The sequence below is a fragment of the Streptomyces sp. NPDC091377 genome, assembly GCF_044757045.1.
GTDB lineage: Bacteria > Actinomycetota > Actinomycetes > Streptomycetales > Streptomycetaceae > Streptomyces.
The window spans coordinates 705,103-820,445 of the sequence record NZ_JBIVUE010000002.1 but is presented as its reverse complement, the minus strand read 5'-3'; the positions used below and the strand labels follow the sequence as shown (position 1 = coordinate 820,445).

The 115,343-nt window shown below is 72.2% G+C and carries 86 protein-coding genes, 1 tRNA gene and 1 other RNA gene (1 of these 88 running past the window's edge); 57 read left to right on the top strand and 31 right to left on the bottom strand.

Annotated elements, in window-relative coordinates; genetic code table 11:
- From mtnA to ACIQNG_RS07625, 7 genes are all read left to right on the top strand, one after another.
- Nucleotides 1-697: the 3' portion of an S-methyl-5-thioribose-1-phosphate isomerase gene (mtnA, locus tag ACIQNG_RS07655; RefSeq protein WP_401439064.1), read on the top strand. 437 nt of this gene lie to the left of the window's left edge; only the last 697 of its 1,134 coding nucleotides appear in the window; its start codon lies off the left edge, out of view; its stop codon occupies nucleotides 695-697.
- Between the two features lie 267 nt (nucleotides 698-964).
- Nucleotides 965-1,654: a two-component system response regulator MtrA gene (mtrA, locus tag ACIQNG_RS07650; RefSeq protein ID WP_187283109.1), complete on the top strand. Its 690-nt coding sequence runs from the start codon at nucleotides 965-967 to the stop codon at nucleotides 1,652-1,654.
- 1 nt (nucleotide 1,655) lies between these two features.
- A complete protein-coding gene (gene mtrB, locus ACIQNG_RS07645; protein ID WP_401483016.1) occupies nucleotides 1,656-3,713 on the top strand; it encodes an MtrAB system histidine kinase MtrB in 2,058 nt (685 codons plus the stop codon).
- A complete protein-coding gene (locus tag ACIQNG_RS07640; RefSeq protein ID WP_401439070.1) occupies nucleotides 3,703-5,541 on the top strand; it encodes an LpqB family beta-propeller domain-containing protein in 1,839 nt (612 codons plus the stop codon). The genes mtrB and ACIQNG_RS07640 overlap by 11 nt, the downstream gene beginning before the upstream one ends.
- Before the next feature lie 205 nt (nucleotides 5,542-5,746).
- Nucleotides 5,747-6,550 (top strand): ComF family protein, encoded by an 804-nt coding sequence (locus ACIQNG_RS07635; protein WP_401483015.1) that lies wholly within the window; start codon nucleotides 5,747-5,749, stop codon nucleotides 6,548-6,550.
- A gap of 316 nt (nucleotides 6,551-6,866) precedes the next feature.
- Complete coding sequence (gene hpf / locus ACIQNG_RS07630; protein ID WP_401439074.1) at nucleotides 6,867-7,556, top strand: ribosome hibernation-promoting factor, HPF/YfiA family; 690 nt, start codon at nucleotides 6,867-6,869, stop codon at nucleotides 7,554-7,556.
- Between the two features lie 204 nt (nucleotides 7,557-7,760).
- Nucleotides 7,761-8,507 carry a response regulator gene (locus ACIQNG_RS07625; RefSeq protein ID WP_401439076.1) on the top strand — a complete coding sequence of 249 codons (747 nt, stop codon included), beginning with the start codon at nucleotides 7,761-7,763 and terminating at the stop codon, nucleotides 8,505-8,507.
- Nucleotides 8,508-8,604: 97 nt separating this feature from the next.
- Here the strand turns inward: ACIQNG_RS07625 and ACIQNG_RS07620 are convergent, their stop codons facing one another.
- On the bottom strand, nucleotides 8,605-9,777 hold the full coding sequence (locus ACIQNG_RS07620; RefSeq protein WP_401439079.1) for a winged helix-turn-helix domain-containing protein: 1,173 nt from the start codon (nucleotides 9,775-9,777) through the stop codon (nucleotides 8,605-8,607).
- A 95-nt stretch (nucleotides 9,778-9,872) separates the two neighbouring features.
- Entirely contained in the window at nucleotides 9,873-10,445 is a 573-nt protein-coding gene (locus ACIQNG_RS07615) for a GNAT family N-acetyltransferase (protein WP_401439082.1), read from the bottom strand.
- Nucleotides 10,446-10,786: 341 nt separating this feature from the next.
- Here ACIQNG_RS07615 and secA point away from each other — a divergent pair, with 341 nt between their 5' ends.
- Nucleotides 10,787-13,597: a preprotein translocase subunit SecA gene (secA, locus tag ACIQNG_RS07610; protein ID WP_401439085.1), complete on the top strand. Its 2,811-nt coding sequence runs from the start codon at nucleotides 10,787-10,789 to the stop codon at nucleotides 13,595-13,597.
- A gap of 174 nt (nucleotides 13,598-13,771) precedes the next feature.
- Here secA and ACIQNG_RS07605 read toward each other — a convergent pair whose 3' ends face one another.
- Nucleotides 13,772-14,044, bottom strand: coding sequence for an Rv3235 family protein (locus ACIQNG_RS07605; RefSeq protein WP_401483014.1), 273 nt, complete (start codon nucleotides 14,042-14,044; stop codon nucleotides 13,772-13,774).
- 1,043 nt (nucleotides 14,045-15,087) lie between these two features.
- On the opposite strand from ACIQNG_RS07605, the gene ACIQNG_RS07600 reads away from it, so the two are divergent.
- Together ACIQNG_RS07600 and ACIQNG_RS07595 are read left to right on the top strand one after the other, a co-directional pair.
- The gene (locus tag ACIQNG_RS07600; protein ID WP_401483013.1) at nucleotides 15,088-15,603 is read left to right on the top strand and encodes a DUF6912 family protein; all 516 of its coding nucleotides are present in this window, start codon (nucleotides 15,088-15,090) and stop codon (nucleotides 15,601-15,603) included.
- Between the two features lie 256 nt (nucleotides 15,604-15,859).
- Complete coding sequence (locus ACIQNG_RS07595) at nucleotides 15,860-16,525, top strand: HAD family hydrolase (protein WP_401483012.1); 666 nt, start codon at nucleotides 15,860-15,862, stop codon at nucleotides 16,523-16,525.
- A 135-nt stretch (nucleotides 16,526-16,660) separates the two neighbouring features.
- On the opposite strand, the gene ACIQNG_RS07590 is transcribed toward ACIQNG_RS07595, so the two are convergent.
- Nucleotides 16,661-17,227 carry a DJ-1/PfpI family protein gene (locus ACIQNG_RS07590; protein ID WP_401483011.1) on the bottom strand — a complete coding sequence of 189 codons (567 nt, stop codon included), beginning with the start codon at nucleotides 17,225-17,227 and terminating at the stop codon, nucleotides 16,661-16,663.
- A gap of 969 nt (nucleotides 17,228-18,196) precedes the next feature.
- On the opposite strand from ACIQNG_RS07590, the gene ACIQNG_RS07585 reads away from it, so the two are divergent.
- The gene (locus ACIQNG_RS07585) at nucleotides 18,197-23,122 is read left to right on the top strand and encodes an NAD-glutamate dehydrogenase (protein WP_401483010.1); all 4,926 of its coding nucleotides are present in this window, start codon (nucleotides 18,197-18,199) and stop codon (nucleotides 23,120-23,122) included.
- A gap of 244 nt (nucleotides 23,123-23,366) precedes the next feature.
- On the opposite strand, the gene ACIQNG_RS07580 is transcribed toward ACIQNG_RS07585, so the two are convergent.
- Nucleotides 23,367-24,293 (bottom strand): ATP-binding cassette domain-containing protein, encoded by a 927-nt coding sequence (locus tag ACIQNG_RS07580; RefSeq protein ID WP_401483009.1) that lies wholly within the window; start codon nucleotides 24,291-24,293, stop codon nucleotides 23,367-23,369.
- Complete coding sequence (locus tag ACIQNG_RS07575; RefSeq protein WP_401483008.1) at nucleotides 24,286-25,227, bottom strand: ABC transporter permease; 942 nt, start codon at nucleotides 25,225-25,227, stop codon at nucleotides 24,286-24,288. The genes ACIQNG_RS07580 and ACIQNG_RS07575 overlap by 8 nt, the downstream gene beginning before the upstream one ends.
- Before the next feature lie 366 nt (nucleotides 25,228-25,593).
- On the opposite strand from ACIQNG_RS07575, the gene ACIQNG_RS07570 reads away from it, so the two are divergent.
- On the top strand, nucleotides 25,594-26,229 hold the full coding sequence (locus ACIQNG_RS07570) for a TetR/AcrR family transcriptional regulator (protein WP_401439106.1): 636 nt from the start codon (nucleotides 25,594-25,596) through the stop codon (nucleotides 26,227-26,229).
- A gap of 176 nt (nucleotides 26,230-26,405) precedes the next feature.
- Here ACIQNG_RS07570 and galE read toward each other — a convergent pair whose 3' ends face one another.
- Nucleotides 26,406-27,392 carry a UDP-glucose 4-epimerase GalE gene (gene galE, locus ACIQNG_RS07565; protein ID WP_401483007.1) on the bottom strand — a complete coding sequence of 329 codons (987 nt, stop codon included), beginning with the start codon at nucleotides 27,390-27,392 and terminating at the stop codon, nucleotides 26,406-26,408.
- Nucleotides 27,393-27,539: 147 nt separating this feature from the next.
- On the bottom strand, nucleotides 27,540-28,028 hold the full coding sequence (locus tag ACIQNG_RS07560) for a MarR family winged helix-turn-helix transcriptional regulator (RefSeq protein WP_401483006.1): 489 nt from the start codon (nucleotides 28,026-28,028) through the stop codon (nucleotides 27,540-27,542).
- Between the two features lie 106 nt (nucleotides 28,029-28,134).
- Between ACIQNG_RS07560 and ACIQNG_RS07555 the strand changes: the two genes are divergently transcribed.
- A complete protein-coding gene (locus ACIQNG_RS07555) occupies nucleotides 28,135-28,548 on the top strand; it encodes an organic hydroperoxide resistance protein (RefSeq protein WP_401483005.1) in 414 nt (137 codons plus the stop codon).
- On the opposite strand, the gene ACIQNG_RS07550 is transcribed toward ACIQNG_RS07555, so the two are convergent.
- The 6 genes from ACIQNG_RS07550 to ACIQNG_RS07525 all read right to left on the bottom strand — a co-directional run bounded on the left by ACIQNG_RS07550 (nucleotide 28,538) and on the right by ACIQNG_RS07525 (nucleotide 41,176).
- Complete coding sequence (locus tag ACIQNG_RS07550; RefSeq protein ID WP_401483079.1) at nucleotides 28,538-30,277, bottom strand: hypothetical protein; 1,740 nt, start codon at nucleotides 30,275-30,277, stop codon at nucleotides 28,538-28,540. The two genes, ACIQNG_RS07555 and ACIQNG_RS07550, sit on opposite strands and share 11 nt — an antisense overlap.
- Before the next feature lie 277 nt (nucleotides 30,278-30,554).
- On the bottom strand, nucleotides 30,555-33,176 hold the full coding sequence (locus tag ACIQNG_RS07545) for a CDP-glycerol glycerophosphotransferase family protein (protein WP_401483004.1): 2,622 nt from the start codon (nucleotides 33,174-33,176) through the stop codon (nucleotides 30,555-30,557).
- Between the two features lie 133 nt (nucleotides 33,177-33,309).
- Complete coding sequence (locus tag ACIQNG_RS07540) at nucleotides 33,310-34,239, bottom strand: carbohydrate ABC transporter permease (RefSeq protein WP_401483003.1); 930 nt, start codon at nucleotides 34,237-34,239, stop codon at nucleotides 33,310-33,312.
- Nucleotides 34,236-35,609: a carbohydrate ABC transporter permease gene (locus ACIQNG_RS07535; protein WP_401483002.1), complete on the bottom strand. Its 1,374-nt coding sequence runs from the start codon at nucleotides 35,607-35,609 to the stop codon at nucleotides 34,236-34,238. The genes ACIQNG_RS07540 and ACIQNG_RS07535 overlap by 4 nt, the downstream gene beginning before the upstream one ends.
- 6 nt (nucleotides 35,610-35,615) lie before the next feature.
- On the bottom strand, nucleotides 35,616-37,007 hold the full coding sequence (locus tag ACIQNG_RS07530; protein ID WP_401439126.1) for an ABC transporter substrate-binding protein: 1,392 nt from the start codon (nucleotides 37,005-37,007) through the stop codon (nucleotides 35,616-35,618).
- Nucleotides 37,008-37,156: 149 nt separating this feature from the next.
- Nucleotides 37,157-41,176: an FHA domain-containing protein gene (locus ACIQNG_RS07525; RefSeq protein ID WP_401483001.1), complete on the bottom strand. Its 4,020-nt coding sequence runs from the start codon at nucleotides 41,174-41,176 to the stop codon at nucleotides 37,157-37,159.
- A gap of 499 nt (nucleotides 41,177-41,675) precedes the next feature.
- Here ACIQNG_RS07525 and ACIQNG_RS07520 point away from each other — a divergent pair, with 499 nt between their 5' ends.
- From ACIQNG_RS07520 to ACIQNG_RS07505, 4 genes are all read left to right on the top strand, one after another.
- Nucleotides 41,676-43,403: a serine/threonine-protein kinase gene (locus tag ACIQNG_RS07520; protein ID WP_401483000.1), complete on the top strand. Its 1,728-nt coding sequence runs from the start codon at nucleotides 41,676-41,678 to the stop codon at nucleotides 43,401-43,403.
- A 112-nt stretch (nucleotides 43,404-43,515) separates the two neighbouring features.
- On the top strand, nucleotides 43,516-44,751 hold the full coding sequence (locus ACIQNG_RS07515; RefSeq protein ID WP_401482999.1) for a serine/threonine-protein kinase: 1,236 nt from the start codon (nucleotides 43,516-43,518) through the stop codon (nucleotides 44,749-44,751).
- 666 nt (nucleotides 44,752-45,417) lie between these two features.
- Nucleotides 45,418-46,524 carry a peptide chain release factor 2 gene (gene prfB, locus ACIQNG_RS07510; RefSeq protein ID WP_401439136.1) on the top strand — a complete coding sequence of 369 codons (1,107 nt, stop codon included), beginning with the start codon at nucleotides 45,418-45,420 and terminating at the stop codon, nucleotides 46,522-46,524.
- Nucleotides 46,525-46,898: 374 nt separating this feature from the next.
- Nucleotides 46,899-47,498, top strand: coding sequence for a hypothetical protein (locus ACIQNG_RS07505; RefSeq protein WP_401482998.1), 600 nt, complete (start codon nucleotides 46,899-46,901; stop codon nucleotides 47,496-47,498).
- 117 nt (nucleotides 47,499-47,615) lie between these two features.
- On the opposite strand, the gene ACIQNG_RS07500 is transcribed toward ACIQNG_RS07505, so the two are convergent.
- Complete coding sequence (locus ACIQNG_RS07500) at nucleotides 47,616-47,807, bottom strand: hypothetical protein (RefSeq protein WP_401439140.1); 192 nt, start codon at nucleotides 47,805-47,807, stop codon at nucleotides 47,616-47,618.
- A gap of 285 nt (nucleotides 47,808-48,092) precedes the next feature.
- On the opposite strand from ACIQNG_RS07500, the gene ftsE reads away from it, so the two are divergent.
- The 5 genes from ftsE to ssrA all read left to right on the top strand — a co-directional run bounded on the left by ftsE (nucleotide 48,093) and on the right by ssrA (nucleotide 52,095).
- On the top strand, nucleotides 48,093-48,782 hold the full coding sequence (gene ftsE, locus ACIQNG_RS07495) for a cell division ATP-binding protein FtsE (protein ID WP_401439142.1): 690 nt from the start codon (nucleotides 48,093-48,095) through the stop codon (nucleotides 48,780-48,782).
- 37 nt (nucleotides 48,783-48,819) lie between these two features.
- Nucleotides 48,820-49,737 carry a permease-like cell division protein FtsX gene (gene ftsX, locus ACIQNG_RS07490; RefSeq protein ID WP_401439144.1) on the top strand — a complete coding sequence of 306 codons (918 nt, stop codon included), beginning with the start codon at nucleotides 48,820-48,822 and terminating at the stop codon, nucleotides 49,735-49,737.
- A gap of 67 nt (nucleotides 49,738-49,804) precedes the next feature.
- Entirely contained in the window at nucleotides 49,805-50,992 is a 1,188-nt protein-coding gene (locus ACIQNG_RS07485; RefSeq protein ID WP_401482997.1) for a S41 family peptidase, read from the top strand.
- A 106-nt stretch (nucleotides 50,993-51,098) separates the two neighbouring features.
- Nucleotides 51,099-51,578, top strand: coding sequence for an SsrA-binding protein SmpB (smpB, locus tag ACIQNG_RS07480; protein WP_401482996.1), 480 nt, complete (start codon nucleotides 51,099-51,101; stop codon nucleotides 51,576-51,578).
- Between the two features lie 120 nt (nucleotides 51,579-51,698).
- Nucleotides 51,699-52,095, top strand: a transfer-messenger RNA (tmRNA) gene (gene ssrA / locus ACIQNG_RS07475).
- 125 nt (nucleotides 52,096-52,220) lie between these two features.
- Here ssrA and ACIQNG_RS07470 read toward each other — a convergent pair.
- The gene (locus ACIQNG_RS07470) at nucleotides 52,221-54,338 is read right to left on the bottom strand and encodes a BTAD domain-containing putative transcriptional regulator (protein WP_401482995.1); all 2,118 of its coding nucleotides are present in this window, start codon (nucleotides 54,336-54,338) and stop codon (nucleotides 52,221-52,223) included.
- A 209-nt stretch (nucleotides 54,339-54,547) separates the two neighbouring features.
- Here ACIQNG_RS07470 and ACIQNG_RS07465 point away from each other — a divergent pair, with 209 nt between their 5' ends.
- Complete coding sequence (locus tag ACIQNG_RS07465) at nucleotides 54,548-55,477, top strand: alpha/beta fold hydrolase (protein ID WP_401482994.1); 930 nt, start codon at nucleotides 54,548-54,550, stop codon at nucleotides 55,475-55,477.
- On the opposite strand, the gene ACIQNG_RS07460 is transcribed toward ACIQNG_RS07465, so the two are convergent.
- Nucleotides 55,456-56,892 (bottom strand): MFS transporter, encoded by a 1,437-nt coding sequence (locus ACIQNG_RS07460; RefSeq protein ID WP_401482993.1) that lies wholly within the window; start codon nucleotides 56,890-56,892, stop codon nucleotides 55,456-55,458. The two genes, ACIQNG_RS07465 and ACIQNG_RS07460, sit on opposite strands and share 22 nt — an antisense overlap.
- A gap of 95 nt (nucleotides 56,893-56,987) precedes the next feature.
- Here ACIQNG_RS07460 and ACIQNG_RS07455 point away from each other — a divergent pair, with 95 nt between their 5' ends.
- The 13 genes from ACIQNG_RS07455 to ACIQNG_RS07395 all read left to right on the top strand — a co-directional run bounded on the left by ACIQNG_RS07455 (nucleotide 56,988) and on the right by ACIQNG_RS07395 (nucleotide 74,589).
- Nucleotides 56,988-57,953 (top strand): LysR family transcriptional regulator, encoded by a 966-nt coding sequence (locus ACIQNG_RS07455; protein WP_401482992.1) that lies wholly within the window; start codon nucleotides 56,988-56,990, stop codon nucleotides 57,951-57,953.
- 632 nt (nucleotides 57,954-58,585) lie between these two features.
- Nucleotides 58,586-59,797 (top strand): hypothetical protein, encoded by a 1,212-nt coding sequence (locus ACIQNG_RS07450; protein WP_401482991.1) that lies wholly within the window; start codon nucleotides 58,586-58,588, stop codon nucleotides 59,795-59,797.
- Nucleotides 59,797-61,989 (top strand): glycosyltransferase, encoded by a 2,193-nt coding sequence (locus ACIQNG_RS07445; RefSeq protein ID WP_401482990.1) that lies wholly within the window; start codon nucleotides 59,797-59,799, stop codon nucleotides 61,987-61,989. Before ACIQNG_RS07450 ends, ACIQNG_RS07445 begins: the two co-directional genes overlap by 1 nt.
- Nucleotides 61,986-63,230 carry an acyltransferase gene (locus ACIQNG_RS07440; RefSeq protein ID WP_401482989.1) on the top strand — a complete coding sequence of 415 codons (1,245 nt, stop codon included), beginning with the start codon at nucleotides 61,986-61,988 and terminating at the stop codon, nucleotides 63,228-63,230. Before ACIQNG_RS07445 ends, ACIQNG_RS07440 begins: the two co-directional genes overlap by 4 nt.
- A 59-nt stretch (nucleotides 63,231-63,289) precedes the next feature.
- Entirely contained in the window at nucleotides 63,290-63,925 is a 636-nt protein-coding gene (locus tag ACIQNG_RS07435; protein ID WP_401482988.1) for a hypothetical protein, read from the top strand.
- Between the two features lie 157 nt (nucleotides 63,926-64,082).
- Nucleotides 64,083-65,474, top strand: coding sequence for a nitrate/nitrite transporter (locus ACIQNG_RS07430; RefSeq protein ID WP_401482987.1), 1,392 nt, complete (start codon nucleotides 64,083-64,085; stop codon nucleotides 65,472-65,474).
- Between the two features lie 134 nt (nucleotides 65,475-65,608).
- Entirely contained in the window at nucleotides 65,609-66,811 is a 1,203-nt protein-coding gene (locus ACIQNG_RS07425; protein WP_401482986.1) for a uroporphyrinogen-III synthase, read from the top strand.
- Nucleotides 66,812-66,876: 65 nt separating this feature from the next.
- Nucleotides 66,877-67,539 carry a CGNR zinc finger domain-containing protein gene (locus ACIQNG_RS07420; RefSeq protein ID WP_401439177.1) on the top strand — a complete coding sequence of 221 codons (663 nt, stop codon included), beginning with the start codon at nucleotides 66,877-66,879 and terminating at the stop codon, nucleotides 67,537-67,539.
- Between the two features lie 435 nt (nucleotides 67,540-67,974).
- Nucleotides 67,975-68,496, top strand: coding sequence for a sigma-70 family RNA polymerase sigma factor (locus ACIQNG_RS07415; RefSeq protein ID WP_010039908.1), 522 nt, complete (start codon nucleotides 67,975-67,977; stop codon nucleotides 68,494-68,496).
- Nucleotides 68,497-68,546: 50 nt separating this feature from the next.
- Nucleotides 68,547-69,329, top strand: a complete 783-nt coding sequence (locus tag ACIQNG_RS07410) for an anti-sigma factor family protein (RefSeq protein WP_401439180.1) — start codon at nucleotides 68,547-68,549, stop codon at nucleotides 69,327-69,329.
- Nucleotides 69,330-69,593: 264 nt separating this feature from the next.
- Nucleotides 69,594-71,999 (top strand): HelD family protein, encoded by a 2,406-nt coding sequence (locus ACIQNG_RS07405; protein ID WP_401439182.1) that lies wholly within the window; start codon nucleotides 69,594-69,596, stop codon nucleotides 71,997-71,999.
- Between the two features lie 451 nt (nucleotides 72,000-72,450).
- Nucleotides 72,451-73,869 (top strand): NAD-dependent malic enzyme, encoded by a 1,419-nt coding sequence (locus ACIQNG_RS07400; protein WP_401439185.1) that lies wholly within the window; start codon nucleotides 72,451-72,453, stop codon nucleotides 73,867-73,869.
- Nucleotides 73,870-74,307: 438 nt separating this feature from the next.
- On the top strand, nucleotides 74,308-74,589 hold the full coding sequence (locus tag ACIQNG_RS07395; protein ID WP_007382399.1) for an HU family DNA-binding protein: 282 nt from the start codon (nucleotides 74,308-74,310) through the stop codon (nucleotides 74,587-74,589).
- 415 nt (nucleotides 74,590-75,004) lie between these two features.
- Here the strand turns inward: ACIQNG_RS07395 and murA are convergent, their stop codons facing one another.
- Nucleotides 75,005-76,345, bottom strand: a complete 1,341-nt coding sequence (murA, locus tag ACIQNG_RS07390; RefSeq protein ID WP_401439188.1) for a UDP-N-acetylglucosamine 1-carboxyvinyltransferase — start codon at nucleotides 76,343-76,345, stop codon at nucleotides 75,005-75,007.
- A gap of 250 nt (nucleotides 76,346-76,595) precedes the next feature.
- On the opposite strand from murA, the gene ACIQNG_RS07385 reads away from it, so the two are divergent.
- From ACIQNG_RS07385 to ACIQNG_RS07340, 10 genes are all read left to right on the top strand, one after another.
- Nucleotides 76,596-77,168: a YqgE/AlgH family protein gene (locus ACIQNG_RS07385; protein WP_401439191.1), complete on the top strand. Its 573-nt coding sequence runs from the start codon at nucleotides 76,596-76,598 to the stop codon at nucleotides 77,166-77,168.
- Between the two features lie 291 nt (nucleotides 77,169-77,459).
- Nucleotides 77,460-77,768 carry a DUF3039 domain-containing protein gene (locus tag ACIQNG_RS07380; protein ID WP_401439194.1) on the top strand — a complete coding sequence of 103 codons (309 nt, stop codon included), beginning with the start codon at nucleotides 77,460-77,462 and terminating at the stop codon, nucleotides 77,766-77,768.
- 247 nt (nucleotides 77,769-78,015) lie between these two features.
- Nucleotides 78,016-79,314: an extracellular solute-binding protein gene (locus ACIQNG_RS07375; protein ID WP_401439197.1), complete on the top strand. Its 1,299-nt coding sequence runs from the start codon at nucleotides 78,016-78,018 to the stop codon at nucleotides 79,312-79,314.
- A gap of 4 nt (nucleotides 79,315-79,318) precedes the next feature.
- Complete coding sequence (locus ACIQNG_RS07370; RefSeq protein WP_401482985.1) at nucleotides 79,319-80,287, top strand: carbohydrate ABC transporter permease; 969 nt, start codon at nucleotides 79,319-79,321, stop codon at nucleotides 80,285-80,287.
- Nucleotides 80,284-81,129 (top strand): carbohydrate ABC transporter permease, encoded by an 846-nt coding sequence (locus tag ACIQNG_RS07365; protein WP_401439203.1) that lies wholly within the window; start codon nucleotides 80,284-80,286, stop codon nucleotides 81,127-81,129. Before ACIQNG_RS07370 ends, ACIQNG_RS07365 begins: the two co-directional genes overlap by 4 nt.
- A 163-nt stretch (nucleotides 81,130-81,292) precedes the next feature.
- A complete protein-coding gene (locus ACIQNG_RS07360; RefSeq protein ID WP_401482984.1) occupies nucleotides 81,293-82,975 on the top strand; it encodes a beta-N-acetylhexosaminidase in 1,683 nt (560 codons plus the stop codon).
- Nucleotides 82,976-83,408: 433 nt separating this feature from the next.
- Nucleotides 83,409-84,302 carry an FAD binding domain-containing protein gene (locus ACIQNG_RS07355; RefSeq protein WP_401482983.1) on the top strand — a complete coding sequence of 298 codons (894 nt, stop codon included), beginning with the start codon at nucleotides 83,409-83,411 and terminating at the stop codon, nucleotides 84,300-84,302.
- Entirely contained in the window at nucleotides 84,299-86,158 is a 1,860-nt protein-coding gene (locus tag ACIQNG_RS07350; protein WP_401482982.1) for a 2Fe-2S iron-sulfur cluster-binding protein, read from the top strand. Before ACIQNG_RS07355 ends, ACIQNG_RS07350 begins: the two co-directional genes overlap by 4 nt.
- Nucleotides 86,155-88,458 carry a xanthine dehydrogenase family protein molybdopterin-binding subunit gene (locus tag ACIQNG_RS07345; protein ID WP_401439214.1) on the top strand — a complete coding sequence of 768 codons (2,304 nt, stop codon included), beginning with the start codon at nucleotides 86,155-86,157 and terminating at the stop codon, nucleotides 88,456-88,458. Before ACIQNG_RS07350 ends, ACIQNG_RS07345 begins: the two co-directional genes overlap by 4 nt.
- A 305-nt stretch (nucleotides 88,459-88,763) precedes the next feature.
- Complete coding sequence (locus tag ACIQNG_RS07340; protein ID WP_401482981.1) at nucleotides 88,764-89,963, top strand: SUKH-4 family immunity protein; 1,200 nt, start codon at nucleotides 88,764-88,766, stop codon at nucleotides 89,961-89,963.
- Between the two features lie 196 nt (nucleotides 89,964-90,159).
- On the opposite strand, the gene ACIQNG_RS07335 is transcribed toward ACIQNG_RS07340, so the two are convergent.
- Nucleotides 90,160-90,234 (bottom strand) — tRNA-Cys (locus ACIQNG_RS07335).
- Nucleotides 90,235-90,485: 251 nt separating this feature from the next.
- Here ACIQNG_RS07335 and ACIQNG_RS07330 point away from each other — a divergent pair.
- The 4 genes from ACIQNG_RS07330 (at nucleotide 90,486) to ACIQNG_RS07315 (ending at nucleotide 96,162) form a co-directional block, all read left to right on the top strand.
- A complete protein-coding gene (locus ACIQNG_RS07330) occupies nucleotides 90,486-92,033 on the top strand; it encodes an MFS transporter (protein WP_401482980.1) in 1,548 nt (515 codons plus the stop codon).
- A 285-nt stretch (nucleotides 92,034-92,318) separates the two neighbouring features.
- Nucleotides 92,319-94,124: a DEAD/DEAH box helicase gene (locus ACIQNG_RS07325; RefSeq protein ID WP_401483077.1), complete on the top strand. Its 1,806-nt coding sequence runs from the start codon at nucleotides 92,319-92,321 to the stop codon at nucleotides 94,122-94,124.
- A gap of 535 nt (nucleotides 94,125-94,659) precedes the next feature.
- Nucleotides 94,660-95,301 carry an IclR family transcriptional regulator gene (locus ACIQNG_RS07320; RefSeq protein WP_401439222.1) on the top strand — a complete coding sequence of 214 codons (642 nt, stop codon included), beginning with the start codon at nucleotides 94,660-94,662 and terminating at the stop codon, nucleotides 95,299-95,301.
- A 69-nt stretch (nucleotides 95,302-95,370) separates the two neighbouring features.
- Nucleotides 95,371-96,162 carry a S16 family serine protease gene (locus ACIQNG_RS07315; RefSeq protein ID WP_401482979.1) on the top strand — a complete coding sequence of 264 codons (792 nt, stop codon included), beginning with the start codon at nucleotides 95,371-95,373 and terminating at the stop codon, nucleotides 96,160-96,162.
- 85 nt (nucleotides 96,163-96,247) lie between these two features.
- On the opposite strand, the gene ACIQNG_RS07310 is transcribed toward ACIQNG_RS07315, so the two are convergent.
- The 8 genes from ACIQNG_RS07310 to ACIQNG_RS07275 form a co-directional block, all read right to left on the bottom strand.
- A complete protein-coding gene (locus tag ACIQNG_RS07310) occupies nucleotides 96,248-96,424 on the bottom strand; it encodes a hypothetical protein (protein ID WP_401439226.1) in 177 nt (58 codons plus the stop codon).
- On the bottom strand, nucleotides 96,421-97,131 hold the full coding sequence (locus ACIQNG_RS07305) for an ArsR/SmtB family transcription factor (protein WP_401482978.1): 711 nt from the start codon (nucleotides 97,129-97,131) through the stop codon (nucleotides 96,421-96,423). Before ACIQNG_RS07305 ends, ACIQNG_RS07310 begins: the two co-directional genes overlap by 4 nt.
- A gap of 72 nt (nucleotides 97,132-97,203) precedes the next feature.
- A complete protein-coding gene (locus ACIQNG_RS07300) occupies nucleotides 97,204-98,181 on the bottom strand; it encodes a glycine betaine ABC transporter substrate-binding protein (RefSeq protein WP_401482977.1) in 978 nt (325 codons plus the stop codon).
- Nucleotides 98,178-98,996, bottom strand: coding sequence for an ABC transporter permease (locus ACIQNG_RS07295; protein WP_401482976.1), 819 nt, complete (start codon nucleotides 98,994-98,996; stop codon nucleotides 98,178-98,180). Before ACIQNG_RS07295 ends, ACIQNG_RS07300 begins: the two co-directional genes overlap by 4 nt.
- Nucleotides 98,996-100,354 carry a betaine/proline/choline family ABC transporter ATP-binding protein gene (locus ACIQNG_RS07290; RefSeq protein WP_401482975.1) on the bottom strand — a complete coding sequence of 453 codons (1,359 nt, stop codon included), beginning with the start codon at nucleotides 100,352-100,354 and terminating at the stop codon, nucleotides 98,996-98,998. Before ACIQNG_RS07290 ends, ACIQNG_RS07295 begins: the two co-directional genes overlap by 1 nt.
- Nucleotides 100,347-100,994, bottom strand: coding sequence for an ABC transporter permease (locus ACIQNG_RS07285; RefSeq protein WP_401439236.1), 648 nt, complete (start codon nucleotides 100,992-100,994; stop codon nucleotides 100,347-100,349). Before ACIQNG_RS07285 ends, ACIQNG_RS07290 begins: the two co-directional genes overlap by 8 nt.
- A gap of 71 nt (nucleotides 100,995-101,065) precedes the next feature.
- Nucleotides 101,066-101,536, bottom strand: a complete 471-nt coding sequence (locus ACIQNG_RS07280) for an Lrp/AsnC family transcriptional regulator (RefSeq protein WP_401439239.1) — start codon at nucleotides 101,534-101,536, stop codon at nucleotides 101,066-101,068.
- A gap of 226 nt (nucleotides 101,537-101,762) precedes the next feature.
- Entirely contained in the window at nucleotides 101,763-103,301 is a 1,539-nt protein-coding gene (locus ACIQNG_RS07275; protein ID WP_401482974.1) for a tetratricopeptide repeat protein, read from the bottom strand.
- Nucleotides 103,302-103,392: 91 nt separating this feature from the next.
- Here ACIQNG_RS07275 and ACIQNG_RS07270 point away from each other — a divergent pair, with 91 nt between their 5' ends.
- Nucleotides 103,393-104,799, top strand: coding sequence for an FAD-binding oxidoreductase (locus tag ACIQNG_RS07270; RefSeq protein ID WP_401482973.1), 1,407 nt, complete (start codon nucleotides 103,393-103,395; stop codon nucleotides 104,797-104,799).
- Nucleotides 104,800-104,902: 103 nt separating this feature from the next.
- Here the strand turns inward: ACIQNG_RS07270 and ACIQNG_RS07265 are convergent, their stop codons facing one another.
- Nucleotides 104,903-105,376 (bottom strand): SsgA family sporulation/cell division regulator, encoded by a 474-nt coding sequence (locus ACIQNG_RS07265; RefSeq protein WP_401482972.1) that lies wholly within the window; start codon nucleotides 105,374-105,376, stop codon nucleotides 104,903-104,905.
- A gap of 300 nt (nucleotides 105,377-105,676) precedes the next feature.
- Here ACIQNG_RS07265 and ACIQNG_RS07260 point away from each other — a divergent pair, with 300 nt between their 5' ends.
- Both ACIQNG_RS07260 and ACIQNG_RS07255 read left to right on the top strand, forming a co-directional pair.
- Entirely contained in the window at nucleotides 105,677-107,278 is a 1,602-nt protein-coding gene (locus tag ACIQNG_RS07260; RefSeq protein WP_401482971.1) for an RDD family protein, read from the top strand.
- Between the two features lie 235 nt (nucleotides 107,279-107,513).
- Complete coding sequence (locus tag ACIQNG_RS07255) at nucleotides 107,514-108,272, top strand: RDD family protein (protein WP_401482970.1); 759 nt, start codon at nucleotides 107,514-107,516, stop codon at nucleotides 108,270-108,272.
- A 225-nt stretch (nucleotides 108,273-108,497) separates the two neighbouring features.
- Here ACIQNG_RS07255 and ACIQNG_RS07250 read toward each other — a convergent pair whose 3' ends face one another.
- On the bottom strand, nucleotides 108,498-108,740 hold the full coding sequence (locus ACIQNG_RS07250) for a hypothetical protein (protein WP_401439254.1): 243 nt from the start codon (nucleotides 108,738-108,740) through the stop codon (nucleotides 108,498-108,500).
- Between the two features lie 451 nt (nucleotides 108,741-109,191).
- Here ACIQNG_RS07250 and ACIQNG_RS07245 point away from each other — a divergent pair, with 451 nt between their 5' ends.
- Both ACIQNG_RS07245 and ACIQNG_RS07240 read left to right on the top strand, forming a co-directional pair.
- Nucleotides 109,192-111,543, top strand: coding sequence for an immune inhibitor A domain-containing protein (locus ACIQNG_RS07245; RefSeq protein ID WP_401482969.1), 2,352 nt, complete (start codon nucleotides 109,192-109,194; stop codon nucleotides 111,541-111,543).
- A gap of 121 nt (nucleotides 111,544-111,664) precedes the next feature.
- Nucleotides 111,665-112,003 carry a hypothetical protein gene (locus ACIQNG_RS07240; RefSeq protein ID WP_401439259.1) on the top strand — a complete coding sequence of 113 codons (339 nt, stop codon included), beginning with the start codon at nucleotides 111,665-111,667 and terminating at the stop codon, nucleotides 112,001-112,003.
- 198 nt (nucleotides 112,004-112,201) lie between these two features.
- Here the strand turns inward: ACIQNG_RS07240 and ACIQNG_RS07235 are convergent, their stop codons facing one another.
- Together ACIQNG_RS07235 and ACIQNG_RS07230 are read right to left on the bottom strand one after the other, a co-directional pair.
- A complete protein-coding gene (locus ACIQNG_RS07235) occupies nucleotides 112,202-112,786 on the bottom strand; it encodes a nicotinamidase (RefSeq protein ID WP_401439261.1) in 585 nt (194 codons plus the stop codon).
- A 96-nt stretch (nucleotides 112,787-112,882) separates the two neighbouring features.
- Entirely contained in the window at nucleotides 112,883-114,220 is a 1,338-nt protein-coding gene (locus ACIQNG_RS07230; RefSeq protein WP_401482967.1) for a nicotinate phosphoribosyltransferase, read from the bottom strand.
- A 59-nt stretch (nucleotides 114,221-114,279) separates the two neighbouring features.
- Between ACIQNG_RS07230 and clpS the strand changes: the two genes are divergently transcribed.
- A complete protein-coding gene (clpS, locus tag ACIQNG_RS07225; protein WP_401439267.1) occupies nucleotides 114,280-114,597 on the top strand; it encodes an ATP-dependent Clp protease adapter ClpS in 318 nt (105 codons plus the stop codon).
- Nucleotides 114,598-114,608: 11 nt separating this feature from the next.
- Nucleotides 114,609-115,217 carry a DUF2017 domain-containing protein gene (locus ACIQNG_RS07220; protein ID WP_401439269.1) on the top strand — a complete coding sequence of 203 codons (609 nt, stop codon included), beginning with the start codon at nucleotides 114,609-114,611 and terminating at the stop codon, nucleotides 115,215-115,217.
- The last annotated feature ends 126 nt before the right edge of the window (nucleotides 115,218-115,343 follow it).

Here is a 115,343-nt window from a genome sequence, read left to right as displayed (position 1 = left end):
GAGCGCCCGCATGGCCGCGCACGGGCTGGCGCTGCTGGACGAGCTGCTGCCCGCGGGCGGGCACCGGATCCTCACGCACTGCAACACCGGGTCGCTGGTGTCGGGGGGTGAGGGCACGGCGTTCGCGGTGGCGCTGGCCGCGCATCGTGCGGGGCGGTTGCGGCGGCTGTGGGTGGACGAGACCCGCCCGCTGTTGCAGGGCGCCCGGCTCACGGCGTACGAGGCGGCGCGCACCGGGATGGCGTACACGCTGCTCACCGACAACGCGGCCGGGTCGCTGTTCTCGGCCGGGGAGGTGGACGCGGTGCTGATTGGGGCGGACCGGATCGCGGCCGACGGGTCGGTGGCGAACAAGGTGGGCAGCTATCCGCTCGCCGTGCTCGCGCGGTACCACCATGTGCCGTTCATCGTGGTGGCGCCGGTGACGACGGTCGACCCGGGCACCCCGGACGGGGCGTCGATCGAGGTGGAGCAGCGCCCGGGGTTCGAGGTGACGGAGGTGGTCGCACCCCAGGCGGCGCTGGCGGCGGCCGGGGGCGGGATCGTGGTGGCGCCGCTGGGGACGCAGGCGTACAACCCGGCGTTCGATGTGACGCCGCCGGAGCTGGTGACGGCGATCGTGACCGAGGAGGGGGTCGTCTCGCCGGTGACCGGGGAGGGGCTCGGGGAGATGTGCGCGCGGGCCGGGAGGGTGTGACGCGGTGACCTGGTGAGGGGAGAAAGCGGGGGGATGTCAGGGCCGTCGGGGGGTGGTGCGCCGGGTGGCAGGGGGCCGGTCGGTGGTTCGCCGGAGTGAATCGGAGGGCGGCCCGGGTGCGGGGCCGGGCGGTGGGCTGGATCGCGCCGTGGGGGCCGCTGAAGCCGGTGGCTGTGGACGGGGGCAGACAGTGACCGCGCGGTACGGCTATGGTCACGAGGCAGTGACGTGTCTCACCTGCACCTTCGCCACCGTTATGAGAATGGGATGATGTCGTTTATGAAGGGACGAGTCCTTGTCGTCGACGACGACACCGCACTGGCCGAGATGCTCGGCATTGTGCTGCGTGGTGAAGGTTTTGAACCGTCTTTCGTAGCCGACGGCGACAAGGCGCTGGCCGCTTTCAGGGAGGCCAAGCCCGACCTTGTGCTGCTCGACCTGATGCTGCCGGGGCGCGACGGGATCGAGGTGTGCCGCCTGATCAGGGCGGAGTCCGGGGTGCCGATCGTGATGCTCACGGCGAAGAGCGACACCGTCGATGTCGTGGTCGGCCTGGAGTCCGGGGCCGACGACTACATCGTCAAGCCGTTCAAGCCGAAGGAGCTGGTGGCGCGGATCCGGGCCCGGCTGCGCCGCTCCGAGGAGCCCGCGCCGGAGCAGCTCGCCATAGGGGACCTGGTGATCGATGTCGCCGGGCACTCCGTGAAGCGGGACGGGCAGTCCATCGCGCTGACGCCGCTGGAGTTCGATCTGCTGGTCGCGCTGGCCCGTAAGCCGTGGCAGGTGTTCACCCGTGAGGTGCTCCTGGAGCAGGTCTGGGGCTACCGGCACGCCGCGGACACCCGGCTGGTGAATGTGCACGTGCAGCGGCTGCGTTCCAAGGTCGAGAAGGACCCGGAGCGGCCGGAGATCGTGGTGACCGTCCGTGGCGTCGGTTACAAGGCCGGGCCGAGCTGACATGTCCGGGGACAGTGCCGCTTCGGCGCCCGGGAGGTCCGGGGCCCGCGCGGAGCGGCCTGTCGGCCGGAAGGCGGCGGGCTCCCGCTGGGGCCGCGTCCTGGACAGCGGGCTGCTCCAGGGCGGGGTCCAGGGCAGCCCGGTGCTGCGGCTCTTCATGCGCTGGGTGCGTCGGCCGCTGCTGCCGGTGATGCGGCTGTGGCGGCGCAACATCCAGCTCAAGGTGGTCGTCACCACCCTGCTGATGTCGCTGGGTGTGGTGCTGCTCCTCGGCTTCGTGGTGATCGGGCAGGTGCGCAACGGACTGCTGGAGGCCAAGGTGAGGGCCTCGCAGAGCCAGGCCACCGGCGGGTTCGCCGTGGCCAAGCAGCGGGCCGACGAGGCCACCACCGCGCCGGGCGAGGACCCGGGCGCGGTCGACGGCAGGCCCGCGCAGAACGTCATCCAGTGGATGAGCGACCTTGTCTCCTCGCTGTCCAGCGGCGGTGCCGGCGCCTTCGACGTGGTGACGCTGCCCGTCGGTGACGAGAGCGGCAACGGGCGCGGTCCGCGCGCCTCCGGAGGCGTCGACCCCAACAAGAGCGTCCCCGAGGAACTGCGTACCCGGGTGAACACCAGTACGGCCGCCTCGCAGAGCTACAGCCGCATCGTCTACAGCGGCGTCGACAAGGGCGCCCAGCCCGCGCTGGTCATCGGCAAGGAGGTCAACGACCCCAACGGTGACCCGTACCAGCTGTACTACCTCTTCCCGCTCACGCAGGAGGAGAAGTCGCTGAGCCTGGTCAAGGGCACGCTGGCGACCGCCGGGCTGTTCGTCGTCGTCCTGCTGGGGGCCATCGCCTGGCTGGTGGTGCGGCAGGTCGTCACACCGGTGCGGATGGCGGCCGGGATCGCCGAGCGGCTCTCCGCCGGGCGCCTCCAGGAACGGATGAAGGTCACCGGCGAGGACGACATCGCCCGTCTGGGCGAGGCGTTCAACAAGATGGCGCAGAACCTCCAGCTGAAGATCCAGCAGCTGGAGGAGCTGTCGCGGATGCAGCGGCGGTTCGTCTCCGACGTGTCGCACGAGCTGCGCACCCCGCTGACCACGGTCCGGATGGCCGCCGATGTCATCCACGAGGCGCGCGAGGACTTCGACCCGATCACCGCGCGGTCCGCGGAACTCCTCGCCGACCAGCTCGACCGCTTCGAGTCGCTGCTCGCGGACCTGCTGGAGATCAGCCGGTTCGACGCGGGCGCCGCCGCGCTGGAGGCCGAGCCGATAGACCTGCGCGAGGTGGTCCGGCGGGTCGTCAGCGGGGCCGAGCCGCTCGCGGAGCGCAAGGGCACGCACATACGGGTGCTGGGCGATCAGCAGCCGGTGGTGGCGGAGGCCGACGCGCGCCGGGTGGAGCGGGTGCTGCGCAATCTCGTCGTCAACGCCGTCGAGCACGGCGAGGGCAGGGACGTCGTCGTCAAGCTGGCCGTCGCGGGCGGCGCGGTCGCGGTCGCCGTACGGGACTACGGGGTGGGCCTCAAGCCCGGCGAGGCGTCCCGTGTCTTCAGCCGCTTCTGGCGGGCGGACCCGGCCCGCGCGCGTACCACCGGGGGCACGGGACTCGGCCTGTCCATCGCGCTGGAGGACGCGCGGCTGCACGGCGGCTGGCTCCAGGCGTGGGGCGAGCCGGGGGGCGGCTCGCAGTTCCGGCTGACGCTGCCCCGGACGGCGGACGAGCCGCTGCGGGGCTCCCCGATACCGCTGGAGCCCAAGGACTCCCGGCGTCATCGTGGGGTGGACGATGCCTCTCCCGCGCGCGGGGGCGAGAAAACCGCCACCGTGCCGGTCCAGCCCACCGGGGAGAGATCGGCGATATCCCGACCGGCCGCCGCGGCCCCCACCGCCGATCCGACGGCACTGCCGGGCAACGGCGCGCGCGTGGTGCCCCGCCCGGGCGGAGGCGCACGGCCGCACGACGGCGGGGGCGCCGGGGAGCTGACGGACGACAGGGGCGCTTCCGCGGGGGCGCGCGGTGCGGCGGCGGAGCCGGACCGGCAAGGGGAGGGGACGCGTGGGCGCTGACCGTGAGGGGGGCGCCTGGCGCAGGCCCGCGCGCGCCGTGGCGTACGCCGCCGGGGGAGTCGTCCTGCTGGCGGGATGCGCCACGATGCCGGACCACGGGGATCTGCGCGGGGTGGAGTCCACGCCGCGGCAGGACACCCAGGTGCGGGTGTTCGCCGTGCCGCCGCGCGAGGACGCGACGCCACCGGACATCGTGCAGGGCTTTCTGGAGGCCCTGACCAGCGACGACCCGCACTACGAGACGGCGAAGCTGTATCTCACCAAGGAGGCCGCGCGGCAGTGGCGGCCCGAGGCGTCCACCACGGTCCTCGCGGACGGTCCGGCGACCACGGCCGATCCGTCGGGCGGGCGGGAGGGCGGCACGGACTACTCCTTCACCCTGACCGGCAGCCGGGTCGCCCTGGTGGACGACCAGTTGTCGTACGCGCCCGCGCGCGGTGACTACGCGCGCCAGGTGCATCTCATCAAGGACGAGAAGAGCGGCCAGTGGCGTATCGACGGGCTGCCGCAGGGCGTCGTCATGGGCCGGTCGGACTTCCAGCGCAACTACATGTCCGTGAACAAGTACTACTTCGCCTCCGACGTCGTCGCCGAGGCGGGCACGCAGCCCGCCGCCGTCGCGGATCCGGTGTACGTACGGCGCCGGGTCGACCCCATGACGCAGATGGTGGGCTCGCTGCTGGCCGGGCCCACGATCTGGCTGGACCAGGTGGTCCGGTCGAGCTTCCCGACCGGTACGGCACTGCAGAAGGGCGTCACCTCGCTGACGCCCGACGACCAGAACAAGCTCACCGTGCCGCTCAACGACAAGGCGGCCGGGGTCGGTCTGACCAAGTGCAATGAGATGGCCGCTCAGCTGCTGTTCACGCTGGGCAGCCTGACGCCTGCCGTGGACCGGATCGAACTGCAGGCGGGCGACCGGCAGTTGTGCACGCTCCACGAGGAGGGCGCGCAGGCGGTCGCCTCGCGCGGGTCGGTCGACCAGCCCGAGTATCTGTACTTCCTCGACGGCGAGCACCGGCTGGTGCGGATGGCGGCCGGCAGCAAGGAGACCCTCGCGAATCCCGTCCCGGGCGGGCTGGGCGAGGGCGGGCGCGCGCTGCGCTCGGCGGCCGTCGCGCGCGACGAGGAGACGGCGGCCGGGGTCGGCTTCGACGGGAAGGGGCTCTACGTCGCTCCCCTGACCGCGAGTCAGCCGACCTTGGGCGAACCGCTCGTGGCCAGTCAGGGCAAGACCGAGGCCGACCGGCTCACCGCGCCGAGCTGGGACACGTACGGCGATCTGTGGGTGGCCGACCGGGATCCGGGCAACGAGCGGCTGCTGATGTTCCAGGACGGTGAGGGCGAGCCGGTCGAGGTGGCGACACCGGCCCTCGACGGACGGATCGACTCCGTGCGGGTGGCCGCCGACGGGGTGCGGATCGCGCTGGTCGTGGAGAAGGACAACCGGCAGTCGCTGCTCATCGGGCGGATCGAGCGGGACGTGCGGTCCGGGGAGCAGCCGTCCGTGATGGTGCGGGGACTGCGTTCCGCGACACCTCAGCTGTCGCAGATCACCACGGCGTCGTGGGCGGGCGACAGCCGGCTCGTCGTGGTCGGACGCGAACAGGACGGCGTCCAGCAGATGTCGTACGTCCAGGTCGACGGCTCCACCCCGGAGGCGGCGGCCCCCGACGCGCTGACCGGTGTGGAGAGCATCGCGGCGTCCGAGGACGAGCACATGCCGCTGGTGGCGTACTCGTCGGAGGACGGGATCGTGCGGATGGCCACGGGGGCGCAGTGGCAGAAGGTGGTCAAGAAGGGGTCGTCGCCGGTCTATCCGGGGTGACCGGTCTATCCGGTCCATCCAGGGTGACCGGGGTGACCAGGGGTGGTGCCGGGTGATCCGTGGTCGGTCGCCCGGTCGCCCGGTCGCCCGGTTGTTTGGCCGTTTGGCCGGTTTGTTTCCGTTTGGTCGTGGGCTCGTGGAGTTGTCCACAGGTGGTTGTCCACAGGGGTGGCGGGGGTGTCGGGGCGCGGGCACAGTGGTGGACATGCGGGGGTGGTGGCAGGAGATCGCCGACCTGGTGCTGCCGGCCGAGTGCGGGGGCTGCGGGGCGGCTCGTACGGTGCTGTGCGCGCGGTGCCGGGCCGCGCTGACGGGTGCAGGACCGGGGCGGGTGCGTCCGGTGCCGGAGCCGGACGGGCTGCCGCCGGTGTGCGCGGCGGGGCCCTACGAGGACGCGGTGCGGGCCGCGCTGCTGGCGCACAAGGAACGGGGTGTGCTGGCGCTCGCCGGACCCCTGGGCGCGGCTCTGGCGGGCGCGGTGCGGGCGGGGCCGGCGGGTTGCGGTGCGCCGGGTTCGGCCGTGCTGCTGGTGCCCGTGCCGTCGGCGCGCGGAGCGGTGCGGGCGCGGGGGCATGATCCGGCGCGGCGGATCGCGCTGGCGGCTGCCGGTGAGCTGCGGCGGACCGGGGTGGCGGCGCGGGTGCTCGCGGTGCTGCGGCAGCGCCGGCCGGTGGCCGATCAGGCGGGGCTCGGTTCCGCGCAGCGGCTGGAGAACCTCGCCGGGGCGCTGGCGGTGGCGCGCGGTGCGGAGGGGCTGCTGGGGGAGGGGCGCGTCGTGCTGGTGGACGACGTGATGACGACGGGCGCCTCGCTGGCGGAGGCGGCTCGGGCGGTGCGGGAGGCGGTGCGGGAGATCGCTCGGGACGGTCGGGAAGGGGCGCGCATGAGAGGCGGTGCGAGTGGGCAGCCGACGGGGACGGGAAGGGCGGTGGTGAAAGAGATCGAAAACATGATCTGCGCGGCTGTGGTCGCGGCGCCGCCGGATTCTTTCGAAGGGAACAGGAACTGACCGTGAAGCTGCATCGTTGCAGGTAGTGACAGGGTCTATTCACTGGGACGGGGGTACGCGGCAGTAGAGGGTGACGACATCCGTCCGGGCGAGATATGTTCGGTTGTGAGAGAAAGGCGCAGGCCGTCCCTCGCATATCCGAATGCCGTGCTGCGGGTTTTTCGCGAACATCCGAAGCCGGTGGGGTGGAACTCTCGCCCATGGGGGAGGAGGAGGTGGAAGTCACCGAGTCCGAGGTTCCGGGAGCAACCGGGACCTGGTGCACAAGGGAGATGCTCCGCCACCGAAGCGGAGTGATCCGGGAACGGAGTTCTGCGTGGACATCGTCGTCAAGGGCCGCAAGACCGAGGTGCCCGAGCGGTTCCGCAAGCACGTGGCCGAGAAGCTGAAGCTGGAGAAGATCCAGAAGCTCGACGGCAAGGTGATCAGCCTCGACGTCGAGGTGTCCAAGGAGCCCAACCCCCGACAGGCCGACCGCAGCGACCGAGTGGAGATCACGCTCCGCTCCCGTGGTCCGGTGATCCGGGCGGAGGCCGCGGCCAGCGACCCGTACGCCGCTCTCGACCTCGCGGCGGAGAAGCTGGACGCCCGGCTGCGCAAGGAGCACGACAAGCGTCACACGCGCCGAGGTGTCCGCCGGCTCACGGCGGCGGAGGTCCCCGACCACGTCCCGGACGCGGCGACGCTCAACGGCAACGACCGAACCTTCGAGGCGGATGAGCCCGAGGTGCCCACGAAGAGGATCGGTTCGCTGGAAGTGCAGGGCGAAGGCCCGCTCGTCGTCCGCGAGAAGACCCACGTCGCCTCCCCCATGTCCCTTGACCAGGCTCTTTACGAGATGGAGCTGGTCGGGCACGACTTCTACCTGTTCGTCGACTCCGAGACCAAGGAACCCAGCGTCGTCTACCGCCGCCACGCCTACGACTACGGCGTGATCCATGTGCGGACGGACACGATGGTCACCCACGCGCCCTCCTCCGACGCCGGTGGCTCGCTCGGCGGCTGACCCCCCCCGGGCGACAGTGAGACCGGTGCCCCTGGAGTGCGCGTGCGCCCCCAGGGGCACCGGTGCGACCGGTTCGCGCCCCGCTCTGTCACCGCGTTGTCGTCCGGGCATGGAATCATGGCCGCAACGGCTCAACAGGTGGGCCGTTGCCTTGGGTTGGCGATGGCACAGAACCACAGGCCACAGCCTTCAGGGGGAGGAACGATGGCGGACAGCTTCGGACCGATGCAGGCAGGTGACGCCGACGACGGTGGCGCCGCCGCGGGCCCGGACACGGGCGCGTCACGCAAGGAGCCGATCCGTGTCCTGGTCGTCGACGACCATGCCCTCTTCCGGCGGGGCCTGGAGATCGTGCTGGCCGCCGAGGAGGACATCCAGGTCGTCGGCGAGGCCGGGGACGGGGCCGAGGCCGTCGACAAGGCGGCCGACCTACTGCCCGACATCGTGCTGATGGATGTACGGATGCCCAAGCGCGGCGGGATCGAGGCGTGCACCTCCATCAAGGAGGTGGCGCCCAGCGCGAAGATCATCATGCTGACGATCAGCGACGAGGAAGCGGACCTCTACGACGCCATCAAGGCGGGCGCGACGGGATATCTGCTGAAGGAGATCTCGACGGACGAGGTGGCCACGGCGATCCGCGCGGTGGCCGACGGCCAGTCGCAGATCAGCCCGTCCATGGCGTCCAAGCTGCTCACCGAGTTCAAGTCGATGATCCAGCGCACGGACGAGCGGCGGCTGGTGCCCGCGCCGCGGCTGACGGACCGCGAGCTTGAGGTGCTGAAGCTCGTCGCCACCGGGATGAACAACCGGGACATCGCCAAGGAGTTGTTCATCTCCGAGAACACCGTGAAGAACCATGTGCGCAACATCCTGGAGAAGCTCCAGCTGCACTCCAGGATGGAGGCCGTGGTCTACGCGATGCGCGAGAAGATCCTCGAAATCCGCTGACCTGATCTGACCTGACCTGACCCTGTTCTGATCAGATCTGCGCTGTCCGGCTCCTGTCCGGCCCCTGCCCGGCCCCTGCTCGGTCCCCTCCCGTTCGTCAGCCGAGCCGTCCGGCCAGTTCCCCCGTGAGGGCGTCGCGCAGCTCCGGGGGGTCGACGCGCTCCACCCGTACGTCCGTGCAGTTCACCCAACTCGCCGCCTCGACCAGTGCCTCGGCCACCGCGGGGACCGCCTTCGGGCCGTCGAGGCCGATCTGGCGGGCGACCAGGGTGTGGCCCTCGCGGGCCGGGTCCACCCGGCCGACGATCCGGCCGCCCGCCAGCACCGGCATCGCGAAGTAGCCGTGGATCCGCTTCTGCTTGGGGACGTACGCCTCCAGGCGGTGGGTGAAGCCGAAGATCCGCTCCGTGCGGGCGCGTTCCCAGATCAGGGAGTCGAACGGGGACAGCAGCGTCGTACGGTGCCGGCCGCGCGGGGCGCTCTCCAGGGCCGCGGGGTCCGCCCAGGCCGGCTTTCCCCAGCCCGCCACCGTCACCGGGACCAGACCGGAGTCGGCGATCACCGCGTCCACCTGCTCGCCCTTGAGACGGTGGTAGTCGGCGATGTCCGCGCGCGTCCCCACCCCCAGGGCCTCGCCCGCGAGGCGGACCAGACGGCGCAGGCATTCCGTGTCGTCCAGGTCGTCGTGCAGCAGCGTGTCCGGGACGGCGCGCTCGGCCAGGTCGTAGAGCCGCTTCCAGCCGCGCCGCTCCACGCACACCACCTCGCCGTACATCAACGCGCGCTCCACGGCGACCTTGGTGCCCGACCAGTCCCACCATTCACTGGTGCGCTTGGCGCCGCCGAGGTCCGTCGCCGTGAGCGGGCCCTCCGCGCGGAGCTGCTTGATCACCTGCTCGTAGGTGCCGTCGGGCAGTTCGTGGCCCCAGTGCGGGCGGTTGCGGTAGGAGCGGCGGCGGAACGCGAAGTGCGGCCACTCCTCGATGGGGAGGATGCAGGCCGCGTGCGACCAGTACTCGAAGGCGTGGGTGTCGCTCCAGTAGGCCCGTTCCACCTCCTTGCGGCCCACCGCGCCCAGGCGCGCGTACGGCACGAGTTCGTGGGAGCGGGCGAGGACGGAGATGGTGTCGAGCTGCACCGCGCCGAGATGGCGCAGGACGCCTCGGACACCGGCCTTGCGGTCCGGGGCGCCCAGGAACCCCTGCGCGCGCAGGACGAGACGGCGGGCATCGGCTGCGGACAGCTCTGCGGTCGGGCGCGGGGTCGTCATGTCCCGCACGATAGACGGTGGCACTGACAACCCGTTCTGACCTGCAGGTTTCCGACGCGGGGAGCCGCAGGCCCGGGTGGAGGCGGGGGCGGGGGCTACGGGCGGGGTGCCGGGAGGTAGGGGGCGGTGGAGGGCAGGCCCAGGTCGGAGGGGAGCAGGGAGCCCACCCAGCAGTCGCGGCGTACGCCGTTGTTGTTCATGCCGGCGCGCAGGACGCCCTCCACCGTGAAGCCCGCTTTCTCGGCCACCGCGCGCGAGGCGCGGTTGCCGACCTCCGCACGCCACTCGACCCGGTCCACGCGCGCGTGGACGAAGGCCCAGCGGGCGGCGGCGCGGGCCGCCTCGGTGGTGTAGCCGTGGCCCCGGTGGGCCTTGACGGCCCAGAAACCGATCTCGCCGACGCCGAGGGAGCGCATGGAGATGCCCAGCATGCCGGTCAGCTCGCCGTCGGGCAGGTACACGCCGAACGTGAACATGGAGCCGGTCGACCAGCCCTCGGGCACCGCCTGCACGGTGAAGTTCTCCGCGTGCTCGGGCAGATACGGGGACGGGATCGTGGTCCAGCGCTGGATGTCCGGGTCCTGGCACGCGGCGAGGACCGCGCCGGTGTCGTCCGGGCCGACCGTGCGCAGCCGCAGCCGGTCGGTGCTGAGCGTGACGGGTTGCATCGACCGATTCTGCGCGCGGGGGCGGAGGACGCGCCATCGCTTTCGCCGTACGTGATCACTCGATCACAATTCGCCAAATTGCCCGATGTGATCCGGCACCATCCGCGAACCCGGTCCGTTGTCCTGTGTGAACGGGTGGATCGGCGACGGATCCGGAGCACAGCCGGAACCGTGTGCGTCGCTGATCCGCGACGGCTTCCAGGGCGGAAGCCGAAGACGGTGACGCCGTCGTTCTGCGGGCCTCCCGGTGCGGGCCGGTCCTCGCATACGATGGCCGTTGCTCCGTCACGTCCAATGGAAACCGACCGTCCCAGGCCCGACCGGCAAGGAGACCAACCCCCGTGTCCGTCCTCTCGAAGATCATGCGTGCAGGCGAAGGCAAGATCCTGCGCAAGCTGCACCGCATCGCGGACCAGGTCAACTCCATCGAAGAGGACTTCGTCGACCTCTCCGACGCCGAGCTGCGGGCCCTCACCGATGAGTACAAGCAGCGCTACATCGACGGTGAGAGCCTGGACGACCTGCTGCCCGAAGCCTTCGCCACGGTGCGCGAGGCCGCCAAGCGCGTTCTCGGCCAGCGCCACTACGACGTGCAGATCATGGGCGGTGCCGCCCTGCACCTCGGCTATGTCGCCGAGATGAAGACCGGTGAGGGCAAGACCCTGGTCGGCACCCTGCCGACCTATCTGAACGCGCTGTCCGGCAAGGGCGTCCACCTGATCACGGTGAACGACTACCTGGCCGAGCGTGACTCCGAGATGATGGGCCGCGTCCACAAGTTCCTCGGTCTGGAGGTCGGCTGCATCCTCGCCAACATGACCCCGGCCCAGCGCCGTGAGCAGTACAACTGCGACATCACATACGGCACGAACAACGAGTTCGGCTTCGACTACCTGCGCGACAACATGGCCTGGTCGAAGGACGAACTCGTCCAGCGCGGCCACAATTTCGCGGTGGTCGACGAGGTCGACTCGATCCTCATCGACGAGGCCCGTACGCCGCTGATCATCTCCGGGCCGGCCGACCAGGCCACCAAGTGGTACGGCGACTTCGCCAAGCTGGTCCGCCGCCTCAAGCGCGGCGAGGCCGGGCAGCCCCTCAAGGGCCTGGAGGAGACCGGCGACTACGACGTCGACGAGAAGAAGCGCACCGTCGCGATCCACGAGTCCGGTGTCGGCAAGGTCGAGGACTGGCTGGGCATCGACAACCTCTACGAGTCGGTGAACACCCCGCTCGTCGGCTATCTGAACAACGCCATCAAGGCGAAGGAACTGTTCAAGAAGGACAAGGACTACGTCGTCATCGACGGCGAGGTCATGATCGTCGACGAGCACACCGGCCGTATCCTCGCCGGCCGCCGTTACAACGAGGGCATGCACCAGGCGATCGAGGCCAAGGAAGGGGTGTCGATCAAGGACGAGAACCAGACGCTCGCCACGATCACCCTCCAGAACTTCTTCCGCCTCTACGACAAGCTCTCCGGCATGACCGGTACGGCGATGACCGAGGCCGCCGAGTTCCACCAGATCTACAAGCTCGGCGTGGTCCCCATCCCGACCAACCGGCCGATGGTCCGCAAGGACCAGTCGGACCTGATCTACCGCACCGAGGTCGCGAAGTTCGACGCGGTCGTGGACGACATCGCCGAGAAGCACGAGCAGGGCCAGCCGATCCTGGTCGGCACCACCTCGGTCGAGAAGTCCGAGTACCTCTCGCAGCAGCTCTCCAAGCGCGGGATCCAGCACGAGGTGCTCAACGCCAAGCAGCACGACCGCGAGGCGCAGATCGTCGCCCAGGCCGGCCGCAAGGGCTCGGTGACGGTGGCGACCAACATGGCCGGCCGTGGTACGGACATCAAGCTCGGCGGCAACCCGGACGACCTGGCGGAGGCCGAGCTGCGCCAGCGCGGGCTCGACCCCGAGGAGCACATCGAGGAGTGGGCCGCCGCGCTGCCCGCCGCCCTGGAGCGGGCCGAGAAGGCGGTGCAGGCCGAGTTCGAGGAGGTCACGGACCTCGGCGGACTGTATGTGCTGGGCACCGAGCGGCATGAGTCGCGGCGGATCGACAACCAGCTCCGCGGTCGTTCCGGCCGTCAGGGCGACCCCGGCGAGTCGCGCTTCTACCTCTCCCTGGGCGACGATCTGATGCGGCTGTTCAAGGCCCAGATGGTCGAGCGGGTGATGTCGATGGCGAACGTCCCCGACGACGTGCCCATCGAGAACAAGATGGTCACGCGCGCGATCGCGTCCGCCCAGTCGCAGGTCGAGCAGCAGAACTTCGAGACGCGGAAGAACGTCCTCAAGTACGACGAGGTCCTCAACCGCCAGCGTGAGGTCATCTACGGCGAGCGCCGCCGCGTCCTGGAGGGCGAGGACCTGCACGAGCAGGTCAAGCACTTCATGGACGACACGATCGACGCCTATGTCGGCGCCGAGACCGCCGAGGGCTTCGCCGAGGACTGGGACCTGGACCGGCTGTGGGGCGCCTTCAAGCAGCTCTACCCGGTGAAGATCACCGTCGAGGAGCTGGAGGACGAGGCGGGTGACCGGGCCGGGCTGACGGCCGAGTTCATCGCCGACTCCATCAAGGACGACATCACCCAGCAGTACGAGGCCCGCGAGGAGCAGCTCGGCTCCGAGATCATGCGGGAGCTGGAGCGGCGGGTCGTGCTCAGCGTCCTGGACCGCAAGTGGCGTGAGCACCTCTACGAGATGGACTACCTCCAGGAGGGCATCGGCCTGCGCGCGATGGCCCAGAAGGACCCGCTGGTCGAGTACCAGCGCGAGGGCTTCGACATGTTCACCGCCATGATGGAGGGCATCAAGGAGGAGTCCGTCGGCTATCTGTTCAACCTGGAGGTCCAGGTCGAGCAGCAGGTCGAGGAGGTCCCCGTCGAGGACGCCAGGCCGAGCCTGGACAAGCAGGACGCCGTCCCCGCGCAGGCGGGCGCGCGCCCCGAGATCCGCGCGAAGGGGCTGGACGCCCCGCAGCGGCGGAACCTGCACTTCTCCGCGCCGACCGTCGACGGTGAGGGCGGCACGATCGAGGGCGACTTCACCACCGACGACGAGCCGGTGCGCTCGGAGGCCGACGGCCTCACCCGCGCCGAGCGGCGCAAGCAGGCGCGGGGCGGGCGGCGCCGTAAGAAGTGACATGACGGGGTGATGGCGCCGGGGTGCCGTGGCGTGGTGGATGCGTGGGTGCCCTGACGCTGTGACGCTGTGACGGCGCCTGGGGCGTCGTGAACGAAGGGGCCGGTCCCGTGGGGGCCGGCCCCTTTCGTCTGCCCTCAGGGGGCGGGCCCGGGTGTCGCGCCGTGGTCGCGGTCAGTCCGCCGCAGGGTGGGGGCGGCGGGGGCCGTCGAGTTCGATGGCGGTGCAGCGCCAGCGGCGGTCGCGACCGCGTTCCAGGCGGAAGGCCATCGCGCGCAGACGGGCGCCGGTCTCGATACGCGCGAACACCTCGATGGCGCCGGGACCGGCCTCGTACCAGCCGAGGTCACGGACGACGGGGCGGGCACCGCGCAGGGTGCGCAGGGGGCCGCGTTCGGCGAGCCAGGTCAGATCGTCGTAGGCACGGCCCGCGGTGAGGCCCAGCATGAAGTGCACGGGGCGCCGGCCGCTCAGCACCGCGAGAAGGCGTTCCGCGAAGGAGTCGGTGGGGAGGGCGGCCGAGGGGAGCGGGAGGAGACCGGCCGGGGGCCTGCGGGGGGTCTGGTGAGGGACGACCGGGGCCGCGGGCGAGGGCGTGAGGTGGCGGAGGTCCGTGGCCGCGCGGGGGCGCCTGGTGGCGGGGACGCGGGTCGGAGTGGCGCCCGGGCGCCGGGAATCGCGGCGGACCGGTGGACGGGGGCCTGCCTGGCCCTGGGGGTGGGTCCCCGGGTGCCCTTGGGGGTGAGGGTGGGGGTGCGGCTGGGTTCGGGGAGGGGTGTCGGGGTGGTCCTCGGGGTGGGTGGTCGGCCGGGGTGGGGCGGGGGAGGGATGTGGCTGGGGCTGTGGGGCGCTGCCGGGGTGGTTCTGGGGGTGGGTGTGGGGCTGGGTTCGCGGAGGGGTGTCGGGGTGGTCCTCGGGGTGGGTGGTCGGCCGGGGTGGGGCGGGGGAGGGATGTGGCTGGGGCTGTGGGGCGCTGCTGGGGTGGTTCTGGGGGTGGGTGTCCGGGTCGGGCCGGGGAGGGGCGCCGGGGTGGCTCCGGGGGTGTGCGGAGGGCGGCTGGGGGAGCTGGGGTGGCGCGGCGGGCGGCTGAGGGGCGGTGCGGCTCTGCGGGGCGGGGGTGGGGCGGCGGTGTGCCCTTGTCATGACCTTGTTGTTCATGGGATCCCCGTTCGGCGGGCCCGATGTGGTTCGTACCGGGCAGTAACTTGCGGTTGGGGATCTTGTACGGGGTGGAGGCGGCGACGGCAAGTAGGGGTCGGAGCCGGGGGACGGGGTGGGATCTTCACCCGTCCGGGTGGTTGTCGGGGCGCGTGCCCAGGTGTGGCGGGGGCGCGGGGGGTGAGTCTCCGGCGTGGAGTGGACGTCTCGCGGAGCTGGGGAGGGACTCGAAAGGGGACCCCCGCACGTATCCTGGAGGCCGTCCCGGCGGGTTCCCGGCCTGTTCCGGGGCACTGGAACCCCTCGCCCTTCCGACCTGAAAGCGGCCCGCCATGCGCGTCTACGTCCCCCTGACCCTCTCCGGTCTCGCCGAGGCGTACAGGACGGGTGAGCTGGGTGCCGGGCCCTTCGTCGCGTACGCGGTGACACCCGGGCTGCGCGAGTGGTACCTCTCCGACGACATCGAGGAACTTGAGTACGCGGCGCTGAGCCGGGCGGCGCTGGCCTCCCTGCGGTTGATCGCGGCCGATCCGGACGCGGTGCGGCGGCGGGTCGTGCTCGCCGTGGACGTGCCGGACGGCAAGGCGGTGGCCGACCCGGACCGCGGACTGGAGCCCGGCGCGCTGGGCGAGGTGCGGGTCGACGGGGCCGTGGCGCTGGCCAGGGCGGCGGCCGTCCATGTGGACGCCGGGGACGCGGAGGCCGATGTCTCCGCCGCGGCGGACGCGCTGGGGGCCGCGGACCAGGGGGACGACGATGCCCGGTTCGTGGTGGACGGGGCCGAGGACCATGAGCTGCTGTGGTTCGCCACGCAGGAGATTCCCCAGTTGGTGGGCGCGGGGGAGTAGGCGGGGCGGCTGGTCCGATCCGGGCCGGTCCGATCCAGTTCGGGCCGATCCAGTCCAGTCCTGGCCGATCCGGTCCAGTCCGGGGCAATCCAGGCCGGGGCAATCCGATCCGGTCCAGTCCGGGCCGTCCAGTCCCGGGCCGGTCTCGGGCGGTTTGCGTCCGGTGCGTCTTGCGTGTTCCCCCCGAGGGCCGCGCTGAGCTGGGGTTTTCCTTGGCGCCGGTGGCGTTGTCAGTGGCGGGGGGTACTTTTTCGGCATGGGGATGCACACAGGGGCCCACATCGTCTGGGACTGGAACGGCACGCTGTTCCATGACAACGAGGCGATCATCGGGGCGACGAACGCGGCCTTCGCCGAACTGGGGCTGGCGCCGATCACGCTGGAGCAGTACCGGGAGCTGTACTGCGTGCCGGTGCCGAAGTTCTACGAGCGGCTGCTGGGGAGACTGCCGACCGAGGCCGAGTGGGAGGTCATGGACGGGATCTTCCACCGGTACTACACCGAGCACCGGGTCATGTGCGCGCTGACCGACGGGGCGGCGGAGCTGCTGGCCGGGTGGCGGTCGGCGGGGCGCAGCCAGTCGATCCTGAGCATGTACGGGCACGCGGAACTGGTGCCGCTGGTACAGGGGTTCGGGATCGCGGACCAGTTCATACGGGTGGACGGGCGGACCGGGCCCTCCGGAGGCAGCAAGGCGGAGTACATGGTGCGGCATCTCGCGGCGCTGGCCGATGTGGTGCCGGGGCGCACGGTGGTGATCGGGGACGCGGCGGACGACGCGGTGGCGGCACGGCACGCGGGGGTGCGGGCCGTGCTCTACACCGGGGGGTCGCACAGCAGAGCGAGCCTGGAGGTGACGGGCGTGCCGGTGGTGGACACGCTGGCGGAGGCCGTCGCGGAGGCGGAGCGGCTCGCGGCCTAGGGTCTGTCGTTCGGCTCAGCCCCCCCGGGCTGGGCACACCGCGCGGCGCGGGCTCCGTTCAGCGCGCTGACGACCGACCTTGGTCAGCGCGCTGACGACCGGACCCTGTTCAGCTCGTCGGCGGCCGGGCCCTGTTCAGCTTGCCGGGGACTTCGCGCGGAGCACCTTCAGGAACTCCCGCATCCAGGCCGGGTGGTCGGGCCAGGCGCGGGAGGAGACGAGGGTGCCGTCCACGACCGCCTCGGTGTCCTGGAAAGTGGCGCCGGCGGACTGCATGTCGATCTCCAGCGCGGGGTACGCGGTGACGCGGCGGCCTCGGAGACCGTCGATCGCGGCGGTGATCAGAGGACCGTGGCAGATCTGCGCGACCGGCTTGTCGGCGTCGAAGAACGACTTGAGGATCTTGCGGAGTTCGGGGTCGTTGCGGAGGTACTCGGGGGCGCGGCCTCCCGGGATGACGACGGCGACGTACTGGCCGGGGTCGACCTCGGAGAACGCGAGATCGGCGGGCCAGGTGTAGCCGGGCTTCTCGGTGTAGGTGTCGAAGCCGGGTTCGAAGTCATGGACGACGAACTGGAGCTTCTTGCGGGCGGGGGCGGCGATGTGGACGTCGTAGCCCTCTTCCAGGAGACGTTGGTAGGGGTAGAGCACTTCGAGGGACTCCGCGGCGTCGCCGGTGAGGATGAGGACCTTGGGGGACATGGGGGGCTCCTATGGATCGGCCTTCGGGTCAAGCGTTCGATCAGGTGCGGGAAGCGGCTCGGCCGACCTGGCCGGTTCGACGGTCTCGGTCGGTGCGGTCGGTGCGGTCGGTGCGGGCGGTGCGGGCGGTGCGGTCGGGCTGCCCAGCTCGGTCGGTGTGGTCGGCGGCGTGGCTGGTTCGGTCGGCTCGGTCGGCTCGGTCGGTGCGGTCGGGGGTGGGCAGATCGGTGGGTCTTGTCGAGAACGTGCCGGGCGGCGCCGGACTTGCCAAGGGGACGCGCCGATTTCCGGGCACGGGGTGTGTTCCGCTCCCCGCCGGGGGAGGCGCTCCGGTCCTGGGCGGGAGGTGTCGCTCAGGCCCCCGGAGGGGGGCGTGCTCCGGTCCCGGGCGGCCGGTGTGTTCGGGCGGAGGCGGCGGGTGTCGGGGCCGGCGGGTGGCTGGATCGGAGCGCTGGGGGCGGGGCTGTGGCGAGAGTCACGCGGCCACCCCTCCGCTACTCCATTCGCCGTACCCCGCCCACGTCCGGACCCCTTCCCACCCCCCATTTCTGTGCAGAACGTCAAACTTCGAGGCCCGGTTTTGTACACATACGGCTCATGACGGGGGGCCGGTGAGGGGAGATAGCCTGGGTGGCGTGATCAGCGCGATAGTTCGCGGGGGCCTCGGTGCCCCGGCTCCGCGCCCGGGGCACACGGAGGACATCCGTGGCCGGGTGGCGGTCGCTGGTCCTCGCGGGCGCTCCGGAGCGCCCGGCACTTCCCCGGCCGTGCCGTCGCGCAGAGCGGCGTCACCTCCTTCGGGACATCCTTCGGGCGCGTCGGGAATGGCCGATATCCCTCCGCCCATCTCCCCTCGCGGCATAGCGTCGGAACAGACCGGACACCCCGCGTCTCGGCGTGACCCCATGAGGGCGGAGACCGTACTTCCTTCTACGTCACGCAACGGCGCGCGACAGGAGCCAGAGGACAATGCAGACCAAGCTGGACGAAGCCAAGGCCGAGCTGCTCGAACGGGCCGCCCGGGTAGCTGAGAACAGCCCGGTCGGGGGGTATCTACCGACTGGGACGACGGACAGCGGCATTCCCGACCGGGACGCCGCGCTCGCGTTCCTCCAGCGCTACTACCTGCACACCGCCCCGGAGGACCTCACCGGCCGCGACCCGGTCGACATCTTCGGAGCCGCCTACTCACACTGCCGACTGGCCGAAAACCGCCCGCAGGGCACGGCCAGCGTGCGGGTGCACACCCCGACCGTGGAGGAGAACGGGTGGACGTGCAGCCACTCGGTCGTGGAGGTCGTCACCGACGACATGCCCTTCCTCGTCGACTCCGTCACCAATGAACTGACGCGGCAGGGACGCGGCATCCATGTCGTCATCCACCCGCAGATCGTCGTACGGCGCGATGTCACCGGAAAGCTCATCGAGGTGCTGCCCGGCCCGCCCGTCGGCGACCTCCCGCACGACACGCACATCGAGTCCTGGATCCATGTCGAGACGGACCGGGAGACCGACCGCGCCGACCTCAAGCAGATCACCGCCGACCTGCTGCGCGTCCTGTCCGATGTGCGCGAGACCGTCGAGGACTGGGGCAAGATGCGCGACGCCGCCGTGCGGCTCGCCGAGGGACTGCCCGAGGAGGCGGTGCCCGCCGACGTCAGCGCGCACGAGGCCGAGGAGGCCCGCGAACTGCTGCGCTGGCTCGCCGCCGACCACTTCACCTTCCTCGGCTACCGCGAGTACGAACTGCGCGACGACGACTCCCTCGCCGCCGTTCCCGGCACCGGCCTCGGCATCCTGCGCGCCGACCCGCACCACGCCGCCGACGAGGCGCACCCCGTCAGCCCCTCCTTCGAGCGGCTGCCCGCCGACGCCCGCGCCAAGGCCCGCGAACACAAGCTGCTCGTCCTCACCAAGGCCAACAGCCGCGCCACTGTCCACCGGCCCTCCTACCTCGACTACATCGGGGTCAAGAAGTTCGACCAGGACGGGAACGTCGTGGGGGAACGCAGGTTCCTCGGGCTGTTCTCGTCCGCCGCGTACACCGAGTCCGTGCGGCGTGTGCCGGTCATCCGGCGCAAGGTCGCGGAGGTCCTCAAGCGGGCCGGGTTCTCGCCCAACAGCCACGACGGGCGCGATCTGCTCCAGATCATGGAGACCTACCCGCGCGACGAGCTGTTCCAGACGCCGATCGACGAGTTGCAGTCCATCGTCACCTCGGTGCTCTACCTCCAGGAGCGGCGCAGGCTGCGGCTCTATCTGCGCCAGGACGAGTACGGGCGCTACTACTCCGCCCTGGTCTACCTGCCCCGCGACCGCTACACCACCGGCGTGCGGCTGCGGATCATCGATATCCTCAAGGAGGAGCTGGGCGGTACCAGCGTCGACTTCACCGCCTGGAACACCGAGTCGATCCTCTCCCGGCTGCACTTCGTCGTCCGGGTCCCGCAGGGCACCGAGCTGCCGGAACTGTCCGACGCCGACAAGGACCGGATCGAGGCCCGCCTCGTGGAGGCGGCCCGCTCGTGGGCGGACGGCTTCGCGGAGGCGCTCAACGCCGAGGTCGGCGAGGAGCGCGCCGCCGAGATGCTGCGCAAGTACGGCAACTCGTTCCCCGAGGGCTTCAAGGCCGACCACACCCCGCGCTCGGCCGTCGCCGACCTGCTGCACGTGGAGCGGCTGACCGAGGAGCACAACTTCGCGCTCAGCCTCTACGAGCCGGTGGGCGCCGCCCCCGACGAGCGCCGCTTCAAGATCTACCGCAAGGGCGACGCGATCTCCCTGTCCGCCGTGCTGCCGGTGCTCAACCGGCTCGGCGTCGAGGTCGTGGACGAACGGCCGTACGAGCTGCGCTGCGCCGACCGCAGCGTGGCCTGGATCTACGACTTCGGGCTGCGGATGCCGAAGTTCAAGAACGGCGACTTCCTCGGCGACGACACCCGGGAGCGGATCCAGGAGGCGTTCGCCGCGACCTGGACCGGCAAGGCCGAGAACGACGGCTTCAACGCGCTGGTGCTCAGCGCCGGGCTGAGCTGGCGGCAGGCCATGGTGCTGCGGGCGTACGCGAAGTACCTGCGTCAGGCCGGTTCCACCTTCAGCCAGGACTACATGGAGGACACCCTCCGCAACAACGTCCACACCACCCGCCTCCTCGTCTCCCTCTTCGAGGCGCGGATGTCCCCGGACCGCCAGCGCGCCGGGCACGAGATCGTGGACGCCCTCCTCGAAGAGCTGGACGCGGCGCTCGACCAGGTGGCCAGCCTGGACGAGGACCGCATCCTGCGCGCCTTCCTCACGGTCATCAAGGCGACCCTGCGCACCAACTTCTTCCAGGACGCCGTCGGCGGCCGGCCGCACGACTACGTCTCCATGAAGCTCGACCCGCAGGCCATCCCGGACCTGCCCGAGCCGCGCCCCGCGTTCGAGATCTGGGTGTACTCCCCGCGCGTCGAGGGTGTGCATCTGCGGTTCGGCAAGGTCGCGCGCGGCGGGCTGCGCTGGTCGGACCGGCGTGAGGACTTCCGTACGGAGATCCTCGGCCTGGTGAAGGCGCAGATGGTGAAGAACACCGTCATCGTGCCGGTCGGCGCCAAGGGCGGCTTCGTCGCCAAGCAGCTGCCCGACCCCTCCGCGGACCGGGACGCCTGGCTGGCCGAGGGCATCGCCAGCTACAAGACCTTCATCTCGGCGCTGCTCGACATCACCGACAACATGGTGGCCGGCGAGGTCGTGCCGCCCGCCGACGTCGTCCGGCACGACGAGGACGACACCTACCTCGTGGTCGCCGCCGACAAGGGCACCGCGACCTTCTCCGACATCGCCAACGAGGTCGCCGGGAGCTACCAGTTCTGGCTCGGGGACGCCTTCGCCTCCGGCGGCTCGGCCGGCTACGACCACAAGGGCATGGGCATCACCGCGCGCGGCGCCTGGGAGTCCGTCAAGCGGCACTTCCGCGAGCTGGGCGTGGACACCCAGACCGAGGACTTCACGGTCGTCGGCATCGGTGACATGTCCGGAGACGTCTTCGGCAACGGCATGCTGCTCAGCGAGCACATCCGCCTCGTCGCCGCCTTCGACCACCGGCACATCTTCATCGACCCCAAGCCCGACGCGGCGACCTCCTACGCCGAGCGCCGCAGGCTGTTCGAGCTGCCGCGCTCCAGCTGGCAGGAGTACAACACCGACCTGCTGTCGACGGGCGGCGGGATCTTCCCGCGCAGTGCCAAGGCGATCCCGATCAACGCGCACATCCGCGAGGCTCTCGGCATCGAGGAGAAGATCACCAAGGTCACCCCGGCCGACCTGATGCGCGCGATCCTGAAGGCGCCGGTCGACCTGCTGTGGAACGGCGGCATCGGTACGTACGTCAAGGCGTCCACCGAGTCCAACGCCGACGCCGGCGACAAGGCCAACGACGCCATCCGCGTCGACGGCGAGCAGTTGCGGGTCCGGGTGGTCGGCGAGGGCGGCAACCTGGGGCTCACCCAGCTCGGCCGGATCGAGTTCGCCCGGCAGGGCGGGAAGATCAACACCGACGCCATCGACAACAGCGCGGGCGTGGACACCTCCGACCACGAAGTGAACATCAAGATCCTGCTCAACAGCCTGGTCACCGACGGCGACATGACCGTCAAGCAGCGCAACAAGCTGCTCGCCGAGATGACCGACGAGGTCGGCCGGCTCGTCCTGCGCAACAACTACGCGCAGAACACCGCCATCGCCAACGCCCTCGCCCAGTCCAAGGACATGCTCAACGCCCAGCAGCGGTTCATCCGCACCCTGGTGCGCGAGGGCCACCTCGACCGGGCGCTGGAGTTCCTGCCGACCGACCGCCAGATCCGCGAGCGGCTCGGCTCCGGACAGGGCCTGAGCAGCCCGGAGACGGCCGTGCTGCTGGCGTACACGAAGATCACGGTCGCCGATGAGCTGATGCACACCTCGCTGCCCGACGACCCGTATCTGCGCGGACTGCTCTACGCGTACTTCCCGAGCGCTCTGCGCGAGAAGTTCCCCGAGCACATCGACAGCCACCCGCTGCGCCGCGAGATCACCACGACGGTGCTGGTCAACGACACGGTCAACACCGGTGGTACGACGTATCTGCACCGGATGCGCGAGGAGACCGGGGCCTCGCTGGAAGAGGTCGTGCGGGCGCAGACCGCCGCGCGCGCGATCTTCCGTTCCGCCCCGGTGTGGGACGGCGTGGAGGAACTGGACAACAAGGTCGACGCCGGCCTTCAGACCAGGATCCGGCTGCACTCGCGCCGGCTGGTCGAGCGCGGCACGCGCTGGCTGCTCAACAACCGGCCGCAGCCGCTGGAGCTGTCCGAGACCGTCGAGTTCTTCGGCGAGCGCGTCGAGCAGGTGTGGCAGCAGTTGCCGAAGCTGCTGCGCGGCGCGGACCTGGAGTGGTGGCAGCAGATCCACGACGAGCTGACCTCCGCCGGGGTCACGGACGAACTCGCCACCCGGGTGGCCGGATTCTCCTCCGCCTTCCCGGCGCTGGACATCGTGTCGGTGGCCGACCGCACGGGCAAGGAGCCGCTGGACGTCGCCGAGGTGTACTACGACCTCGCCGACCGGCTGCGGATCACCCGGCTCATGGACCGGATCAGTGAGCTGCCCCGCGCGGACCGCTGGCAGTCCATGGCCCGTGCCGCGATCCGGGAGGACCTGTACGCCGCCCACGCGGCCGTCGCCGCGGACGTCCTCGCGGTGGGCAACGGCTCCTCGACACCCGAACAGCGTTTCGCCCTCTGGGAGGAGAAGAACGGGGCGATCCTCGCGCGGGCGCGGGCGACGCTGGAGGAGATCCAGAGTTCCGACACGTTCGATCTGGCCAATCTTTCGGTGGCCATGCGGACGATGAGGACGCTGCTGCGGACGCATTCGTAGGCGGACGACGGTCGGGGCGGTCGTAGGCGTACGGCGGTCAGGGCGGTCGTAGGCGTACGGCGGTCAGGGCGGGTCGTGTTGGTACGGCGGTCGTGGCGGTCGTGGTGGTACGACGGTCAGGGCGGTCGTGGCGGTCGTGGTGGTACGACGGTCAGGGCGGTCGTGGCGGTCGTGGTGGTACGACGGTCAGGGCGCCCCGGGCTTTGTGGCTCGGGGCGCCTTCGTCTTGCGTGGGGCGGGGGCGTCAGGAGGGCTGGGGGACCTTGGGGTCCTCGGTCGCTTTCGGGTCCTCCGTCGGCTTCGGCTCCTGCGTCGGCTTCGGCCTGGGCTTCGCCTTGGTCCGCGACCGGGGTTTCGGCGAGGGGTCGCCGGTGAACGCCTCGTACTCCTTCATCACGTCGGCCGTCGGGCCGTCCATGAGCAGTTCGCCGCGTTCCAGCCACAGGACACGGTCGCAGGTGTCGCGGATGGACTTGTTGTTGTGGCTGACGAGGAACACGGTGCCCGCGTGCCGGCGCAGTTCGCGGATGCGGGCCTCGGAGCGCTTCTGGAAGGAGCGGTCGCCGGTGGCGAGGGCCTCGTCGATCATCAGGACGTCGTGGTCCTTGGCGGCGGCGATGGAGAAGCGGAGCCGGGCCGCCATACCGGAGGAATAGGTGCGCATCGGGAGGGTGATGAAGTCGCCCTTCTCGTTGATGCCGGAGAAGTCCACGATCTCCTGGTAGCGGTCCCGGATCTGCTCGCGGGACATGCCCATGGCGAGGCCGCCGAGGTGGACGTTGCGCTCGCCGGTGAGGTCGTTCATCATCGCGGCGTTCACGCCCAGCAGCGAGGGCTGGCCGTTGGTGTAGATCCTGCCGTTCTCCGTGGGGAGGAGCCCCGCGACTGCCTTGAGCAGGGTGGACTTGCCCGAGCCGTTGGTGCCGATCAGGCCGATGGCCTCGCCCTTGTACGCGACGAAGGAGACGTTGCGCACGGCGTGCACGGTCCGGGTGCCGGACGCCTTCTCGGTCTTCTTGCGGCGCAGGATGCGGTTGAGCGCGGCGGTGGCGGTGCCGCGGCCGGAGCCGGTGCCGTTGACGCGGTAGACGATGTCGACGCCGTCGGCGATGACGGTGGGGGTGGGGGTGTCGTGGGGGACGGGGTCCGGGGTGGGGGTGGGGTCAGCCACGGCCGTAGGTCTCCTCAGCCTTCCAGAAGTAGATGAAGCCGCCGACTCCGGCGAGCAGGGCCCAGCCGGTCGCCAGGGCCCATACGTGCGGGGGCAACTGGCTCGCGTGGAAGCTGTCGATCAGGGCGAAGCGCATCAGGTCGATGTAGAGGGCGGCCGGGTTGGCCTGGAGGACGGTGCCGATCCAGGACGGCAGGCTGTCGTGCCGCGCGATGAGGTGGTCGATGCTCCACATCACGCCGGAGACGTACATCCAGGTGCGCAGCACGAACGGCATGAGTTGGGCGATGTCGGGGGTCTTCGCGCCGACCCGCGCCATGATCATGGAGACACCGGCGTTGAAGGTGAACTGAAGCACCAGGGCCGGGATCGCCAGCACCCAGGACAGGGCGGGCGGCACGCCGAAGGCCAGCAGGATCACGAGCAGCGCCGCCATGGAGAAGAGCAGTTGCTGGAGTTGCTGGAGGCAGAACGAGATCGGCAGTGAGGCGCGCGGGAAGTGCAGGGCGCGGACGAGGCCGAGGTTGCCGGAGATGGCGCGGGTGCCGGCGAGGATCGAACTCTGGGTGAACGTCCAGATGAACACGCCGGTGACGAGGAAGGGGACGTAGTCCGGGACTCCGCGCTTGGTCTGGAGCAGGATGCCGAATACGAAGTAGTACACCGCCGCGTTGAGCAGCGGGGTCATGACCTGCCAGACCTGGCCCAGCCTCGCCTGGCTGTACTGGGCGGTCAGCTTGGCGGTGGAGAAGGCCCCGATGAAGTGGCGGCGGTCCCACAGTCTGCGGAGGTACTGGGGGAGCGTGGGGCGGGCGCCGCTGACCGTGAGGCCGTGTCGGGCGGCCAGCGCCGCGAGGTCGCGCTGGGTGGGAGGTGGCGCGGTGGCCGTGTCCGCTCGGGTGGTCGCGGGCGGTGTGTGGAGGGCCTGACTCACATCCGCTGCTTTCGCTCGGGGCTCGGGGGCGTGGGGCGGGGGCTGGGGGCTGGGGGGGGAAGGCGATGAGGGCGAGGAGGGGGCGAGGGGGGCTCGGGATTCGGCGACTCGGCGACTCGGCGGCTTGGTGGCTGTGAGGGGGCTGCGGTCTCCTTGCGCGTCCCGTCACTCGTCTTTGCGTGGTCCCGTGGTCCCCGTCGCATCTCGTCGGAGGGTCTTGTCGCGTCTCGTCATGCCTTGTCGTGCCGTGTCGCGCCTCGGCGTGTTCTCTTGCGTCGGGACGGGACCGTATCGTCGTAACGTGAGCGTAGGGCCAAGCGGCGTCGGAACGCAACCGTATCGTCGTGACGGCCTATGCTGGGGCGCATGACCACCAACGCCGACGGGCCACAGAAGCCGCCGCGCCGCCGGGCCCCGGCGGGTGCGGCCGTGCTGCGTGAGGACGTGACGGAGGCGATCCGGGGGGCCGTCTTCGAGGAACTGGCGAGCGTCGGCTACGCCCGGATGTCGATCGAGGGGATCGCCCGGCGGGCGGGGGTCGGCAAGACGGCGGTGTACCGGCGGTGGCGGTCCAAGCTGCATCTGGTGCTGGACGTGGTGTCGGCGATCGCGGTCCAGGGGCTGCCCGCGCCGGACACCGGGTCGCTGGAGGGGGATCTGCGGCTGCTGTACGAGGTGACGTCCAGGGCGTTGCGGCATCCTGTCGCCTCGCAGATCATCCCCGACCTTCAGGCCGAGGCCGCGCGTAATCCGGAGATCGCGGAGGCCATGCAGAAGGCGGTGCGGGAGGGGCAGGAAGGGGTGGCCCGCGCGATCATCGAGTCGGCGGAGGCGCGGGGTGAGGTGCGGAGCGGGGTTTCCGGTGAGCGGCTTGAGCTGGCGCTCGATCTGATCTCGGGGCCGTTGTACTGGCGGGCCGTGGTGATTCGTAGCGCGAAGTTGCCGAAGGGGTATTTGGGGGCGCTGAGTCGGGCCACGGCGGCGGGGTTGAGGGCGTTGTGAGGTGTGAGGTGTGAGGGGTTGGGGGTTGGGGGTTTGGGGTGGGGCTGTGAAGGGGCGGGTGCGGGCTTGTTGTGGCTGGTCGCGCAGTTCCCCGCGCCCCTTTGGGGGGTTGTGGGGCTGTTGGCTGGGTTGCTGGGGGGAGCTGGCCTGTTGGTGCTGTGCTGTGCTGTGCTGTGTCAGGGGTGGGGCGTTGCCGGGTGGTGTCTCAGCCAGCCCTCCCAGGCTGAGGTGATCATGGACTGGACGTCGTGCCTGGCCTTCCAGTGCAGTTCCTCGGCGGCGCGGTCCGCGGCGGCGACGACCCGGGCGGGGTCGCCGGGGCGGCGGGGTGTGACGGTGGGGGTGACGCGGTGGCCGGTGACGGCGGTGATCCGGTCGATCATCTCCCGGACCGAGACCCCCTCGCCGCGGCCGATGTTGAGGGTCAGGGCGCGGCCGGGGGCGGTCGTCAGCGCGCGGGCCGCCGCCACATGGGCCTCCGCCAGATCGGCCGCATGGATGTAGTCCCGGACGCAGGTGCCGTCGGGGGTCGGGTAGTCGTCGCCGAAGATGCGCGGCGGCGCGCCCTGTGTGAGCTTCTCGAAGACCATCGGGACGAGATTGAAGACGCCCGTGTCCGCCAGGTCGGGACTTGCCGCGCCGGCCACGTTGAAGTAGCGCAGCGACGCCGTCGACAGGCCCGTCGCCCGGCCCGTGGCGCGCACCAGCCACTCGCCCGCCAGCTTGGTCTCGCCGTACGGCGACAGCGGGGCGCAGGGTGTCTCCTCCGTCACCAGGTCGGTGCCGGTGGACGGCATCCCGTAGACCGACGCGGACGACGAGAACACGAACGACGTCACCCCGGCCGCCGTGACCGCCTCCAGCAGGACGCGCAGGCCCTCGACGTTCTCCCGGTAGTAGTGCAGCGGCATGTCCACGGACTCGCCGACCTGCTTCTTCCCCGCCAGATGCACGACCCCGGTGATCCCGTGCCCGGCGAGCACCTTGCTCAGCCGCACCCCGTCCAGCACCGTGCCCACCTCCAGCGGCACGTCCCGCGGCACCCGGTCGGCGATCCCGGTGGACAGGTCGTCGTACACCACGGCCCGTTCGCCCGCCTCGGTCAGCGCGCGGACCACGTGCGCCCCGATGTATCCGGCGCCGCCGGTGATCAGCCAGGTCATGTGCCGTCGTTCCCCTCGTTCCTGTGTGCTCGGCCCACAGTGAAGCACCCGGTCGACCCGCGCGTACCCAGGACGTGGCGGGGAGTGGTCCGTCGGGCCACGCCGAGGTCGTGGATCAGCGTCCCTGTGCGGCTGGATCCCCCGCGGTCAGTCGTTCTCCAGGTGGGCCGCCGCCGCGTCCAGCCGTTCCGTCAGGTGCACCACCCGGGTCCGCAGTTCCTCGATCTCCGCGAGGTCGCAGTCCGTCGCGGCGGCGATCCGGCGCGGCACCTCCAGCGCCCGCTCGCGCAGGGCCCGGCCCTGCTCCGTCAGGCCCACCTCCACCGACCGCTCGTCGCGCGTGCTGCGCCTGCGGGACACCAGGCCCGCCGTCTCCAGCCGCTTGAGCAGCGGGGAGAGCGTGCCGGAGTCGAGGCGCAGATGCTCGCCGAGTTGCTTCACGGGCAGATCGCCGCGCTCCCAGAGGACCAGCATGACCAGGTACTGGGGGTAGGTCAGGCCGAGATCCTTGAGGATCACCCGGTACAGGCCGTTGAACGCGCGTGAGGCGGCGTGCAGCGAGAAGCAGATCTGGTGGTCGAGGCGGAGCCAGTCCTGCTCCGCCGGGTCCGTGCGGGGGGCTGCGGTCGGCGTCATGCCCCCAGAGTACCTCCGTGCCCTCAATTCAGTTGTGCACAATTTAATTGTGTGCTTCAATTCTTCTTGTTCGACCGCTTCAGCACTTCGAAGGGATGGGCTCACCATGGACGCGCTCTACACCGCCGTCGCCACCGCCACCCACGGCCGCGAGGGCCGTGCCGTCAGCTCCGACGGCACGATCGACCTCGAACTCGCCCCGCCCGTCGAACTGGGCGGCAGCGGCGCGGGCACCAACCCCGAGCAGCTCTTCGCCGCCGGGTACGCCGCCTGTTTCGGCAGCGCCCTCGGTGTGGTCGGCCGCCGGGCCAAGGTCGACGTCACCGACGCCGCCGTCACCGCCGAGGTCGGCATCGGCAAGGAGGGCGAGGGCTTCGCGCTCGCCGTGACCCTGCGCGTCGAACTCCCCGACTCGGTCGACGCGGAGACCGGCCGCAAGCTCGTCGAGACCGCCCACCAGGTCTGCCCCTACTCCAACGCCACCCGCGGCAACATCCCGGTCGAACTCGTCATCGAGTAGCCGCCGGACGGGCGCGCGGGTGCGCCGGCCCAGGTCGGCCGACCCGCGCCAGCACCTCGCCCGTCCGCTCGCTCCACGTCACCACCACCGCCCCCTGCGGCACCTCCCGCTGGCGCGTCAGCAGCACCCAGCGCACCTCGTACCGGCGCACGACGGCGGCGCGCTCGGCGCCGGTCGAGCCGGGGGAGAGGTAGGCCCGGACATCCGCCAGCCGGCGCCGCCGCTCCCCCTCGTCCACCGCCGGGTCGGCCACGGCGGGCGCGACGACGTCCAGCCCGTGCCCCGCCAGCCCGTGCACGGTGTCCCGCCCCTCGGCGAGCACCACCTCACCCCGCCCCACATGCTGAGCGGCCCAGGCGTACGACGGCCCGCCCGGCGGCTGCGGGAAGCCCACCGGGTCCCACGCCCGCGGCACCACCGCCCCGGCCTGCGCCCCCAGCAGCCCCGCGCCCACCCCGGCCGCCGCCACCGCCCCCAGCAGCCGCCGCCCGGCCGACCAGGGGCGCGGCGCCGCCAACTCCACCGCCGCCGCGCACTGCAACGGGGCCAGGGCCAGGGCGACCAACCCGCCGACCGCCGGCCCCCGGCCCACTTGCCCACCGACCGACCAGCCGTACGCCATCACCGCCACCACCGCCATCACGGCCACCAGCACCGCTCCCACCGCCCCCGCCATCAGCACCAGCGGATCCCGCCACCCGTCCCGCCGCACCCGCAGCCACAGCGCGGGAAGCCCTGCCGACAGCGCCAGCCAGCACGCCCCGAGGGGCACGGCCGGGACTCCGCCCTCGCCGAGCGCGCCGAACGGGACGTAGTACGGCCAACTCCATGCCACCGCCCCCGCCGTGAGCGCCGTCAGCCCCCAGCGTCCCGCCACGGCCGCCCGCACCCGGCCCCGGACCGAGCCCGCCCGCCGCTCCACCGTCCCCCGCCCCGACCCGCGCCGCCGTCCCTGCCCGCGCTCCCGTCCCCGCCCTCGTCCCCGCCCCCGTCTGCTTGCGATCAGTGCCGCCGCCCCGGCCGCCGCGCCCACGGCCACCACCGGGTCGACCAGCAGGACCACCCCGTACAGCGCGCCCAGCAGCACATGACCCACCGGGCTCGGCAGTCCGCTCGGGCCGACGAACCGCACCTGCCCGGGCCGCCCGTCCGGTCCGGCGTCCCGGGCCCGCGTGCCCGTCAGCGCCCAGGCCCACAGCGTCAGCCCGAGGGCGCAGACCGTCGGAGCGCCGAGGCCGCTCGTCAGTGGCAGCAGGCCCAGGGAGCCGGTGCCGGGCAGCGGCCGGGTGCCCCACAGCAGGGTCAGCGCGGCCAGCGCCAGGACCGGCGCCCACGGGCGGGGACCGAGCATGCGGACGAAACGGCCGAGCCCGGTCAGCAGCACCAGCAGGTTGACCGGCCCCGAGAGCCGTACGACCTCCCAGCCGCCCAGTCCGGTCAGCCGGGCCGCCACCGCCTGCGCGAACGCGTACGGGGAGTAGAGCGGGCTGCCCGCGCCCGGCAGATCGGCCACGGGGTGGCGCGGATCGACCAGATCCGCCGTGAGGCGCTCCACGACCGCCGCGTCCAGCCCGGCGTCGCAGCACAGCGGCACCCGCCAGTACGCCAGCGACACCACCAGCCAGAACAGGAAGCCGAAGACCTGGTACGGCGTCGGACGCCGGACCCCTCCACCGCGCAGGGCGGTCGCACCGCGCACGGAACGGCCGGCGAGGACCGGCGCGTTCACCGGGCAGCCGACCCGCACGACGGGGCCCGCGTCCTCCATGTGATCGGCCGGACCCATGTGATCGGCCGGGTCCGCGTGATCGGCCGGGCCCACGTGATCGGCCGGGTCCGCGTCATCGATCGCGTCGGTGTCATCGATGACGTCGGTGTCGTTCGGGGCGGTGACAGGGGCTGGGGCACTGGCCGTATCTTCCCGGCGGGTCAACACCTTGACCGGGTGTCACCCCATCGAGCGAGCCCGTCCGGCGGCCGGCTCGGCGTGGGCCGCACCGTGCCCGTCAGGACTCCAGAAGCGCCGAAGGGGCGGTGGAGGCCGCCGGAGCCGGGGTGCGCGGGCCCGGGGAGGGCCGGGGCACGGACGGGACGGACGGCACGGACGGGACAGACGCGGCCGGGTGCCGACCGGACGCGGACGCCACCGCCGACGGCACCGGACGCCGTTCCTCCAGCGGTACCACCGAGGGCCACCGCGCCGCCCCGGGCCGCTGGCCCAGGACCACATGGCGTACGACCCGTTCGGCGGCGTGTCCGTCGTCGTACGGGCAGAACCTCCGGCGGAACGCGGCGCGCAGTTCGGCCGAGCGGGAGCCGCACCAGTGGCCGGAGGCGAAGATGTCGATCAGCTCGTCCTCGTCCCGCGCGACCGCGCCCGGCGCGAAGGTCCGCAGGTCGACATAGGTGCCGCGGGAGGCGTCGTACGCCGCCCAGTCGTCGGTGTGGAGCACGATCGGCCGGTCAAGTCCCGCGTAGTCGAACATCAGCGGGGCGTAGTCGGTGATCAGGGCGTCCGAGGCCAGACACAGGGTGTGGACATCGGGGTGGCCGGAGACGTCGAGGGCACGGGCCGGGAGCGGGGCGTCGTACGCGGCGCGGGTCAGGACGACATGGCGGGGGCCGAGGCGGCGCAGGAGCCGTTCCAGGTCGAGCCGGGGGTGCTGGGTGCGGCGGTAGTCGCGGTGCGCGGGCGCGTACAGGAGCGCCACCGCGCCGTGCGGGATGCCGAGGGTCTCGCGCAGCCGGGTGACGTCCGCCGAGGTGGCCTGCTGGAAGACGTCGTTGCGGGGACGGCCGTACTCCAGCGTGTGGTAGGTGCCCGGGAAGACCCGCTCGAAGGTGAGGGTGGAGTGGCGGTTGGCGGAGACGACGTGGTCCCAGCGGTCGACCGCCCGCAGCAGCGCGCCCAGGTCGTGCGGGCGGGCGGCCGGGCGTTCCAGCAGATCCAGGCCGATGTGCCCGAACGGGGTGCCCTGGTGGGTACGGACGACGACCTGCCCCGGCCGCTTGGCCGTACGGGGGTCCGGGTCGCTGTCGCTGACGAGGTACTTGGCGCGGGCCAGCGCCGTCAGATGGGCGGCCGTGCCCGGGGTGACGCGGTGCGGGCCCGGCGGGACGGTGTGATGGTGCTCGGGGCGGGCGATCCAGGCCGTGCGCACCCCGGGGGCGTGGGTGCGGAACGCGGCCTCCAGCGCGGCCGGGTCGCCCCCGTACCCGGATTCCGCCGTGAAGACCGCCAGGTCGTCCCAGACCGGGAGCAGCCGCTGGACGCGGTGGTGCAGCCGCAGCGCGCCGCGGTGCAGGGCGTGTGCGAGACGGGCGGCGAGTGACGCCGTACCGCGCCGGGCGCGTGCGATCAGCCGCAGGGCGCGCAGGGTGCGGTGGGCGCCCAGGCGGAGCAGGGCGTGCCGGGGGGAGCGGCCCGAGTCCTCGCGGCGCAGACGGCGGCAGAGGTCGCGGGCGTCGCGCAGGAACGCGGCGTGCGCGCGGCGGGGGAGGCCCGCCGATGCCGTGGCGAGGTGGTCGAGCATGCGGCGGTACAGCACGGGGTGCCAGTCGGCCAGTTCGGGGCGCTCAGCGAGGAACGCGAAGAGGCGGTCGTACTGCTCGAAGAGCGCGGTGGGCTCGGCCGCGGGCGCGGGGCGCTGGGGGCGGACGCAGACCTGGTCCAGGGTGGCGACGGACTCGGCGGCGAGGAGAGTGCCGTAGGTCCAGGCCGGGCCGGGGCGGGGGTCGAGGCCCGCCCCGGTGAGGAACTCCCGGCGATACGCCCCGGTCCCGGTCACGACGACCGGCGAACCGACCAGATCCGGACGGTCGGCGAACCGGAAGGGTGCGGGGCCCTGCGGGGTGGTGGGCCGGAGGGGGGCCGGATGCTGCGTGGCGGTGGGCTGGAAGGGGGCCGGGTGCTGGGTCGGATCCTGCGGGGTGGTGGGCCGGAGGGGGGCCGGATGCTGCGTGGCGGTGGGCTGGAAGGGGGCCGGATGCTGGGTCGGATCCTGCGGGGCGGTGGGCCGGAGGGGGCCCGGTTCCGGCGGGGCGGTGAGCCGGTGGAAGGCAGCAGCCCGGTGCTCCCGCCCCGTCCAGACGGGGTCCGGGCCGTGGTCGTGGTCGTGGCTGTGACTGTGGCTGTGGCCGTAGACCAGTACATCCGGCTCGTCCGTCTCCTTCAGCCGGTCGGCGATCGTCCGCAGGGCGTGCGGGGCGAGGGTGTCGGCCCCGTCGAGGAAGAGCAGCCGGTCACCGGTGGCCCGTGCCAGACCGGCGGCACGGGCCCGCCCCACGGCACAGCCGGGACCGGCCCCGGGACCGGCCTCCCCCGGCCCCTCGCCCCCGCCGGCATCCCCGCCCTTCCCCGCTCCCTCTCCCGGCTCCAGCCGTACGATCCGCACCCGCCGGTCACGGGCGGCGAACCCGTCGGCGATCTCCCCGCAGACATCCGGATCCGCGAACGCGTCACGCTCCCGCCACGCGCCCGACTGCCCTCCCACCCCCGGCGAGCCGCCCGGGACCACGACCACGATCAGCTCCAGATCGTCGTACGACTGGGAGAGCACCGAGTCCAGGCACGCGTGCAGATACGCCTGGACCTGGTGCGCGGGGACGATGACACTGAACCTGGGCAAGGGACATCCATGGGTCGTCGCGGGCGTTCTGCCCGGCAACGGCCTGCGGAGGGCCGGGGTTACGCGGTGTACGGCGATCGGGGGAAGGGGCGAGCCCGCTTGCGAAACCGCCCCAACCCATCTGTCCCACAGGTCACTTGACCGCTCCGGCCATCACCCCCGACACGAACTGCCGCTGGAACGCGAAGAACACGACCAGCGGGATCACCATCGAGATGAACGCGCCCGGCGCCAGCACGTCGATGTTGTTGCCGAACTGGCGGACCTGGGTCTGGAGGGCGACGGTGATCGGCTGGTTGTCGGCGTCGGCGAAGACCAGCGCGACCAGCATGTCGTTCCACACCCACAGGAACTGGAAGATGCCCAGGCTGGCGATGGCCGGCCCGCCGAGCGGCAGCACGACCGTGGCGAAGAGCCGTAGCTCCCCGGCGCCGTCGAGCCGGGCCGCCTCCAGCAGCTCTCTCGGGATCTCCGCGAAGAAGTTCCGCAGCAGGAACACCGCGAAGGGCAGCCCGAAGCCGACATGGAAGAGGATCACCCCGAAGATCGAGCCGAACAGGCCGATGGTGCCGAAGAGTTCGGCGATCGGGATCAGCGCCACCTGCACCGGCACCACCAGCAGCCCCACCACGCCCAGGAACCACCAGTCCCGCCCGGGGAACTCCATCCACGCGAACGCGTACCCCGCGAGCGAGCCGATCACCACCACCAGCACGGTCGCCGGGACGGTGATGTAGGCGGTGTTCAGCAGCCCGCCGGTGATGTCGTCGTTCTCCAGGAGCGTCTCGTACGACTCGAAGGTGAGCCGGGACGGCTCGGTGAGCACCTGCCACCAGCCGCTGTCCGCCATGTCCTGCGGCGAGCGCAGCGAGGACAGCAGCAGCCCGATGGTCGGCACCAGCCAGAACAGGCCGACCACGATCAGCAGGACCCGGACCGCGCCGCCGCTCAGCCGGCCGACGATCCGCGAGGCGAGCGAGGCACGGGGCGGCACCGCCCCCGTCGCCGCCGGTGGTGGTTGCGGGGCCCCCGCCGTCCCCGCCGGCTCCGTCTGCGCGGTCATCGCCTGCCCTCCCGCCTCAGCCGCCGGATGTTGAACCACATCACCGGGATCACCAGCAGCAGCAGGAACACGGCGATCGCGCTCGCGACGCCCGGCTGGTCCTCGGAGAAGCCCTTGCGGTACAGCTCCAGGGCGAGCACGTTCGCGTCGTCCTGCGAGGAGCCCGGCGCGATGATGTAGACCAGGTCGAACACCTTGAGCACATTGATCATCAGGGTGACGGTGACGACCGCGAGGACCGGCGCCAGCAGCGGCACCGTGACCCGCCGGAACACCTGCCACTCGTTGGCCCCGTCGACCCGAGCCGCCTCCATCAGCTCCCGCGGCACACTCGCGAGGCCCGCCGCGATCAGCACCATCGCGAAACCGGCCCACATCCAGATGTACGAGCCGATGATCGACGGGGTGACCAGCGCCGGGCCGAGCCAGTCCAGCCCGTTGTACGGCTCCTTGAAGTTCTCGGCGGGCAGCCGCAACCGCGCCCCGTCGGCAGCTTCGGAGAGGGTGAAGGTGCCGTCGCCGCGCGCCTCGGTGGACGCCACGACCCTTCCGTCCTTGACCGCCTCGATGCGCATGCCCGCGTAGCCGAACTCCGCCGGGTCCGGCTCCTTGAGCGTGCCCACCCCCTCGCCCCGGGTGAAGTCCTGCCAGACCGTACCGGTGACCTTGCCCGGCTCGGCCTCGGCCCGTACGGCGGTGGCGGCGTCGTCCGGCATCAGATCCGGGGCGACCCCGACCAGCGGCAGGGCGACCGGCTCGCCCGCGCTGACCGGCTCACGGGTGAGGAACGACCCCTTCGACGCCGGGTCGGCGGCCAGCGGCGACTCACGGCCCGGATGCGCCTTCGGGAACGCGGACGCCTCGGCGAAGGTGTCGTGCACCCCGACCCAGACCGCGTTCGCGACGCCCTTGTCCGGGTCCTGGTCGTACACCAGCCGGAAGATGATCCCCGCCGCGAGCATCGAGATCACCATCGGCATGAAGACGACCAGCTTGAACGCCGTGCCCCAGCGCACCCGTTCGGTGAGCACCGCGAAGACCAGTCCGAGCGCGGTCGCCAGGGTCGGCGCGAACACCACCCAGACGATGTTGTTCTTCAGCGCGGTGCGGATGCCGGCGTCCGAGAACAGGGCCTGGTAGTTGTCGAATCCGGCGAATCCGTCGCCGGACCGGTCGTAGAAACTGCGGAAGACCGAGTACCCGATCGGGTAGACCACGAGCGCCCCGAGCAGCAGCACGGCGGGCAGCAGGAACAGCGCCGCCACCGTCCTGCGCGTCCCGGTGACCCTCTTGCGACCACGGGGGGCGGCATGGCGCGGAGCGTCCCCGGCCGGGGGCCGCCCGCCCCCCGCCGCTGTGTCCGACTTCATCGCCGGTCAGTTCCCGTACGCCTTGGCGGCTTCCGTCTCCAGCGCCTCCTGTGTCCCCGCGACATCGGACGGGTCCTTCAGAAAGTCCTGGAGGATCTTCCACTCGCCCTTGCCGGGCGTCCCGCCGAATGCCTGCGGCGCCTGGTCGGACATGTCGAAGCGGAAGTCGTCACCGGCCGAGAGCAGCGCCTCGGCCATCTCGCGCTGCACGTCGTTCGGGTACGCCGAGGCGGCCACGTTCTTGTTCGGGGAGAGGAAGCCGCCCAGGCCCGCCTGGACGGTCGCCGCGTCCGGCGAGGCCAGGAAGGTAACCAGCGCCTGCGCCGCCTCCGAGTCCTCCAGGATCACGGCCGCGTCGCCGCCGGAGACCACGGGCGCGGTGTCGCCGACCGCCGGGAACGGGAACACCTTGGCGTCCGTCCCCACCTCCGCTTTCGTCTCACCGATGTTGACCTGCACGAAGTCGCCCTCGAAGACCATGCCGGCCTTCGGCTGGTCGCCGCCGGTGAAGGTCTGGGTCACGGACGCCGGGAACTCGGTCTGGAGCGCGCCGTCGGCGCCGCCCGCGAGATAGTCCTTCTTGCCCCAGATCTCCGCGAGGGTGGTCAGGGCGTCCTTCACCGACGCGTCGGTCCAGGGGATCTCGTGCCCCGCGAGCTGGTCGTACTTCTCCGGGCCCGCCTGGGAGAGGTAGACGTTCTCGAACCAGTCGGTGAGGGTCCAGCCGTCGGCGCCGCCGACCGAGAACGGGGTGACCCCGGAGTCGTACACCGTCTGCGCGGCGGTGAGGAGTTCCTCCCATGTCTTGGGCTCGTTCGCGCCCGCGTTCTCGAAGACCTGGTTGTTGTACCAGATCAGCGATTTGTTGGCCGCCTTGTAGTAGGCGCCGTACTGCTTGCCGTCGACCTCGCCCAGCTCCTGCCAGCCCTTGGAGTAGTTCTTGGTGAGCTGCTCCTCGGCCTCCGCGCCCAGCGGCTTGGCCCAGCCTCTGTCCACAGCCTGCCGGATGGCCCCGACCTGCGGCAGCAGCGCGACATCCGGCGGGGCACCGCCGGCGATCTTGGAGCCGAGGAAGTTGATGATCGGGTCCTGCGCCGGTACGAAGGTGACGGTGGCGCCGGTGCGCTTCTCGAACTCCTTCAGCACCTTCTTGAAGTTGGCCTGCTCGGTGCCGGTCCAGACGGCCGCGACCTCCAGGCTCTCGCCGTCCAGCTTCGGGAGGGTGAGGGTGGGGGCGGTCTCGTTGCCGCCCGCGCTCTCCCCGCCGTCGGTGTTGCCGTTGTCGCCGTTGTCGTCGTCACCGCCGCCGCAGGCGCTCAGAGTGAGCGCGAGCGCTGATAAGAGGGCGGTCACCGTGGTGGTCGTGCGGATGCGGATGGAATCGCTCTTGCTGTGCATCACGGCCCCGTTCTTCGTAAGTCGTCGAACGATCGAGCGCTGCTCCGTGCCGTTTGGTTTACGCCGGGGGGTGGGGGTAGGCAAGGGCGCGTACCGTGTCAAGGGCGCGATCGTGACCGCGTCGTGATCGTGGGCTCATGCGCGTTCCCTCACAAGAGTGAGGGAACCTCCGGCGCCGAGATCTGCCGTGCCGCTCTCTCCAGCGCGCTGGCCAGCAGCGCCAGGTCCGTCGGGCCGTTGCCCAGCTCTCGCACCGGTCGGCGGGTCGGCGGATCGCCCGCCCGCTCCCACTCCACCGGGACCACCGTCGGACGCAGGGTCGCCGTCCGGGGGATACGGCCGGTGACCCGACCGGACTGGAACGGGGTCGTCCGGCCGTCCGGGGTCGTCAACCGGCCCCGGCCCGGCGCGGGTTCCTCCGGACCGGGCACCGGCGTCTCCAGCGTGATCCGCAGCGCCGCGCGACGCACCGGTTCCGTCTCCGCCGTACGGCCGCCCGGATGCGCGGCGCACACCAGGTGGACGCCCAGCCGCTCGCCCTCGCGGGCCACCGCCTCCAGCGCCCGGACCACGGAACCGGCGGCGGGGCGGCCCGGCGAACCCAGCGGAGGGGACACCAGCGCGTCCAGATCGTCCACGACCACCACCAGACGCGGCAGCGGCGGCGCCGGTTCGTTCCGTCTGCGGGCCGCCGCCGGGCGCAGCCGCAGCGTCGCGCTCGGCGGTGCCTCAAGGTCCCCGGACGCCGACGCGTCACCGTGGTCCGCCGTGCGCTGCGCCACGATCCGGCCCGGCACCTCCCGCCCCGCGTGCCACCCCGTGAAGTCCGTACGTCCCACCAGTTCGGCCCGCCGCTTCAGCTCGGCGGAGAGCGACTGGGCGAACTCCCGCATCCGGAGCGGGTCGTTGACCGTCAGATGGGTGGTGACATGCGGCAGGTCCGTGCAGACCCGCAGCCCGTCGCCCTGGGCGCCGCCCGTGCCGACGCCGTCCCGCCCGTCTATCAGGATCATCCCCAGCCGGTCGGGCCGCTCGGCCGCCGCGAGCGACGCCACGACCGCCCGCAGCAACTCCGTACGGCCACTGCCCGACGGCCCCTCGATCAGCAGATGCGGCCCCTCCGCCACCAGGTCGGCACCGACCGGGCCGCGCGGTCCCGCGCCCAGCACCGCCGAGGCCCGACCGCCGATCGCCTGCCGGTCGTCCGCCGCGTCCGCCCAACGGGCCATCAGCGACGCCGGGGTGGCCCGCGCCAGCCCCAACTCGTCCAGCAGCCGCGCCACCTGCGGCAAGGGGGTCGACACACGTGCGTGCCGCTCGCTGCCGCCGCCCTCAGGACGCAGCGGTGCCAGCGCCCGCGCGAACCGCTCCGCCCAGGCGGGGGAGACCGCGTCCACCGCGCCCAGCGCGCCCTGGCCCACCGGTCCGCGACGGCGGCCGGGGCCGGTCCCGCTCGACGCCACGCGCAGCAGCCGCAACGCCGTCGCCACGTCCCCGCTGAGCAGGGCGACCGTCCCGCACTCCCGGAACAGCGGCACCGCCTCGCAGGCGGCCTCGAAGGTCTCCGCCGCCGGGGACTGGGGGATGCCGGGGACGGCCGGGGACGGGGGGAACGGCGGGTCCGTCGGCGGCGGGGTCGGTGATGCCGCCGTCTCGGCCAGGCACAGGACGTGGATCCCGGCCCTCGGCCCCTCCGTGGCCAGCCGGGCCAGCGCCTCCGCGAGCCTCGGACCGCCACCGGGGTTCCCGTCCACGACGAGGATCGTGTGGGGACCACGGTCCTGGTCCTGGTCCTGGGTCAGGGTTTGGGCCTGGGCCTGGGGCTGGGGCTGGGCCTGGTGGTGGGCTTGGTCTTGGGCCTGGTCCCGGTCCTCGCCGTCCAGCCGGCCCTGTTGCCCCTGCCGGCCCTGTTGCCCCTGTCGGCCCTGAAGGTCTTGGCGGCTCTGGAGGTCTCGGTCCTGGGTCGCCCAGGAGGGTTGGTGGGTCGCCCGGGTCACGGGGCGGTAGCGGTGGCTGACGGACGGGTCGGTCAGCGTGTCGTCCAGGCGGCGCAGCAGCTCTTCCACGCGGGCCGCCGCCTGGTCGCGGTCGTAGGCGAGCAGCAGTCGGCAGTCCTGGCCGTGGCGCGGGCGGACATGCGGCAGCCAGCCGAGCCAGGACCATTCGGCGGTGCGCTCGTGCACCGGGCGGGCGCGGTCCGCGCTGATCAGGACGATGTCCAGGGTGTCGGGGGAGTGCAGCGCGGCGAGTTGCGCCAGCACGGTTCGGGCCAGGCCCGACAGACGGGGGCGGGGACCGGCCAGGCCCAGCGCGCCCGCCTCGCGCAGGTCGGCGGTCACGGGGACGGCGGGCAGCAGCCCCCGTCCGTCCGGTGCCGCCCGGTCGGCGGTGCCGAGCCGGACCGTGAGCGCCTCGGGGTGGCCCGGTGAGCGCTCCCAAAGACGCGGCCCGGGCCCCAGCGCGGTCAGCAGCAGCGCGGCGGGATCGGGCCAGGTCTCCGGTGCCGGGCCGGAGGCGACGGGGGGAGTGCCCTCCCAGCCGTCGGCCGGCGCGGCGCCACCGCCGTGGTGGTCCTCGTGCCCGAGCCGGGTGTCGTACCCCCCGTGGCCCCGGTGGGAGCCGGAACCCTCATGGCCCTCATGGCCCACGCGCCCCCCGTGACCCCCTTGGTGAGCGTGGCCCTCGCGGGACTGCCGGTCTCCCGTGCCGTAGAGGTCGTCGTGAGGCTCGCTGTGCCCCGGCTCCGGCTCGCCCCGCCCTCCGGCCAGCCGTCGCGCCCACGCCGAGAGCCCGCCGCGTTTACGCAGGCCAGGGGGGACGTCGGTGCCCCGCAGGGGGGTGCCCTTGCGTCCGGCGCCGCCGGAGCGGGCGGCTATGCCCTCGCCCGCCGTCCCGGCATGGGAAGCGCCCTCGTTCGCGTCCCCCGCCGCGCCGGAACAGGGTGTTCCGCCCGTCCCCGATGCCGTACCCGGTCCCGTCCCCGGTGCAGCCCCCGGTCCCGTCCCCGGTCCCGTCCCCGGCGTCGCCCCCAGGCCCGCCCCGTGGGTCGCGCCCTCACCGGGACGCCCGAACAGATGCCCCTCGGGGTGACCACCCGCGGACCCTCCCGAGGGCCCTCCCGAGGGCCCTCCCGGATGCCCTCCTGGATGTCCTCCTGGAAGTCCCCCCGGCCGGGCCGCTCCCGGCTGTCCCTCCGGATGTCCTCCCGGCTGTCCCCCCGTATGTCCCCCTGTACGTCCTCCCCGCTGTCCCCCCTGCTGCTCCCCGGGATGTGCGTCCCGTCGGTTCTCCCTCCACGGCGCCCCGGCCTGCCCCGGTACCACCGGAGGTTCCTCCGGTGTGCGCTGCCGGGCGCCGGGGGAGTCCCACCCCGCCCCCGCGGACGGGCCGGGCCGGTGACGGGGCGGCGGCACCACGGCGGCCGACGACGCGCCGGACGGACGGGCACCCCCCGCCGCCGACGTACCCGCCGCCCCCGCCGTACCCGAGGCCGCGGCCCCTTGGTCCCCGCCGTCCCCCACCCGCACATGGCCCTCGCCGTCGGGCTCGGTCGGCATACGGGTGTGGAGGCCGCCGGGTGGGGCGATGCGGAGGGTGGACTCGCCGATACGGAGCAGGGAACCCGGCGCGAAGCGGACCGCGCGGGTGCCCACCCGGCGGCCGTCGAGGGCGGTGCCGTTGGTGGAGCCCAGGTCGGCGACGGCCACCCGGCCGTCGGCGGCGAGGGTCACCGCGCAGTGCAGCCGGGAGACGTCCGGGTCGTCGAGCGGGACGTCGGCGTCGGCGGAGCGGCCGACCGTGACCTGCCCGCCGTGCAGCAGATGGACGCCGCCGGCGTCGGGCCCGGCGATCACGTCGAGCCGGGCCGGGGCGTCGTCCACCTCGGGGTGCGGCTCGGGATCGGCGGGGGCGCCCACGGCCAGCACGGCGCCGTCGACCAGCGGGGGCTCGCCCAGGGTGCAGCGCTGGGCGTCCAGCCGCTCCACGCCCGCGAAGAGGACCACGCGGTCGCCGCCGGACTCCCCCGTGACCGCCGATGCCAGGGCCGAGGCGACCGCGGAGAGGGCCGTCCCGGCCGGGGCCGTGACCAGCACGTCGCAGCGCGCGGCGCGACCGCGGGCCTCGGCGGGCGGGCCGAGCGGGTCTACGACGGTCAGCCGGATCTGCATGGCGCCAGCGGTCCCTTCTGCGCGGGCGCCCGCACGACGGAACGGGCCGAACCGCGGTCCCCCACCGCGGACTTCCCCCCACCGCCCGAGCACGTCGGCCAGTACTGACAGGCATCCTCGCACCTGCCACCGACAACGCGCCCGCCGCCCGGGGGCAAGTGATCTTGATTGGTCGGCTCTGCCCGCAAAAGTGCCTGACCAGTGCCCGACCCCGGACCACTTGAGATCGGTCACGCCCGCTTGCGGCAACCAACCGACCCGACCCGAGCGTCTTTCCACCGAACATGCACGGGAGAGGACGGGAAGCGGAAGGGAAGCGGACGGGAAGGGGACGGGAAGAGCCGACGGAACGGGCGACCCGTCGGTGACCAGCACCGCCGGATGACACCCCGGCATCCCGCGCGGCGGCACTACAGTGGGGCCGAGCACCCGCGACCCGCGCACAGCGCGGCCGGGCGGGGGTACGGACCAGGCAAGCGATCAGCAGGGAGCGCATGACGTGCGGCCGGTAGGCAGCAAGTACCTGCTCGAGGAGCCGCTCGGACGCGGCGCCACGGGCACCGTCTGGCGAGCCCGCCAGCGTGAGACCGCGGGCGCCGAGGCGGCCGTGCCCGGCCAGCCCGGTGAGACCGTCGCGATCAAGGTCCTCAAGGAGGAGCTGGCCAACGACCCGGATGTGGTGATGCGCTTCCTGCGGGAGCGCTCGGTCCTGCTCCGGCTCACCCACCCCAATATCGTCCGGGTCCGCGACCTGGTCGTGGAGGGTGATCTGCTGGCCCTGGTCATGGACCTGGTGGACGGCCCCGACCTCCACCGCTACCTGCGCCAGAACGGCCCCCTGACCCCGGTCGCCGCTTCCCTGCTGACCGCGCAGATCGCCGACGCGCTCGCCGCGAGTCACTCCGACGGAGTGGTCCACCGCGACCTCAAGCCGGCCAACGTGCTGCTCAAGCAGGACGCCGGTCAGATGCACCCGATGCTGACCGACTTCGGCATCGCCCGCCTCGCCGACTCGCCCGGCCTCACCCGCACCCATGAGTTCGTCGGCACACCGTCGTACGTGGCACCCGAGTCCGCCGAGGGCCGCCCGCAGACCTCCGCCGTCGATGTCTACGGCGCCGGGATTCTCCTCTACGAGCTGCTCACCGGGCGTCCGCCGTTCTCCGGCGACTCCGCCCTCGAAGTGCTCCACCAGCATCTGAGCGCCGAACCGCGCCGCCCCTCCACCGTCCCGCAGCCGCTGTGGACGGTCATCGAGCACTGTCTGCGCAAGAACCCGGACGGCCGGCCCAGCGCCGAGAACCTCGCGCGCGGACTGCGGGTCGTCGCCGACGGCATCGGCGTGCACGCCAACTCCGCGCAGATCGGCGCCGCCGAGTCCGTCGCCGCGCTGCTCCTCCCGGACCCGTCCCCGGCGGCCGTGCCCGGCACTCCCGGCGCGGCCGACCCCACCCAGGTGCTGCCGCACGGCGCGCCGGGCGCGGGGGCCGGGGCGTACGACCCCAACGGCGCGACCAGCGTCCTGCCGCACACCGGCGGCCCGTCCGGCGCCGCCGACCCCACCGCCGTCCTGCCGAGCACCGGCGGTCCGGGCCAGGGCGGGGCCGACCCGACGGCCGTCCTGCCGCCGGTCCCTCCGCACCAGCCGGGAGGCCAGCCGGGCAACCCCGACGACCCGCACCCCTGGCAGAACCAGATGCGCGCCGCCCGCGACCGCAACGAGCAGACGCAGGTCCAGTACCTCGACCCGAGCCAGGACCCGCTGCGCCGCCGCCCCCAGCGGCAGGTGGCCCGCCCCCAGCAGCCGCCGCGCCCGCCGCAGCAGCAGCCCCAGCAGGCCCCGCCGCCCCCCTACGGCTATCCGCAGCAGCAGCCCCAGCAGTACGCCCCCGCGCCGCAGCAGCAGCCGCAGCAGCACCAGCCGCAGCGCTACGCCCCGCCGCCCCCACCGCAGCAGACCCGGCCGCAGCGCGAACCGCGCCAGCCGCGGGAGCCGCGTGAACCGCGGCAGCGCAGCGCCAGCCCGATGCGGATCCCCGGCCTGGGCTGCCTCAAGGGCTGTCTGTTCACGGTCGTCATCCTGTTCGTGGCGGGCTGGCTCGTCTGGGAGCTGAGCCCGCTCCAGGACTGGATCGGCACCGGCAAGGGCTACTGGGACCAGCTCAGCGACTGGTTCACCACGGTCACCGGCTGGATCGGCGACCTGGGCGGCGGCTCGGGCGCCTGACCCCCTGCCCTGTCGCTTTGTCGATATCCAGGGGGTGATTTCCGCCTCCGCGGTGAAGGTTGGCTCGCCGGACGCGTAGCTTTGGCGACAACACGCGTCTGTAGGAGCAGCCTTGGCACGGAAGATCGGCAGCCGGTACACCGCCCACCAGATCCTGGGACGGGGCAGCGCCGGCACGGTGTGGCTGGGCGAGGGGCCCGAGGGCCCCGTCGCCGTCAAGATGCTGCGCGAGGACCTCGCCTCGGACCAGGAGCTGGTCTCCCGCTTCGTGCAGGAGCGCACCGCGCTGCTCGGCCTGGAGCACCCGAACATCGTCTCCGTACGGGATCTCGTGGTCGACGGCAACGACCTCGCCCTCGTCATGGACCTGGTCCGCGGCACCGATCTGCGCACCCGGCTGGAGCGGGAGCGGCGGCTGGCCCCCGAGGCGGCCGTCGCGATCGTCGCCGACGTGGCGGAGGGCCTTGCCGCCGCCCACGCGGCCGGGGTCGTCCACCGTGACGTCAAGCCCGAGAACGTCCTGCTGGACATGCAGGGCCCGCTCGGCCCGGGCGGCTCGCACCGCGCCCTGCTGACCGACTTCGGCGTCGCCAAGCTGATCGACACCCCGCGCCGCACCCGCGCCACGAAGATCATCGGTACGCCGGACTATCTGGCGCCCGAGATCGTGGAGGGCCTGCCGCCCCGCGCCGCCGTCGACATCTACGCGCTGGCGACCGTCCTCTACGAGCTGCTGGCCGGGTTCACCCCGTTCGGCGGCGGTCACCCGGGCGCGGTGCTGCGACGCCATGTCACGGAGACGGTGGTGCCGCTGCCCGGCATCCCCGAGGAGCTGTGGCAGCTTCTGGTGCAGTGCCTGGCCAAGGCCCCCGCGTCCCGGTTGCGGGCCTCGGAGCTGGCCGCCCGGCTGCGCGAGCAGCTCCCGTCCCTCACGGGGCTGCCCCCGCTGGACGTGGACGAGCCGGACGCCGAGCAGGACGAGGCCCCCGACCCGCCCGAGCCGGGCGAACGGACCCCGCCGCCCGCCCCCCGCGAGCGCCGGGGCGCCGTGCCGCTGGTGCCCGGGGCCAAGCCCGACTCCAACCGGGACACCCACACCTCCATGCGGGTCCCGGCCCCCGACGAACTGGCCGGCGGCGCGCACGGCACGGCCCGGGTCCCGAGGTCTCCCGGCGTCCCCCGCCCCGGCTCCGCCCGCAACCGCGCCGCCACCCGCCGCCGCCGGGCCGCCCTGGGCGCGGCGGCCCTGGTCCTGGTCACGGCAGCCGGCGTGGGCACCTGGCTGGCCACCTCCGACAGCGACGCCACCCCTCAGGACTCCGAGCACTCGACCCCGGCGAACCCCTGACGGCCCGGCCCCTGCTCACCTGGCCCCGCCCTGTCCGCTGACCGGGGACGAGGCCGGACCGGGGTCGCAGCGGGGACTCGTGGGGCGGCGGCCCCGGATGACGGGCTATGACGGGCCCGGCCCGGCCACGGCCCGCCCCGTACCGGCCCGTCGGCCGACCGGGGAGGAGGCCCGGCCGGGCCGCAGCGGGGCCCCGGGGGGTGGCCCCCGGACGACGGTCCACGACGGGCCTGGGCCCGGCCACGGCCCGCCCGCTGCTCACCCGGCCCCTCCCCGTCCCGGCCCGTCGGCCGACCGGGGAGGAGGCCCGCCGGGCCGCAGCGGGGCCCGTGGGGCGGCCGCCCAGGACGGTGGGCAACCGGGCATGAAGCCCGGCCGGGGTCTCAGCGGGCCCCATGATGCGGCGGCCCCCGGATGACGGGCCACGACGGGCCCGGCCCCGGCGACGGCCCCCGGACGACGGGCCCGGCCCGGCCACGGCCCGCCCGCTGCTCACCCGGCGGGTGGCCCCCGGGCGGCGGGCCACTGCGCCACGACGGGGCACGACGGGGCACGACGGGGCACGACGGGGCGTGACGGCCGCGACAGTCCCCTCCGCACCCCCGAACTCCGCTCGGCCCCCCTCACCGGCACTCCCCGCCCGGCGGAGCCGTTACGCTGGGGGACGTGGCAGTCGTCGATGTATCCGAAGAGCTCAAGTCCCTCTCCTCGACCATGGAGTCGATCGAGGCCGTCCTGGACCTCGACAAGCTGAGGGCGGACATCGCCGTGCTTGAGGAGCAGGCAGCCGCGCCGTCCCTGTGGGACAACCCGGACGAGGCGCAGAAGATCACCAGCCGGCTCTCCCACCTCCAGGCCGAGGTCAGGAAGGCGGAGACGCTGCGCGGACGGATCGACGATCTCGCCGTGCTGTTCGAGATGGCCGAGGAGGAGGACGACCCGGACGCCCGCGCCGAGGCCGAGTCCGAGCTGTCCGCGGTGAAGAAGGCGCTGGACGAGATGGAGGTCCGTACCCTCCTGTCCGGCGAGTACGACTCCCGTGAGGCGCTGGTGAACATCCGCGCGGAGGCCGGTGGCGTCGACGCCGCCGACTTCGCCGAGAAGCTCCAGCGCATGTATCTGCGCTGGGCCGAGCAGCACGGCTACAAGACGGAGATCTACGAGACGTCCTTCGCCGAGGAGGCCGGCATCAAGTCGACCACCTTCGCGGTGCAGGTGCCGTACGCCTACGGCACGCTCTCCGTCGAGCAGGGCACCCACCGGCTGGTGCGTATCTCGCCCTTCGACAACCAGGGCCGCCGCCAGACCTCCTTCGCGGGCGTCGAGGTGCTCCCCGTGGTCGAGCAGTCCGACCATGTCGACATCGACGAGTCCGAGCTGCGGATCGACGTCTACCGCTCCTCCGGCCCCGGCGGTCAGGGCGTCAACACCACCGACTCGGCGGTGCGCATCACGCACATCCCGACCGGCATCGTCGTCTCCTGCCAGAACGAGCGCTCGCAGATCCAGAACAAGGCCACGGCGATGAACGTCCTCCAGGCCAAGCTGCTGGAGCGCCGCCGCCAGGAGGAACAGGCCAAGATGGACGCCCTCAAGGGCGACGGCGGCAACTCCTGGGGCAACCAGATGCGTTCCTACGTCCTGCACCCGTACCAGATGGTCAAGGATCTGCGGACGGAGTTCGAGGTGGGTAACCCGGAGGCCGTGTTCAACGGTGAGATCGACGGCTTCCTGGAGGCCGGAATTCGCTGGCGCAAGCAGCGCGAGAAGTAGGATCCCGCGAAGTCCTCCCCGTTCAGGCCGCTTTGTCGACAAGGCAACTGCCACTGACCCGACGGCAGTTGTATTGTCTTCCCATGTGATGGACCGTTGTTCCGTTTCTCAACTCCCCCGATTCACCGCCGATCTGCCCCCGATGTCGGGGTTTTACATCACACTCACAGGTGACTCTGCCCGGCATTCGCGCCGTATCAGGACATTGCGTACGCAACGGCCTTGACGTTGCTGTGAAAAGTCGGAAAGGTGAGGCGCGGCATGCGTTTTCGCTGGGGCGCATGTGAACCGGGGGTCTCACCATCATCACCCCTGTTGATCACGGCCCCCGCGCGCCGCCTCATTGACGATGAGCTACTGGGGGTAGCAACCACATGACGAAGAAGACGCGGATCCGTGTCGCGCGCCTGGCGGCCGGTGCCGTGATCGCCGCCGGCGCCTCGCTGACCGCCGCGGGTGCCGCTTCCGCCGCCGACACCGACGACTGCCTGCTCGGGGTGCTGTGCGGCGAGGAGTCTCCGACGCCGACCCCGACCCCGACGCCGACGGAGGAGCCGCCCACCCAGGTCCCGACGGACCCGCCGACCTCGGAGGAGCCGCCGACCACCGAGCCGCCCACCGAGGAGCCGCCGACCGAGCCGACCGACGAGCCGACGGAGCCCACCGAGGACCCGGAGGACCCTGAGGACCCGCAGGACCCGGACGACAACAACGGCACCGGCGGCAACGGCCCCGGCCCCGACGGCGGCTCCGGCGACTCCGCCCAGAACGAGGGCTCCTCGTCCCTCACCGACACCGGCACCCAGGCGCCGGCCGGTGCGGACAACCCGCAGGGCGGCGGCGACGAGCTGGCCGAGACCGGTGCCATGGAGACCACCTTCCTGGTGATCGGCGCCGCGACGATGATCGCCGGTGGCGTCGGCTTCCGCGTGCTGCCGCGGCTGATGAACGGCCGGGGTGGCGCGGCGGCCTGACCGTCGCCGACCGTGACCGCACGGACGCGCCCGGTGCGCGTCCGTGGGCCAGAACAGTGAAAAGGCCCGGAGCCTGCGCTCCGGGCCTTTTCATTCCTCTTTCTCTTTATCTCCTGCTTATGCGGCCTGGTGCGCCAGGAGTGCCAGCGCGGCGATCAGTACCGCCAGCAGGGCGATCAGCATCATCGGATTGATGGCCGCGAAGGGGTTCTCCTGCCGCAGCCGCTGGCGGCTCGCCCGGCAGACGGGGCAGCGGCCCTCACTCACGGGCGCGGCGCAGTTCGCGCACACCAGCCGGTCGTACGTCATGCGCTCGCCCTCCTCGCCGGGTCGTCCTCCACGGTGCACCCGCCACCTCTCACCCGCTTCAACGGTCGCGGGCCCGTGAACGTTCCCTCTTCCCACTGTGCCAGGTTCCGCGGGGCGGTGCGCCTCGAAGCTGCCGAGCCCCCGCCGCCGAGGCCCGCGGAGTCCACCGAGGTCTTCCACGTACAAAAACGCACAACCCTCGCGCAAGCGTTGCCGATGACTGCGGGGGTGTCGTCTGTCGCGTATGGTCACGCACATCTACCCCCGGCGACCCGTGGTGCATCCGTGATCCGATTCGACAATGTCTCCAAGGTCTACCCCAAGCAGACCCGCCCCGCACTCAGGGATGTCTCCCTGGAAGTGGAGAAGGGCGAGTTCGTGTTCCTGGTGGGGTCCTCCGGCTCCGGAAAGTCCACCTTCCTGCGGCTGATCCTCCGCGAGGAGCGGTGCAGCCAGGGCCAGGTGCACATCCTGGGCAAGGACCTCGCCCGGCTCTCCAACTGGAAGGTGCCCCAGATGCGGCGCCAGCTCGGGACGGTCTTCCAGGACTTCAGACTCCTGCCGAACAAGACCGTCGCCGAGAACGTGGCCTTCGCCCAGGAGGTCATCGGCAAGTCCCGCGGCGAGATCCGCAAGTCCGTGCCCCAGGTCCTGGAACTGGTCGGCCTCGGCGGCAAGGAGGACCGAATGCCGGGCGAGCTGTCCGGCGGTGAGCAGCAGCGCGTGGCGATCGCGCGGGCCTTCGTGAACCGGCCCAAGCTGCTGATCGCGGACGAGCCCACCGGCAACCTCGACCCGCAGACCTCCGTCGGCATCATGAAGCTGCTCGACCGGATCAACCGGACGGGTACGACCGTCGTGATGGCCACCCACGACCAGAACATCGTGGACCAGATGCGCAAGCGCGTCATCGAGCTGGAGAAAGGTCGCCTCGTCCGCGACCAGGCCCGCGGTGTCTACGGCTACCAGCACTGACGACCCACGGCTCCCCGGAAAGGCTTAACCAGACGCCATGCGCGCCCAGTTCGTTCTGTCGGAGATCGGCGTCGGTCTCCGCCGCAATCTGACGATGACCTTCGCCGTCATCGTCTCCGTCGCCCTGTCCCTGGCCCTGTTCGGCGGTTCGCTGCTGATGAGCGACCAGGTGAACACCATGAAGGGCTACTGGTACGACAAGGTCAACGTCTCGATCTTCCTCTGCAACAAGAGCGACGCCGAGTCCGACCCCAACTGCGCCAAAGGCGCGGTCACCGAGGACCAGAAGAAGCAGATCGTCACCGACCTCGACAAGATGTCGGTGGTCGACACGGTGACCCACGAGACGCAGGACCAGGCGTACAAGCACTACAAGGAGCAGTTCGGCGACTCCCCGCTGGCCAGCTCGCTCACCCCGGACCAGATGCAGGAGTCGTACCGGATCAAATTGCAGGATCCGGAGAAGTACCAGGTCATCGCGACCGCCTTCAACGGGCGCGACGGGGTGCAGTCGGTGCAGGACCAGAAGGGGATCCTCGACAACCTCTTCGAACTGCTCAACGGCATGAACTGGGCCGCGCGCGCGGTGATGGCGCTGATGCTGGTCGTCGCGCTGATGCTGATCGTGAACACGGTGCGCGTCTCCGCGTTCAGCCGCCGCCGGGAGACCGGCATCATGCGGCTGGTCGGCGCCTCCGGCTTCTACATCCAGGCCCCGTTCATCATGGAGGCGGCCGTCGCCGGACTGATCGGCGGCCTCGTCGCCTGCGGCTTCCTGGTGCTCGGCCGGTACTTCATCATCGACAACGGTCTCGCCCTGTCGGAGAAGCTGAACCTGATCAACTTCATCGGCTGGGACGCGGTCCTGACCAAGCTGCCGCTGATCCTGGCGACCAGCCTGCTGATGCCTGCCCTTGCCGCGTTCTTCGCGTTGCGCAAGTACCTGAAGGTGTGACACACGCCCCGCGGGCCGTACGGTCAACCGGCCGTACGGCCCTTCGCGTTGTCCTAGACTCACCGCCATGTCAGGTCGTGACCTGTTCTGTCAGCCCCGCCGTGCACGCCGCGGGGCCACCCTGACCTTGGTGTTCGCCAGTGTGCTGGTCGCGGGCGCCGCCACCGGCTCGCTGCCCCTCGCGGGGCGCGGCCCGGACGTGCACGGCGGGCCCGGCGCCACCCGCGCCGCCGCCCCGGCCGCCCGCCACGACGAGGTCACCGAGGTCACCGAGGCCGCCGCCGACGCCCTGGCCGAGGGAAAGTCCGCCGTGGAGGCCGCCGAGCGGGCCGTCAGCCGCAGCGGCGACCGCTGGGGCTCCGTCTACACCGAGGGCGAGTTCGCCGAGTTCGAGGAGGCCCTCGACGGCGCGTACACCGGCGTCGGCCTCTCCGCCCGGCGCGAGCGGGACGGCCGGATCGAGGTCACCGAGGTCAGCACCGGCTCACCCGCCGACGGCGCCGGGATCCGCGTGGGCGACCGCATCGTCAGCATCGACGGCAAGCGGGTCGCCGGCCTCCCGGTCACCGAGGTGGTCGCCCTGCTGCGCGGCGCCCCCCAGGACGCCCACGCCGGTACGGCCGTCCGCCTCGGCCTGGAACGCGGCCCGCGCGCCTGGCAGCAGACCCTGCGCCGCGCCCGGCTCTCCACCGACCCCGTGACCGTCCGTGAGCTGCCCGGCGGGGTGACGCTGATCAAGGTCACCGCCTTCACCCGGGGCACCGGCGACTTCGTGCGCGACGCCGTACGGGACGCCCGGTCCGACGCCGGACTGGTCCTGGACCTGCGCGGCAACTCCGGCGGGCTGGTCAGCGAGGCCGTCACCGCCGCCTCCGCCTTCCTGGACGGCGGCCTGGTCGCCACGTACGACGTCGACGGCCGGCAGCGGGCCCTGCACGCCGAGTCCGGCGGCGACACCGCCCGCCCGCTGGTGGCGCTGGTGGACGGCGGCACCATGAGCGCCGCCGAACTGGTCACCGGCGCCCTCCAGGACCGGAGCCGGGCGGTGGTGGTCGGCTCCCGCACCTTCGGCAAGGGCTCCGTGCAGATGCCCACCGAACTGCCCGACGGCTCGGTCGCCGAGCTGACCGTCGGCCACTACCGCACCCCGGCCGGCCGCGCGGTCGACGGCAAGGGCATCACCCCCGACCTGGAGGCGGACGGCGACGCGGCCCTGGACCGCGCGGGGACCGTCCTCACCGGACTGGGACGGTAGCCACGCGGACCACTGCCCGAACGGCGGCCCGGGTGGGGGCTCAGCCGACGCTCCCGCTTAATCGCTTCCCCGACACCCCCCGCGTAGTGCGAAAATGGTCGGCACTATGGCTAAGGAAAAAGGGCGCAAGCTGATCGCGCAGAACAAGAAGGCGCGGCACGACTACCACATCCTTGACACCTACGAGGCCGGGCTGGTCCTCACCGGTACCGAGGTGAAGTCGCTGCGCCAGGGCCGGGCCTCACTGACGGACGGGTTCGTCCAGCTCGACGGCCACGAGGCATGGCTGTACAACGTCCACGTCCCGGAGTACAGCCAGGGCACCTGGACCAACCACAGCGCCCGCCGCAAGCGCAAGCTCCTGCTGCACCGGGTGGAGATCGACAAGCTGGAGGCGAAGTCCGGCGAGACCGGGCACACCATCGTGCCCCTCGCCCTGTACTTCAAGGACGGCCGGGCCAAGGTCGAGATCGCGCTGGCGCGGGGCAAGAAGGAGTACGACAAGCGGCAGACCCTGCGGGAGAAGCAGGACCAGCGTGAGACCGACCGGGCGATCTCGGCGGTGCGCCGCCGCCAGCGGGCCTGACCGGTCGGCTCGCCGGTCGCCGGTCGCCGGTCGCCAGGAATACGCTGGCACGACGCGGCGCTGATCCCGTACGATGGCGTAAGCACCGCACAGCCGGTGCGCTGTTTGACAACACCACATGGGGATGATCGGTTTCGACAGCGGCTGTCGAAGCAGGGGAAGCGTGTCGAGAAAGCGGCCATGATCTCGTAAACCACAGGCCGAAAAAAATAATCGCCACTTCCAAGCGCGATTCCTCCCAGCAGGCCTTCGCCCTCGCTGCCTGATAGGCAGCAAGAGCGAGCCTCCATTTAGGGAGTGTCAGCCCGGGGCTGTTCCCGACCCGGATCCTGGCATCAGCTAGGGAACTCAACCTTGATCCCGGTCACGGGGTGAAAAGGGAAAACTCACAGTGACTGAGCCCGTCGGAGACTTGTCCGCGTGATCTCCGGGGCTGAGAAAAGCGCAGCGGACTGCACACGGAGAAGCCCTGATTCCGCACCGTTGGACGCGGGTTCGATTCCCGCCATCTCCACAATCTCCATGTAAGGGCCCGGTGGTCACCGACCACCGGGCCCTTGGTGTGTCCGGACCCCGTCATCGGTGGTCCGGACCCCGGCCCCCGGCGGGGCCGGACCGGGTCACCGGTGGGGCCGGACCGGGTCACCGGTGGGCCGCCAGGTGGTACAGCTCGGCCGCCACCGGGCCCAGTGACAGCAGCCCGCTGCCCGCGCCCGCCAGCTCGGTCGCCGCCGGGGCGAGCTGTGCGTGGGCGCGGGCGATCGCGCCGGGTTCGTCCACCGCCGTCGCCGCCCGGCCCACCAGGGCCCACAGCGCCTCGAACAGCAGATCGCGGGGCGGGGACGGAAGCGTCCGCAGGGCGGCCCGCGCCTCGCCAGTCCGGCCCGCCTCGGCCAGCAGCAGCGGACGCACCCAGGGCTCGTACGGCCCCCAGTCCGCCGCCGGGTCCACGGTGGGCGCGACCCCGTGCCGTACGTCCACGCTCAGCAGCGCCAGCGGGAGCAGACCGTGCTCCAGGCCGGGCATCCCGGCGCCCTCCAGGACGGCAGCGGCCCGGCGGTAGGCGGCGCGGGCCGCCTCCGGGGGCTCGGTCAGGGCCGTGCGCAGGGCCCGGGACCAGGTGGTGAAGACCCCGACCAGCGGCAGCCCGTGCCGGTCGGCCAGGGCGTCCGCGGCCGTCGCGTGGCGTGCGGCGCCCGTGGGATCCGCGAGCGCGGCGCGGGCCTGCATCCGGACGAGATGCCCGAGGACCTCATGGCGGACCAGCTCATGCCGGGCGGACAGCGCGATCAGTTCGGCGCCGATCGCGTCCCGGCGCGCGGCCAGCCCGGCCCGCGCGAAGGACTGCATGAACGTACCGTTCAGCGCGAAGGCCAGCAGCGCCGCGTCCCCCCGTTCCCTGGCCAGCTCCTCCGCCTGCCGGGCCGCCTGGAGCGGACGGGCGCTGGTGCCCGGAGCGCCCGGAGCGCCCGGTGTCCCCGCTGCCCCCGGTGTGCCCGGTGTGCCCGGTGTGCCCGTCGGCAGGGTGCCGCGGGATTCCACGGCGATGGTGGCCAGCAGTCGGCAGCGGGCCACCGCGTGTCCGTCGGCGGGCAGCGCGCGCAGGGTGCGTTCGGCGGCGTCGACGAGGGCCTTGGCCTGGGCGGGGTCGTCGGAGCGGGTCCACACCGCCGGGACGTCGTACGCCCCGATCACCCGGGCGGTCAGCTCCGGATCGCCCAGTTCCTCCGCCGCGGCCACCGCCGCCACCCGGTGCCGGCGGGACGACACCAGCCCGCCGCCCCCGGTGACCGCGAGATCGCGCATCAGACCGACCGTGGACTGGAGCCGCAGGGCCGGGGCGGCCCGGTCGTAGGCGGAGGTGGCGCGGGTCCACACCCGGGTGGCCGGATCACCGGCACCGGTGGGACCGGTGGGAGCGATAGGACCGGCTGGATCGGCGGCGGGGTCCACGTTCAGGTCCGGGCCCAGGCCCGCAGGCTCCGGCCCCGGGTCCGGGTCCGGGTCGAGGTGGAGCTCCTGATGGAGTACGTCGTGCTCCAGGCGGCGGAGCCGGGGGCCCGGGTCCATGCCCAGCTCCTCGCGCAGCATGCGCCGGGCCCTGCGCAGGACGGACAGGGCGTCGGCCTGGCGGCCCGAGCGGTACAGGGCGAGGGCGAGCAGCCGCCAGCCGTCCTCCCGCCACGGATGCTCGACCACATGGGCGTCCAGCTCGGCGACAGCCCGCGCCGACGCGCCGAGCGCGACGAGTGCCTCCGCCCGGCGCTCGACGGCCAGCAGCCGCAGCTCGGTCAGCCGGGAGCGTTCGGCGCGGGCCCAGGCCGCCCCGCCGAAGTCGGCGTAGGCCGGTCCGCGCCACCGGCCCAGCGCCTCGGTCAGCCGGTCGGGCACCCGCGCGGGAGGCAGTGCGGCGACCGCGTCCACGGCCCGCTCGAACCACCAGGCGTCCACGTCCTCCGTCCCGGCCCGCAGCGCGTAACCGGGACCCTCGGTGACCAGCAGCCGGGCCGGGGCGCGGGGCCGCCGGTCCGGTTCGAGGGCCCGGCGCAGTCCGGCGACGAAGGTGCGTACGGTGCCCACCGCGTCCTCGGGCGGCTCCTCCCACAGGTCCGCGACCAGCCGCGACACCGGGACGACACGGCGCCGGGCGACGATCAGCCGGGCCAGGACCGCCCGATGGGCCGGGCCCTTCAGCGGGAGCGGCTCGCCCGTCCCGTCCCAGGCGGCCGTCGCGCCCAGCACTCCGAACGTCACGTGCACACCGGTGTCCGTCCTTCCAGGTCGCTGCGGTTTTCACCGTAGTACGGGCGGACGGGGGGCTCCCGTGCCGGGCGGACCCGCGTGACGGGCACCAGGCCGCTTTCCGAGTCCTCTTCGGCTGCTCATCGGCTGCTCATTCGGCGCGGGGAGGGTGGAGGGAGCGACAGGGCAGGCCGTCCGAGCACCTGCCCCCCCCGAGGGAGATCATCATGAACGCACCCGCCACGCCCCCCGTCCCCGTCACCCCCACGATCCCGGGTTTCGCCGAGCGCCGTGTCCCCGTCGGGGACGGAGTCGCGCTGCATGTCGCCGTCGGGGGGTCGGGGCCCCCGGTGGTGCTGCTGCACGGCTTTCCGCAGACCCATCTGATGTGGCGGCACGTGGCCGCCGACCTGGCCGCCGACCATACGGTCATCTGTCCTGACCTGCGTGGCTACGGCGCCAGCGACAAGCCGCGCGAGGACGGGCCGGACACCTACTCCAAACGGACCATGGCGGGCGATGTCGTCGCCCTCGCCCGCGCCCTCGGGCACGACCGCTTCGCGCTGGCCGGGCACGACCGGGGGGCCCTGGTGGCGTTCCGCGCGGCGCTCGACCACCCGGCCGCCGTCTCCCACCTGGCCTGTCTCGACGTACTGCCGACGCTGGACATGTGGGAGGCGCTGCACGGGACCGCCGCGGCCGTCGGCTTCCATCTGTATCTGATGGCCCAGCCGCCCGGACTGCCCGAGCGGATGATCGAGGCGAGCGCGGACGCGTTCTTCGGGCATTTCCTGGACGCGTGGGCGGGGGACGGCGGGACGGCGATGCCCGCCGAGGTGCGGGACGCCTATCTCGCGGCCTGCCGTGCCGCCGTACCGTCCATCGTCGCGGACTACCGGGCCTCCGCCGGGATCGACGTCGAGCACGACCGGGCCGACCGCGCGGCCGGGCACCGCCTCGCCCAGCCGGTCACCGTGCTCCAGCAGGACTGGGGCGCGGCCCTCGGCTACGAGGCGGCCGGGCTGTGGGGTGCCTGGGCGACCGATCTGCGGCACCGGACGGTGCCGTACGGGCACTACATGGCGGAGGAGGCACCGGAGGCGGTCGCCGGAGAGCTGCGGGAGCTGATGGGGCGTCAGGGAGTAGGTCGGGCCTGAAGGGTCGGGGCGGTGCCGCCGGTTCCCGCGCCGGGGCGGTCCGGGCGCGGGGGCAGGAGGGACAGGAGCAGGGCCACGGCCGCGGCGGTGACGGGGAGTCCGTAGCCCGCCGTGGGGGAGAGGTGTTCGGCCACCCAGCCGCCGGTCGCCGCGCCGCAGGCGATGCCCGAGAGGAGGCCGGTGACGGCGAGGGTCATGGCCTCGTTGAGCCGGCCTTCGGGGGCCCGCGCCTGGACCAGGGTCATGCCGGTGATCATCGTCGGGGCCGTCGCCATCCCGGCCACCAGCAGCGCGACCGCCAGCAGCGGAAGGGAACCGGTGAGGGACGCGGCGAGCAGCGGCAGGGTCAGCAGGGCGGTCATGGCGGCGATGCACCACGGGTAGCGCCGCTCGGCCGGGCCCTTCAGCGGCAGCGTTCCGAAGGCGAGGCCCGCCGCGAACGACCCGGCCGCCTGGAGGCCGAGGACCAGGCCCGCGGCCGAGGGGTGTCCGGCGGCGTCGGCGAACGCGAGGGTGACGACCTCCATCGACCCGAACACCGCGCCCGTCGCCAGGCAGATGACCAGCAGCGGCGGTATGCCGGGGGCGCGCAACGGTGAGCCGGAGCGGGGCGCCGGGCGCGGCGGCGGCTCGGTGGAGCGCTGCGCGGCGAACAACAGCACCCCGGCGACCAGCAGCACCACCCCGGTCAGGGTGCCCGCCTCGGGGAAGAACGTCCCGCACAGGAACGCCGCGAGCACCGGCCCCAGCATGAAGCAGAGTTCGTCGGCGGACTGCTCGAAGGAGTTGGCGGTGTGCAGCGCCTCGGGGTCGCCCCGGAGCAGATGCGCCCAGCGGGCGCGGGACATGCCGCCGGTGTTCGGGGTGGTGGCGGTGGCGGCGTAGGAGAGGAACAGGGTCCAGGCGGGGGCGTCGTGGCGTACGCACAGGACGAGGGCCAGGCTGCCGAGGGCGGCGCAGAGCGTGGCGGGTACGGCGATCCGGGCCTGCCCGTAGCGGTCCACGAGCCGTGCGGTCCAGGGCGCGACCACGGCCGTGGCGGCGAGCCCGGTCGCGGTGACGGCGCCGGCGAGGGCGTACGAGCCACGGGTGCTCGCGATCATCACCACCGCGCTCACGCTGAACATGCCCATCGGCAGCCGGGCGAGCAGATTCCCGGCGGTGAAGGCGCGGGTGCCGGGGAGGGCGAAGAGCCGCCGGTAGGGGCCGGGCGGGCGACGGCCCCGCTCCGTGGGGTGACGGGGGTGGCGCGGGCGGAGGTCGGCGAGGACCAGGGTGTCCGCGGTGAGGGTGGGGAGGAGACCGGGGGAGTGACCGGTGTCGATGTCGATGTCGATGTCGGTGTCGGTGTCGATGTCGGTGTCCGTGCCGGGGCGTCGGGGGCTTCTGGGGCTGCGGTAGGGCGGTTGCGGCATGGCTCCACGGTCGCCTTGACATGATCACGGGGTCCAACACCTTCTGGGCGGCCATTCACGCGCCCGGGTTGTGAATCGTCGGGTAGGTTGCCCGGATGCCCGCCGATCTCGACCCCCGTCTGCTGCGTTCCTTCGTCACCGTCGCCGAGGAACTGCACTTCACCCGTGCCGCCGCCCGGCTGTATGTCTCGCAGCAGGCGCTGAGCAGGGACGTGCGGCGGCTGGAGCGGGAACTGGGCGCCGAGTTGTTCGTACGGACGACCCGGCAGGTGACCCTGACCGGGGACGGTGAACGGCTGCTGCCGTACGCCCGGCGGGTGCTGCGGGCGCAGGACGAACTGCTCGCGGCGTGCGGTCCGGCCCGGCCAATGCTGGTCGACGTGAACTCGCCGGGCCTCGGCACGCCCCGCCGGGTGCTGCACCGGGCCCGGGAACTGGCGCCCGAGCTGGAGCTGATGGCCCGCTTCGAGAGCGGACTGACCGGCGCCGCCGGGGAGTTGCTGGCGGGCCGCCTCGATGTGTCCTTCGGACGGTTCGCCGGACTGGGCCCGGCGCTGCGGGCGGGCCTGGAGCAGCAGCCCGTACGGTACGAGCCGATGGCCGTGATCCTGCCCGAAGGGCATCGGCTGGCCGCGCTGGAGCGGGTGCCGCTGGCCGCGCTCGCCGGGGAGTCCGTCTACGCGGGCGCGGGAAACCCCCGTACGCCGGAGTGGACGGACCTGGCACACCGGCTGTTCGAGGGGCGGCGGATCGAGGTCGCCGCGCCGTTCCCGCTGGCGATCGGGGAGGAGGCGTTCCAGCGGATGATGGCCAAGACCGGCAACCCGGTCCTCGCCGTCGTGGAGTTCCCGCCGCTGCCGGGTTCGGTGCGCCGGCCGCTGGTCGATCCGGTGCCGCTGTCGCCGGTCTCCTTGGTGTGGCGACGTGGCTTCGGTCACCCCGGACTGACCGCGCTGCGGCGGGCGGCGGCGTTGATCGGGGCGGAGAACGGGTGGTTGAGGCGCCCTTCGGATGGCTGGATCCCGGTCATCGACGCCGAGGTGATGACCGTCCACGACTGACACACGGCGAACACATATCCCTCTCGTGCGCTACATTCTTCGCGCGAGCACGGTGTGGTATCGGGGGCGCTGGAATCAGGTGGGGGCCTGGTTCAGTCGGCGGGTGCTCGGGGTCGTCTGCGCCTCCGGAACTGTCCCGTGGGGGGGGAAGTGCGCGCGTGAAAGAGTGGCGAGAAGACGCCCAACCAGATGCATCGGAACGGTCACCGGGGTCCCGTGCCCCGCAGGAACCGTTCCGCGCCTTCGAGCCCCGGCCCAAACGGAACCGGACCGAGGCGTTCGGATCGGGGGCTCCCGGGGCCCGGGCCGCTTCGGACACGGAGGCTCCGGCGTTCGGTGCGGAGGCTCTGACGTCCGATGTGTGGTGGTCCGGGGCGGTGCCGTCCGCTGCCGACCCGGGGGCGACCGCGGCGATGCCGACGGCGAGCGGACCGGCTCCGGATGCATCGGCGCCGGGCGTCGAGCCGACGGCACGGACAGCGGACCGAATACCTGAGCAGATACCGGGCCGGGTTTCGGACCGGGTGTCGAGCCGCAGACCGGGCCGGATATCGGGCCGGACACCGGACCAGATCCCCGGCCGGACACCGGACCAGATACCGGGCCGGACTCCAGATGCTCCGCTGCCGCCCGTGACCGCCACGGTGTCCGACCCGGCGCCCGGGCGGACCGATCCCCCGGCGCGGCAGGTCGGTTCCTGGGGTGTGCCGCTCGACACAGCCACCGACGTGCTCCCGCGCACCGGGATGTCCAGCCCTGCCCCCGCCTCCGCCGGTGCCCGTGTCGGCGTCCACGGCAATGCCTCCGCCACGCCTCCGCGTACCCCTTGGCGGCCGTCCGGCGACGACGGCCCCGCCCCGCCCGTGGCGGCCGACCCGCACTCCCACGACCCGCACGAGGTGACCGTCCAGTTGGACGCGGTGCAACTCGGGGCCGGCGGAACCGTGCGGGAGGCGCCGGACGATCCGTCGGACGGCGGTGACGGGCCGGTGTTCGTGGACGCAACCGGTCGGCGCAGCCGCAGATTCCGGCGGCTCGGTATCGCCGTGGCGGTGGCCTGCGCGATCTACGCCGTGGTGATGGTCGCCACCCTGCTGTCCGGTACGTCGGACGCCCCCTGGCTGCCCGTGAAGAGCCCGAAGGACGAGCAGCCCGCCGGGAAGGTGGACACCACCCCGCTGCCGGAGCGGTCGGCCGAGGCCGTGGCCCCCGACGCGACCGCGTCCGCGGGCACCCCGTCGGCGAGCGAGGAAGCCGAGTCCTCGCCCGGCACCACCCCCAGCGCCACGGACGAGACCACGGGCCCGACCGAACCGGGCACGTCGGCCGAGCCCGGGCCGACCCGGAGCGGCGGTGCGACCCGCCCCGGCACCGACCCGAGCGGCCCGGTCACCGAGCCGACGGAGACCTCCGGCAACTCCCCCGACCCGGAACCGACCGACACGGCCCCCAACTCCCCCGACCCCACCTCCACCGAGGGCAACGGCGAGGCGGGCGGCGGCGGCGGTCCGGGCACCGGCCTGACGGTCCAGGGCGCCGCGCTCTCCCACGGCACGGGCGCCGGCGCCGGCGCCGACCTCACCCGGCCGGACACCGCAGGACCCCGCGACCCGGACACAGCGGCCCCCGGCGTCACAGCCGCCACGCTCGCCACAGCCGCCATGCTCGCCACGGCCGCCACGGCCGCCACGGCCGCCACGGCCGCCACGGCCGCCACAGACGGCACGCTCGCCCCCGCGACACCGCTCGCCGCGTCCGCCCGTCCCACGACGGTGGACGCCACCACCCCCGCGACCGCCGTACGGCACGCCGCTCTCTCCCCGTCCCCGGAGTACGTCCTCTGATGGCATCCCACAGTCGCCGGAGGGGCCCAGCCCCCTCCGGCCCACGGCGTCGGCGCCTGCCCATGCGGCTGCTGCTGCCCGTTTCCCTCCTGGTCGCGCTGATGGCGATGCTGATGCTGCGCGGCTATGTGCACAGCGAGATCCTGGCCGACCACCGGGTCAGGCCGCCGGTCTCCGACGACCATGTCCCCGAGGCCGTGGAGAAGGGCGGCCCGGTCATCGACACCCGCGGGGCCACCCCGACCAGCCTCAGGGTGCCGGACCACCGGATGGTCCTCACCTTCGACGACGGCCCCGACCCGGTCTGGACCCCCAAGGTCCTCGACGTGCTGAAGGAGCACGACGCGCACGCCGTCTTCTTCGTCACCGGCACCATGGCCTCCCGCCACCCGGAACTGGTCCGCCGGATGGTCCAGGAGGGGCACGAGATCGGGCTGCACACCTTCAACCACCCGGACCTCTCCTACCAGTCCGAGCGGCGCATCGACTGGGAGCTGTCCCAGAACCAGCTCGCCATCACCGGCGCCGCGGGCATCCGCACCTCCCTGTTCCGCCCGCCGTACTCCTCCTTCGCCCACGCCATGGACGACAAGTCCTGGCCGGTCACCCGGTACATCGGCTCGCGCGGTTACATCACCGTCGTCAACAACACCGACAGCGAGGACTGGAAGCGGCCGGGCGTCGAGGAGATCATCCACCGCGCCACTCCGGAGGACGGCCACGGGGCGATCGTGCTGATGCACGACTCCGGCGGCGACCGCTCGCAGACGGTGGCCGCGCTGGACCGGATGCTGCCCGAGATGAAGGAGCACGGCTACCGCTTCCAGAACCTCACCGAGGCCCTGGACGCGCCCAGCGCGCACAGCGAGGTGACCGGACTCGACCTCTGGAAGGGCAAGGCGTGGATCTTCCTGGTCCAGGCGTCCGGGAAGATCACCGACGGTCTGGTGGTCGGCCTCGCCGTGGTCGGCTCGCTGGTCATCGGCCGGTTCGTGCTGATGCTGCTGCTCTCCGGGCTGCACGCCCGCCGGGTGCGGCGCCCGGGCTTCAGCTGGGGACGCCCGGTCACCGAACCGGTGTCGGTGCTGGTCCCGGCGTACAACGAGGCCAAGTGCATCGAGAACACCGTCCGTTCGCTGATGGCCAGTGAGCATCCGATCGAGATCATCGTCATCGACGACGGGTCGAGCGACGGCACCGCGCGGATCGTGGAGGCGATGGGGTTGCCCGACGTCCGGGTGGTCCGTCAGCTCAACGCGGGCAAACCGGCCGCCCTCAACCGCGGCCTCGCCAACGCCCGGTACGACATCATCGTGATGATGGACGGCGACACCGTCTTCGAACCGGCGACCGTCCGCGAACTGGTCCAGCCCTTCGGGAACCGGCGCGTCGGCGCGGTCGCGGGCAACGCCAAGGTCGGCAACCGGGACTCCCTGATCGGCGCCTGGCAGCACATCGAGTACGTGATGGGCTTCAACCTGGACCGCCGGATGTACGACATGCTGCGCTGCATGCCCACCATCCCGGGCGCGGTGGGCGCCTTCCGCCGCTCCGCCCTGGAACGGGTCGGCGGCATGAGCGACGACACGCTCGCCGAGGACACCGACATCACCATGGCCCTGCACCGCGACGGCTGGCGGGTCGTCTACGCGGAGAACGCCCGCGCCTGGACCGAGGCCCCCGAGTCCGTCCAGCAGCTCTGGTCCCAGCGCTACCGCTGGTCGTACGGCACCATGCAGGCGATCTGGAAGCACCGCCGGGCCCTGGTGGAGCGCGGCCACTCGGGCCGCTTCGGCCGGGTCGGTCTGCCGCTGGTCTCCCTCTTCATGGTCCTGGCCCCACTGCTCGCGCCGCTGATCGATGTCTTCCTCCTCTACGGGCTGATCTTCGGCCCGACACAGAAGACGATCGGCGCCTGGCTCGGCGTCCTGGCCATCCAGGCGGTCTGCGCGGCGTACGCGTTCCGCCTGGACCGGGAGCGGATGACCCATCTGATCTCCCTGCCGCTCCAGCAGATCCTCTACCGGCAGCTGATGTACGTCGTGCTGCTCCAGTCCTGGATCACCGCCCTGACCGGCGGCCGGCTGCGCTGGCAGAAACTGCGGCGCACCGGCGCGGTCGGGGCGCCGGGCGGACAGGTCCCGGGCGCCGGACGGACCCCGGCACACAGCGACCGGAGGCCGGTGTCATGACGTACCCCGCACCCGGGCCTGCACATGACCCCGCACCCGTCCCCGGCCCCGCACACGGCCCTGTTCCCGTCCCCACCCCCGTCCCGGGCAGGGCCGGTCACGGCCGGGACCGCTATCTGGATCTGCTGCGCTCCATCGCGCTCGTGCGGGTGGTCGTCTACCACCTCTTCGGCTGGGCCTGGCTGACCGTGCTGTTCCCGTCCATGGGCGTGATGTTCGCGCTGGCGGGATCGCTGATGGCCCGGTCGCTGAACCGGCCCGCCGGGGGTGTGGTCAAGGGGCGGATCCGGCGGCTGCTGCCCCCGCTGTGGGCGTTCGCGGCGGTGGTGCTGACGCTGATGTTCGCGGGCGGCTGGGACCCCGGGAAGAGCACGGACGGGATGGTGTGGGGCTGGCTGAAGGTGCTCAACTACCTCTTCCCGTTCGGCGCCCCGCCCTTCCCCTGGCTCATCGGCTCCAAGTCCGGCCTCCTGGAGGACACCTGGGCCGTGCAGGCGGCGGGCCCGCTCTGGTACCTGCGCGCCTACCTGTGGTTCGTCATCGCCTCACCGCTGCTGCTGTGGGCGTTCCGCCGGGCCCCCTGGCCGACGCTCCTCGCCCCGCTCGGCCTCACCGCGGTCGTCGGCACCGGACTGGTGACGATCCCCGGCGAGACCGGCAACGCGGTGACGGACTTCGCGGTCTACGGCGGCTGCTGGGTGCTGGGCTTCGCCCACCACGAGGGCCTGATCAAGGAGATCCCCCGCTACGTCACCGTCTCCTGCGCCTCCCTGGTGATGGCCTTCGGCCTGTGGTGGGCCTCCGGCCATCTGGGCCCGGACGGCTGGGACCTCAACGACATCCCGCTCGCCCAGGCCACCTGGTCCTTCGGGTTCGTGGTGATCCTGCTCCAGTACGCGCCGTCCTGGCGTGAGCTGCCCGGCCGGCTGGCGCGCTGGGACCGGCTCGTCACCCTCTCCAACAACCGCGCGGTGACGATCTACCTCTGGCACAACCTGCTCATCATGGCCACGGTCCCCCTCATCGACCTGGCCTACGACCTCCCGTTCACGCAGAACGACAGCGCGGTCGGCTTCCTCGACGCCTCCTACACGGTGCTGATGTTCTGCCTGGTCTGGCCGCTGATCGGGCTGACCGTCGCCGCCCTCGGCTGGATCGAGGACCTCGCCGCGCGACGGCGCCCGAGGCTGTGGCCGGACGGGGCGGACCGAGGGGGCGGCCGACGGCACCACCGCAGATGAACCGGACAGTGTGAAAAACTGCCCGGAGCAGGGTCGTACGCGGAGAGACGGGGGTCACCGTGAAGCAGCGGCACGTCAAGAAGATGCTGCGGGACATGGCCGAGGGACGGCCGGTCGAGGTCGCCAGCAGGCGGGGATCGATGACCGCGCTGGCCCGGCTGGCCCACCTCGCCGAGCAGTTCGGCTACCAGTACGCGGACGCGTGGCAGCCGGGGACCGGGACCGAGGGGCTCCGCATACGGATCGTGCCCGATCCCCGGCCCGAGGCGCGGGCGCGGGCCGCCGTCAACCGGGCGCGGTACCCCGACGCCGTCAACGGGGGGCCTCGGCCGCCGCTCGACCCCGCCGCCGTCGAACTCCTCGCGCTGCGGATCAAGTACGACCTCTACAACGAACTGACCGGCAAGCAGAAGCTCGCCATCGCGGTCCCCGTCCTCACCGTCATGGCCGCCGCCATCGCGTTCCGGTTCGGCTCGGACCGCACGGTCCTGCTCCTCACCGGCGCGGGGTGGGCCGCGCTCGTCGGACTCGCCGTGGCCGGGGCCCGCTCCTCCGGCCGGTTCCGTGACCAGCACGCCGCGACCCTGCGCGCCGCCGGGTTCACCGGTGTGACCGACGCACACGGGCGGCTGCGGTACGTACCGCCCGGCGGGCAGCTCCCCGGACACGGGAACCCCTTCACCGCGGCGCCCTGAACGCCCCGTACGGTCCTCTCATCCGCGCTCCCAGCACGGTGAGAGCAACGTTCCTTTCCGGTCACCCGCCGCCACGGTGCCGAAACGACGCCTCCCTACCTTCGGGTCTCAGCCGCGCCCTGACCCCAGGCCGGCCCCGGAGCACCGTGGAGGCGACATGCCAGGACCGAGCACGACGAGCCCGCCCACCCGTACGCCGAGCCGTGGGGGCCGGTGGATCCAGGAGTGGGAGCCCGAGGACGAGGCGTTCTGGCGGGAGACCGGTGAGCCCGTCGCCCGGCGCAATCTGTTCTTCTCCGTGCTCTCCGAACACATCGGGTTCTCCATCTGGACCGTGTGGTCGGTGCTGGTGCTGTTCATGGGGCCGGAGTACGGGCTGACCCCCGCCGACAAGTTCTTCCTGGTGTCCATGGCCACCCTGGTCGGCGCCGTCGTCCGGGTCCCGTACACCTTCGCCGTCGCCGTGTTCGGCGGGCGGAACTGGACCGTCGTCTCCGCCGCCGCGCTGCTGATCCCCACCGTCGTCGCGTTCGCGGTGATGGAGCCCGGCACGTCGTACACCACCTTCCTGGTGTGCGCGATGCTCGCCGGGATCGGCGGCGGGAACTTCGCCTCTTCCATGACCAACATCAACGCCTTCTTCCCCCTGCGGAAGAAAGGATGGGCGCTCGGACTCAACGCCGGCGGCGGCAACATCGGCGTCCCGGTGATGCAACTCGTGGGCCTCGCCGTCATCGGTGCCGGGGGCGGGCCGCGCGTACTGCTCGGGATCTACCTCCCCTTCATCGTGCTGGCCGCCGTGCTCGCCGCGCTCCGCATGGACAACCTCACGGCCCTGCGCAACGACACCGGCGCCGCCGGGGACGCCGTACGCGACCCGCACACCTGGGTCATGTCGTTCCTCTACATCGGCACCTTCGGCTCGTTCATCGGCTACAGCTTCGCCTTCGGGCTGGTGCTCCAGACGGAGTTCGGGCGTACGCCGCTCCAGGCCGCGTACGTCACCTTCATCGGCCCGCTGCTCGGCTCGCTCGTCCGGCCGCTGGGCGGCGCCCTCGCCGACCGGTACGGCGGTGCCCGGATCACCCTGTGGAACTACGTCGGCATGGCCGCCGCCACCGGTGTCGTCCTGACCGCCGGTCTCCAGGGCTCGCTGCCGCTGTTCACCGGGGCGTTCATCGCCCTGTTCGTGCTCAGCGGGCTCGGCAACGGGTCGACGTACAAAATGATCCCCGGCATCTTCCAGAACAAGGCGCTGGCCCTCGGGCTCGACGGGGAGGCCGCGGCGGCGTACGGACGGCGGCTGTCGGGGGCCTCGATGGGGCTGATCGGGGCGGTGGGCGCGCTCGGCGGACTCGGCATCAACCTCGCCTTCCGCCAGTCCTTCCAGACCGCCGGCTCCGGCACACGGGCCTTCGCCGCCTTCCTCGTCTTCTACGGGCTCTGCTCCGCCGTCACCTGGGCCGTATACCTTCGCCGGCCCGCCGCGCGGACCGTGGACCGGGCCGCCGCCGGGCCGAAGGCACAGCTCAGCCATGCCGAGGTATGACGTAACACCGGTGACATCCACCCGATCCGAGCCTGTCACGCGCCGTTGACAGGCTCCTTCGGCACAGGAGCCGCCCGGACCCCGGCGGCGGAACCGGTGACACCCCGACGCGGGAAGCCGCGGGAACGAGAGCCATGGACGACGAACAGCAGCCACGTGGGCACGGCGCGCTCGCCGGGTTCACCGTGGGAGTGACGGCCGCCCGCCGGGCCGACGAACTGGGGGTCCTGCTCCGGCGCCGGGGCGCCGCCGTGCTGCACGCGCCCGCCCTGCGCATCGTGCCGCTCGCCGACGACCGCGACCTGCTCGCCGCGACCGAGGAGCTGATCGCCCGGGTCCCCGACGTCGTGGTGGCCACCACCGCCATCGGATTCCGCGGCTGGGTCGAGGCCGCCGACGGCTGGGGACTCGGCGAGCCGCTGCTCGGCGGGTTGCGCGGAGCGGAACTGCTCGCGCGCGGACCCAAGGTCAAGGGCGCCATCCGGGCCGCCGGGCTCACCGAGAAGTGGTCCCCGACCAGCGAGTCCATGGCCGAAGTGCTGGACCGGCTCCTCGGCGAGGGCGTCGAGGGCCGCCGTATCGCCGTCCAACTCCACGGGGAGCCGCTGCCCGGGTTCGTGGAGGCCCTGCGGGCGGCCGGCGCCGAGGTGGTCGGCGTCCCCGTCTACCGGTGGATGCCGCCCGAGGACATCGCGCCGGTCGACCGGCTCCTGGACGCCACCGTCTCCCACGGGGTGGACGCGCTCACCTTCACCAGCGCGCCCGCCGCCGCGTCCCTGCTCTCCCGCGCCGAGGACCGCGGACTGCTGCCCGCCCTGCTCACCGCGCTCCACCACGAGGTGCTGCCCGCCTGCGTCGGACCGGTCACCGCGCTGCCGCTCCAGGCCCGCGGCGTCGACACCGTCCACCCCGACCGCTTCCGGCTCGGCCCGCTCGTCCAACTCCTCTGCCAGGAACTCCCCGGCCGCGCCCGCGCCCTGCCGCTCGCCGGGCACCGCGTCGAGATCCGCGGCCACGCCGTCCTGGTCGACGACGCGCTGCGACCCGTACCGCCCGCCGGGATGTCGCTGCTGCGCGCCCTGTCCCGCCGCCCCGGCTGGGTGGTCGCCCGCGCGGACCTGCTGCGGGCGCTGCCCGGCTCCGGCCGCGACGAACACGCCGTCGAGACCGCGATGGCCCGGCTGCGCACCGCCCTCGGCGCCCCGAAGCTGATCCAGACCGTCGTCAAACGCGGCTACCGGCTCGCCCTGGACCCCGCGGCGGACAGCAAGTACGCCGACCCGGCCCAGCCGATCTCCACGGGGACTTCCTCCGGCCGCGGCGGGCAGGCACTGTAAGGGGGACGCACGGTTCCCCTGCACGGTGACGCTGCCTTCGGCAGCCCCTAGGCGGTGACAGGCACATGGCACTGCGTACGGCGACGGAGACGACGACGGCCCGGCCTCCCTCCCAGTCCCCGGCGGCTCTTTCCACGCCGACCGGCCCCCTCGCCCCCAGATTCGACGTGGGACGGCCCTGCCTCGGGCTGCTGGCGACCACCCATCCGGCCGAACGCCTCGGCTCACTGCCCGAGTTGGGCGACTGGATCGCCCGCTCCCGGCTGGTACCGCCCGGTACGGTGCTGGCCCACGCCGACCCCACCTGGCCGGCCGCCTTCCGCGAACTGCGCTTCCACCTCGACCGGTTGGTACGGGCGGCCCTCGCGCCCGGCACCGTGCCCGCGGACCGCGCCGCCGCCTCCCTCGCCCACGTCAACGTCCTCGCCCGCGCCGCCGCGCCCCCGGCGCCCCGGGCCGTACGCGCCGCCGACGGCACCCTCGTGAGGGAGCTGGCCGGGCCACCGGAGTGTGCCGCGCTGCTGGCCGCGCTCGCCCGGGACGCCGTGGAACTGCTCACCGACCCGGCCGCGCGGGCCGGACTGCGGCAGTGCGAGGGCGACAACTGCCCCGTCGTCTACCTCGACACCTCCCGGGGGCGGCGGCGCCGCTGGTGCTCCAGCGAGGTGTGCGGCAACCGGGAGCGGGTGGCCCGCCACCGCCGGAGAGCGGCGGCCACACCCAGGTGACCCCACCGAGCCGTTCCTGACGGCCGGTTCCTGACGGGCCGGCGGCGTCTGATGGGCCGGCGTCTGACGGGCCGGTTCGGGCCGGGCCGGGCCGGTTCGGGCCGGGCCAGGTTCTCGGCGGGCCGGTCGGTCCCCGCCGGGGTGATTTACGCAACAACCTTGCGCCACAAGCCCGTTGGAGCGGACCCCCTCGCCGCCCCCGCCCCCCTGGGCATTGTGCGGGAAATGTAAAGCCCACGCGGCGGGAATGTGCGCTCATATCCCCGCTCGTGCCCTCACCCTGCGGAAATCTGCAACCCCTCTTTGAACACCCGCCCCCCGCTCTCCGTACCCGGTGTCGAGCGACCGACTCGGGGGAACCCCCGGACACCGGAGGTGGGCGTGCGCAAGGATGCGGCCGTGGCCAATGAACGTGGATCGAGGGCCCGACATCGCATGTCCCAGCCCTCGGAACCCGACGAGGAGCTGATGCGCGCGCTGTACCGCGAGCACGCCGGACCCCTGCTCGCCTACGTCCTCCGCCTCGTCGCCGGCGACCGCCAGCGGGCCGAGGACGTCGTGCAGGAGACGCTCATCCGTGCCTGGAAGAACGCCGGTCAGCTCAACCGAGCGACCGGTTCGGTACGCCCCTGGCTGGTGACGGTCGCGCGCCGCATCGTCATCGACGGCCACCGCAGCCGGCAGGCCCGGCCGCAGGAGGTCGATCCGTCGCCGCTGGAGGTCATCCCCGCGGAGGACGAGATCGACAAGGCGCTGTGGCTGATGACGCTGTCGGACGCGCTCGACGACCTGACCCCGGCCCACCGGGAGGTGCTTGTCGAGACGTACTTCAAGGGGCGTACCGTCAACGAGGCGGCCGAGACCTTGGGCATACCCAGTGGCACGGTGCGTTCCAGGGTGTTCTACGCCCTGCGCTCGATGAAGCTGGCACTGGAGGAGCGGGGGGTGACGGCGTGATGAACACTTACGGGGGGTACGGAGCGGGGGGTCCGGGTATGTCTGGCCCTATGCAGCAGGGAACAGCGGGCCCGAACGAGCACGAGACGGTCGGAGCCTACGCCCTCGGGATCCTCGACGACGCGGAGGCGACCGCGTTCGAGGTCCATCTCGCCGGCTGCGAGTGGTGCGCCCAGCAACTGGACGAACTGGCGGGCATGGAGCCGATGCTGGCCGCGCTCGCCGATCTGCCCGGCGCCGGTACGCCCGCGATCGGGGAGTCCCTGTCCGCCAGGCCCTCGCCGCGGCTGGCGGAGAAGCTGGTGGACGAGGTCGCCGAGCGCCGGGCGCAGAAGCGGCGACGGTCCTTCTACCTGGTGGCCGCAGCCGCCGCGCTGATCGCGACGGGCCCGTTCGTGGCCGTGGCCACCAGCGACGGCGGTGACGACGGCGGCGGGGGCGGCCCGGGCTCCAGCCAGGTCGAGGCGGCGGGCCCGGCCGAGAGCGCCTTCGAGAAGATGCCCGACCGGGCCACCGCGACCGACCCCACCACCAAGGTCACCGCCACCGTCGCCATGCAGGAGAAGGCGTGGGGCACCGACGGGGTCCTGGAGCTGAAGAACGTCAAGGGCCCGCTGAAGTGCTCCCTGGTCGCCGTCGGCGAGAACGGTGAACGCGAGTCGATGAGCACCTGGTCCGTCCCGAACTGGGGCTACGGCATCGAGGGCGCCCAGCGGGAGCAGGCCAGGAACCCGCTCTACATCCAGAGCGGCGCCGCCTTCAAGCCCGGCGAGATCGACCGCTTCGAGGTCGTCACCCACGACGGCAAGAAGCTGGTGGAGATCGACGTCTGAGCCGAACAGCGGTCTACTGAGCCGTACAGCGGTCTACGAGCCGTACAGCGGCCTACGGAGACGAACAGCGGTCTAGGGAGACGAATAGCGGTCTACGGAGCGGTACAGGGTTCACGGAGCCATCCAGATGGTTCACGGAGCCAAACAGAGGTTCACGGAGCCATACGGGGTCCGTTCGGTGTGATCAGCCGGGCGGGCCCGTAGCCTTGAGGTGTTCGTTTCGCGTACGGTGGACGGCTGCCCAGCACGTCAGAAGGGGGCCCGGTGGCCGCACAGGCGCAACAGGAATCCGCGCTCGACTCTCTCAGAGATCGCGAGATCGGTGTCGAACAGGAGCACCTGGACCGGGTGTACCGGCGCCTGGAGGAGAAGATCCATGAAGCCGAGTCGCTGATGCGCGACGCGGGCCGGGGCGGCCAGGTCGGCACCCCCGGCTCGCTCGCCGAGCGCGACGCTCAGGTCTACCGGGCCGGCGTCCACCTCAGCCGGCTCAACAACGAGTTCGAGGACTTCCTCTTCGGCCGGATCGACCTGCTCCTCGGCGAGGACGGCAAGAAGGGCCCCGACGGCGCCTACACCGCGATCGAGCCCGCCGAGGGCGCGATCCGCCCCGATCTGACCGCCGACATCGCCGAGACCCTGCACATCGGGCGGATCGGCGTCCTGGACGAGGAGTACGCCCCGCTGGTCATCGACTGGCGGGCCCCGGCCGCCGCCCCGTTCTACCGCTCCACCCCGGTCGACCCCGGCCGGGTGGTGCGCCGCCGGGTGATCCGCTCCAAGGGCCGCCGGGTGATCAGCGTCGAGGACGATCTGATGCGCCCGGAGCTGACCGCCTTCCTGGACGGGCACCCGCTGCCCGTGATCGGCGACGGCGCCCTGATGGCCGCCCTCGGACAGGCCCGCGGCCACACCATGCGGGACATCGTCGCCTCCATCCAGGCCGAGCAGGACCGCGTCATCCGCGCCCCCGCCGCCTCCGTGACCTATGTCGAGGGCGGCCCCGGCACCGGCAAGACCGCCGTCGCCCTGCACCGCGCGGCCTACCTCCTCTACCAGGACCGGCGGCGCTACGCGGGCGGCATCCTGATCGTCTCGCCGACCCCGCTGCTGGTGGCGTACACCGAGGGCGTGCTGCCGTCCCTCGGCGAGGAGGGCCAGGTCGCCATCCGCGCCCTGGGCTCCCTGGTCGACGGCGCCGAGGCCACCCTCTACGACTCCCCGGCGGTCGCCCGCACCAAGGGCTCCTCCCGGATGCTCAAGGTGCTCCGCAGCGCTGCGCGCGGCGCCCTGCAACAGGGCCCCGACCACCCCGCCCCCTCCTCCGGCCAGCTCTCCTTCGGCCTTGAGGACGACGAGGCCCAGGGCGAGGGGAGCGGAGCGCGTACGGCCGTGCCCTCCGGGGCCCCCAACCGGCTGCGGGTCGTCGTCTTCGGCCGCCGCCTGGAACTGCAGGCCGCCCGGCTGGACCGCATCCGGCAGGCCGCCCTCGCCGGTACCGCCCCCGTCAATCTGCTGCGCCCGCGCGCCCGCAAGCTGCTCCTCGACGCGCTGTGGGAGCAGTCGGGCGGCCCCGGCCGGCACACCGACCCGGAACTCGCCGCCGAACTGCGTTCCTCCTTCGACGAGGACGTCACCACCGAGGACGACTTCATCGCCTTCCTCGACGCCTGGTGGCCGGAGCTGACCCCGCGGCGGGTGCTCGCCGCCATGGCCGACGAGCGGCGGCTCGGCCGCTGGTCCCGCCGGGTCCTCAGCCCCGGGGAGGCCCGCCGGGTCGCCCGCTCGCTCCAACGCGACGGGCTGACCGTGCACGACATCGCCTTGCTCGACGAACTCCAGGCGATCCTCGGCGCCCCGGCCCGCCCCCGCAAGAAGCGCGACCTGGATCCGCTGGACCAGCTCACCGGCCTGGAGGAGCTGATGCCGGTGCGGGAGGAGTCGCGGCGCGAGCGCGCCGAGCGGCTGGCCCAGGAGCGCACCGAGTACGCGCACGTCATCGTGGACGAGGCCCAGGACGTCACCCCGATGCAGTGGCGGATGATCGGCCGCCGGGGCCGGCACGCGACCTGGACGGTGGTCGGCGACCCGGCCCAGTCCTCCTGGTCCGACCCGGAGGAGGCGGCCCAGGCCCGGGACGAGGCGCTGCCGTCGACCGGCGGCTCCGGCCGCTTCTCGCGGGGCCGCCGCTTCGAGCTGACCGTGAACTACCGCAACCCGGCCGAGATCGCCGACCTGGCCGCCAAAGTGCTGGCCCTCGCCATGCCCGGCGCCGAGTCCCCGTCGGCGGTCCGCTCCACCGGGGTCGTCCCGCGCTTCACCGTCGTACGGGAGTCCCTCGGCCGCACGGTCCGCGCGGCGGCCGAGCGGCTGCTGGCGGAGGTGGAGGGGACGGTGGGTGTGGTGGTCGCGATGAACCGGCGCCAGGAGGCCCGCCGCTGGCTCGCCGGGCTCGGCGACCGGGTGGTCGCCCTCGGCAGCCTGGAGGCCAAGGGCCTGGAGTACGACGCGACGGTGGTGGTCTCCCCGGCGGAGATCGCCGACGAGTCCCCGGCCGGTCTGCGGGTGCTCTACGTCGCTCTGACCCGGGCCACCCAGCAGCTCACCGTGGTCTCCGCCGACCGCGACCAGCCGGACGCCGACGGGGTCCCGGATCTGCTGCGCGAGTGACCCGAAGGTGAACTTCCGCTACGGGAATGGCGCCAGGGCATCGGTTTGTTAGCCTTGACGTGGCACCGGCCCGATCCAAGCCCCCGGGCCCAACCTTCGTCGCTACGAGCGACCACTTGCCGCGAGGCGAGCATGGCGGGTCGGTGTCATCAGAACGTGTGAGAAGCATGTGAGAGTCGAGCGAGCCGAGAGGCCCACGTCCGGTGTGACGTGGGCCTCCTTCGTTGTCCTCCGGTAGCCGTTGTCTTTCGGCCACTGAATCTCGTATGGTGGAATTCATTTTCCAAAAGTGTGGCCTCAGGTGTCTGTCCCCGTCCGTCCCCGAACCCCCTCGCGCATCTGTCCGTGAACTAAATGAGCGCAATCGAGGGCGGCTGGCACGTACTCGGCGGTAGGTGCGACGATCGGACGGCACGAATCGGCGACACCGTGAAAGCAGAGGAAGTCGGCCATGGCAACGGCGCCCAGCGTCTCCTACTCGATGACCATCCGGCTGGAGGTGCCCGCGAGCGGAACCGCCGTCTCGCAGCTCACCACCGCCGTGGAGTCCTCCGGAGGCTCGGTGACCGGCCTCGACGTCACCGCGTCCGGTCACGAGAAGCTCCGGATCGACGTCACCATCGCGGCCACCTCGACCGCGCACGCCGACCAGATCGTGCAGCAGTTGCGCGGCATCGAGGGCGTCACCCTCGGCAAGGTCTCGGACCGTACGTTCCTGATGCACCTCGGCGGCAAGATCGAGATGCAGTCCAAGCACCCCATCCGCAACCGTGACGACCTCTCCATGATCTACACGCCGGGTGTGGCGCGGGTCTGCATGGCGATCGCCCAGAACCCCGAGGACGCCCGCCGGCTGACCATCAAGCGCAACTCGGTCGCGGTCGTGACGGACGGATCGGCCGTGCTCGGCCTCGGCAACATCGGCCCCAAGGCCGCGCTGCCGGTCATGGAGGGCAAGGCGGCCCTGTTCAAGCGGTTCGCCGGCATCGACGCCTGGCCGCTGTGCCTGGACACCCAGGACACCGACGCCATCGTGGAGATCGTCAAGGCGATCGCCCCCGGCTTCGCCGGCATCAACCTGGAGGACATCTCCGCCCCCCGCTGCTTCGAGATCGAGGCGCGGCTGCGCGAGGCCCTCGACATCCCCGTCTTCCACGACGACCAGCACGGCACCGCGATCGTGGTGCTGGCCGCGCTGACCAACGCGCTGCGGGTGGTCGGCAAGGGCATCGGCGACGTACGGGTCGTCATGTCCGGGGCGGGCGCGGCCGGTACGGCCATCCTGAAGCTGCTGCTCGCGGCGGGTGTGAAGAACGCCGTCGTCGCCGACATCCACGGTGTCGTGCACGCCGGCCGCCCGGACCTCGCCGACCTCGCCGTCGACTCGCCGCTGCGCTGGATCGCCGAGAACACCAACCCGGAGCACCTCACCGGCACCCTCAAGGAGGCGGTGCGCGACGCGGACGTCTTCATCGGGGTCTCCGCCCCGAACGTGCTGGACGGGGCCGACGTGGCCGCCATGGCCGAGGACTCCATCGTGTTCGCGCTCGCGAACCCGGACCCCGAGGTGGACCCCGCGATCGCCCGTCAGACGGCCGCCGTGGTGGCCACCGGGCGCTCCGACTTCCCCAACCAGATCAACAATGTGCTGGTCTTCCCGGGTGTCTTCCGCGGTCTGCTGGACGCCCAGTCCCGCACGGTGAACACCGACATGATGCTCGCGGCTGCGAAGGCCCTCGCGGATGTCGTCACCGAGGACGAGCTGAACCCGAACTACATCGTCCCGAGCGTCTTCAACGACAAGGTCGCGGGAGCGGTCGCCGGGGCGGTGCGGGAGGCCGCGAAGGCGGCGGCGCAGACGGCGTCGTAGGCTGGCGGGGCGGAGCGGGGACTGCCGGCGGGTGCCACGACGGATTCGACGCGTTCGACGCGTTCGACGCGTTCGACGTGTTCGACGAGGCGTGGCATCGCTGTCACAGGCCCCTGCCCCGGTGTGTCAAGGAGTCCGGCGTGTCGGCGAACCCGGCGCGTCGCGGAACCGGCGGGCGTCGACGGCGCTCTAGGGTGTCGCCAGGCTCAGCCCTCTTTTCGTGTGACTCCCCAGGGTGTTCTCACGACAGGCGGGGGTGCCGGATTGGCATTCCCGCCGCAGGTGGGGGCAGGATGCGTCTCTGGGCGCGAGCGTCTGACGACGGACCCGGGTCCAGGGATCGTCCGAGGACCATGGCAGCATCGGCTTCGCTGTGCCCGATATGCGGCTCCGCCGCGTGGCACGCCTCAACGGCAAGATGAACACGGGAGTAAGAACATGAACCGCAGTGAGCTGGTGGCCGCGCTGGCCGACCGCGCCGAGGTGACTCGCAAGGACGCCGACGCCGTGCTGGCCGCGTTCGCCGAGACCGTCGGCGAGATCGTCGCCAAGGGCGACGAGAAGGTCACCATCCCCGGCTTCCTGACCTTCGAGCGCACCCACCGGGCGGCGCGCACCGCGCGGAACCCGCAGACCGGTGACCCGATCCAGATTCCGGCGGGCTACAGCGTGAAGGTCTCGGCGGGCTCGAAGCTCAAGGAAGCGGCCAAGGGCAAGTAAGCCCGTCCCGCAAAGCCACACCGGGCGTTGCGACAGACGCCGATGGGGCGGTCACCCGGCATTCGGGTGACCGCCCCATCGGCGTACTTGTCTTGAGGCGACGAGGTGACGAGGTGACGAGGCGACCAGTGGCCCGGGCGGCGGGCGGCCAGGCGGGGGACCAGGGCGACGAGGGCGACGAGGGCGGCCAAGGCGGTCCGACCCGGCGCCCCAGGCCGGGTGGCCCGCCCGGCGACCTCGGATGGCCCAACAGGGCGGTGTGGGGTGGCCCGACAGGGCAAGGCCGGGTGACCCGACCGGACACCCGCGGCGGGCGCCTCCGCACAGGGCCCGCACAGGCCCCGCACAGGGCCCGCACAGGGCCCCTGGACGGCCCACCACGCCTTGAGGCGGCACCTGGGCAGCCCGGCGGCGGCTAGCCCAGCGGTTTGCCCGGGAGTTCCACCTTGGCGCCCAGCTCCACGAGCTTCTCCATGAAGTTCTCGTAGCCGCGGTTGATGAGGTCGATGCCGTGGACGCGGCTGGTGCCCTGGGCGGCGAGGGCGGCGATGAGATACGAGAAGCCGCCGCGCAGGTCGGGGATGACCAGATCGGCGCCCTGGAGCCGGGTGGGGCCCGAGACGACCGCGGAGTGCAGGAAGTTGCGCTGGCCGAAACGGCAGTCGGAGCCGCCGAGGCACTCGCGGTAGAGCTGGATGTGGGCACCCATCTGGTTGAGCGCGGAGGTGAAGCCGAGGCGGGACTCGTAGACCGTCTCGTGGACGATGGACAGGCCCGTGGCCTGGGTGAGGGCGACCACCAGGGGCTGCTGCCAGTCGGTCTGGAAGCCGGGGTGCACGTCCGTCTCCAGCGCGATGGAGGTGAGCCGGCCGCCCGGGTGCCAGAAGCGGATGCCCTCGTCGTCGATGCGGAAGGCCCCGCCCACCTTCCGATAGGTGTTCAGGAACGTCATCATCGAGCGCTGCTGGGCACCGCGGATGTAGATGTCGCCCTCGGTCGCCAGCGCCGCGGACGCCCAGGAGGCGGCCTCCAGGCGGTCCGGGAGGGCACGGTGGTCATAGCCGCCGAGCTTGTCCACCCCGGTGATGCGGATGGTGCGGTCGGTGTCCATCGCGATGATGGCGCCCATCTTCTGCAGGACGCAGATGAGGTCCTCGATCTCGGGCTCCACGGCGGCGTTGGAGAGTTCTGTCACCCCCTCGGCCAGGACGGCGGTGAGCAGCACCTGTTCGGTCGTGCCGACCGACGGGTAGGGCAGGCGGATCTTGGTGCCGCGCAGCCGGGTGGGTGCCTCCAGGTACTGGCCGTCCGCGCGCTTCTCGATGGTGGCGCCGAACTGCCGCAGCACGTCGAAGTGGAAGTCGATGGGCCGGCCGCCGATGTCGCAGCCGCCGAGGCCGGGGATGAACGCGTGGCCGAGGCGGTGCAGCAGGGGTCCGCAGAACAGGATCGGGATGCGTGAGGAACCCGCGTGCGCGTCGATGTCGGCGACGTTCGCGCTCTCGACGTGGGTCGGGTCCAGCACCAGTTCGCCGGGTTCCTCACCCGGCCGGACCGTCACGCCGTGCAGCTGCAACAGCCCCCGGACGACCCGGACATCACGGATGTCGGGGACATTGCGCAGTCGGCTCGGCTCACCGCCCAGCAGGGCGGCGACCATGGCCTTCGGCACGAGGTTCTTCGCACCGCGGACACGGATCTCGCCCTGTAGCGGGGTGCCGCCGTGGACAAGCAGGACATCGTCGTTGACGGTCATGAATCTCGCGTTCCATGGAGTTCGGGTGGGGGCCGGAGAGACAGACTAATCGCCGCCGACCCCCCTGCTGTAAGCGTGAGGACGGCCCGCCCTGTCATAGGTGTGTCACAACACGAACCGCGTGCAACCGGGCACATGGGGTCACGGCTCCCGGCGGGCCCCTGATGTGCGCCCCGTGCGCCCTGGTCCGCTCTTGCCGGGAGGGCCCGCCGCCTCCCTCCCGGGGGCGGGATGCGGGATCATGTCTGGCATGACGGAGGTGTCCTCGCTCACAGGGCGGCTGCTCGTGGCCGCGCCCGCTCTGGCGGACCCGAACTTCGACCGCGCGGTGGTGCTTCTCCTCGACCACGACGAGGAGGGCTCGCTCGGTGTCGTCCTGAACCGCCCCACGCCCGTGGGGGTCGCGGACATCCTGGAGGCGTGGGCCGAACTGGCGGGGGAGCCGGGCGTGGTCTTCCAGGGCGGCCCGGTCTCGCTGGACTCGGCGCTGGGGGTGGCCGTCATCCCGGGCGGCGGCTCCGCCGACGGGGCCCCGCTCGGCTGGCGCCAGGTGCACGGCGCGATCGGCCTGGTCGATCTGGAGGCCCCGCCGGAACTGCTGGCCTCCGCGCTCGGCTCGCTGAGGATCTTCGCCGGTTACGCCGGCTGGGGCCCCGGTCAGCTGGAGGACGAACTGGTCGAGGGCGCGTGGTACGTGGTGGAGTCCGAGCCGGGCGATGTCTCCTCCCCGGAGCCCGAACGACTGTGGCGCGAGGTGCTGCGCCGCCAGCGCGGCGAGCTGGCGATGGTGGCGACGTACCCGGACGATCCCTCACTGAACTGAACTGAACTGAACGGACCGGCGTCGACCGGGCCCGGCCCGGGCCGGGCCGACGTAGGGCTGGCGTAGGGCTGGCGTGCGGCCGGACGGGCCCGGTCCGGGGCGGACCGGCGTACGACCGGAGTGCGGCCGGGCAGGGGCCGGCCGGTGTCCGCCGGGGCGGGCCGACGTAGGGCCGGGAGTGGGGCCGGGCAGGGGTCGGTCGGCGGTGACCGGGTCGGGGCGGGGGATGTCGTGGTCGGGGGTGGGGCTGCCCCCGGCCGAACGGTGTGAGCTTCAGTACTCTTGGTTTTTATGAGCACTCTTGAGCCCGAGCCCGAGCGCGGGACTGGTACGGGGACCCTCGTAGAGCCGACGCCGCAGACCTCCCACGGTGACGGTGACCACGAGCGCTTCGCCCATTACGTCCAGAAGGACAAGATCATGGCGAGTGCCCTCGACGGGACTCCCGTCGTGGCGCTCTGCGGCAAGGTCTGGGTGCCGGGCCGCGATCCCAAGAAGTATCCGGTGTGCCCCATGTGCAAGGAGATCTACGAATCGATGAGCTCCGGCGGGGACGACGGCAAGGGCGGCAAGGGCGGTAACGGCGGCAGCAAGAAGTAGCCGTGCCGCCGGTCGCGTCCGGCCGGAAGTGCACAAGCCTCCAGGGTGTGTATTGACACACTCCGGGGGCTTTTGTGTCTTTGGTCGGAGCCGGGGCCGTTGCGTGGAGTGCGTCGCCCGGTCACAGAGTGGTTGAGACCTCTTGTAAGTCCGTTCATCCACTCCTTAACCTCCGCAGTGTTGTGCACAGCGAAACAAGCATTGCGCATGTTGCAACGTTGCAACGCACTCTCGGAGGAGCGACTCCATGAAGATGTCCGTCCGCACGGCCGCCCTGCTCGTCCCGGCGCTGCTGGTCAGCGCCGCCTGCGCCCCCTCGACCTCCGACAACTCCTCCTCCGGCGAGGACGAGAAGACCGGCACCCTGCGGGTGTGGCTCTTCCAGGAGGTCAACAACAAGCCCAAGGAACAGGTCGTCGAGTCCGTCGTCGACGAGTTCCAGAAGTCCCACGAGGGGACCAAGGTCTCCGTCGAGTACATCCCGGTCGAGACCCGCGCCCAGCGCATCAAGGCCGCTTTCAACGACCCCAAGAGCGCCCCCGACGTCATCGAGTACGGCAACACCGACACCGCCGGCTATGTGAAGGACGGCGGACTCGCCGACGTCACCTCGGAGTTCGACGCGTGGGACGAGGGCAAGGACGTCGACCCGACCGCCCGCGCCTCCGTCACCGTCGACGGCAAGGTCTACGGCACCCCCTTCTTCGTCGGGGTCCGCGCCCTGTACTACCGCACGGACGTCTTCGAGGAACTGGGCATCGAGGCCCCCAAGACCCAGGCCGAGCTGATCTCCACCGCCAAGAAGATCCGCGACGCCAAGCCCGACCTGTACGGCCTGGCCGTCGGCGGCGCCTACACCTACGGCGCGATGCCCTTCATCTGGGCCAACGGCGGCGAGATCGCCACCGGCAAGGGCTCCTCCTTCGCCTCCGCCATCGACAGCGCCGAGGCCCAGAAGGGCATCAAGGCGTACACCTCGCTCTTCGGCGACGACAACTGTCCCGCCGCCAAGTGCGCGGGCTTCGGCGGCAACGACACGGTGACCGCCTTCGCCTCCGGCAAGGCCGGTATGGCCATCGGCGGCGACTTCAGCCACCAGGCCGTGGAGGCGGGCGCCGTCAAGGGCAAGTACGCGGTCGTCCCGCTGCCCGGCGTCGAGTCCGGCTCGATCGCCCCTGCGTTCGCCGGCGGCAACAACATCGGCGTCCTGAAGAGCTCCTCGCACCGCACGCTCGCCGTCGACCTGATGCAGCAGCTCTCCTCCAAGAAGACCCAGGGCGAACTCTTCGACGCCATGGGCTTCCTGCCCACCTACGCCGAGGTCCGTGACGAGGCCGCCGCCAAGGACGACTTCATCAAGCCGTTCGTGGAGACCCTCGCCGCCGACACCAAGTTCGTGCCGGCCTCGCCCGCCTGGGCCGAGATCGACGCCTCGCAGGTGCTGCCGACCATGTTCCAGGAGATCGTCAGCGGCAAGAAGGACGTCGACGAGGCCGCCGCCGACGCGGCGGAGAAGATGGACGCGTCCTTCGCGTCCGCGGGCTGACCTCATGGCCGTGCACGAAACCGCCGTCAAGCCGGTCACGTCCGTCCGTAAGGGCGCGACCGGCGGCCCCCGCGGGAAGAGAAACCCCGGCGGGCCCCGCAAGAGCGGCTGGACCCCCTGGCTCTACCTCGCCCCCGCGATCGTCGTCCTCGGGGCGCTGCTCGTCTACCCGATCTACCAGCTCGGCCTGATCTCGTTCCTGGAGTACACCCAGGCCCAGGTCAGCGGCGGCGAACCCACCACCTTCAAGGGCCTCGGCAACTACCGCGAACTCTTCGCCGACGAACAGTTCTGGCAGGTGCTGACCGCCACCGTCGTCTTCGCCGCCGCCTGTGTGGTCTCCACCCTCGCGGTCGGCTGCGCGCTCGCCGTGCTGCTCACCCGGGTCCGCGCACTGCCCCGGCTCGCGCTGATGATGGCCGCGCTGGGCGCCTGGGCGACCCCCGCGGTCACCGGCTCCACCGTCTGGCTGATGCTGTTCGACCCGGACTTCGGCCCGGTCAACCGGATCCTCGGCCTCGGCGACCACTCCTGGACCTACGGGCGCTACAGCGCGTTCTTCCTGGTCCTGCTGGAAGTCGTCTGGTGCTCCTTCCCGTTCGTGATGGTCACCGTCTACGCCGGTATCCGCGCCATCCCCACCGAGGTGCTGGAGGCCGCCTCCCTGGACGGCGCCTCGCAGTGGCGGATCTGGCGCTCGGTCATGGCGCCGATGCTCCGCCCCATCCTGGTGATCGTCACCATCCAGTCGGTGATCTGGGACTTCAAGGTCTTCACCCAGATCTACGTCATGACCAACGGCGGCGGCATCGCGGGCCAGAACATGGTCCTCAACGTCTACGCCTACCAGCAGGCGTTCGCCTCCTCGCAGTACAGCCTCGGCTCGGCGATCGGCGTCGTCATGCTGCTGATCCTGCTGGCCGTGACCCTGGTCTATCTGCGGCTGCTGCGCCGACAGGGGGAGGAACTGTGAGTGTCGTGCGTTCCCTGGTACGACGACCCTGGCGGCTGGCCGCCGAGGTGTCCGCGCTGCTGATCGCCGTGGTCGTCGCCTTCCCGCTGTACTGGATGGTGCTCAGCGCCTTCAAACCGGCCGGCGAGATCGAGTCGTCCGAGGCCCGGCCCTGGACCCTGGCACCCGGCCTGGACTCGTTCCGGCGGGTGTTCGGACAGCAGGAATTCGGTCGCTATTTCCTCAACAGCCTGCTCGTCGCGAGCTGTGTCGTCCTCGCCTCGGCGCTCATCGCCTTTCTCGCGGCGACCGCCGTCACGCGATTCAGGTTCCGTTTCCGGACCACCATTCTGATCATGTTCCTGGTGGCCCAGATGGTGCCGATCGAGGCGCTCACCATCCCGCTCTTCTTCCTCATGCGGGACTTCAACCAGCTCAACACCCTGGGCTCGCTGATCCTGCCCCACATCGCCTTCTCACTGCCCTTCGCCATCTGGATGCTCCGAGGGTTCGTGAAAGCCGTGCCGGAGGCACTGGAGGAGGCCGCCTATCTCGACGGGGCGAGCCGGTCGCGATTCATGTGGCAGATCCTCTTCCCCCTGGTCTTCCCGGGCCTCGTGGCCACCAGCGTGTTCTCCTTCATCTCCACCTGGAACGACTTCCTCTTCGCCCGTTCCTTCATCATCAGCGACACCTCCCAGTCGACCCTCCCGATGGCCCTGCTCGTCTTCTACAAGCCGGACGACCCCGACTGGGGCGGCGTGATGGCGGCGTCCACGGTGATGACGATTCCGGTGCTGGTCTTCTTCGTCCTGGTGCAGCGACGGCTGGTCTCCGGGTTGGGAGGTGCCGTCAAGGACTGATACGACAGAAAGGGTCTGGGCCTCCACGGATGGGACTTTCACGAGCGTGACTTCCAACACGCCTTCAACGCCTTCCAACACGACTTCTCCCCTGACTCCTACACCGACTCCTCACCCGCCTTCTGACGCGACTTCTAACGCGACTTCTACGGACAGGAATTCAGTGAGTACGACTTCGGCGGACGGAACGACGACGGACCCGGCCGGTACGACGCCGGCGGCGGACCTGATTCCCGCGCCGCGCCGGGTGATCCCGGGCGGCGACGGATTCCTCGCCCTCGGACCCGCGACCGCGCTGGTCGCGGGCGAGGGCGCCGAGGGCACCGCCCGCTGGCTGCGCGCCGAACTGGGCGCCGCCACCGGCCTGCCGCTGCCCCCGGCGGACTCCGCGGGCGCGGGCGCCGTACGGCTCCGTGTCGACCCGGCCGTCGCCTCCGAGATCGGCGCCGAGGGCTACCGCCTCGACATCACCGAGGACGGCGCGGAACTGACCGGCGCCGACCCCGCCGGGCTTTTCCGCGGTGCCCAGACACTGCGCCAACTCCTCGGCCCCGACGCCTTCCGCCGGGCCCCGCTGCCCGGCCGCGAGTGGCGGCTCCCGCTCGCCCGCATCGAGGACGCCCCGCGATTCGCCTGGCGCGGCATGATGCTGGACGTGGCCCGGCACTTCATGCCCAAGGAAGGCGTGCTGCGCTATCTCGACCTGCTGGCCGCGCACAAACTCAATGTCTTCCACTTCCATCTGACCGACGACCAGGGCTGGCGCGTCGAGATCAAGCGCCACCCCCGGCTCACCGAGGTCGCCTCCTGGCGGTCCCGCACCAAATGGGGCCACCGCGCCTCACCGCTCTGGGACGACAAGCCGCACGGCGGCTTCTACACCCAGGACGACATCCGCGAGATCGTCGCCTACGCCGCCGAGCGGCATATCACCGTCGTCCCGGAAATCGACATCCCGGGCCACTCCCAGGCCGCCATCTCGGCCTATCCCGAACTCGGCAACGCCGATGTCGTCGACACCACCGCGCTGTCCGTCTGGGACAGCTGGGGCGTCTCCGAGAACGTCCTCGCCCCCACCGACGAGGTCCTGCGCTTCTACGAGGGGGTGTTCGAGGAACTCCTGGAACTCTTCCCCGGCCGGTTCATCCACGTCGGCGGCGACGAATGCCCCAAGGAGCAGTGGCGGCGCTCGCCGCTGGCCCAGTCCCGCATCAAGGAACTCGGGGTCTCGGACGAGAACGGGCTCCAGTCCTGGTTCATCCGCCACTTCGACACCTGGCTCACCGCGCGCGGACGCCGGCTCATCGGCTGGGACGAGATCCTGGAGGGCGGCCTCGCCGAGGGCGCCGCGGTGTCCTCCTGGCGTGGCTACGAGGGCGGCATCGACGCCGCGCGCGCGGGCCACGACGTCGTCATGTGCCCCGAGCAGCAGGTGTATCTGGACCACCGCCAGCACGGCGGCCCCGACGAGCCGGTGCCGATCGGCTTCGTCCGCACCCTGGAGAACGTCTACCGCTTCGAGCCGGTGCCGCCGGAGCTGACGGTGGACGAGGCGCGGCACGTGCTGGGCACCCAGGCCAACGTCTGGGCCGAGGTGATGGAGAGCCCCGCCCGCGTGGACTACCAGGTCTTCCCGCGGCTCGCCGCCTTCGCCGAGGTGGCGTGGAGCGAACTGCCGCCCCCGGACGACCGGGACTTCGCCGGCTTCGAACGCCGGATGACCACCCACTACGCCCGCCTCGACGCGATCGGCGTCGCCTACCGCCCGCCCACCGGCCCCAAGCCGTGGCAGCGGCGGCCGGGGATCCTCGGGCGCCCCATCGACGGGGAGCCGCCCAGGAAGTGACCCACCGGGCCCACCCACCGGGCCCACCCACCGGGCCCACACGCGGGGCACGCCCACGGGACCTCCCGGGGGCGCGCCCCGCGCCGCCCCGCGCCGCCTCGGTCCCCCTCGGTCCCCCTCGGTCCCCCTCGGTCCCCCTCGGTCTCCCTCCGGCTCCTCCGCCCCCCTCTGCTCTGCCCGGGCGGGAGCCGGGCAGATAATGGAAAAAACACCCGAGCGTCACCGAGTATCGCCAATTGCCGCGCCAGGGTGATGCGGTGTGAAATCACACCATCTCCACAATCGGGCGGGCGAATGCCTCCTAGCGGACCCCCGCGCTCGTGCCCTGCGAAGATGTGCCAGAGTTGCCGTTGCCACGTCCGCCCGGTCAGCAGCACGTACCGTACGGCGCACAGGTGGAAGCAGTGGGGGCAGCGGGAAGGGGCAGCCGGTTTTGACCACGCACGCACCGCAGGCGGCGCAGGCCGTCACGCTGCCCACGACGCTCGACGAGGCGGTGGCGGCCCTCACCGCCATGCCCGCCGCCGTGCCCGTCGCGGGCGGCACCGACCTCATGACCGCCGTCAACTCCGGTCAGCTCCGGCCCGCCGCCCTGGTCGGCCTCGGCCGCATCAGCGAGATCCGCGGCTGGCAGTACCAGGACGGCCACGCCCTGCTCGGCGCCGGACTCACCCACGCCCGCATGGGCCGCCCCGACTTCGCTGCCCTCATCCCCGCCCTCGCCGCCGCCGCCCGCGCGGCCGGCCCCCCGCACATCCGCAACGCCGGCACCCTCGGCGGCAACATCGCCTCGGCCGCCCCCACCGGCGACGCCCTGCCGGTGCTCGCCGCCCTGGAGGCCACCCTGGTCATCGCCGGGCCGGACGGCGCCCGCCGGGAACTGCCCGTCTCCCATCTGCTGGCCGGGGTGGACATGCTCCGCGCCGGAGAACTCATCGGCTACGTCCGCGTACCGCTGCTGCACGCCCCCCAGGTCTTCCTCAAGGCCACCGCGCGCACCGGTCCCGGCCGCGCCGCCGCCTCCGTGGCCCTCGTCCTCGACCCCGCCCGGCGCGGCGTGCGGTGCGCGGTCGGCGCCATCGCCCCGATGCCGCTGCGCCCGCTGGACGCCGAGCAGTGGGTCGCCCAGCTCATCGACTGGGACAACGACCGCGCGCTCGTCCCCGAGGCGCTCAGCGCGTTCGGCGAGTACGTCGCCGCGGCCTGCATCCCCGACCCGGCCCCCGCCGAGGACGGCTCGGTGCCGCAGCTTCCGCCCGCCGTACTGCACTTGCGGCGCTCCGTCGCCACGCTGGCCCGACGAGCACTGGGGAGGGCACTGTCATGACCGACGACCAGCACGGAGAGGGCACACCCCAGGGCGCGGGCCGCTGGGACCCGCTGCCCCAGGGCGAGTACGACGACGGCGCCACCGCCTTCGTGAAGCTCCCCGAGGGCGGTATCGACGCGCTCCTGGCCTCCTCCGACAGCCCGCTCGCCGCGCCGGGCCACGGCTATGTGCCGCCGCCCATCACGGTCACGCCCGCCGCGCCGACGGCCACCGACCCGTCCGGCACCGGCACCTGGGCCACCCTCCCGGCCGCCCCCGCCGACGGCGTGCAGTGGCAGTCACCGGAGGGGTCCGCGGGCCACGACACCCACGACTCCGGCCATGACACCGGTCACGACTCCGGCCACTACGGCCACCAGGACGCCCGCCACCTGGACATCGGTCACGCGGACCCCGCTCACCAGGGTGGGCACCAGGGCGGGCCCCACCACCCCGCCGGGCACGACGGCTTCACGTACAGCCCGGGCGCGACCGGCCAGTGGAGCTTCGAGGAGGCCACGGCCGCGGAGCCGCCGCCCGCCCCGGCGCCGGGTCACGACGTGACCGGGCAGTGGTCGATCCCCGTGGCCAACGGCGACCTCCCCGACGAGTCGGGCGAGTACACGACCACCTCGCTGGTGCGGCGTTGGGGCAACACGCCCCCCGACACCCTCCCCGGCGGTGCCGCCGCGCCCTGGGCGACCGAGGGGGCCGGACAGCCGTGGGCGCCGCCCGCCGGGCCGGAGACCCCGGGTGGGGCCCCGGAGGCCGCTGGGCGGCCCGTGGAGGCCGTGGAGGCCGTTGCGGCGGCTACGGGGGTGACCGTCGCGGAGACCGTCACCGACGCCGCCGAGGTGCCGGACACGGAGCAAGGGCCGGGCGCCCCCGCCGCCCAGGACGCGACGGCCGTAGCGGACGTAGCAGACGTACCGAAGGCAACGGACGTGCCGGAGGCGTCGGGCACCCCCGACGAGCGGGCCGCCCGGGAACCGTCCGCCGCGGACAGGGCGCCCGACGACCCCGACGCCGCCTCCGAGCCCCCGGCCGGACCCGAACCCGGACCCGACCCCGCCGATTCCACCGACCCGGCCGGTTCCACCGAACCCGCGGATCCCCCCGCCCCTCCGCACGACGACCACCCCTTGGCGTCGTACGTGCTCCGCGTCAACGGCACCGACCGGCCCGTCACCGGCGCCTGGATCGGCGAGTCGCTGCTCTACGTGCTGCGGGAGCGGCTCGGGCTCGCGGGTGCCAAGGACGGCTGCTCACAGGGCGAGTGCGGGGCGTGCAACGTACAGGTCGACGGGCGGCTCGTCGCCTCCTGCCTGGTGCCCGCGGTCACCGCGGCGGGCAGCGAGGTGCGCACCGTCGAGGGGCTGGCCGCCGACGGCCGGCCCTCGGACGTCCAGCGGGCGCTCGCCAAGTGCGGCGCCGTGCAGTGCGGTTTCTGCGTGCCGGGCATGGCGATGACCGTGCACGACCTGCTGGAGGGCAACCCGGCCCCCGACGAACTGGAGACCCGGCAGGCGCTGTGCGGCAATCTGTGCCGCTGCTCCGGCTACCGGGCCGTCGTGGACGCCGTGCGGGAGGTCGTCGCCGAACGCGCCGCGACCGGCGCGGCCGAGCACGGTGAACGCGACGGTGGCGAAGCGCGTATCCCCCATCAGGCGGGCCCCGGGGCCGGCGGGGTCAACCCGTCGGCGTTCGAACCCGTCAGGCCCCAGGGCCAGGCCCAGGGCCACAACCACGGCCACGGCCACGACCACCGCCACACCCACCCGGGCCCGGACCAAGGTCCGGACCAAGGCCCGTATCAAGGACCGCACGAGGGGCCGCACAGGGGCCCGCAGGGACAGGACGGAGGCCCGGCGTGAGCAACGAAACCGCCACCGCGACCAGCGAGGCCGTTCCCGCCTCCGAGCCGATTCCGCACGGCCTCGGCGCGTCCCTGCCCACCGCCGACGCGCGCGCCAAGACCGAGGGCACCTTCCCCTACGCCGCCGACCTGTGGGCCGAGGGCCTGCTGTGGGCGGCCGTGCTGCGCTCACCGCACCCGCACGCGCGCATCGTCTCCATCGACGTCTCCCACGCGCGCGAGATGGCCGGAGTACGGGCCGTCGTCACCCACGAGGACGTGCCCGGCGCCGCACTCCACGGCCGCGGCAAGGCCGACCGCCCGGTCTTCGCCTCCGAGGTCGTACGCCACCACGGCGAGCCCATCGCCGCCGTGGCCGCCGACCACCCCGACACCGCGCGCATGGCCGCCGCCGCCGTGATCGTCGAGTACGAGGTGCTCGACCCGGTCACCGACCCCGAGCGCGCGTTCGAGGCCGAGCCGCTGCACCCCGACGGCAACCTCATCCGGCACATCCCGCTGCGCCACGGCGACCCGGACGCCGCCGGTGAGATCGTCGTGGAGGGCCTGTACCGCATCGGCCGCCAGGACCCCGCGCCCATCGGCGCCGAGGCGGGCCTCGCCGTGCCCCGGCCGGACGGGGGCGTGGAGCTGTACCTCGCCTCCACCGACCCGCACACCGACCGCGACACCGCCGCCGCCTGCTACGGACTCGCCCCCGACCGCGTGAAGATCGTCGTCACCGGGGTGCCCGGCGCCACCGCCGACCGCGAGGACCAGGGCTTCCAACTGCCCCTCGGGCTGCTGGCCCTGAAGACCGGCTGCCCGGTGAAACTCACCGCCACGCGCGAGGAGTCGTTCCTCGGCCACGTCCACCGCCACCCCACCCTGCTGCGCTACCGCCACCACGCGGACGCCGAGGGCAAGCTGGTCAAGGTGGAGGCGCAGATCCTGCTGGACGCGGGCGCCTACGCGGACACCTCCTCGGAGGCCCTGGCCGCCGCCGTCTCCTTCGCGTGCGGGCCCTACGTCGTCCCCCACGCCTTCATCGAGGGCTGGGCCGTCCGCACCAACAACCCGCCCTCCGGCCATGTGCGCGGCGAGGGCGCCATGCAGGTCTGCGCCGCCTACGAGGCGCAGATGGACAAACTGGCCAAGAAGCTCGGCGTCGAACCGGCCGAACTGCGGCTGCGCAACGTCCTCGCCACCGGCGACGTCCTGCCCATCGGCCAGACCGTGACCTGCCCGGCCCCGGTCGCCGAACTCCTCCAGGCGGTACGGGACTTCCCGCTGCCCGCGCTGCCCAAGGACACCCCCGAGGACGAGTGGCTGCTGCCCGGCGGCCCCGAGGGCGCGGGCGAGCCGGGCGCGGTGCGCCGGGGCGTCGGCTACGGCCTGGGCATGGTGCACATGCTGGGCGCCGAGGGCGCGGACGAGGTCTCCACGGCGACCGTGAAGGTCCACGACGGGGTCGCGACCGTCCTGTGCGCGGCCGTCGAGACCGGGCAGGGCTTCACGACCCTCGCCCGGCAGATCGTCCAGGAGACCCTCGGCGTCGAAGAGGTGCGCGTCGCCCCCGTCGACACCGACCAGCCGTCCGCCGGTCCCGGCTGCCGGGGCCGTCACACCTGGGTGTCCGGCGGCGCGGTGGAACGGGCCGCGAAGATGGTCCGTACGCAGCTCCTCCAGCCGCTGGCGCACAAGTTCGGGATGTCGACGGAGCTGCTCCAGATCGCCGACGGCAAGATCACCTCGTACGACGGGGTCCTCTCCACGACGGTCGCCGAGGCGCTGGACGGCAAGGAGCTGTGGGCCACCGCGCAGTGCCGCCCGCACCCGACCGAGCCGCTGGACGCGACCGGCCAGGGGGACGCCTTCGTGGGGCTCGCCTTCTGCGCCGTGCGCGCGGTGGTGGACGTGGACATCGAACTGGGCGCGGTACGGGTGGTCGAGCTGGCGGTCGCCCAGGACGTCGGGCGGATCCTCAACCCGGCCCAGCTCGCGGCGCGTATCGAGGCCGGGGTGACCCAGGGGGTGGGTATCGCGCTCACCGAGAACCTGCGCACCCCGCGCGGCACGGTCCGCCATCCCGACCTCACCGGCTATGCCCTGCCGACGGCGCTGGACGCCCCGGACATCAGGATCGTGAAGCTGGTCGAGGAACGGGACGTGGTCGCGCCGTTCGGTGCCAAGGCGGTCAGCGCGGTCCCGGTGGTCGCCTCCCCGGCCGCGATCGCCTCGGCGGTGCGGGCGGCGACGGGACGCCCCGTGAACCGGCTGCCGATCCGGCCCCAGGCGGCCGTGGTCACGGGCCAGTGACCCCCGCACCGACCGACACCTGAGCGATGCGGGGGATGCGGGGGATTCGCGAGGGATCGGGCAACCCGTGGGGCGGGTACGACGTCTGAGGGAGTGGTCGGGTCGGCGAGCCCCCGTGCGGGGCCGGGCGCGGTGGACCACGTGGTGCGCGAGCGTGACGCGCGGTGGGCCGTGCCGGTGCCGAGAACCGCGTCTGTGCAGGTCAGGCCCCGTTGTCAGTGGTAGTGCGTAGTGTTCTGGGCAGTGGGGACGGCCGCGGGTTCGGGCGGGCGGGCCGACCTCTGACCACCATGCGCGGGGGAGCGATGAGCACGACCGGTGCCGTGACCACGGCGATCACCTTGACCGAGCAGGACCTGGACCTCTACATCACACACGCGCCCACCCGTGACTGGCTGACGGGCCCCGGGCTTCCGGACGTGAGCGACCTGCTGACGTTCGAGGCGCTGCGCACCGACGGTCTGCGCACGGTCGCCGACTCCACCGGCGACCCCGGCGCCCTCACCGCCGGGCTGCGCGACCGTCTGGTCATCGGCGGACTGCTCACCCCCGAGGGCACGGAGGGCGAGTCGGTCCTGCTGGACGGCGCCACCGGAGCGGTCACGACAACGTTCTTCCTGCACGACCGCCCGGACCTGATGAGCACCCGCCCGCTGGCCCCCTCGCTGCGCGCCCTGGTGGCCTGCGCCGCGGCGACGGAGGAACTGGCGGAGCTGCGCGGCCAGTTCGCGGCCTACGCGGGCCGCCACGGCACCGAGGCCGCGGCACAGGCGTCCCGGCAGCTCCTGGCGGTCTTCGAGGAGGCCGCGGCGGACGGCGCGGCGGCGGGCGGCGGCGTCGCGGTGCCGCCGTACTGGAAGATGGCGGCGCTGATCCGCCCGCTGGCCCTGGTCGCGGGTCCCGGCACCCGGTCCGGGCTGGCGCTGGACCTGCCGCCCCGGCTGCTGGACCGGGAGTTCGGCCCCGGCCGGCCCGCCTGCTTCGAGGACGTCGACTTCCCCGCCAGCCTCACCCATGAGCCGACCCGCCGTTTCCTGCGCGAGACGGGCCTGCCCGAGGACGGCACCCTGCTCACCCTGGACACGGACGTACGGCTGCCGACGCTCGCCGAGTACTACGCGGACGAGGACGCCGGAGGGGTCCGGCCGGCCGACCTCCCGCCGCGCGCCGCCCAGCTGATCCGGCTCGGCCATCTCGTGGACGACCACAGCCTGCTGGTGGACGGCGCGACCGGCGAGATCCTGGACTGGAGCGAGGGCGACGGCGTGCTGCGCCCGCTGAACACGGATGTGTCCACCCTCGCCTTCACCCTCTGGCTGCTGCGGCGCGAGCGGGCCATCGACCGCGAGCTGGACCACGAACTGACGACGGAGGCGTACGACCAACTGGCGGCCACGATGATCCGGGTCCTGAGATCCGTCGACCCCACGGGCTCCGCCGTCCAGCCGGTGGACTGGCACTACTGGACGCATCTGTTCCAGGACGAGACGGCCGGGATCCTCTGACGCCGGGCGATTCCGGGCGGGGGCCAGGGAGACGGCGGGCCCTCCGGGGGAGCGGTGGGGCGGGGGTTCGTCGCACCCGACCGGACCACCGACCCGACCACTCGACCCTGGGAGCGGGCCGAGAGTCACCGCCCGCGCCGTACCGCCCCGAGGGGCGCGCACTGCCCTGGGGGCGCGCACCGCCCCGAGGGGCGTTTGGAGACCGTGGCGGGAATCGAACCCGCGTAACTCGCTTTGCAGGCGAGTCCCTGAACCTCTCGGGCACACGGTCACTGGTGGAACGACCGTAGGCCGGGGGGACGGCGGGGCTCAAGGGGAACGAGGGGCCCGCAATGTGACTGCCACACGCCGTTCACAGAGGTTCACGAGCCTGACCGGAGGCCGTGCGGGGAGCCGTACCGGAGGTGGTGGAGGAGGGACGTACCGGGAGTCGCCGTACCGGGAGTCGTACGACGAAGGTCGGAGGCAAGGGCGGTCCACCGACAGGCGTCAAAGCCGGGTGTGACCCTTACGCTGCTGGTCATGACAACCCCCAACCCGCGTGACACCGATGTCGCCGATGTCGCCGATGTCACGGATGACACCGAGACCACCGGAGGTCCGTCCGGCGGGCCCGGGGCCACCGCCCTGTCCGGCCCGAGAGAGAGCGTGCTGAGCCGGCCCTATCGCGCGCTCAGCGTCGGGATCACGACAGTGGTGCTGCTGATCGCCTTCGAGGCTACGGCGGTAGGCACGGCAATGCCGGTGGCAGCGCGGGAGCTGGACGGGGTGTCGGTGTACGCGTTCGCGTTCTCCGGGTACTTCACGACCAGCCTGTTCGGGATGGTGCTCTCCGGCCAGTGGTCGGACCGGCGCGGCCCGCTCGGCCCCGTGACGACCGGGATCGCGGCGTTCGCGGTGGGGCTGCTGCTGTCGGGGACGGCCGCGACGATGTGGATGTTCATCCTCGGACGCGCGGTGCAGGGGCTGGGCGGCGGTCTGGTGATCGTGGGGCTCTACGTCGTCGTGGGCCGGGCCTATCCGGAGCATCTGCGACCGGCGATCATGGCGGCGTTCGCGGCGAGCTGGGTGCTGCCGTCGGTCATGGGGCCGCTGGCGGCGGGCGCGGTGACCGAGCACATCGGCTGGCGGTGGGTGTTCCTGGGGACCCCGCTGCTGGTCGCCCTGCCGCTGGCCCTCGCCCTCCCGCAGATCCGCAGGCGGGCCGCGGGGCCGGTGGAGGGCGCCACCGGCAAGGGCGCTGCCGGCGCGGGCGGCTCCGGTGGGCGGGGCTCCGGCAGGGCCCGGACCTCCTTCGACGGGCGGCGGATCCGGCTGGCGCTCGCGATCTCGCTCGGGGCGGGCCTGTTGCAGTACGCGGCGCAGGATCTGCGCTGGCTGTCACTGGTCCCCGGCGTCGCGGGGGCCGCGCTGCTGGTGCCGGCGGTGCGGGGGCTGCTGCCGCGCGGGACGTACCGGGCGGCGCGCGGGCTGCCGTCGGTGGTGCTGCTGCGCGGGGTGGCGGCGGGCTCCTTCATCGCGGCCGAGTCCTTCGTGCCGCTGATGCTGGTGACCCAGCGGGGGCTGAGCCCGACCCTGGCGGGGCTCTCGCTGGCGGCCGGCGGCGGGACCTGGGCGCTGGGGTCGTGGCTGCAGTCCCGGCCGCGGGTGGAGCCGTACCGGGAGACGCTGATGACGGTCGGCATGGTGCTGGTCGCGGCGGCGATCGCGGCGGCGCCGAGTGTGCTGATCGAGTCCGTGCCGGTCTGGATCGTGGCGGTGGCCTGGGGCTTCGGCTGCTTCGGGATGGGGCTGGTGATCGCCTCCACCAGTGTGCTGCTGCTGAAGCTCTCCGCCCCCAGCGAGGCCGGCACCAACTCCGCCGCCCTCCAGATCTCCGACGGTCTGTCCAACGTCATGCTCCTCGCCGTCGGCGGCGCCGCGTTCGCGGCCCTGGGCGGCGGCACCGTGGCCCATGCCGCCACGGAGTCCTCCGGCGGCTCACCGGGCGCCTTCGCCGCGGTGTTCCTGCCGATGGCGGGCGTGGCCCTGATCGGGGCATGGGTGACCCGCCGTCTGCGGACGGCGTGACGGCGTGACGGCGTGACGGCATGACGGCGTGACGGCAGGACGGCAGGACGGCGGGCATACGGCGGGCGGGGCGCGGTTGTGATGTGGGTCCCACCCGCGGGGGACCCGGCATCGTTCGCGCGTTGACCGCGGGGGCCCGCCGGTAGGGTGGCCCGGTTGTCATACCCGACCGGGTGCCGACGCCGTACCCGCCGAGCCGTCCGTCCGACCACACCGGAGACCGTGACTACCTCCCGCCCGTCGCCCGCCACCACCCTCAACGGAGCGCCCTCCGGGCCCGCACCCATGTCCCCCACGTCCTCATCCTCCGCGTCCACCCACTCCCACCACCTGTCACCGGCCTTCCCCGGCCGGGCCCCCTGGGGCACCGCCGGCAAGCTGCGGGCCTGGCAGCAGGGGGCGATGGAGCGGTACATCCAGGAACAGCCGCGCGACTACCTGGCGGTCGCCACGCCGGGCGCCGGAAAGACGACCTTCGCGCTGACGCTGGCGTCCTGGCTGCTGCACCACCATGTCGTGCAGCAGGTGACCGTGGTCGCGCCCACCGAGCACCTCAAGAAGCAGTGGGCGGAGGCGGCGGCCCGGATAGGGATCAGGCTCGACCCCGAGTACAGCGCGGGCCCGCTCAGCAAGGACTACCACGGCGTCGCCGTCACCTACGCGGGCGTCGGCGTCCGCCCCATGCTGCACCGCAACCGCGTCGAGCAGCGCAAGACACTGGTCATCCTGGACGAGATCCACCACGCCGGTGACTCCAAGTCGTGGGGCGAGGCGTGTCTGGAGGCGTTCGAGCCCGCGACCCGGCGTCTCGCGCTGACCGGTACGCCCTTCAGGTCCGACACCAACCCCATCCCGTTCGTGGCGTACGAGGAGGGCGCCGACGGCATCCGCCGCTCGGCCGCCGACTACACGTACGGCTACGGCTCCGCACTCGCCGACGGTGTCGTGCGGCCGGTCATCTTCCTCTCCTACAGCGGCAACATGCGCTGGCGCACCAAGGCGGGCGACGAGATCGAGGCCCGGCTCGGCGAGCCGATGACCAAGGACGCCATCAGCCAGGCGTGGCGTACGGCGCTGGACGCGCGCGGCGAGTGGATGCCGGCCGTGCTGCGCGCCGCCGACCAGCGGCTGACCGAGGTGCGCAAGGCGATCCCGGACGCCGGCGCCCTGGTCATCGCCAGCGACCAGGAATCGGCCCGCTCGTACGCCAAGCTGATCCGGGACATCACCGGGAACAAGGCGACCCTCGTCCTCTCCGACGACGCCGGGGCCTCCGACCGGATCGACGAGTTCAGCGGCGGCACCGACCGCTGGATGGTCGCGGTGCGGATGGTCTCCGAGGGCGTGGACGTGCCCCGTCTCGCGGTCGGGGTGTACGCGACGACCATCTCCACGCCGCTGTTCTTCGCCCAGGCGGTCGGGCGTTTCGTACGGTCCCGGCGGCGGGGCGAGACCGCGTCGGTGTTCCTGCCGACCGTGCCCGATCTGCTGGGCTTCGCGGGCGAGATGGAGCGTGAGCGCGACCACGTCCTCGACAAGCCGAAGAAGGACGGCGAGGAGGACCCGTACGCCGAGGAGGACAGACTCCTCCAGGAGGCCGAGAAGCAGCAGGACGAGGACACCGGCGAGCAGGACATGCTGCCGTTCGAGGCGCTGGAGTCCGACGCGGTCTTCGACCGGGTGATGTACAACGGCGCCGAGTTCGGGATGCAGGCCCACCCGGGCAGCGAGGAGGAGCAGGACTACCTCGGCATCCCCGGGCTGCTGGAGCCCGACCAGGTGCAAATGCTGCTCCAGAAGCGGCAGGCCCGGCAGATCGCGCACAGCCGCAAGAAGCCGGACACCGAGGCCGACCTCCTGGAGATGCCGGCCGAGCGCCGCCCCGTGGTCAGCCACAAGGAGCTGATGGAGCTGCGCCGCCAGCTCAACAACATGGTCGGCGCCTACGTCCACCAGAGCGGCAAGCCGCACGGCGTCATCCACACCGAACTCCGCCGGGTGTGCGGCGGCCCGCCCAGCGCCGAGGCGACGGCCGGACAACTCCGGCAGCGCATCGCCAAGGTGCAGGAATGGGCCACCCGCATGCGCTGACCCCTCCCGTGAGCGGTGCGGCAGGGGCCCGTGTGGCCGGAAGTGCGGGTGGCGCGGATGGGCGCGGGTGGGCGTGGATGGTGCGGGTGAGCGCGGGTGGGCGTGGACGGTGCGGGTGAGCGCGGGTGGTGCGGGTGGTGCGGGTGGTGCGGGCGAGCGCGGATGGGAGCGGATGGTGCGGGTGGTGCGGGTGAATGGGGGTGGTGCGGGTGAGTGGGGGTGAGTCGAGTGGGTGAGGTGTGGTCGCTGACCGGCGGTGGGACGTCAGCGTACGTATCTGGGCAAAATTCTGAAGTTTATATCAGTCATTGACCGGATTCTGGACGGAGACTTCCGCTCAGCGAACCCACTCGCTACTGTCCCGCTACGCACGCCCCGTGGCAGCGTCGCCGCGGAGCGCAGCCGTGAAGCGACTTGGGCCCGGACCGGCCGGGCCGTCAGCCGATCGGCGGCCCCGATGCGCGTCGCCGAACGGGACTCGGAGACGCCCCGCCGCGTAGAGGCCGCCGACCTCACCACCAAAGGAGGGGGCGTCGTGACCGCGGAGACCTCTCAGACGCTCGACCGGGGCCTGCGGGTCCTCAAACTGCTGGCCGACACGGACCACGGGCTGACCGTCACCGAACTCTCCAACAAGCTGGGCGTCAACCGCACCGTCGTCTACCGGCTGCTGGCCACCCTGGAACAGCACGCGCTGGTACGACGAGATCTCGGCGGCCGGGCCCGTGTGGGGCTCGGGGTGCTGGGCCTGGGACGGCAGGTGCATCCGCTGGTGCGGGAGGCCGCGCTGCCCGCCCTGCGCTCGCTCGCCGAGGACATCGGGGCGACCGCGCACCTGACCCTGGTGGACGGCGCCGACGCACTGGCCGTCGCCGTGGTCGAGCCGACCTGGACCGACTACCACGTGGCCTACCGCGCCGGCTTCCGGCACGCCCTGGAGCGCGGCGCCGCCGGCAAGGCCATCCTCGCCGCCCGGCTCCAGCCCCTGGAGGACCCCGGCTACACCCTGACCCACGGCGAACTGGAGGCCGGCGCGTGCGGCGCCGCCGCCCCGCTCCTCGGCGTCACGGGCGTGGAGGGCAGCGTAGGCGTCGTCATGCTGTCGGACGCCGTACCGGAACGGGTCGGCCCACGGGTGGTCGACGCGGCCCGGGAGGTGGCGGAGGCGCTGCGATGAGCCCGCGACCGGGGTGACCGGCCGCGGCCCTGCGCTCCGGGCCCGTCCACGCGCCGTTAGATTGAACCCGTGCTCTCTCGTCTCACGCGCCCCCGGGCCGTCGCCGTCTGTGCTCTGCCCGTCGTGGCCCTGATCGCCACGGCGGTCTTCTCGCCGCTGCCGTTCGCGGTGGCGCAGCCCGGGATGACGGCCGACGTCCTCGGCGACAACCGGGGCGAGCCCGTCATCACCATCTCCGGCGCCCCCACCCGGGACACCACCGGTCAGCTGCGGATGACGACCATCGAGGCGACCGGCCCGGACACCGACGTGGACCTCGGCGAGGTGGTCGACAGCTGGTTCCGCACCGACCGCGCGGTGATGCCCCGTGACGCGATCTACCCGAGCGGCGACAGCGTCAAGGAGATCGAGGAGTACAACGCCGAGCAGATGAAGGAGTCCCAGGACGTCGCCACCCGGGCCGCCCTGTCCCACCTCGGGCTCAGCGACCGCGAGGTGAAGGTCACCCTCGAACTCGCCGACGTGGGCGGCCCCAGCGCGGGCCTGCTCTTCTCGCTCGGCATCATCGACAAGCTGGACGGCGACGGCAGCGGCGGCGACCTCACCGGCGGCCGGAACATCGCCGGGACCGGCACCATCACCGCCGACGGCAAGGTCGGCGCGGTCGGGGGAGTGGCCCTGAAGACCCAGGCCGCGCGCCGTGACGGCGCCACCGTGTTCCTGGTCCCCAAGGCGGAGTGCGGCGACGCCCGGTCGGAACTCCCCGAGGGTATGCGCCTGATCCCGGTCACGACCCTGGACGGCGCGGTGGACTCCCTGGTGGCACTGGAGAAGGGGACGGGCGCCGTCCCCCACTGCTGACCGTCCCGGCCACCGGCCACCGGCCACCGGCCACCGGCCACCGGGCCGACGGCCCCCGGCCTGGCGGCCCCTCGGGAGCGGAGGCTCAGGCCATCCGCGCCGTCCGCGGCGGTGTGACGAGCCGCAGCCCGATCGCCACGAGCGTCCAGCCCACCCGTGTGCGAAGTTCCGCAGGGTGCGACCGCCTCGCCTCGGCGGCACGGCGGTGCCCCTCCGCCGCCAGGCGCAGGTCGGTGTACCGGGTGACATCGGGGTTCGTCATGGGTTCGGCCTCTCGGATTCCGTGGCGAGGGGGAAGAGGTGGGTGTGGACCCGGACGGTCCCCACCTCGGTGTCCCGCGGGGTGAACTCGCGGTCCCGGTAGGTGTCGATCAGGGTGTGCATCCGCTCGATCAGTTCGGCGGCGAGGTCCGGGGTGAGCCGCAGCGTCATGCTGCTCATGTCGCTGCTGCGCGACCATCCCGACGACCACCGGTCCCGGTCGCCGAGCCAGGTCGACACCTCCCGGGCGTGGGTGGTCGCCACCTCGTGCAGATACAGGTCCGCGGCGCCCCGCACGGCGGGGTTCGGGTCCTTGAGGAGGCCGTCGTCGAAGTGCAGCCCCTGCACGGCCGCCTTCCACCACCGCTCACGGCCCTTGCCGCGCTCCGGGGCGTCCTCGACGAATCCGTACGCCGCGAGCTGCCGCAGGTGGTAGCTGGTCGCCCCGCTCGACTCGCCGAGCTGTTCGGCGAGCTGCGAGGCGGTGGCCGGACCCGCGAGCCGCAGGGCGTCCAGCAACTGCATCCGCAGCGGATGCGCGAGCCCGCGCAGCGAGCGGGCGTCGAGCGTACGGACCCCGGGCGGCTGGGAGGACTCGGGGGACTCGGGGGACTCGGGGGACTCGGAGGGGTCGTAGGTCCCGGGGGGCTCAGCGGGCTCAGAGGGCTCGGAGGGCTCGGAGAGGTCGTCGGGCTCGGGCTCGTCCATGCGTACAAAGATAGCTATGCAAAGAGTCCGTTGCAAGTCTTTCTTTGCAACAGGGTCTTTGTAAGTGGAGCCTCATCCCCCCTTCACGAACCCCTCCGTCTTCAACCAGTCCAGCGCCACCTGATGCGGATCGTCCCCCTCCACATCCACCTTGGCGTTCAGCGTCTGCGCCACCTGGTTGGTCAGCTTCCTGGTGATCGGATCGAGGACCTCCGCGATGGCGGGCCACTTCTCCAGCGCCTTGGTGTTGATCTCGGGGGCGGCGTTGTAGATGGGGAAGAACTTCCGGTCGTCCCGCATCACCACCAGGTTCATGGACTTGATCCGCCCGTCGGTGGTGAACACCTCGCCGTACGTGCATGTCCCCTTGGCCGTCTGGGTGTAGATGATCCCGGCGTCCATCTGCGTGATGTTCCCCGCCGGGAGGTTCATGCCGTACGCCTTCTGCATCCCCCGCAGCCCGTCCGCGCGGTTGGCGAACTCGCTCTCGACGCACACGGTCACCGCACCCGGGTCCGTCCGGGACAACTGGGCCACCTCCGACAGCGTCGTCGTCCCGTACTTCTTGAAGTTGGTCTGGTTCATCGCCAGGGCGTACGTGTTGTTCAGCGCGGCCGGCGGGAGCCAGGTCAGCCCGTTCGAGCGGTCGGCGTCCCGGACCGCCTCCCACTGCCGGCGCCCGTCGGGGATCGGCTCGCTGTTGCCGAGGTAGGTGATCCAGGCGGTGCCCGTGTACTCGTACATGCCGTCGGCCTGACCGGTCTTGACGGCCTCGCGGGCGCCGATGGACCCCTGGATGCCCGTACGGTCGAGCACCTCCGCACCGGCCGCCTCCCAGGCGATGCCCATGATCGCGCCGAGGATCAGTTGCTCGGTGAACTCCTTGGACGTCACGGTGAGCTGTGCGCCCTTGAGCGGTTCGCCCTGTCCGATCGAGCCCGGACCGACATCGTCGACCATCGGCGATCCGCTGGTCAGCCCGCATCCGGGGGCCACCACGAGCAGTGCAGCGCCGAGGGCCGGCCCCGCCCGCCGCCGTGCGCGGGTCATGACCGCACCTCCAGCCCCTTGGGGCGCAGCAGCAGTTCCGCCAGGGAGGCCAGCCAGTCGACCAGCAGGGCGAGGGCGATGGTGAGGATCGAGCCGAGCACCAGCACCGGCATGCGCTGGGTGGTGATGCCCGTGGTGATCAGCACCCCGAGCCCGCCGCCCCCGCCGAACGTCGCCAGGGTCGCCGTACCGACGTTGAGCACCAGCGCCGTCCGTACGCCCGCCAGGATCAGCGGCACGGCCAGCGGCATCTCCACCCGCGAGAGCACGCCCAGCGGTGACATGCCGATGCCGCGGGCCGCCTCCAGCAGCGTCGGGTCGTTCGCGAGCAGTCCGGTGACGGTGTTCGACAGCACGGGGAGGATCGCGTAGATGATGATGCCGATCAGCGCCGCCTCGGTGCCGATGCCCAGCCAGATCACCAGCAGTGCGAGCAGACCGATCGCCGGGGTCGCCTGGCCGACGTTGGCGAAGGCCATGGCCACGGGGGTGGCCTTGCGGAACGCCCTGCGGGTCAGCAGGACGCCCAGGGGGATCGCGATGATCAGCACGAAGAACGTGGAGACCACGGTGAGCTGGATGTGCTGCCACAGCGCCTTGCTGACCAGCCCGTTCGACAGCGCGTTCTCGGAGATGGTGTCCAGGTCCGCCTGCGCGAACCAGAGCCAGGTCGCCAGCAGCACCGCCACCAGGAACGCCGGCAGGAAGGTGAGTTTCTGCCAGGTGACCGGCCGCACCGCAGGACGCGGCGGGGGCGGCGGCTCCTTGTCGGTCGTGACCTCGTCCTCGTCCTCGTCCCGGACAGGATGCCCCATCACGCCTCCACCTCCTCCCGGCCGTCGCCCTCCTGCTCGGACTGCGTCTGCTGGGCCCGTGCCTCGGCGAGGTCGTGCTGGTGCTGGATGGCTTCCAGACGGTCGGCGTCCAGCAGTTCGTGCACGGAGTTCATGAGCGTCTCCATGTCGACCACGCCGGTGTACTCGCCGCGCCGCCCGGTCACCGCGACCCGTCCGGCGTTGTCCGTGAGTACCGCCTCCAGCGCGTCGCGCAGGGTGGCGTCCCGGGTCACCGTGTCGTGCACGAGCGTCCCCGCCCGCGCGAGCGACCCCTTGGCCCGCATCAGATCCCCGCGCCGCAGCCATTTGTACGGCCGTCTCCGCCTGTCGAGCAGCAGGATCTCGTTGGTGCCGCTGGAGCGCAGCAGATCGAAGATCTCCTGGAGCGGATCGTCCACGGTCACCGTCGGATAGCCGGTGATCTCCACATCCCGTACGCGGGTCAGGTTCAGCCGCTTCAGCGCCGCGCCCGCGCCGACGAACCCCGAGACGAAATCGTCCGCCGGGTTGGTCAGGATCGCCTCCGGCGTGTCGAACTGCGCGATGTGCGAACGCTCCCGGAGCACCGCGATCCGGTCGCCCAGCTTGATGGCCTCGTCGAAGTCGTGGGTGACGAACACGATCGTCTTGTGCAGTTCGTGCTGGAGCCGGATCAACTCGTCCTGGAGGTGATCGCGGGTGATGGGATCGACCGCGCCGAACGGCTCGTCCATCAGCAGCACCGGCGGATCCGCCGCGAGGGCCCGCGCCACGCCCACCCGCTGCTGCTGCCCGCCGGAGAGCTGACGCGGATAGCGGCCGTGGAACTCGCCCGGGTCGAGCCCGACCAGGTCGAGCATCTCCTCCACCCGGTCGCGGACACGTCTTTTCGACCAGCCGATCATCTTCGGTACGAGTGCGATGTTCTGGGCGACCGTCATGTGCGGGAACAGCCCCGACGACTGGATGGCGTAGCCGACCTTGCGGCGCAGCTTGACCGGATCCATGTCCGTCACGTCCTCGCCGCCGATGCGGATACGGCCCCCGGACGGCTCGATCAACCTGTTGATCATCTTGAGTGTGGTCGACTTACCACACCCGGAGGGCCCGACCAGGATGACCGTCTCGCCCGCCTTGATCTCCATCGTGACGTTCTCGACGGCGGGTTGAGGGTTGCCCGGATACCGCTTGCTGAGGTTCTCCAGCTCGATCGTGGCCCCCACCTCGGACGGGCCGGGCGCGGCGGGCGCGTCGGACGCACCGGAGGTCGCGGAGCTGTCGGAGAGGGCTGAGGACGCCGAGGACGCCGAGGAGTCCGAGGGGTCCGAGGATTCCGAGGTGGTGGGCAGGTCAGGCACGGATCCCCCTGGGAATGGTCAGCCGGCCGATCAGCACATACGCGGCGTCGAAGAGCAGCGCGAGGACGATGATCCCGAGCGTGCCCGCGAGGACCTGGTTGAGCGCGTTCTTGCTGCCCAGCGAGGAGATGCCGCGGAAGATCTCATTGCCGAGGCCGGGGCCGGACGCGTACGCGGCGATCGCGGCGATACCCATCAGCATCTGGGTGGAGACCCGGATGCCGGTCAGGATCGGCGGCCAGGCCAGCGGCAGCTCGATCCGCGCCAGCCGCATCGACCGGGACATCCCGATGCCGGTGGCCGCGTCCACCAGGGTCGGATCCACCCCGCGCAGCCCGACGATCGCGTTCCGCACGATCGGCAGCAGCCCGTACAGCGTCAGCGCGATCACCGTCGGCGGCACGCCGAGGCCCACGATCGGGATCAGCAGACCGATCATGGCCAGCGACGGGACGGTCAGGATGCTGGTGGTCGCGGTGGTGGCCAGCCCGGCCGCCCACTCGGTGCGATAGGTGACCACTCCGATCAGCACCCCGAGCAGGGTCGCCACGACCATGCACTGGAAGACGGCGCTGGCATGCTGGTAGGCGTCGACCAGGAGTTGCTCGTGCTGACTGCCCAGGTACTCCCAGAAGTTCACCCGCGCTCACCCCGGTCGGTCGGCCGGCCCGTCTGCGTCGACGCCCGGCCCCCGAGGCGGCCCTGCTCGGCTCACTCCTGGAGAGCGGCCTGCTCCACCAGCGGGATGATCCGCAGCGGAACGGGGTTCTCCATGACGATCGCCGTCGAGGCCCGGACGATGCCATCAAAACCGACGACGAGATCGATCACCCGCTGAAGATCGGCGTTGGACCGGGCGACCAGCCGGCACAGCATGTCCCCGGTGCCGGTCGTGGTGTGCAGCTCCAGCACCTCCGGCACGGTCGCCAAGTGTGCCCGTACGTCCGGCCCTTGCCCCTGCCGGATCTGGAGCGTCGCGAACGCCGTCACCGGGTAGCCGAGGGCCGCCGGATCGACCTGCGGGCCGAATCCGCGGATGACTCCATTCGACTGAAGCCGGTCGAGGCGGGCCTGCACGGTCCCGCGGGCCACGCCCAGCCGCCGGGACATCTCCAGCACCCCGATCCGCGGCTCGCGCGCCAGCAGCACGATGATCTGGCCGTCCAGTCGGTCGATCGCCACGAAAACCCCCGTACTCGGTGGGCGCCCTGTACAGAGAGGCCGGCCTCGGCCTCTCTGCGCTGAGCATATTGTCCGGTGTGGGTGCGGGGGGCTCCGCCTTGGCCGTTCCTTTGCCCACCCGCCCGCCCGTGGCGGTCCGCTCAGCAGTCCAGGCCGCGGGGCTTCGCCCCGGACCCCATTCCTTCGCCCACCCGCCCGCCCGTGCGGGTCCGCCTAGCAGTCCAGGTCACGGGGCTCCGCCCCCGGCGACCTCCCCAACCGATGCCCCCACCCATGCCCCCGCCGGTACCCCCGGCGTCACCCCCTCCGGCATCTCCGTCACCGATGGCTTCCCCAGGGCTGTCAGGGCCGCGCGGGCCTTCGGGGCGTGGAGCGGGGAGAAGTACGGGTTGATCTGGAGCGCCTCGTCCAGATGCCGACGGGCCGGCCCCTCACGGCCCAGGGACTTCTCGATCATCCCCCGGTGATACGCGTACAGCGCGCTCCGCACCCCGCCCCCGTGCTTCGACTCCGTCGCCCGCACCGCCAGCCTCAACGCCTCCTTCTCGGCCTCCACCACATCCCCGTCCGCCACATCCGTCACGCCCGCCACCGCGGCCCGGTGCAGCGCCCACGCCAGCGCGTCCGCCACCGCGGTCGACGGCTGCCGCCGGAACTGGGCCCGCAACCCCCGCACCGCCTCACCCGGGTCCCCGTGATCGGCCTCCAGACGCCCCAGCGGCAACGCCCCGTCCACCCCGTCCGCCGCCGCGTTCCGCACCTGCGCGCGCAACAGGTCGTACTGCGCCCGCGCGTCCTGCGCCAGCCCCAGCGACTCGTACAACTCACCCAGCTCCAGCGCGTACTCCGGCGACGGCTGCCCGGCGAGCGCCGCCCGGTACCCGCTCAGCGCCTCCGACGTACGCCCCAGCGCGGCCAGCGCCCGCGCCTGACCCGCCCGCGCCGCCCACTGGGCCGGATCGACCCGCAGCGCCTCCCGGAAGTACCGCAACGCCACCTCACGGTCGCCCCGCTCGAACGCGAGCTGACCGCACCGCTCCAGCCAGGCGGCCCGCTCGGCGGGCTGCTCCGCCTGCGCCGCCGCCTCCCACAGCGCGGCCGTCGCGTCCTCACGCCACCCCTTGTCCCGGTAGACCGCACCCGCCCGCGCCCGCACCGCAGCCCCCGACCGCAACTCCATCAGCCGGTCCAGGGGCCGCTCCACCGCCTTGTGGTCACCCAGCCCCGTGTACGCGTCGATGAGCTGCGGATACGTCGTCCACCGCGTCCCGTCCGCCTTCCGCGCCGCCTCCGCCCACGTCCGCGCCGCCGGGAAGTCCCGCCGCGCGTTGGCGAGCGCCGCGAGCCCCTCCAACGCCGACGCGTTCGCCCGCGGGCGCACCTTCAACGACGTCCGCAACGCCCGCTCGGCCGTCGGATAGAACGTCGCGTCCGCCAGCCGCCGCCCCCGCTCCACATAAGCCGCCCCCAGCACCGCCCACGCCCGCGCGTCCCGCGGATGGGTCCGCAACCGGGCCTCCTGCTCACCGATCAGCACCACCAGATCGGGCAGCGCGGCCGGCACCCCCGCCGTCACCGCCGTCCGGGCCAGCGCCCCCGGACCCGGCGCGGGCGGCGGCCCCGCCGGCTGCCGCCACCACTGCCACGCCCACAGCCCGCCCAGCCCCAGACACCCGGCGAGCGAGACGATCACCGCGGCCCTGATCACCCGCCGCGGCCGGCGCCGCCGCGGGCCGCCCGGATCCACCCTGTGCCCGATCTCCATGCCGCACACTGTGCGTCAATACGACCGCCCGCCCCGGGCGGCCGATGGGAGCGCCCACGGGGTTCACACCGATGGCCCCGGATGACACGCTGTGATCATGAGCCGTATCGAAGCCGCGCCCGACGAGGTACGGGGCGACCTCACCGACCGGTTGCTGGCCGGCCTGCCGGCCGAGGCCGTCCTGACCGACCCCGACATCACCGCCTCCTACGCCACCGACATGGCCAGCTTCTGCCCGGCCGGCACCCCGGCCGTGGTCGTCCTGCCCCGCACGGTCGAACAGGTCCAGCACGTCATGCGCACCGCCACCGCGCTGCGCGTCCCGGTCGTCCCGCAGGGCGCCCGCACCGGACTGTCCGGCGGCGCCAACGCCTCCGACGGCTGCATCGTGCTCTCGCTGACCAAGATGGACCGCATCCTGGAGATCAGCCCCGTCGACCGCATCGCCGTCGTCGAACCCGGCGTCGTCAACGCCACCCTCTCGCGCGCGGTCGGCGAACACGGCCTCGCCTACCCGCCGGACCCCTCCAGCTGGGAGACCTGCACCATCGGCGGCAACATCGGCACCGCCTCCGGCGGCCTGTGCTGCGTCAAGTACGGCGTCACCGCCGAGTACGTCCTCGGCCTCGACGTCGTCCTCGCCGACGGCCGGCTGATGTCGACCGGCCGCCGCACCGCCAAGGGCGTCGCCGGATACGACCTCACCCGCCTGTTCGTCGGCTCCGAAGGCTCCCTCGGCGTCGTCGTACGAGCCGTGCTCGCCCTGCGCCCGAAGCCGCCCGAGCAACTCGTGCTCGCCGCCGAGTTCTCCTCGGCCGCCGACGCCTGCGACGCCGTGTGCCGGATCATGGCGGGCGGACACGTCCCCTCCCTCCTCGAACTGATGGACCGTACGACCGTCAAAGCGGTCAACGACCTCGCCCACATGGGGCTGCCCGAGACCACCGAGGCACTGCTCCTGGCCGCGTTCGACACCGCCGACCCCGCCGCCGACCTCGCCGCCCTCGGCGCGGTGTGCGAGGCGGCCGGCGCCACCCAGGTCGTCCCCGCCGACGACGCCGCCGAGTCCGAGATGCTGCTCCAGGCCCGCCGCCTCTCCCTCACCGCGCTGGAGGCGGTCAAGGGCACCACGATGATCGACGACGTGTGCGTGCCCCGCTCCCGGCTCGGCGACCTCCTCGAAGGCGTCGAGCGCATCGCCGACAAGTACGCCCTGACCATCGGCGTCTGCGCACACGCCGGGGACGGCAACACCCACCCCACGGTCTGCTTCGACGCCCAGGACCCCGACGAGTCCCGGCGCGCCCGCGAGTCCTTCGACGAGATCATGGCCCTCGGCCTGGAACTCGGCGGCACGATCACCGGCGAGCACGGCGTGGGCGTCCTGAAGAAGGAGTGGCTGGCCCGCGAGATCGGCCCGGTGGGCCTGGAGATGCAGCGAGCCGTCAAACAGGTCTTCGACCCACTGGACATCCTCAACCCGGGCAAAGTCTTCTGACCCCAGGGGCCTTTCCGGCCCGAGGGGCTCCGCCGGCCTCTCGGGCTCCGCCGACCCCACCGCGGGCCCTTCCGACCCCACCTCGGTCCGCCGCCCGCCGCGCTCACTCACCGTCCTGCGACTCGTCCGACGGCCACGGGTCACGCAGCCACAGATCGTCGGCCGGAGTGGGGGCCAGCAGCTCGGCCAGTCCGGCCTCGAGGCCGAGCTGCTCGGCCTCCGACCCCGGTGGCACCACCCGCAGGGTCCGTTCCAGCCAGGCCGACACCTGCGCCGCCGGGGCTTCGAGCAGCGCGTCCCCGTCCGGCGAACTCAGCGCGACCAGCACCACGCTGCGCCCCTCGACCTTCGTCGGCCACACCCGTACGTCCCCGTGCCCGCACGGCCGGAACACGCCCTCCACCAGCAGTTCGCGGGCGAACGTCCAGTTGACCGGGTGCTCGGAGTTGATGTGGAAGGAGATGTGCACGGCGTACGGGTCGTCGGTCCGGTAGCCCAGCCGGGCCGGCACCGGGACGCTCCGCTCGGGCGACAGGATGAGCTTCAGCTCCAGCTCGCGCTCCACGACGGTGTGCATGATGTGGTTCCTCTCTGGTCCGTCCTCGTCCGTACGGGCCTCCTGAACAGGCCCGCGGAAACAGAGAGAGGCCACGGACCGGAGCATTACGCGACTTCGGCAAAAATCTTTTCCGAAGATCGGGCCCGCCCGGATGCGGTCCGGCAACACCGCGCCCGTACTCTTCACCCCATCCGCCGGGCGTAGCACAATCGTGGCCGGATCGGGTGCCTCCGGCGGGACGGGCCATGGAGATCGCGCCGGTCTGATAGATGTGGAGCCCCCCCTTACCCACCCACAAGCAGATACGGGACGACGGACATGAGCGCCCCAACCCCGGCACCAGGCGACGACCGGCCCCGCGAGGGGTACTACCCGGACCCCTCGATCCCCGGATACGTCCGCTACTGGAACGGCGCCTCCTGGGTGCCGGGCACCAGCCGCCCCGCCCCGGCCGACGGCGAACCGCTCAGCCCGCCGCCCGGCGTCCAGCCCGCGGCCCCCGCCGCCGCACCCCCCGCCGCCGTACCCCCCGCCCAGGCCGCCGCGCCGGTCGAGGAGACCGGCCCGCACTTCTTCGACGAGGACCCCGAGCCCGGACCGGCCCCGTCCGCGGGCGAGCAGTACGGAAGCCGCCCCGAACCGGCCACCGCCTGGGCCGCCGACCGCGCCCGCCAGTCCGGCTTCGGCGGCGACCAGGACCGCCGGGTGGCATGGGGCACGGCACCGGGCGACGCCCACCAGCCCGACCCCTCCCCGGCCGCCGCGGCACCCGCCGCCGACCCGAGGGTCGCCCACAGCGCCGAGGCCGCCGCCCCGGCCGCGCCGGCGGTCCCGCCCGCCGAGGACGAGGGGGACGCCCGCACCCCGGCCCCGGCCCCGGCCCCGGCTCCGGCTCCGGATCAGGGCTCGGGCAACACCTTCGTCTTCCGCCGCCCCCGGACGGGTCCCCCCGCCGCCCCCGGTCCCGTGGACGACGGCACGATGACCTTCCGCCCGGTGCCCCGCCGCACAGGGGAGGAGTCCGGACAGCCCGCGCACCCCGCCACCGCCCAGGCCCAGGCCCCCGCCGTCCCCCAACAGACCCAGCAGCCCCAACAGCCGCAACAGCCCCAGCAGGCGCACCAAGCACACCAGGCCCCGCAGCCCCAGCACCGCCAGCCGTCCGCACCCCAGCCCGCCCCACAGTCCGTGCCCCCACAATCCGTGCCCCCGCAGTCCATGCCCCCGCAGTCCGGCAGCCCGCTCACCAGCGGCCCCGGTGGCGGGCAGTCCTCGTGGGCGCAGCAGGTGCACCAACTGGCCGGCTCGGGCGGCTCGGGCGGACCGGGCGGAACAGGCGGAACGGGCGGGGCCGCCGGTTCCGGCGAGGAGCCGGTGACGCCCTGGCGGCCCCCCGTCGAGGACCCGTTCCAGGCGCTGGCCCGGCGCCAGGCGTCGGCCCGTCCCGCCCCGCTGGGCAAGCGGCTGGCGGCCCGGCTGGTGGACACCGTGGCCGTCCTCGCGGTCACCGCCGTCGCCGCCGTACCGCTGGGCACCAAGGCCATGGACCACATCAACGGCAAGATCGACGAGGCCAAGCTCTCCGGACGGACCGTCACGGTCTGGCTGCTGGACGGCACGACCGGCGTGTACCTGGCCGTGATCCTCGCCGTGCTGCTGCTCTTCGGCGTGCTGTACGAGGCGCTGCCCACCGCCAAGTGGGGCCGCACGCTGGGCAAGCGGCTGTTCGGTCTGGAGGTGCGGGACATCGAGGGCCACGACGCCCCGGCGTTCGGCGCCGCGCTGCGCCGCTGGCTGGTCTACAGCGTGCCGGGGCTGCTCTGCTTCGGGCTGATCGGTGTCCTGTGGTGTCTGTTCGACAAGCCGTGGCGCCAGTGCTGGCACGACAAGGCGGCCCGCACGTTCGTCGCGGCGAGCTGACCGGAAGCGGGCTGACGGGGTCCGGGTTGACGGTGCCCGGACTGACAGTGCCCGGGCGGACTGCGCGGCCGGGCTGACCGAGCCCGCCCGGCCCGCGCATCCCGCCCGACCTCGCAGCCCGCCCGCCCCCCCAGCCGCCCAACTGCGCAGCCGGCCCCGCCCGCGCAGCCCGCCCGGTACCCCGGACGGCCCCTCGCCGGATGCGGAGCCCAGGGGTTCGCGTTCCACTCGGGCCATGAGCAGCCAACCGCCCCCCGGCTCCGGAGAGCCGCCGGAAGACGACCCGTTCAGGAAGCAGCCCCCGCCCGGGGAAGGCGGGGGCTCTCCGTACGACACCCCCCGGGGCGGCGGCACCCCACCGCCCCCGCCGCCTCCCGGTGGCGGCGAGCCGCCTCCCCACGGCTGGAACCAGCCCCCTCCCCACGGCAGCGAGCCGCCGCCCCCGTACGGCGGTGGGCCCCCGCCCCCGTACGGCGGTGACCCCTACGGCGGTCAGCCCCCGTACGGCGCCCCGCCCGGCGGCTATCCGGGCGATCCGCTGGCGGGCATGCCCCCGCTGGCCGACAGCGCGCGGCGCACCCTGGCCCGGATCATCGACATGATCATGGTCGGCATCGTGGTCTGGCTGATCACCTGGGGCTTCAACGTCAACGAGTACAACGTCAACGGCGACAACGTGCACGTCGGCCGCTCGCTCTGGCAGTCGGCGATCGCGGCCGTGCTCTACATGGCGTACGACACCTTCATGATCTCCCGGTCGGGTCAGACGCTCGGCAAGAAGTGGCTGAAGATGAGGGTGGCCAATCTGGAGGACGGCAGCACTCCGTCCGTGCAGAGCGCGCTGATCCGCTCGGCGGTGCTGTGGATCCCGTTCGCGTTCTGCTGCGCCTGCGTGTGGACGGCGATCTGCGGCGGCTGGAGCTTCTTCGACAAGCCGTACAAGCAGGGGCTGCACGACAAGCCCGCCAAGACGGTGGTGGTCAGCACCGCCTGACGGGCGCCGGTCGCCCGACCGATCACAGGCCGACGGCGGTCTCCCGGAACCGGGGGACCGCCGTCAGGCGTGGATGTCCGTGCAGGGCGTTCATCCGCGAAGGCTGTTCGTCCGCGAGGCTGTTCATCCGCGCAGGCTGTTCATCCGCGAGGGCCGTTCGTCCGCAGGCTGTTCATCCGCGAAGGCCGTTCATCCGCGCGGGCTGTTCGTCCGCGAGGAGTGTTGTCAGATGCGGGCCTTGAGCCGCTGCGGTGTGCCGGGTGCCACGGAGGAGGTCGGGATCCGCCGGGGGGTCTTCTTCTTCGCGGGGGCCGTGACGGCGACGACCAGCCCGAGGGCCAGCGCCGTGACGGTGACGACCGCGATCCCCGCGGGGGAACTCGTCCGGGACAGCAGCAGCATGGCGAGGGTCGACAGGATCACGGTGCATGAGCCGTAGGCGAGCTGTGCGGCAGTCGGACGAGGCATGGCAATCGTGTCCTCGGAAGTGGGGGCGAGACTCGGGGGTTTCCTGGCTTTCCGCCGACTTCCAGGCGTTCCGCCACTCGACTCTAACGGCGTGGATGCCCGAGCGGAACGACAGGTAAGCGTGACCTGACCCATCGTGCCGGTGCACGGGGGGCGCACCGATTCATGGTGTCCATCAAGTGGACGCTCGTACGCGCCCGCTGAAGACGATCTTCCGCGGGGACATCCAGGTGCGGGGCGGTTTGCGGGCTGTTGGGCGGGGGAGTCGCGTTCGCTCAGCGAAAGCGGAGCACCGCATAATGCACTTGACCTGTGCAAGTCAAGATCTGTCTTTTCTACCCAACCTCTAGTCGAATGTCGTCACTTGACTACACGCGTTGATCAGGAGCGCGCGGGTTCCACTCATCCAGGACCCCCCTTCCGCGCGCCCGGACGCGGAGGAGGAACTCAAGTGACCAGAAGACCCTGGACGTTCAGAGCCACGGCCACCGCCGTCGCGCTCGCCGCGGCCACCGCCACGATATCCACCTTCGCCGTGGCGCAGGCCGATTCCCCCGGTGGGTCCGGCGCGCCGTCCGTGGACCGTCAGGACCCGGCGTCGGCCCAGGCCCAGGCGAAGCCCCACGATCTGAAGGGCCCGCTCACCGACACGCAGACCGCCCAGCGCGAAGAGGCGTTGAACCAGGTCATCTCCGGCCGGTCCGAGGTGAAGGACCGCAACGGCTCGAAGGTCGTACGGCTGGAGTCCAAGAAGGGCGAGAGCAAGTACGTAGAACTGGGCCGGGAGAAGACCGACAAGATCTTCACCATTCTGGTCGAGTTCGGTGACCGGATAGACAGCCGCTACGGCGGCACCCCCGGACCCCTGCACAACCAGATCGCCCAGCCCGACCGGTCCAAGGACAACAGCACCGAGTGGCAGGCGGACTACAACCAGAAGCACTACCAGGACCTGTACTTCGGCGAGGGCTCCGCCTCGATGAAGACCTACTACGAGAAGCAGTCCTCGGGCCGCTACTCGATCGAGGGCGAGGTCTCCGACTGGGTCAAGGTCCCCTACAACGAGGCCCGCTACGGCTCCAACAGCTGCGTCCCCGACAACTGCGCCTGGTACGCGGTGCAGGACGGCGTCACCTCCTGGGCCGCGGGCCAGAAGGCGGCCGGCAAGACGGACGCCGAGATCAAGGCGAAGCTCTCCGAGTACGACCAGTGGGACCGCTACGACTTCGACGGCGACGGCAACTTCAACGAGCCCGACGGCTACATCGACCACTTCCAGATCGTGCACGCCGGTGAGGACGAGTCCGCGGGCGGCGGCGCCCAGGGCACGGACGCCATCTGGGCGCACCGCTGGTACGCCTTCGGCAGCGACGCCGGCGCCACCGGCCCCGAGGGCAACAAGCTCGGCGGCACCCAGATCGGCACCTCCGGCATCTGGGTCGGCGACTACACCATCCAGCCGGAGAACGGCGGCCTCGGTGTCTTCGCCCACGAGTACGGCCACGACCTCGGTCTGCCGGACCACTACGACACCAAGGACGGCGAGAACTCCACCGGGTTCTGGACCCTGATGTCCTCCGGCTCCTGGCTCGGCAACGGCAAGGACGCCATCGGCGACCTGCCCGGCGACATGACCGCCTGGGACAAGCTCCAGCTCGGCTGGCTGAACTACGACACGGCCAAGGCCGCGACGAAGTCCAGGCACACCCTCGGATACGCCGAGTACAACACCAGGAACAAGCAGGCCCTCGTGGTCGAACTGCCCGAGAAGGCGGTCAAGACCGAGGTCGTCACCCCGGCCGAGGGCGCCACGCAGTGGTGGAGCGGCAGCGGCGACGACCTGCGCAACACCCTCACCCGCTCGGTCGACCTGACGGGCAAGAACGCGGCCGACCTGACCTTCGACGGCTGGTACGAGATCGAGTCCGACTACGACTGGCTCTACACCGAGGTCTCCACCGACGGCGGCACCAACTGGACGCCCGTCGACGGCACGGTGGACGGTCAGCCCATCCCGCGCGACGGCAGCGGCAAGCCCGCCCTGACCGGCACGGTCGACGGCTACAAGAAGCTGTCGTACTCGCTCGACGCCTACGCCGGCAAGAAGATCGACCTGCGCTTCCGCTACTCCTCCGACGGCGGAGTGGCGCTCAAGGGCTTCGCCGCCGACCGGATCTCGGTCGTCGCCGACGGCACCGCGCTGTTCACGGACAACGCCGAGACCGCCGACGCCGCCTGGACGGCCAAGGGCTTCTCGCGCATCGGCTCCTCGTTCACCAAGAACTACGAGCAGTACTACATCGCGGAGAACCGCCAGTACGTGTCGTACGACAAGACCCTCAAGGTCGGCCCGTACAACTTCGGCTTCTCCACCACCCGTCCGGACTGGGTGGAGCACTACGCGTACCAGAACGGTCTGTTGATCTGGAAGTGGGACACCTCGCAGGCGGACAACAACACCAGCGTCCACCCCGGCGCCGGTCTGCTGCTGCCGATCGACTCCCACCCGACCGCGCTGAAGTGGTCCGACGGCACCCTGATGCGCAACCGCATCCAGGCGTACGACTCCCCGTTCAGCCTCTACCGCACCGACGGCATCACCCTGCACAAGGCGGACGTGGCCACCCGGATCCCGTCGTCCAAGGGCGTGTCGGTCTTCAACGACCGGACCAGCACCTACTACGACCGGTCGAACCCCACGGCGGGCGTCAAGATCACTGACACCAACACCAAGATCAAGATCGTCAAGGAGGCCAAGAACGGCTCCACGATCAGGCTCGAAGTGGACCGTGCGGTGAAGTAAGCGGCATTTACGCAGGTCAGACGCGTATCGGCGGGAGCCCCTTGGCGGGCTGCCGCCGATCGTGTTTAGGTGCGTCCTGTGGTTCTCTTATTGACACCGGCTCGCACGGGGGTGTGACTGCATGGCCGCAGGAGGTTTCTGCAAGCTGCCGAACGGCAGAGTGGTGGTGGCGCTGAATCTGCCCAGCCCCGCCTCCGCCGCCGACGGCGGCCCGACCGGCGTGCGCGTGCTCGTCCACGCCCACAACCGGGCGCGCGCCCTGACCAGGCTGCGCAACCTCGGGCTGCCCGCCGTCTACCTGCGCGGCAACGCCGCCCCGCCCACCCCGGACGAGATCACCGCCGTACTCCACCACCCGGACGGCCTCATATGGCGCACGTCCCCGGAGGACCTGCTCGGCGTACCCGAACTGTGGCACCCGATCCGCGCCCTGCTGCGCCGCCCGGCCGCACCGGCGTAGCCCTGCGGTCCGGGGCCCGGCGTCCGGCGTCCGGCGTCCGGATCCCCGCCCGACCACGAGGGACGGCCCCGCCCGGGAAGCGCCGGACCGGGGGAGGAGTCGCCGCGCCCGCTCGGGACGCGGAGGGCCGGGGGAGGACTCGGCGGTGAAGGCCGGGCCGTAGGACGACCCCCGCCCCCCTCCCTCGCTCTCCCGGGCTCAGACGACCGGCTTGCCGGAGAGTTCCACGCCTGCCTCGCGCAGCTCCTGGAGGGCCCGCTCGGTGGTGTCCTCGGCCACCCCGGCGGTCAGGTCGAGCAGCACCTGGGTACGGAAACCCTCCCGTACGGCGTCCAGCGCGGTGGCCCGTACACAGTGGTCGGTCGCGATACCGACCACGTCGACCTCGTCGATCTCCCGGGCGCGCAGCCACTCCGCCAGCGGGGTGCCGTTCTCGTCGGCGCCCTGGAACCCGCTGTACGCCGCCGAGTACGCCCCCTTGTCGAACACCGCGTCCACCGCGCCCGAGGCGATCGCCGGGGCGAAGTTCGGGTGGAAGCCGACCCCCTCCGTGCCCGCCACGCAGTGCGCGGGCCAGGAGTGCACGAAGTCGGGGTTGTCGGCGAAGTGACCACCCGGCGCGATGTGGTGGTCACGCGTGGCCACGACGTGCCGGTACCCGGCCGTGGACTGGCCGATCAGCTCGGTGACGGCAGCCGCCACGTCGGCGCCGCCGGCCACCGCGAGACTGCCCCCCTCGCAGAAGTCGTTCTGCACATCGATGACGATCAGAGCGCGACGCATGGGGAAGATCCTTCGGCTATGAGGGCTGGTCTACGAGCCTAAAGACTCGCCGCCGGACAGGGGAGAGGCGTACCGCCGCCGCTTACCGGTGCGGGGTCAGTCGCCCCGCGCGTACTCGGTCGGGAGCACCGGCTCCCCACGTGAGAGCTGGGTGGCCGACAGGGGCAGATTCTCCCGCACCCGGACATGCCGCTCGCGCACCGTGTCCAGCGGTTCACGTGCGACGACCTCGCCCGCCTTGATCAGTTCCACGAGCAGTTGCCGCTCGGCCAGCGCGCCCGGCACGGCCCCGGTGCCGATCACCTCGGCCTCCGCGACCCCCTGCTCGTCCAGTCGCCGCGCGGCCCACTTACGTCCCCCGATAGAGGTCTTGCCACCGGTCGACCGCTTCGCCACCGGCACGAGCGGCGCCCCCGGATCGGCCGACCCGGCGCGCGCGACCAGCTTGTACACCATCGAGCACGTCGGATGCCCCGACCCGGTCACCAGCTGGGTGCCGACCCCGTACGCGTCCACCGGCGCCGCCGCCAGCGACGCGATCGCGTACTCGTCCAGATCGGAGGTGACGATGATCCGGGTCTGTGTCGCGCCCAGCTCGTCGAGCTGCTGGCGCACCCGGTGGGCCACCAGCAGCAGATCCCCCGAGTCGATCCGTACGGCGCCCAGCCCCGGCCCGGCGACCTCCACCGCCGTCCGCACGGCCTCGGCGACGTCGTACGTGTCCACCAGCAGCGTCGTGCCCCGGCCCATCGAGTCCACCTGGGCCCGGAACGCGTCCCGCTCCCGGTCGTGCAGCAGGGTGAAGGCGTGGGCGCTGGTGCCGACGGTCGGGATGCCGTACCGGAAACCGGCCGCCAGGTCGGACGTGGAGGAGAAGCCGCCGACGTAGGCCGCGCGGGCGGAGGCCACCGCGGCCAGCTCGTGCGTGCGGCGCGCGCCCATCTCGATCAGCGGACGGTCACCGGCGGCCGACGACATCCGGGAGGCCGCGGCGGCGATCGCCGAGTCGTGGTTGAGGATCGAGAGGATCACGGTCTCCAGCAGCACACACTCGGCGAAGGTGCCCTCGACCCGCAGGATCGGCGAGCCCGGGAAGTACACCTCGCCCTCCGGGTAGCCCCAGATGTCGCCCGTGAAGCGGTAGCCGGCCAGCCACTCCAGGGTCTCCTCGTCCACGATCGCGCGTTCGCCCAGAAAGCCGAGCACGTCGGGGTCGAAGCGGAAGTTCTCCACGGCGTCCAGCACCCGCCCGGTGCCCGCCACCACGCCGTACCGGCGGCCGTGGGGCAGCCGGCGGGTGAAGACCTCGAAGACGCTGCGCCGCCCGGCGGTGCCCGCCTTCAGTGCGGCCTGGAGCATCGTCAGCTCGTACTGGTCCGTGAAAAGGGCCGTCGAGGGCACCTCCACCGGCAGCCCAAGGTCTGCTGTGTTCATGACCCCTGATGCTACACCCCCATTTCGTCAGTGTGACGATTTGTGGCGGGCGTGGCAGCATGGGGGTTGTGACGTCAGCCGCTCCCATCGAGATCGAACGCACCGAGTCGGCGGAAGAGGTCTCTGCCGTACCCGAGCCGGACGTCCCCTGGATCACGATCGTCCACAACGACCCGGTCAACCTCATGAGCTATGTGACCTATGTCTTCCAGTCGTACTTCGGCTACTCCAAGGACAAGGCCCGCAAGCTCATGCTCGACGTCCACCACAAGGGCCGAGCGGTCGTCTCCAGCGGATCCCGCGAGGAGATGGAACGCGACGTGCAGGCCATGCACGGGTACGGCTTGTGGGCCACCCTCCAGCAGGACCGGAAGTAGCGATCGCCCCCATGCCAGGAACCTTCGAACCGCTCCCCGGCGGCGGCGCCGCCGTCGCGCTCGACGAGGTCGAGATCTCCATCATCCGCTCGCTCACCGTCCAGTTGCTGGAGCTGATCGGGCCGGGCCCCGCCGAGGAGGCCCCCGACGACCCGCTCGCCGAACTCTTCACTGACGGGCCGAGCGAACCCCCCGCCGACCCGGTGCTGCGCCGGCTCTTCCCCGACGCCTACACCGACCCCGAACACACCCCCGCCTCCCCCGAGGAGGCCGAGGAGCGACGGGCCCACTCCGCCGAGTTCCGCCGCTACACCGAGAACGACCTGCGGGCGGGCAAGCGCGACAACGCCGTCGCCGTCGTCCGCTCCCTGGACGCACTCGCGGCGGACGCGGGCGGTGGCGGCGCGGTCCTCAAACTGACGCCGGAGGAGGCCCGCCCCTGGCTCGGCGCCCTCAACGATCTGCGGCTGGCCATCGCGGCCCGGCTGGAGATCACCGACGAGGAGCAGAGCACCCGCCTCTACACCCTCCCCGACGAGGACGAACGCAAGCCGATGGTGATGGCGTACCTGTGGCTGGGCGGCCTCCAGGAGACCCTGGTCGAGTCCCTGATGCCGTGAACCCTCCGGGCACCGATCGGGTCGGCCCGCGCCCCGGCGCCGATCGGGTCGGCCGGTACCCCCGGTGCCGATCGGGTCGGCTGGCACTCCCGGTGCCCACCGGGTTGGCTGACGCCCTCGACGCCC

Bases quoted from the DNA above. Each gene is read 5' to 3' on its own strand.
- ACIQNG_RS07230 (WP_401482967.1), bottom strand. From the start codon at position 114,220: ATGAACACAGCAGACCTTGGGCTGCCGGTGGAGGTGCCCTCGACGGCC.
- ACIQNG_RS07500 (WP_401439140.1), bottom strand. From the start codon at position 47,807: ATGACGTACGACCGGCTGGTGTGCGCGAACTGCGCCGCGCCCGTGAGT.
- ACIQNG_RS07235 (WP_401439261.1), bottom strand. From the start codon at position 112,786: ATGCGTCGCGCTCTGATCGTCATCGATGTGCAGAACGACTTCTGCGAG.
- ACIQNG_RS07625 (WP_401439076.1), top strand. From the start codon at position 7,761: ATGGCGGACAGCTTCGGACCGATGCAGGCAGGTGACGCCGACGACGGT.
- ACIQNG_RS07590 (WP_401483011.1), bottom strand. From the start codon at position 17,227: ATGTCCCCCAAGGTCCTCATCCTCACCGGCGACGCCGCGGAGTCCCTC.
- ACIQNG_RS07455 (WP_401482992.1), top strand. From the start codon at position 56,988: ATGCCCGCCGATCTCGACCCCCGTCTGCTGCGTTCCTTCGTCACCGTC.
- ACIQNG_RS07430 (WP_401482987.1), top strand. From the start codon at position 64,083: ATGCCAGGACCGAGCACGACGAGCCCGCCCACCCGTACGCCGAGCCGT.
- ACIQNG_RS07305 (WP_401482978.1), bottom strand. From the start codon at position 97,131: ATGGACGAGCCCGAGCCCGACGACCTCTCCGAGCCCTCCGAGCCCTCT.
- ACIQNG_RS07505 (WP_401482998.1), top strand. From the start codon at position 46,899: ATGACGAAGAAGACGCGGATCCGTGTCGCGCGCCTGGCGGCCGGTGCC.
- ACIQNG_RS07340 (WP_401482981.1), top strand. From the start codon at position 88,764: ATGAGCACGACCGGTGCCGTGACCACGGCGATCACCTTGACCGAGCAG.
- ACIQNG_RS07485 (WP_401482997.1), top strand. From the start codon at position 49,805: ATGTCAGGTCGTGACCTGTTCTGTCAGCCCCGCCGTGCACGCCGCGGG.
- ACIQNG_RS07615 (WP_401439082.1), bottom strand. From the start codon at position 10,445: ATGCAACCCGTCACGCTCAGCACCGACCGGCTGCGGCTGCGCACGGTC.
- ACIQNG_RS07445 (WP_401482990.1), top strand. From the start codon at position 59,797: ATGGCATCCCACAGTCGCCGGAGGGGCCCAGCCCCCTCCGGCCCACGG.
- ACIQNG_RS07400 (WP_401439185.1), top strand. From the start codon at position 72,451: ATGGCAACGGCGCCCAGCGTCTCCTACTCGATGACCATCCGGCTGGAG.
- clpS (WP_401439267.1), top strand. From the start codon at position 114,280: ATGGGGGTTGTGACGTCAGCCGCTCCCATCGAGATCGAACGCACCGAG.
- ACIQNG_RS07605 (WP_401483014.1), bottom strand. From the start codon at position 14,044: ATGCTGGGCCTCACCGCGGGCCGTGCCTACGACGATCTGACCTGGCTC.
- ACIQNG_RS07325 (WP_401483077.1), top strand. From the start codon at position 92,319: ATGTCCCCCACGTCCTCATCCTCCGCGTCCACCCACTCCCACCACCTG.
- ACIQNG_RS07540 (WP_401483003.1), bottom strand. From the start codon at position 34,239: ATGACCGCGCAGACGGAGCCGGCGGGGACGGCGGGGGCCCCGCAACCA.
- ACIQNG_RS07370 (WP_401482985.1), top strand. From the start codon at position 79,319: ATGGCCGTGCACGAAACCGCCGTCAAGCCGGTCACGTCCGTCCGTAAG.
- ACIQNG_RS07380 (WP_401439194.1), top strand. From the start codon at position 77,460: ATGAGCACTCTTGAGCCCGAGCCCGAGCGCGGGACTGGTACGGGGACC.
- ACIQNG_RS07440 (WP_401482989.1), top strand. From the start codon at position 61,986: ATGACGTACCCCGCACCCGGGCCTGCACATGACCCCGCACCCGTCCCC.
- murA (WP_401439188.1), bottom strand. From the start codon at position 76,345: ATGACCGTCAACGACGATGTCCTGCTTGTCCACGGCGGCACCCCGCTA.
- ACIQNG_RS07295 (WP_401482976.1), bottom strand. From the start codon at position 98,996: ATGGGGCATCCTGTCCGGGACGAGGACGAGGACGAGGTCACGACCGAC.
- ACIQNG_RS07330 (WP_401482980.1), top strand. From the start codon at position 90,486: ATGACAACCCCCAACCCGCGTGACACCGATGTCGCCGATGTCGCCGAT.
- ACIQNG_RS07465 (WP_401482994.1), top strand. From the start codon at position 54,548: ATGAACGCACCCGCCACGCCCCCCGTCCCCGTCACCCCCACGATCCCG.
- ACIQNG_RS07240 (WP_401439259.1), top strand. From the start codon at position 111,665: ATGGCCGCAGGAGGTTTCTGCAAGCTGCCGAACGGCAGAGTGGTGGTG.
- ACIQNG_RS07260 (WP_401482971.1), top strand. From the start codon at position 105,677: ATGAGCGCCCCAACCCCGGCACCAGGCGACGACCGGCCCCGCGAGGGG.
- ACIQNG_RS07375 (WP_401439197.1), top strand. From the start codon at position 78,016: ATGAAGATGTCCGTCCGCACGGCCGCCCTGCTCGTCCCGGCGCTGCTG.
- ACIQNG_RS07460 (WP_401482993.1), bottom strand. From the start codon at position 56,892: ATGCCGCAACCGCCCTACCGCAGCCCCAGAAGCCCCCGACGCCCCGGC.
- ACIQNG_RS07255 (WP_401482970.1), top strand. From the start codon at position 107,514: ATGAGCAGCCAACCGCCCCCCGGCTCCGGAGAGCCGCCGGAAGACGAC.
- mtrB (WP_401483016.1), top strand. From the start codon at position 1,656: ATGTCCGGGGACAGTGCCGCTTCGGCGCCCGGGAGGTCCGGGGCCCGC.
- ACIQNG_RS07395 (WP_007382399.1), top strand. From the start codon at position 74,308: ATGAACCGCAGTGAGCTGGTGGCCGCGCTGGCCGACCGCGCCGAGGTG.
- ACIQNG_RS07350 (WP_401482982.1), top strand. From the start codon at position 84,299: ATGACCGACGACCAGCACGGAGAGGGCACACCCCAGGGCGCGGGCCGC.
- smpB (WP_401482996.1), top strand. From the start codon at position 51,099: ATGGCTAAGGAAAAAGGGCGCAAGCTGATCGCGCAGAACAAGAAGGCG.
- ACIQNG_RS07275 (WP_401482974.1), bottom strand. From the start codon at position 103,301: ATGGAGATCGGGCACAGGGTGGATCCGGGCGGCCCGCGGCGGCGCCGG.
- ACIQNG_RS07635 (WP_401483015.1), top strand. From the start codon at position 5,747: ATGCGGGGGTGGTGGCAGGAGATCGCCGACCTGGTGCTGCCGGCCGAG.
- ACIQNG_RS07415 (WP_010039908.1), top strand. From the start codon at position 67,975: ATGTCCCAGCCCTCGGAACCCGACGAGGAGCTGATGCGCGCGCTGTAC.
- ACIQNG_RS07560 (WP_401483006.1), bottom strand. From the start codon at position 28,028: ATGACGCCGACCGCAGCCCCCCGCACGGACCCGGCGGAGCAGGACTGG.
- ACIQNG_RS07620 (WP_401439079.1), bottom strand. From the start codon at position 9,777: ATGACGACCCCGCGCCCGACCGCAGAGCTGTCCGCAGCCGATGCCCGC.
- ACIQNG_RS07535 (WP_401483002.1), bottom strand. From the start codon at position 35,609: ATGAAGTCGGACACAGCGGCGGGGGGCGGGCGGCCCCCGGCCGGGGAC.
- ACIQNG_RS07410 (WP_401439180.1), top strand. From the start codon at position 68,547: ATGCAGCAGGGAACAGCGGGCCCGAACGAGCACGAGACGGTCGGAGCC.
- mtrA (WP_187283109.1), top strand. From the start codon at position 965: ATGATGTCGTTTATGAAGGGACGAGTCCTTGTCGTCGACGACGACACC.
- ACIQNG_RS07250 (WP_401439254.1), bottom strand. From the start codon at position 108,740: ATGCCTCGTCCGACTGCCGCACAGCTCGCCTACGGCTCATGCACCGTG.
- galE (WP_401483007.1), bottom strand. From the start codon at position 27,392: ATGACCTGGCTGATCACCGGCGGCGCCGGATACATCGGGGCGCACGTG.
- ACIQNG_RS07220 (WP_401439269.1), top strand. From the start codon at position 114,609: ATGCCAGGAACCTTCGAACCGCTCCCCGGCGGCGGCGCCGCCGTCGCG.
- ACIQNG_RS07385 (WP_401439191.1), top strand. From the start codon at position 76,596: ATGACGGAGGTGTCCTCGCTCACAGGGCGGCTGCTCGTGGCCGCGCCC.
- ACIQNG_RS07310 (WP_401439226.1), bottom strand. From the start codon at position 96,424: ATGACGAACCCCGATGTCACCCGGTACACCGACCTGCGCCTGGCGGCG.
- ACIQNG_RS07525 (WP_401483001.1), bottom strand. From the start codon at position 41,176: ATGCAGATCCGGCTGACCGTCGTAGACCCGCTCGGCCCGCCCGCCGAG.
- ftsX (WP_401439144.1), top strand. From the start codon at position 48,820: ATGCGCGCCCAGTTCGTTCTGTCGGAGATCGGCGTCGGTCTCCGCCGC.
- ACIQNG_RS07600 (WP_401483013.1), top strand. From the start codon at position 15,088: ATGCGCGTCTACGTCCCCCTGACCCTCTCCGGTCTCGCCGAGGCGTAC.
- ACIQNG_RS07300 (WP_401482977.1), bottom strand. From the start codon at position 98,181: ATGACCCGCGCACGGCGGCGGGCGGGGCCGGCCCTCGGCGCTGCACTG.
- ACIQNG_RS07265 (WP_401482972.1), bottom strand. From the start codon at position 105,376: ATGCACACCGTCGTGGAGCGCGAGCTGGAGCTGAAGCTCATCCTGTCG.
- ACIQNG_RS07595 (WP_401483012.1), top strand. From the start codon at position 15,860: ATGGGGATGCACACAGGGGCCCACATCGTCTGGGACTGGAACGGCACG.
- ACIQNG_RS07555 (WP_401483005.1), top strand. From the start codon at position 28,135: ATGGACGCGCTCTACACCGCCGTCGCCACCGCCACCCACGGCCGCGAG.
- ACIQNG_RS07530 (WP_401439126.1), bottom strand. From the start codon at position 37,007: ATGCACAGCAAGAGCGATTCCATCCGCATCCGCACGACCACCACGGTG.
- ACIQNG_RS07585 (WP_401483010.1), top strand. From the start codon at position 18,197: ATGCAGACCAAGCTGGACGAAGCCAAGGCCGAGCTGCTCGAACGGGCC.
- ACIQNG_RS07570 (WP_401439106.1), top strand. From the start codon at position 25,594: ATGACCACCAACGCCGACGGGCCACAGAAGCCGCCGCGCCGCCGGGCC.
- ACIQNG_RS07420 (WP_401439177.1), top strand. From the start codon at position 66,877: ATGGCACTGCGTACGGCGACGGAGACGACGACGGCCCGGCCTCCCTCC.
- ACIQNG_RS07425 (WP_401482986.1), top strand. From the start codon at position 65,609: ATGGACGACGAACAGCAGCCACGTGGGCACGGCGCGCTCGCCGGGTTC.